Raw genomic sequence first — 111,181 nt, 5'->3', positions numbered from 1 at the left:
AACTGGACGGCTGCGCCGGTCAGCAGGGCCCCCAGTCCCAGTCCGCCCGCCGGAGCGATGCTGGTGATGATGGTGCCGAGTTTCTTGTGGCGTTCCGGGGCGTGTTCCACGACCGAGGCCGAGAAAGCGCTCGTGGCTGCGCCGGTGGCGATGCCTTGGATGGTGCGGGCTGCGATGACCCAGCCGATGTCCGGAGCGAAGACGAACATGAGCATCGCCCCGAGCTCGACCAAGAGCGACCCGATCAGGACAGGCCGGCGTCCGATGTAGTCGGACAGCGATCCGGCGACGAGCAGAGCCGCCAGCAGGCCGAGCGCGTAGGAAGCGAAGGCAACCGTCAGCACCCAGGCGGGGAAGTGCCATTGCTGCTCGAAGACGACCAGCAGCGGCGTGGGCGCGCCTGCGGCCACATAGAGCGCCGCGAAGACGGCTGCCGACCCGGCGAACGCCGCGGAAGGAGGAAGCAGCCTGCCGGACCGGGCGGGCTCAGGGGCCGCGGAGCCATGGCCGCGGTCATGCCTTGATGCGATGCGGAACACTCCACAGCCCCCTAAGGCCAAAATCTGTGCATTACGTTCACCGTAAACCCAGAGGCGGCTTAATGCCAAACGATGTGCGTTACGGTGGAGGCATGGTTGCAGAATCGTCCCCGCGGCGGCGCACCGGAGGCCGTAGCGCCCTGGTGCTGACGTCCATCAGGAAGGCCGTCGAGGAACTGATCGCCGAACGTGGCAGTGACGCCGTCACCATCCCCATGGTCGCGGAGCGTGCGGGAGTCAATCACTCGAGCATCTACCGGCGGTGGGGCGATGCGCGCGCCATGATCAACGACCTGGCGACCTACCGGCTCGACCCGGACCGCGGCCTTCCCGACACCGGAGACCTGCGTGCCGATCTGACCGCATGGGCACAGGAGATGCTCAGCCATTACAGCGTCACGGTGAACGCCGCCCTGCTGCGGGGCGGAGCGGCCGCAGCCGGTGAAAGCGAGTCGGACTGCCTGCGCGACCGGCGGGCAGAAGCAGCCGGCTTCGCTTCCCGGCCCGGCAGCACCTTCAGCGGCGACGAGGTCATCGACCGGGTGGTGGCCCCCATCATCTACCGGGCCGTCTTCCTGCCCTGGACGCTGCCCGAAGTGGATGCGCGCACGTACGTCGATGACCTCTGCAACCGATCCAACTGATCCCCACCTCGCGGAACAGGTCTCAGCGCTCCTCGGGGAAGTCGTCGCCGAACATCGGCAGGCCGCTCAGGGACTGCTTCCGGGAGGCTTCCTCCTCGATCACGTCCCAGTGCTCCACCATGATGCCGTCCTCGAGGCGGAGGAGGTCGACGGCGATCCACGGGGCGGGCTGCCCGTGCCCCGAGAAACGCCCGCGCACCATGACCATGTCCCCTTCCGCCATGATCAGCTCGCATTCGTGCCTCAGCTGCGCCGGGGAGTTCTTGACGAGGTCGAAGAGCCCCTCCCGGCCGGGCGCGATATGGGCGCTGTGTTGGATGTAGCCGGGGGACCAGAATCGCTCGGCAGCGGTGTAGTCCCGCTTGTTGAACAGGGCCTCGAAAGCTTCACGGACGAGGGCTTTATTGCTGTCTTCGACGGTACTCATGGGATAACCACCTTCTGGCTTCTGTCCTCTGGCTTCTGGCTTCTGGCTTCTGGCTTCTGGCTTCTGGCTTCTGGCTTCTGCTGGCGAAAATGGGTGCAAGCATCCGAGGCGAACCGCACACCGGAACTGTGGAGTGGCGCCCGCAGTGCCTGCCCGTCCCGGGCGGCTGGGCCGCGTCGGTCCAGCAAATGGGCGGTCCCGGTGTGGTCGGCGTGCGGGTGGCTGTAGATGAGGTGAGTTACCGGCTTCGGGGTGACTTCCTCAATGGCCATCAGCAGCTTTTCGCCCAGGACTGGAGGGGCGTCCACGAGGACAACGCCGTTCTTGGTCACCAGGAACATAGTGTTGATCACCCGTTGGGTGATGCCGTGGACACCGCCGCCCAGGTCCGTGACGACATAACCGGATTCGGGGATCTCGGGGCCCTGAGCGAAGCCGGGCGCCGGCGCGAAAGTAACCATGGGTGCTCTCCTCTTCGGCTGGTTACCGCCTCGCGCTCACCTCCCGCCGGGTGGGTGATGCCCCCGGCCGTGGTCCACGAGGGACTAGAGGCGGGCGATGAACTCGCTGATGTGGGAGGCGATCTGGTCGGGCACCTCCAGTGGCGACAGGTGGCCCGTGCCGCCGAGCTCGGTGAGGGTGGCAGTGGTGATCAGGGGAAGCAGGTGTGCGCGCAGAATCTGCGGCGGGTCGACCTTGTCGTCGCTGCCGGCCAGCACCAGTACGGGAACGTTGATCGCACCGACCCTGTCCGCGAAGTCCTCGACCAGCGCCTGTCGCGGCCACGCCATGCGGGCCTCCTCGCCTGCCCGGGAGCTGTCCTCGTGCACCTGCCGGCGCGCCTCGGCGGACAGTCCGCCATTGGTCAGCACCAGATCGATGCTGCGGTCGATGCTCTCGTCGTTGTCGTAGGCGTGCGCCAGCGCCTCCTGGAACTCGTGCGTCACACCGATCGGAGCCGGCGGAGCGGGTGCGACGAGCACCACGCCCTTGAGTCCGGCAGTGCGGCGAGAGGCGAGCGCCTGGGCCACCTTTCCGCCCATGGAGTGGCCCACCACGACGAATGTGCCGTAGCCGAGTTCGCCGATGACGCGCTCGGCATCGTCGGCGAGCTGCTCCACCCCGTAGGGGCCGGGTACCTCGGTGGACTCACCCCAGCCGCGATGGTCGCACGAGACGAACCCCTGCGCAGGGCTGAGGCGCTCGATGACCGGCCGCCAGGTGCGGTGGGAGCCGCCCCAGTAGTGGAGGAAGACCAGCGCCGGCCCGTCGCCCTCGCGAACGTGGCCGTAGACCCGCCCGTTCTTCACGTGGAAGTACCGGCCGATCGGGGTGTACGTGGTCACGACAGTCGGGTGTCCTTGCCTGGGCCGGTGCGGTGCCGCTCGGGCGCGGCCGCTGCCGGCGTGAGCCCCGGCGTTGGGCCGTACTGCTCATGACTCGATCGTCGTCCGGCCTTTCGCGATCAACCACAAGCTCGTACGCCACCCTTCGCAATTTTCGGGACACGCCCACGCGGCCACGGGCCGATCGGGACACGCCCACGCGGCCACGGACCGACGGGCCCGTTCCTGCGGATCTCCGCTCGGCTCGCGGCTGTCAAGAAAGTTACGGTCGTAACATGGGAGCCATGGCTCCTCATCGCGTCGCGGTCCTGGTGCTGCCCCTCGTACTCCCCATCGACCTCGGCATCCCTACGCAGATCTTCAACGCGCGGCACAACACGCCGTACGAACTCACGGTGTGCAGCGGGGCCCGTGGCAGCGTCACGACCAGCACCGGGTTCACGGTCGGAGACACAGCGGGACTGCCGGCCCTGGCCCAGGCGGACACGATCATCGTGCCGGGCTACTGGGACTATCAGCTGCCACCGGCGCCCGAGGTCACAGCGGCTTTGAGACTTGCCTTCAGCCGAGGCGCGCGCATCGCCTCCATCTGCACCGGCGCCTTTGCGCTCGCCGCGGCCGGGCTGCTCAACGGCCGTACGGTGACCACTCATTGGGCCAGCGCCGACGATCTCGAAAAGCTCTACCCCCAGGTCCGGGTGGACCGCAGCGTCCTCTACATCGACGACGGTCCCCTGCTGACCTCCGCGGGCGTGACCGCGGGCATCGATCTGTGTCTCTACCTCGTCCGCAAGGACCTCGGTGCCGCCGTCGCCAACGACATCGCCCGCGAACTGGTCGCCGCGCCGCACCGCGACGGCGGCCAAGCCCAGTACATCGCCCAGTCCCTGCCCGAGCCCACCGCTCGCACCCTCACCGACACCCGCGACTGGGCCCTGAACCACCTCGACGAAGCTCTCACGCTGGAGGTTCTTGCCCGGCACGCTCGTGTCTCCGCGCGCACCCTGGTCCGCTCGTGGCGCCAGGAAACCGGTATCACGCCGCACCGATAGCTGCTCACCGCCCGCATCAACCACGCCCGCGAACTCCTGGAAGTCACCGACCTCGGCATCGAGCAGATCGCCGCCCAAAGCGGCCTCGGTACCAGCACCAACTTCCGCGCTCGATTCCGCGACGCCCTCGGCACCACGCCCTCCGCCTACCGGCGGACCTTCCAGCAGACCACCACGGCAAGGCCCCCCGGCCCCGCCGGACGTGAAAGCGACGAGCCCCGAACCTGAACACCGCGGTGAGCCGGCCCTTCACCCGGCTCAAGCAGATCGCGTTGGAGTCCTACGACCGAATCGTCGGCCTGGTCCTCGACTAGATCGCCATCGACGGCTCCATCACCAAGGCCCCCGGAGGCGGCGAGATCGCCGGAAACTCACCGGTCGACCGCGGCAAACGGGGGCTGAAACGCTCGGGCATGACGGGTGGTTACGGCATTCCGCTGGGCCGTGTCCTGGCCGGTGCCAACCGCCACGACTCCCAGCTGCTTGCCCCGACTCCGGACCGCCTGGAGGACCTCGGGTCGCTGCCCGACGACATCACCGTGCACGTGGACGCCGGCCGGCCGGGCCCGACGACGATGCACGACTTCGCCATCACCGAGCACCACATCGTCTGGATGGACCGGCCCGTCGTCTTCGACCCCGACCCGGCCGGACAGGGCGGCATTAGTGATCGTTCACCGTGAGCGATCATCTTGCCCGGTGCTGCGTGGTGCCTCCTCGTGACGTTTCCGCTGACCAGAGCAGGTGCACTAGGTTGGGCCGTGCTGCACCGTCCAAAAGGCGTCTGTCCACCACTACTCCCCCTGCGCACCACGCAGTGACCACCGGCTGCCTCGCCGGTGCCGCCGAGGTTCCTTCGGTCACCCAGCCTCGTTCGCTTGTGGAGACTGACCTGAGTCGGTCGGTAAAACTCTGGTCGGGCCGCCTACGGCGCGGGGGGCCGCACCTGCTCGGCGCTTTCCTGCGGGCCCACCATGCGCATGACCTCGCCGGGCTCGCCCGAGGTGTGTTCCTCGATGGTGTAGAAACGCACCTCGTGACCGTCGGGGTCATGCAGCCGCGGCAGCACCCATCCGCGCAGGCCGCGCCAGACGCCGCCGTGCGGCTGGTCAAGGGCCTCCAGGCGAGCGGCGAGCGCCTCGATCGCGGCACTGTCGGGCACCGCGATCGCGAAGTAGTCGAAGCCGGCGGCGGCCTCGGCCCGGTCCGGGGCGAGTCGCAGCGCCAGGTCCGGTCCGCCGGCCGGGTGGCTCAGCACAATCTCTATCAACGCCCCCTGCTCGACGAACTCGGCTGCCCGCCGGTAGCCGAGCGTGCGGCCGTACCACGCCTCGGAGCGGGCGAGATCGCGTACCGGCAGCTTCAGGTGGTGGACGCCGACGAGGCTCGGGATGTCAGCTTCCACGTTCATGGCTCACCTCAGAGCGCGTTGGCTCGGCACTCAGGGGTCGAGGCCGATCGTGACCAGTTTGCCCTTCTCATCCAGCTGCTGCACCCGCTGGCAACCTGCCCTGGTCGTTGAGGGTGATGAAGCGTGCGTTCACCGGCGTCCCGGCCGAGTTCTCCGCGCGGCCCGGCAGCGACGGAGGGGACGGTGGGACACTCGTCGACCGTTTCTGCCGGGTTGGGCGGGCTCAGGTCAGGCGGGGGCGACCTTCTTGACCTTGTTCGTGCGGACGTTGATGAGGGTCGGGCGTTCCCGGTCGTTGACTCCGGCGCGGAGCATCTCGGCGACCTGGTCGGTGTCGTTGGCCTCGTGCGCGTCGATGCCGTAACTCGCAGCGGTGGCCGCGAGTTCAGCTCGGGCAGGTCGAGTCCGGGGATGCCGATGGCGCTCTCGATGTCGGCGAACTGCTTGAGGACGCCGTATTCGTCGTTGGAGGAGACGACGATCGTCAGTGGAATCTTGTAGTGGGCCGCGGTCCACAGGGACGTGATCGCGTAGTGCATCGAACCGTCGCCCATGAGGGCGATCACCGGGCGGTCCGGGGCGCCGAGTTGGGCGCCGACAGCGGCGGGCAGCCCGAATCCGAGGCCCGCGCCGACAGCGGACATGTGGGAGAGGGCGGCACCGGGCCGTACGTATTCCGTGATCGGGACCTCGTTGGAACCAGCCTCGCTCACGAACAGGGCGTCCGCCGAGGCGGCGTGACCGACGGCCGTCCACAGGTCCGCGGCCTGCGTCGGGGCTTCGGTTGGGAAACCCGTGGACTCCGGAATTCACTCCCGTGGCCCACTTTTATGGCTCTGTTGGAGCGCGCGGCCGCGCCTGCCGGTGCGGATGGATGAACACTGAGTTTCCGTAAGTCTCACGAAGAAGGCGAGATGGACATGGCGGCATTTCCGGTGCGCGGCTCACGGCGTCGAATACGTCGCACACACGTCATCGCGGCCGGATGCGCCATGGCCCTGTGCACGACCGTGGCAGCCCCCGCCGTCGCGGACGGCGGCACGACCACGACCACGACCAAACCCACCATCGTGCTGGTGCACGGGGCGTTCGCAGACGCCTCCAGCTGGAACGGGGTCGTCGAGCGGCTCCAACGCCGTGGCTACACCGTCATCGCCCCCGCCAACCCGCTACGCGGGCTGTACAGCGACTCCACCTACATCGCCTCGGTGCTGGACAGCATCAAGGGACCCGTCGTGCTGGTGGGGCACTCGTACGGCGGCGCCCTGATCAGCTCGGCCGCCGCGGGCAACCCCCAAGTGAAGTCCCTGGTATACGTCTCGGCACTGATGCCCGACGTGGGCGAGAACGGCATGTCCCTGGCCGCCAGGTTCCCCAGCGAACTCGACACCGCCACGAAGTCCGTCCCCTACCGCGCCGGCGACGGCCTCAACGGGACCGACCTCTACCTCAAGCCCGACAGACTCCACCAGGTCTTCGCCGCCGACCTGCCGGAGAGCGTCACGAGGGTCATGGCCGTGACCCAACGGCCCGCGGCCACGACCGCGTTCTCGGAGAAGGCCAAGGTCGCCGCCTGGAAACACATCCCCTCATGGTTCCTCGTTGCGAAACAGGACAAGACCATCAACCCCGACCAGGAACGCTTCGAGGCGAAGCGCGCGGGTTCACACACGGTGGAGATCGACTCCTCCCACGTGGCCATGATCTCCCACCCCGAAGCGGTCACCGACCTCGTCCTCCAAGCCGCCACAGCGGCCGATTCCGCCCGGCCCGGACTGGCCGCCACAGGGTCCACCCACGACGGCCGGGCCAAGACCACACTCACCGGCATCGCCGCCGCCTCACTGATCGCGGGCGCCGGAACCGTCCTCCTGGGCCGCCGGCTGAGGCGCCCCGCACCCTGACGGCGCCCCAGGGCGGCGTCCCCTCCGGCGCCACCTGCGACGTAAGAGGCGTACGGCCGGCTTCACGACCCACACTTCGCGTGGCACGAACTGGTGGAGCGTATATCGCCGGCCTCCCTGGGCGCATGTGCATCCGCAGGTGTTCATGGAGAACCTTCTGGGCCCCAACACGCATGCGCGTGAGGATTACTACCTGTCCGCCGATCTCCTCAACGGCGCCGAGCTGGGCACGGACGGACTCGGCGGTGGGGCCGCTCCAACTTGAAACCGATCGGCTGAGGTTGCGCTTGTGGACCGAGCCTGAGATCGACGCTCATCGCGCGCTCTCGCCGAACGGGCTGATGGCATGCTGGAAGCGGGAGTTCGCCCGTCATCCTGGAAGGGGCGCTCGTGAGCGTTGGGTGCGTACAGCGGCCTGAACGTGTTGCCGTCATCGGAGTGGGCATTCTCGGAGCCAGCGTGGGCTGGAACCTGTCGCGGCACGGGGCCGAGGTGGTCTTCATCGACGCGGGTCAGCCAGGCGAAGGGGTCACCAACTGGTCTTTCTCGTGGGTCAACGCCAGCAACAAGACCGAGCGCAGGTCCTACTTCGACCTGAACGTTGCGAGCATGGCGGCGTACCGCGAGCTTGCAGAGACCATCGGGTCAGACTCTTGGTGGCATCCCAGCGGCCACCTGCGCTGGGCTGACGCTCCCGCAGCGGAGGCGAAGCTCCTGGAAACAGCCGACCTGCTGGCTAGTTGGGACTACAGGGTCGAGGTGTGCACGGGGGCCGAGGTGCGCCGTCGCCTCGAACCTGCTCTCACGGTGCCCGGCAAGACGCCGGTCCTGTTCTACCCCGACGAAGCATGGGTGCACGGACGGCACCTCGTCGGCCGCCTGGTCGGCCGAGCCATTGAGTCCGGCGCCGAACACCGGTCCGGCACCGCGGTCTGCGAGATCGGTACCGGCGCCGACGGGGGCATCCGGACAGTGACTCTGTCGGATGGGAGCCGTCTCGACGTCGACGCCGTCGTGAACGCGGCAGGACCCAGCGCCTCCCAGGTCGCCGGGCTCATCGCACGGCATTTGCCGATGCGTCGAGAACCCGGCGTCGTCACCCGGATCGACTGTGCTCGGGTCCCGGTTCACCGGGCCATGCACGCGCCGCACATCGAGATCCGTCCTGACGGAGATGCGTCAGTGGTCCTCCACAGCCGCGAGATCGACGCACTGATCGACACAGGTGAAGATCCAGCGGAACTCGCACGGCTGCTCCACGAATCGGCGCAGCACGTCGTTCCGGAACTCGGCGACTCCCGCATCTCACAGACACGGGTGGCCCACCGGCCCATCCCGGCCGACGGATTCCCCTCGGTGGGAGCGGTGCCTTCAGTGCCTGGCTACTACGAGGCTGTCTCCCACAGCGGCATCACGCTCGGGCCGGTGATCGGCAGGCTGCTTGGTTCGGAGATCCTCAGCGGGAAGAGGGACGAGATGCTTGCGGACTTCCGCCCGGAGCGTTTCCCCGAGTGACAGTGTCGTGAGGCGCCGGTACCGAACAGGCAGGTGCGTCTGGGTCCGCCTCGGCGCCCCGCTCCGGCAAGGCCCGGACGGAGTCCGCGTGGCGCATCGCGGTCTTCTCATCCCGTCCTGAACCGATCATGGAGCTCACTGCCGCTCTTGCCGCGGCCACAAAAGCGGCGATCGCCGGATGGGTGCCGCCGCCCGCGCGGAAGGCGACCTTCGATCGACGGAACAACGGCAACTTGGTCAACACCACACCTGCGGGGCTGTGCGCAGTGGCCATTTCCGGCACAAAGCCGGCTCCTTGCCCGGTGGCGGCCAGCGCGAGCACTGTGCGGAAGTCATTGACCTGGTGGCGAATTCTGGGCTGGAACCCGGCCGACTGGCAGGCGCGCACGGCCATCGCGTGCCCGGTCGTGCCGTCCCGTGCGGTGATCCACGGGACCTCGGCATAGGGGCTGAGCAGCTCTGCCAGCGTGTCGCTGCGGCCGGTGTTCTTGGTCGCGGTGTTGGTGACGAGGTACATCGGCTCATCCAGCAGGGGCACCTCGTCCACCGTGGTGTCCGGTGAGGCGGGTACGAAGTCGTAGTCGTGGACAAGGGCCACGTCGAGTTCGCCGGCTCGCAGGCCGTCGGAGACGCGGGCAGAGTCGATTTCTTGCACCATCGGTTCCAGCGCGGGATGCCACTGGGCCAGCTCTGCCAGTGCGGCGGGCACGATGGTGTGGCCGCCGGAGGGGAAGGTCCCGATACGTAGTGGCCCGCCGATGCCGTCCCGCGCGCCGGCCAGCTCGGCTACCGCCAGCTCGAGGCGTTGCAGCACGGCGTCGGCGTGTGCGACGAGGGACCGGCCTGCGGGCGTGAGGATCACACGCCTGCCGCTGCGTTCCAGCAAGGCCACGCCTGCCTCGCGTTCCAGCACACCCAGCTGCTGGGAGACGGCGGATGCGGTGAAGGTGAGAGCCTCGGCCACGGCCGCGATAGTGCCCCGCCGGTCCAGTTCGCGAAGCAGGTGGAGACGACGAACATCAAGCATAAGTTCAGCTTAGGCATAAAGGTAGAAATCAGAAATGGATCTACCGGGTCAGTGTGAGCCAGGGTGGGACCATGAAGCCCGATCCGATCTTCAACGGCCTGTACGTCCCCTTGGTGACTCCGTTCACCAACGACCTGCGCTTCGCCCCCGATGCACTGGCCCGACTCGCCGACGAGGCGCTGTCGGCCGACGCCTCCGGACTCGTCGCCCTCGGCACCACGGCGGAATCGGCCACGTTGAGCGCGGAGGAGAAGCAGACTGTGGTGCGGATCTGCTCCGCCGCCTGCCGCGCTCACGGCGCCCCGCTGATCGTCGGGGTCGGCACCAATGACACCGCCACCGCCATCAAGTCGCTGCGCGAGCTGGCGGCCACCGGCGACGTCGCCGCGGCGCTGGTTCCCGCGCCGCCCTACATCCGGCCCGGTGAAGCGGGGACACTCGCGCATTTCACCGCGCTGGCCGAACACGGCGGCATACCGCTGATCGTGTACGACATCCCCTACCGCACGGGACAGACTCTCAGCGCCGGCACGATCGCAGCACTCAGCCGACTACCAGGGATCGTCGGGATCAAGCACGCGACCGGCGCGATCGACGCGACCACAGTGGAGTTGCTCGGAAGCCCCTCGCCCGGCTTCGCCGTGCTCGGCGGCGACGACGTCGTCCTGTCACCGCTCGTCGCGGCGGGCGCCCACGGCGGAATCGTCGCATCGGCCAATGTGCGCACCGCCGACTACGCCGAACTGATCTCGTTGTGGCGGCGCGGCTCCGCTGCACCCGCCCGCAGGCTCGGAGCCGAGCTGGCCCGGTTGTCCGCTGCCCTCTTCGCCGAACCGAACCCGACAGTGATCAAGGGAGTGCTGCACGCCCAAGAACGCATTCCCAGCCCGGCCGTCCGGATGCCGTTGCTGGCCGCCTCCACCAGCACGGTCCGCCGAGCGACGCTCCTGACCAGCAGCCGTGCACGCCACGCGTCCCCCGCCTGACCGCAAGCCAAGGAGCGCATGCAACTGGGGCAGCCTGACCGGTCACTCCGGCGAGTCCACCGACACGGTCCAGTTGAGGGCTCGTCCGCGTCGGCCTGGGCCATCAGCGCGGTGAACACTCGCTCCCTTGCCGTCGATGGCCCACATCCGCAGCCGGCCGTAGGCGCCTCGCCAGTTGCCGTATTTCTCCGGCAGGTGGACCCACTGCATTCCGGTCTGGAACTTGAAGGCGATCGCGTCGATCACCTCGCGGTGGTCACGCCAGCGTCCACCCCGCTTCGGCGTCCGGCCCGGAAGCAACGGCTCAATTCGCGCCCACTGCACATCTGTTAACGGCACACCCGGACCAACGAGCAGCTGATCCAAACAAAACTGTCTAGGCTTCCGGACCAAACATTCGGCGCTGCCCCCATGGCCACAGTCCCGACCGTCGGAGCCTCGCCCCCACCCGACTACCACCAGCACTCGGCCACATCGACTGCGACGCGCCCACCTGATAGGCCATCAGGAAAGTCGGCATCAGGTCAGCAAGAACCCTGCCAGAGCAGGTTTCACTCGACCACACCTGCACACGGCAGGAGGGCCCGAAAAGCGCTCCTGCCCAGCATATTTGCCGCCCTGTCAGGCTTGAACGCAAGGTCGTTCACCGAGGCGTAGGAGACCTGGACGGCGGCCGCGTCGCTGCGCACCCATCCGGACCCGTCCCACCGGTTGTTCGGTGCCGAGGTATTGCGGCTGACCCATCTCTTCGACGACAGCGACGAGGACGCGTTCGCCGGCCCGGCCCTGGACATCTTCGCCGACTGGTCGGCCGAGGAGGCGGACCTCGATGTGCTCACCGAGTCGTGGCCTTGCTCATCCCGTCTTGAACTGAAAAGTCCAAGATTCGTTAGACTGGAGACGTGACCGACGCCGCCAGCGCCCCGAACCGCTCTCCGGACCAGAACCCGGTCCCCGGGCTGCCGCTGCGCGACCTCGCGGGCTTCACCCACCGCTGGGTCGACGCGGAAGGAATCCGGCTTCACGCCGTGGAAGGCGGTCGGTCGAGCGGCCCCACCGTCGTGCTGCTCGCCGGATTCCCGCAGACCTGGTGGGCTTGGCGCAAGGCGATGCCGCGCCTTGTCGAGCGCTGCCACGTGATCGCGATGGACCTGCCGGGACAGGGCCACTCCGATCGCCCCCAAGGGAGCTACGACACTCACACCGTCGCTTCGCGCGTCCAGGCCGCGCTGACCGCGCTCAACGTGCCGAAGTACTGGCTCGTCGCCCACGACATCGGAGCCTGCGTCGCCTTCTCGCTCGCCCTGAGGTACCAAGACCGCCTGCACGGCGTCGCCCTGCTCGACGCCGGCATTCCCGGAATCACCCTCCCGGACACCATCCCCACGGATCCCGAACGGGCCTGGAAGACCTGGCACTTGGCATTCCACCTGGTGCCCGAACTGCCCGAGACGCTGATCACCGGCCGCGAGCGTGACTACGTGGGCTGGTTCTTGAGGGTCAAGGCACTGTCCCCGAACACCTTCGCCAGCGCCGATATCGACCACTACGCCGCCGCCATCGCGGCCGACGGAGGGCTCCGAGCGTCTCTCGCCTACTTCCGCGACGCCGCAGAATCAGCGCGCAAAAACCATGATGCTCTCGCTCCCGGACGAGGGCACTTGACCATCCCGGTCCTGGGAATCTCCAGCTCCCACGGCTCGATCCCCGACATGGCCACCTCCCTCAGCCCCTGGGCAGAGAACGTGACCGGCGTCGTCATCCCGGAAGCCGGGCACTTCATTCCCGACGAGCAGCCCGACGCCACTGTGGACGCGTTGACCGCGTTCATCGATCACGCGCGTGCCGGGTAGAGCGTGTCAGGGAGAGCGGATGTCTCCCCCACCTGCCCGCTGCTCGTGGGCTCGCAGCATCCGCCCGAACGATCCGCCGTACGCCTGTATCGCTGAGAGATGCGGCAGAGCCCGGGAGGGGCTCGGCTCAGAGCGGGAAGTCGCCGAGCAGGGGGTCGGGGAAGGCCGCCCAGCCGTCCCGGCCCAGCGACAACTCCCTGTCGTCCAGCAGGGCCGCGTCGAGGGCGGAGCACAGCCGGTCCCGGTCGAGGTCGGCGCCGGTGAACGTGAGGGTGTTACGGCGTTCGCCGTAGTAGTCGTGCCAGAACCACGAGGCGAGGGTGCGGCGTTGTGGGGATGCGCCCCGCCAGGCGCTCTCGTCTCCGGGTTCCAGCCAGCGATCCGCTTCGTGCAGTTCCATGTGCGGTCCGGCCGACCGCCAGGTCACCACGGCTGCGGGCCGGCTGGACAGCCACAGATGGCCTCGACTGCGCACCACGCCGGCCATGACGGTGGGCAGTGCGTCCGCGAGCCGCTCCGGGTGCAGCGGTCGCCGGGCCCGCCACACCACCGACGTCACACCCAGGTCGGTACCGGGGCGTGAGGGCGCCACGGTCACCGGTTCCAGCCGGGCCCTCCACTCTTCAAGAGCGTCCGGTACGGGCCGTAGGAGTGGCGGCGGCAACTCCGCCGTAGTTGGCGACTGTTGTATGATCTGGACGAGCGTGGCGGAGGGGTTGAGGTGGTGCGCCAGGGCGGCTACCCCGTCCGTTCGACGGTCGGTGGGGCTCGGCGGGGCCGGCACGAGCACGCCGTGGGCGGCTTCCCCCCTGCGGGCGGCTGTCTCGGCCGGTGTCAGGGGGCTGGTGTGATCGGTACCGTCCCACAGACGGGCGGCCCGGTGGACGCATCCGAGCTCGGCCAGGAGCACGGCCGGGTCAAGCCCGGCCACGATAGGGGCCGGGACGTAGTGGTCGCCCAGCGCGCCGGCGCCGATCCGCGGTCGCCACAACTCCACCAGGAGCGGGAGGAGATCCAGCTCGTCGGGGAGGGCGAGGACCAGGTGAGGGGGCCGTGCGGTGCGCCGGATGGCCAGCAGGTCCTGCCGGAGGATCACCACCGGGTCGCCGGTGGCCACCGACGCCATGGGCTGCGAGACGGACTGCGGCACTCCGGGACCGGTGATGAAGCGTTGTACGGCTGGGTACCCGGTGTCCCGGCAGTGGACGGATGCGGCCAGCACCACGGCGCTGGGCGAGCTGCGCACCAGCGTGTCCACCGCGAGCCCGCGGGCGGCCGGAGTGTTCCCGACCACGGTGCTCAACAGCCCTTTGGGCACTGGGCTTCCTCTCGGTTGAGGTGGGCGATGTGGCGGGGCACGGGTGCCGCGCGCTGTCTGTGGGGAAGAGTGCCGTCGTCCGGCATGCCTGCCAGGAGCCATGCGCCGACAAGGTCTGCGTCGGCTTGGGTGGCGAGGGGGCCCAGGCGGGTGACGGGGCCGGCGGGAGTGCGGGCCTTCGCGCACGGCTGCGCTGCGGCGTGCAGGCCCGCAGCCGGGGCACAGCGCAGCAGGCCGCCCAGACACCCGGTGGCGACGAGGATGCCGTGCGGGCAGGTACGGACGGCCTCGCGCAGCCGGTCCATCAGCGGTTCGCCGCCGGCGCTTGGGCAGTTGGTGCAGGTGACCAGCGTGAAGGGGCGACTCGGGCCGCCCGGCGTTGCGCGGTTCATCGATACGCCCTTCCAACGGGTTTGACCGGGGCGGACGCCGCGACCTGGGCAGGGGCCCAGGCCGCAGCGCCGCCCACCGTGGCGGTCGCCGGACATCACCAGGACGACTTGGTGACTCCGGGGAGGAATCCGGCGTGGGCCTGCTCGCGCATCCGCACCCGGGACATGCCGAACTTGCGCAGGTGGCCGCGGGGGCGGCCGTCCACGCTGTCCCGGTTACGCACCCGGGTCGCGCTGGCATCGCGCGGCTGGCGCCGCAACTCGACCTGTGCGGCGGCGCGTTCGTCGTCGGTGGAGGAAGGCCGCCGGATGATCTCCTTCAGCTCGGCGCGCCGGGCCGCGTACCGCTCGACGATCACCTTGCGCTGCTCGTTCTTCGCGATCTTGCTCTGCTTGGCCATCAGACCTTCACCCCTCGTGCGCGGATGCGTGCCACCGCGGCCTCGATACCGATGGAATCGACCGTCTTGATCCCCTTGGTGCTGAGGGTGAGGCGGACGTGCCGACCCTCGCTCGCCAGCCAGTAGCGCTTGTGCTGGATGTTCGGGTCGAACCGGCGGGACGTACGGCGGTGCGAGTGGGAGATGGTCTTGCCGAAGCCCGGCTTGGCGCCGGTCAGCTGGCAGTGGGCGGACATGGTGTGGGTCACCTCTCGTCAGAGACGTTATCGACAATGGAAATCATTCCCATATAGTAGCGCCCATGGCACGCAACGAACTCCGCCCGGTCATCAAGCTCCGCTCCACCGCGGGAACGGGCTACACCTACGTCACCCGCAAGAACCGGCGTAATGACCCTGACCGGATGGTCCTGCGCAAGTACGACCCGGTGGTCGGCCGGCACGTCGACTTCCGAGAAGAACGCTGACTCACAAGCCGACTTAGCAGACAGGAACACCGTCATGAAGCCTGGGATCCACCCCGCCTACGAGCTCGTCATCTTCCGCGACAAGGCAGCCGAGTTCGCCTTCCTCACGCGGTCGACCGCGACCAGCGACAAGACGGTCGAGTGGGAGGACGGCAACACCTACCCCGTCATCGACGTGGAGATCTCATCGCAGAGCCACCCCTTCTACACCGGCACCGCCCGGGTCCTCGACACGGCCGGCCGCGTCGAGCGCTTCGAGCGGCGCTACGGCCGGCGCGGGACACAGTGATGGCGGAGAACGGCAGGCTCGCCGTCGTCCTCGTCGGCGGGCTGCACTCCGAAGCCCGCGAGCAGGTCGTGCTGCGACTGCTGCACACCGTGCGCGGCAGTGTCGCGCTCCACCACGACCTCTCCACGGCAGCGGACGGAACGGTACGTCGCACGGTGCGGGATGCCTCGGGCGAGCTGTCCTCCGGCCAGGCACCCCTCGTCAACGACTGTGCGTGCTGCGCCCTGCGCGAGGACCTGGTGCCCGAGCTCCAGCGACTGGCCGAGAGCGGTCTGCACCGGCTGGCGGTGGTCGAACTCTGGGACTCCGTCGAGCCGCGGGCGATGGCCGAGGTCATCGCCGCGCACGGCGGCGAATCGCTGACGCTCTCCAATGTGATGACCGCGGTCGACCCCGCCCTCGTACTGCCGTACCTCGCCAACGGGGACGACCTGGCGGAAGCCGGACTCGCGGCGGCCGCAACCGATCAGCGGACCATCGGGGACACCTGGGCGCGTCAGCTGGAGTACGCCCCCGTGCTCGCGCTCGTCGACGGAGAGGAGGCGGACGACGAGGATCGTGCGGTCCTCGCCCAGCTGCACCCGACCGCACGCCACGTGCCCGTCACTTCCCGGCAGCTCGCCGAGGTCGCCTTCGCCGGGTTCGATGTCGAGGCGGCGGCAGCCGCCCAGCACCCGGCCTGCGCGCTGCTCCCACAGGAAGCGGAGGAGTCGGGAGTCGCCACCCTCGTGTGGCACCGGCGGCGTCCCTTCCATCCGGAACGGCTCTACCAGGCACTGGAAGACCTGGCGTGCGCGGCCGTTCGCAGCCGTGGCCGGTTCTGGCTCGCCGACCGCCCCGACACCCTGCTGTCCTGGGACGCCGCGGGCGGCGCGCTGTGCGTGGAGAACGCCGGCCCGTGGCTCGCCTCGCTCCCGGACGCCGCCTGGGACATGGTTCCCCCGATGCGACGAGCGGCCGCCGCCCTCGACTGGCATCCCGAACACGGCGACTGCTGCCAGCACCTGGTCTTCACCGCACCCGGCCTGGACCGCGAAGGGCTGGAGCGGCTGCTCGACTCCTGCCTGCTGACAAAGGACGAGTTCGCCGCCGGTCGTGAGGCATGGAAGCGCCTCCCGGCGTCCTTCGACACACTCCTCGACCCCGTCTCCTGAGCACCCGACCGCCTCCAGTTCTTCACGCGCACCGCCCCGACCCCGCCCAGACAAGGAAGTGCCATGCCCCGCCGCCACGATCCCCGCAAGCCCGTCAAGTCGCGCCCCAACCCGTTGGACCAGGCCGGTATCACGTACATCGACTACAAGGACACCGATCTGCTGCGGAAGTTCCTCTCGGACCGCGGCAAGATCCGCAGCCGCCGCGTCACCCGCGTCACCGCCCAGCAGCAGCGGCAGCTGGCTCGCGCGATCAAGAATGCCCGGGAGATGGCACTGCTGCCGTACGCCTCCAAGTAGTGCGGGCCCCGCTGCCGTACGGATCTACCCCGGATAGCGGCCGTCGCGTCCAGCGGCGGCGCTCCCGGGGTCGCGTCATGCCCGAGGTCGTGTCAGTCGCGGGGAGAACTCCCCGCCGAGGGACCGCAGTCGGGGCAGATGCCGGTGAGTTCGACGGTGTGCCGGACGGCGGTGAAGCCGCTCGTCCGGGCCACTTTGGCGGCCCAGTTCTCCACCAACACGGAGTCCAGCGTCACACTGACACCGCATTCGGTGCAGATCAGATAGTGCCGGTGGTCGGAGCCGGGGCGGTAGCGGAACAGCCGCTCCCCGTGCATGTCCCGTACGACGTCGGCGCGCCCCACTTCGGCCAGGGCGCTGAGCGTGCGGTAGACCGTGGACAGGCCGACCGGTGACCCGGCGGCCAGCAGCCAGGTGTGCAGGGACTGGGCGCTGACAAACCCCTCCGACTCCTCCGCTTCGACCAATGCCTCCAGCACCGTGGCGCGTTGCTGGGTGAAGCGACCCAGGAGGGAGATCTCCTGCGTCGCGGTGGCCTGAGGGTTGGTGCCTGCCGTCATCGTGTCCTGAGACCTCATACCCCGGTGGAAACGGTGGTCGGATGAAGACGCCCACGGGCCGCCGGGCGCCGGACCAGGAAGGTGGCGGCGCAGACGGCGGTGGCCGCGGCCATGATGGCGAAGCTGGGCGGTACCTGCGGTATCACGCAGGAGATGGCGAGGCCGACCCACATGTCGAGGACTGCCAGGAGCGCGGAGAGCGCAAGTGCTGTGTACGGGCGGTCGGTCAGCCGGGCGGCTGCTCCGGCGGGGGCCGCCGGCAGGCCGAGCAGCAGCAGCGAGCCGACCGCCTGGGTGGCCTCGGCCGCGCAGATGCCGGGGAGCGCGAGGAAGGCGAAGCCCGGTGTCCGTACCGGCACACCGCGGGCCGCCGCCACGGCCTCGTCCAGCGTCGCGAAGAGCAGCGGGCGGGCGATGAGCAGCATCAGCAGGCAGATTCCAGGCAGCGACAGGCTACCCAGCGTGCCGAACCGTCTCACCACCAGACCTTCAGTGGGCATCTGCAAGCCAGTACGACGAAGCACCCCGCCGCCTGCCGAAGCAGGGGCGGAATTGTAGGGCCCAAGCCTCAGAATCCGACGACCTTGCCGGACTTCACCTGCTCCTGGGACTCCATGACTAGGGCTTGTCCGGCGGATCTTGTGACCGTCGTGGCTTCGGGTCGTTGGCATGAGCATGGGGCGGGGAGATTTAACGCATGAGGAGTGGGCCCGGCTGAAGCCGCATCTGCCGAAGTCCGGGCAGCGCGGCGGCCGCTGGGCCGGCCACCGCAGGGTCATCAACGGGATCCTGTACCGACTGCGCACGGGGGTGCCGTGGCGGGATCTAGCTGCGCGTTTCGGCCCTTGGAAGACGGTGTACGAACGGCACAGACGCTGGTCGGCGGACGGCACCTGGGACAGGATCTTCGCGGCCGTCCTGGCCGACGCCGACGCGGAAGGCCGGATCGACTGGTCGATGGTAAGCGTCGATTCGACCTCCTGCCGGGCCCATCAGCACGCCGCCGGGGCTCGTAGGAAACCGCCACGAGTGCCGGGAAAAGACGCACGCCCCGGCAGCACCGCCCCGACGAGGGACTCGGACGCTCCCGGGGCGGTCTTACCTGCAAGATCCACCTCGCCGGTGAGGGTGGACGCCGCCCCCTGGCCCTGCTGATCACTCCGGGCCAGTGGGGCGACGCTCCGCAGCTCATCCCGGTCATGGACCGCATCCATGTCGCCCGCCTCGGCGGCGGACGCCCGCGCACGCGGCCCGACCATCTCGGCGGCGACAAGACATCCCACGCGGATAAGCGTCAAGCTGCCGCTGCGGTATGTCCGGCTGAGGGCTGTGGGAAGGCGATTGCTTCGTCGTAGGTGTGGCCGTTCTGAAGGCAGTGGAACAGCATGCCCATGAACCGGTTGAAGAGGTTCCGCTGCGCGGCAACGTGACGGTCGCCGGCTGCTCGTCGGCGGTCGTAGTGGGCTCTGGCGCCTGGTGATCTGGTGAGAGAGACGAAGGCCCAGACGTATCCGACGGCAGCCGGTCGCTGATTCTTGACCCTCCGGCTCATGACCATGCAGCTCTTGCCGCTGGCTCTGGTGACCGGGGCGCTTCCTGCGTAGGCCTTCAATGATCCGGCGTTGGCGAATCGGGTCCGGTCATCGCCGATCTCCGCCAGGACTCGGGCACCGGTCAGTGCAGCGAGCCCCGGAAAGCTGCGGATGACCGGTGCATCCGGATGCTCTTCGAAGGCCTGCGTGACGGCTTCTTCGAGCTGATCGGCGTTGTCGCATGCGGTGTTCAGCTGCCTAACCAGAGCAGAAGTCTGGTGCCCGAGAGCCGCCTGAGTAATAGTCAAGACCTGTGGATCGAGATTCTTTAGAGGGTCTTCGTCATGAACGTACTGTTCGGGTCGGGTTGGTAGTCCGCGAACGGTTCGCACTGGATGAAACCGAACTTCCCGTAGAGCTTCCTGGCGGGCAGAAAGAACTCGGCTGCGCCGGTCTCCAGGCTCAGCCGAGTGAACCCCATGGCCTTGGCCTCGGTGATGATGTGCTCCAGCAGCTGGGATGCGATCCCGCTTCGCTTGCGCGTCGGCGTGGTGCGCATCGACTTCAGCTCTGCATGCACCGCGTCCAGCTTCTTGATCGCACCGCAGCCCACCACGGTGTCACCGTCCACGATCGACCAGAACGTGACCTCGGGCTTGCGAAGCTCATCGAGGTCGAGGGCGTGCTTGCTCTCCAGGGGCGTGATGGACCGCATCTGCTGGACGTGCTCGTTGAGGAACCTGGCGATCTCCGAGCCTGACAGGTCATCCACCATGATCTTCATTCTGCTCGCCCTCCGTCGGTCGGGATGTTCGACGAGTTTGCCATCCCTCAGTGATCTACCCGCAGTGAATATCCGCAGGTCGGTCGGTCTCTTCAAGCTACGTGGACTTCGGGGCGTTCGACGAGGTGACCGCGTTCGAAGCGGGCTCCGGCTCGGACGAGAGCGACGAGGTGGGGTGCGTTCACGGCTCGCCAGCGGGCCTGAGCGGACTCCACCAACTTGAACACCATGGCCAGGGCGGCCACGCGGGAGCCGGCGCCCTTGGTGACCTTGGTCCGCAGCCGGACGGTCGCGAAGGTCGACTCGATCGGGTTCGTGGTGCGCAAGTGGATCCAGTGCTCGGCGGGGAAGTCGTAGAACGCCAGCAGTTCGTCTTCGTCATCGGCGACCTTCTTGACGGCCTTGGGGAACTTCGCGCCGTACTGCTTGGCGAACGCCTTCACCGCGGCAGCCGCGTGCTCCTTGTCCTCGGCGTTGTAAATGTCCTGGATGGCCTTCTTCGCCGCGGGCTGGGCCGACTTCGGCAGGCTGTCGAGGCAGTTGGCCGTCTTGTGAACCCAGCACCTCTGATGGCGGGTTTGGGGAAAGACCTCGTTGACCGCGTTCCAGAAGCCGAGAGCGCCGTCGCCGACGGCGAGAACCGGGGCGCGCATGCCGCGCCGCTGGCAGTCCCGCAGCAGACTCGCCCACGACTCCGACGACTCCCGGTAGCCGTCCGCCATCGCGATCAGCTCCTTCGTGCCGTCTGTCCGAACACCCATGATCACCAGGACGGCAGCCTTCGCCTCTTCGAGACGTATCCGCAGGTGAATACCATCGGCCCAGACATAGACGTAGTCCGTGACGGACAGGTCGCGCTCGCCGAACGCCTTGTGATCTGCCTGCCACTGGGCGGTCAGCCGGGTCACGGTGGCGGGTGAGAGGCCGGCCGAGGAGCCGAGGAACTGCTCCAGCGCGGGCACGAAATCGCCCGAGGACAAGCCGTGCAGGTAGAGCAGCGGCAGTACCTCGCTGATCTTCGGGGACTTGCGGGCCCAGGGCGGCAGGATCGCCGAGGAGAACCGCTTGCGCTCGCCGGTGACCTCATCGATGCGCTTGTCGTTGACGCGCGGGGCCTTGACCTCGACGGTCCCGGCAGCGGTAGTCACCGAGCGGGGCTGGTGATGGCCGTTGCGGACCACGAGACGTCGACCGTGATTGTCCTTCTCGTCGGCAAACTCGGCTATGTAGGCATCAACTTCGGCCTCCAGTGCGGCGGCGAGCATCCGCCTCGCGCCCTCCCGGACGATCTCGTCGATGAGCGAGGAGCCATTGGCGGTAGTGCCGTCGGCGTTGACTACGCTGAGCACGGGCGTGCCTTCCCGACCGGTGTTCGCAGCACCGGCCTACTCGATGACCATCAATCGATCACTCGGGAAGGTACGCCCTTCGCGTTCAACCCGAGGCCGATCCACAGGTCTTGAGCATTGCTCGAGCCGCCTCGACCTGCGGGAGCTGGTGGAGGTAGTCGCGTTTGAAGACCTCGTGGAGCCTTTCGGCTTCGGCCTGGATGCCGCGGACCCGGCCGGCCTGCCTGAGCAGTGACTGCAGGCGCCGCCGTGTCAGCTTCTCAGCCATGGTCGGGGTCGGTACTGCGGCCAGGATGGTGCGTGCTTCCCTCGAGCACAGACCGTGCTTGTGCGGGGCGAAGGCGTCGAGGATCGCCGGGTAGAACTCTCTGAGCTGGGAGCGAAGCTTGTTGTGGGCCTGGCCGCGGGCCCAGACGGCATCTTGTTGGGCCCGGGCGAGCACGGCGATGGCCTGCACAAGCTCGGAGTCTGCGGGCAGCGGCCGGTGGGCGGCCATGTCGGTCCGCAGGATGTTGGCCAGGGCCGCGGCGTCGACGGCGTCTGACTTCTTGCGGGCCACGGAGTGGCGGTCCCGGTAGCGGGCAACCGCCAACGGGTTGATCGCGAAGACCGGCCGGCCGGTAGCCCGCAGGCAGGCGACGAGGAGTCCCCGTGACGTTTCGATAGCCACGGGGATCGGGGCATCCTCGCTATCGCCATGCTCGGTCAGCAGGTCCGTGAGCTGGGCAAACCCTGCAGCGTCATCGCCGATCCGCACCTTGGCGAGTTGCTTTCCGCCCGCATCGACCAGTGCAATGTCGTGGTGGTCTTCGGACCAGTCCACGCCACAGAACACTGGCGTCGGTAACCCGGTGATCTCCATCCGGCCCTCTTTCGTCGCGACTCCTTTTCCAGGCCAGAGCCTGTGCAGGGTGCGCGTGCTCCCTAATGGAAGTGCTCAAGGCACGTCATCCCACCAGCCGTTCGCAACCCCAGCGAGTCATACGGCCCTCGGTCCGCGTCAGAGCTGGAAGCTCAAGGCAGAGCTGAGAGGTGATCCGCACAACCGGCTCGGACCACGGACAGCAAACCGCCCAGCGGCCACAGATGGACCGGCCCGCACCAACCGGACCGCTTCGATGCCGATGCAGACTGAGCTGCACCCGGTCTTGCACATTTCCGCCCACACTGCTGGGCGCGAGCCAACCTCGTCTTGTCAACAGGGCTCTCAGGCCCGGGCATACTCAAAGGCTCGGCTCGCGCCCCAGAACGTCGGCTCCCGCCGACCTTCACTTCCCATTAGGCGTACTCCTCCCGCCGTAACCGCCGCTACCTGCGACGACGCCAGATCAAGCACACCATTCCCGAACCGAAGAACCAGCGGGCCAACCGCCAACGAAGAGGCAGCAAGGGTGGCCGGCCCGCAGGCTTCGACAAGGCGATCTACAAGCGCAGGAACGAAGTCGAGCGGACGATCAACGCGTTGAAGAACTTCCGGGCCGTGGCGACGAGGTTCGACAAGCGCGGCTACGTCTTCCAAGGCACCGTCACCGTCGCCTCGATCCGACTCTGGCTTCGCCCGTGATCTCTGCCGGATCTAGTCGCCGGTCTGGCCGTCGAGCATCTCGCGCAGGATGTCCAGGTGGCCGTTGTGGCGGGCTGTCTCCTCGGTGAGGTGGAGGAGGATCCAGCGCAGGTCGACATGGAGGCCGTCGCGGACGGCTCGCTGGGCCTGCTTGTCCAGGCCGTTCCCGGCGACCAGTTCGCGGTAGCGGACGCTCTGTTCGGCGTATTCGTCGAGCAACTGCGTGAGCGGGAAGTCGACGGCGATACGCATCTCGCGGTCGGGGTCCTCATCGGTCCAGGGGCCCTGGTCTTCCTCGCCGAGGAAGACCACCTGGAACCAGTAGTACTCGACCCAGCGGAGATGGTTGATCAATCCGCTCATGGTCATCAGCGGTGAGCCCGGCAGGAGCGCCTTGCGGGCGTTCTCCACCGAGACGCCATCGCACTTGGCGCGGGCGGTGTCACGTGCGTAGTCGAGAAACGTGGTGAGCTGGGTGCGCTCGTCCCACGCGGGCGGCGTGTCGTCGATTCTTGTCATCGCGCGAAGCGTCCCCGATCACCGCGCCGATGTCGAGGCATTTAGCGGCGGGCCCAACCTGCCCCACCAGCTCCTTGTCCGGTGAGTTGCCATAGCCAGTCAGCGCCGCCAGGCCGCCCGGCAAGATCCGCCGGACAGCACACCTAGGACGTTGCTCGCCGGAACCGTGTAGATCATGCCGGTACCGGCGTGAGTGCCGACCGAGAACGCTGGAGCCCAAGGCCGAGGAGGCCGACATGCTGATGGCTCACCCTGTAGTGCTGCGCAAGCTCGTAGAGGATTACGAGGCCCTGCAGGCTGTACACGCGGAACGCGGTGACACAGAGCCGCGTGGGCGCATGACCGAGGTTGCCTGCGCCCTGTGCATATCCACCGGCACCTCCGACGTGGATGCGGCTCTGACCGCTGCACAGCACCAGCTTCCTGGAGCCCAGGTGTATGACGACTCTCTCCTCTCCTCCTGAGCGCACAAAGACGCTTCCTGCGGTGGCGCCCCACCGCCGGAGGGCGATCGGTCCCTCCCCCTGTCGCTGGCGTACTCCCGTGCCCGCCGGTACCGATTAGGGGCAAACTGGGTAAAACACTCTGGCGAGCGCAATAACTCGAAGGAGACGGCATGAGGGCTTTGACGTGGCACGGTAAGCGCGACGTTCGCATCGACACGGTCCCCGACCCCAAGATCGTGGACCCGACCGACATCATCGTTCGTATCACGTCGACGGGAATCTGCGGGTCTGACCTGCATCTTTACGAGGTGCTCGGGCCGTACCTCGACCCCGGTGACATTCTCGGCCATGAGCCGATGGGTGTCGTTGAGGAGGTCGGGCCGGAGGTCACCGCCGTGTCAGTCGGGGACCGGGTCGTCGTGCCCTTCAACATCTCCTGCGGCACATGCTGGATGTGTGGCCAAGGGCTTCACTCACAGTGCGAGACGACCCAGGTCACCGAACGTGGGATGGGTGCCTCACTCTTCGGCTTCTCCAAGCTCTACGGGCAGGTCCCCGGCGGACAAGCCGAGTTGCTACGCGTTCCCTTCGGGAACACTCTCCCTGTCAAAGTGCCGCACGGCCCGCCGGACCAGCGCTACGTCTACCTCTCCGATGTACTCCCGACCGCGTGGCAGTCCGTCGCTTACGCCGACATCCCGCAGGGCGGGACCGTCACGGTCCTGGGACTGGGACCGATCGGCGACATGGCCGCCCGCATCGCCCTGCACCAGGGCGCGAGCAAGGTCATTGGCGTGGACCTCGTCCCCGAACGTCTGGCGCGGGCACGCGCCCGGGGCGTGCACACCCTGGACTTGAATGAATACGGAAAGAATGTCGGCGACGAAATCCGCAGCCTTACCGCAGGCCGCGGCACCGACGCCGTCATCGACGCGGTGGGTATGGAGGCACACGGCGGACCCTTGGCCAAGGCAGCCCAGCAGTTCGCCGGCCTGCTACCCGACGCGCTGGGAGAGAAGGTGATGGGCCGCGCCGGCGTGGACAGCATGGCTGCCCTCAACACCGCCGTCGATGCCGTACGCCGAGGCGGCACCATCTCGGTCATCGGTGTCTATGGGGGCGCCGTCGATCCCATGCCGATGATGACGATCTTCGACAAGCAGATCCAGCTGCGCATGGGCCAGGCCAACGTCAAGCACTGGGTGCCCGACATCCTCCCGCTCCTCACCGATGCAGACGTCCTCGGGGTCGACGACTTCGCCACCCACACCCTGCCGCTCGAAGAAGGACCGCAGGCGTACAAAACCTTCCAGGCCAAGGAGGACGGCATGATCAAGACCGTCCTCACGCCCTGAACAGCCGGGCACCAGCCGGAACGGAAGCCGCACCAGGCCTCGCAAGGCGAATCAATCCTCGAGGAGCCCTCTGATGACTCGCGCTGTGGCGCTCGTCTGTACCCTCAACGCTTCACCCGCCCGTTCCAGCAGCCAACTCCTCGCGGACCAGATCATGGCCGAGCTCGCTGATCTCGGCGTCAAGGGTGAGACCATCCGTATCGCCGATCATGAAGTCCGACCGGGCATCGCGCGCGACATGGGCGGCGGAGACGCCTGGCCCACCCTGCGGGAGAAGGTCGTGGAGGCCGACATCCTCCTCCTGTCCACCCCGATCTGGCTCGGTCACCCCTCCAGCCTGTGCCAACGAGTCCTGGAGCGGCTCAACGCCGGCATCTCGGAAACCGACGAGCAGGGTCGGCAGCTGACATACGGCAAGGTGGGCCTCGCGGCCGTCGTCGAAAACGAGGACGGCGCGCACAAGGTGAGCGCCGACCTCTTCCAAGGCCTCAATGACCTCGGATTTCCCTTGCGCCGGGTGCCGTCACTTACTGGGTGGGCGAAGCCCAACAGGGGACGGATTACCAGGATCTCGAAGAGACACCGCAATCCGTCACCTCGACGATGCGGACCCTCGCGGCTAACGCGGTGCACCTTGCCCGCCTCTTGAACGACAACCCCTGTCCGCCGAGCTGACCTACACACGGACCCGAGGCGCAGAACCGGCCCCAGGGGCTCCGCCCGGGCCCCGCCCCCTTGCTTCGGTCAAGGGCGCCTCATCTATCTCATGGCAATGAAGGAGACACGAAGTGGCAGGCGACAACCGAGCCGAGCAGAACCCGGTCACCAAGCACCCTCAGCCGGAGTTCGAGCAGCAAGACCAGGCCCACCCTGGCTGGACGGGTCCCATGGACCCTCCGCCTGACCACGGGGAGGAGTCCTACCGGGGCAGCGGTCTCCTGGAAGGACGCAAGGCCGTGGTGACCGGCGGGGACTCCGGCATCGGACGCGCTGTCTGCCTGGCCTTCGCACGCGAGGGCGCGGACGTCCTGTTCACCTACCTCCCGGAAGAAGGCAAGGAAGCCGGTGAGACCTCCCGCCACATCGAGGAAGCCGGACGTACACCGGTGGCGGTGCCCTGCGACGTCCGCGAGGAAGTGCAGTGCGAACGCCTTGTCGAACGCGCGGTGACAGAGTTCGGCAGGATCGACATCCTCGTCAACAACGCCGCCTACCAGATGTCACAGCCCGACGGCATCAGCGCCATCACCACCGAACAGTTCGACCGCGTGGTCCGCACCAATCTCTACAGCATGTTCTGGCTTTCGAAGATGGCCCTGCCGCACATTCCTGAAGGCGGATCGATCATCAACTCCGCCTCTGTGCAGGCATACAAGCCCAGCCCGCACCTGCTCGACTACGCAATGACCAAGGGCGCCATCGTCACCTTCACCCAGGGACTCGCTCAGATGCTGGCCTCCGACGGCATCCGCGTCAACGCAGTCGCCCCCGGGCCGGTGTGGACTCCCCTGATCCCGGCGACGCTCCCGGACACCACGACCTTCGGCAAGCAATCTCCCCTGGGGCGGCCGGCCCAACCTGCGGAGATGGCACCCGCCTACGTCTTCCTCGCCTCACCGCAGGCCAGCTACATCACCGCCGAGATCCTCAATGCCACCGGCGGTACACCACTTCCTTAGGGAGCCGGTGGCCCGCCCCGTGGGACGCCACCACCTGAACCGACAACAGACCACCACATAATTCCGCCCCTGCTGCGAAAGACGACCCCGCGGCCCCGGGCCTCCCAGGCATCACCCGAGGGCACCCGTTGCCCTCACGACTCCTTTGCGTGGCACGCGGGGCGACGGGCCTCAGACACCCGCCCCCTGACGCCCCTTTGTGCGCTGCGGAGCTGCTGGTCAGGCGCATGTGTCAGAAAGGCAGGGGCACACGGAAGCAGCGGGCCGACTCCGCGATCTCATGCCACAGTACGAAAGTCGGCCTGTGCCTGAGCCCCAGTCGGATCGGCCTCTCCGTTGCAGCCAAGGAGTTCTCGCATGAACGAGGTGACCACTCCGCCGACCGCCGACCTCACAGGGCCCGCGCCCGGCGCGGCCGAGCGACGGGGGTATGGGGGGTATAGGAGGCCGAGCCGCCTGGCGAAGGTGTCACCGCCACCCGCACCGAAAGCGGCTGGCGCCTGAACGGCCTCAAGCAGTACTGCTCCGGAGCCCACAGCTGCACCCATGCCCTGATCACCGCCACCGCCGAAGACGGCCGCCGGGTGTTCGCGATCAGCACGGAGGGCCCCGGCTGCCGGCCGTCCCGGTCGGGGAGGTGGAGGCGTACGTGCAGCGCCCGGGATTTCACCACGTCGGCATCGGCGTGGCCGCCTGCTGGCACGGCGGAGCGCTCGTGGTCGGGCGTGCGTGTCGCCGCCGTCCTTCGGGAGCGTGCCGTTACCGTGATTCGGCGCGGCCCCGCGGCCCGACCCAGCACCTGCTGCTCACATCACGGAAGAGGGGAGTGGTGATGCGGGCTACTCCCGATGCGGACAACGGGCAGCCGCGCGTTGTGGTGGGCCTCCTCGTCGATCCGGACACGCCGGCGGAACTGGCGGAGGAGCTGGCCGAGGATCTGCCGCAACTGCTCGCCGAAGACGTGAACCGAGGCATCGAGTGGAGCCTGCGGGTCGTACGTGACCCGCTGACCGCCACGTTGCAGGACAGCGTCGCGATCCTCAACGCGACACGGGAGCACAAGCTTCGGGAGAACTGGGACATCGCCGTCTGCCTCACCGATCTGCCCTTGCGCACCGGCGGGCGACCACTGGTGGTCGATGTGGACACCGAAGATCGGGTGGCGCTGGTGTCGCTGCCCGCGCTCGGTGGGATCTTCCTGCGGCGGCGGCTCCGTCGCTCCGTCGTCCGGCTCCTGAAACATCTGATGCTCACCACGACCGGCGACGGCTCCACGCGGCCGGGCCGACGGATCATCGGACCGATCGTTCCGGAGCGGACCGCCCCCGTGAAGCGCATGGCGACGGATGAAGAGATTGTCGATCTGCGGATCGTGGGGTCTCCGGCGAGAGGACGCCTGCGCCTGCTGCTCGGAATGTTGCGCGCCAACGGCCCTTGGCGGCTGGTCCCCGCCCTCGCCAAGGCGCTCGCTGCCGCGCTGGCCACCAGCGCCATCGCCGTGATGAACGGGACTGTCTGGAACGTGGCCACCGGGATCCCGGCCGAGCGGCTCGCCGTGGTCTCCCTCTTCTCGGTGGCGGCCATGGTGACCTGGCTCATCGTCCACCGGCGTCTGTGGGAGCGGCCCGATTCCCCCTCCCCCCAGGACAGGGAGAAGGCGGCGCTGTACAACGCCTCCACGGTCCTGACCCTGTTCTTGGGCGTCCTGTGCGGTCTCGTCGGCCTCTATGTCGTGGACTTCGTGGTGTCCTTGTTCCTCATTGACGGTGGAGTGCTGGCCAAGCAGGTGGGCCGCTCGGTCGGACTGGGCGACTACGCGCGCCTGGCGTCGCTGGCGAGCGCGGCGGCCATCGTGGGCGGAGCCCTCGGATCCGAATTCGAGAGCGACGAAGCGGTCCGCCGCGCCGCCTACGGCAAACGGGAACGACAGCGCCGCGAGCAAGCGGAGCGTGAACGCCAGGAGGCCGACACCGCGCAGTCCGGGTATGCATCACCGTCGTGATGATTCCCCCGGCATCACCCTGGTCCACTCGCGCGGGGCCGCCCTCAAGGGCAGGCGGACCAAGCCCTCCGCCCGGGCGGCCGACAAGGGGAGAGCGATCGGGCGTCCTTGCCCGCCGGGGGAAGGGACCGCGGAACTCAGCCGGCCTCTGACGCTTGGAGCAGGGCTCCGTCTTCCACCTTCAGGGCGACCTGATCGACCCGGCCCTCCTGAAGACTCGCGCCGACCTGCTCGGTACCACCAGCCCCTCTGTGCTCATCTACGCCGGCCTTGACGGCTGGCGGCGGCAAATGGCTCAGCACGGCCGGGGCCTGTTCGACCGGGCCCTCGGGCTGGCTACCCGTGTGCGGGCGGCGATCGAGGAAATCGAAGGGCTGCACGTACATGACCGTGCAGATTTCTGCGGGCCCGGCCTGGCAGAGGACCTCGATCCGCTTCCCGTCGTCATCGACGTCAGCAGGCTCAATACGACGGGATACCGGGTGGCGGACTGGCTGCGCACACACCGAAGCGTCGATGTACACCTCGCCGACCATCGCCGCATCAACACCCAGCTCACCCACGCCGACGACCATGAGACGACAGGGGCCCTCCTGGAGGCGCTGGACGCTGCTTCGGCGGCCTCGCCGGACCTGCACACCGGCCCCATGGTGGACGTCCCTCCGCCTGCGCTGCTTCGACTCGAACAAACGTGTCTCCCGCGCGATGCCTTCTTCGGCCGCGTGGAGGATGTCGCCGTGCAGGATGCTGTCGGCCGTGTGGCGGCAGAGATGCTCACGCCCTACCCGCCGGGAATCCCCACCGTGCTGCCGGGCGAACTCCTCACCGAGCCCGTGCTGCGGTACCTGCGCCCAGGGATCGAGGCAGGGATGAATGTGCCCGACGCCGTCGACACCCAGCTCAATACGGTGCGGGTCATGCAGTGACGGCGGGAAGCGCGATAACTCCGACGGTCGTGGCCTGTTCAGTCTGTCCTGTCAGGGCGTCAGTGATGGCAGGTAGTACCACCGGTGAAGCCGGCTAGGCCCGTCAAGCAGCAGTGCCGAGCGGTTGTCAGACAGGGGCATCATCAACGGTTCCCGGGCCCTGGAGACGAGAGAACACAGAACGCACTCGACGAGGCCCGACGGCCCGGCCCGCAGAAAAGCCGTTCAGGGCTGGCAGCGTGGGCACCAGACGGTGCGGCGTCCACCGATTCGACTGGAGCACAGCGGCCGACCGCAGCGGGGACACAGCGGCTCGCTGTCGTCCCTGCGTCCCGTGAGCCAGGAACGACGCGGCGGCACGCACCCGGCGCGCACGGAGCTGCGGAGCACCCGGCCCATCGCCGCGTGGAGGCGCCGGTACGCCGTCCCGCCGAGGTCCCGCGCCGGCGTCCGGGGAGCGACGCGGGCCCTCCAGAGGATCTCGTCACACAGCAGATTTCCGAGACCCGCGATCACGGACTGGTCCATCAGCGCGCTCTTGACGGCACCACGCCGTCCGGACAGCAGGTCGGCCAGCTCCCCCCGGTCCACGGCCAGGGCGTCGGGCCCCAGCCGGTCCAGTAGCCGGCCGACGCCCGCCTCGTCGAGCAACTGCACTCCCTGTAGCTTGCGTTGATCGCGGTAGCGCAGGCTACGGGCACCGTCGAGGTTCAGCACGAGACGGTCATGCGCGGCGAACGGTTCGTCGCGGGAACAGCACCACAGTGATCCCGTCATGCCGAAGTGGAAGACGAGGGTGGGGCCACCGTCCAGGGGCGCGAACAACCACTTCCCGTGCCGCCAGGCCCTCCCGAGCCGCCTTCCCTCGCCTTCCTTCCGGAGCCGTTTCGCGGTGACCCCCCGCAGCACCCCCGCGTCACGCACCTCGATGTCCGAGACACACCGCCGGCCGCAGGTGCTCAGCGCCCGACGGAATCCCTCGACATCCGGCAGTTCGGGCATCATTCCCCCGTGGCTCTACCCGGCGCGGGGGCGTGGCGAGCCCGGCCGGAGAGGAGGCGCGGCGTCACCCGACGTCCTTCAGCCGTCTCCGTGCGGCCCGGACCGAGCAGCGATCCGCTGTACGTCCCCCAGGGCAGGCGCAGGCGCCGGGCGATCACATTGATGGTGACGCCGCCGGTGGTACTCGGCCAGGTCCCCATGGTGAGGTCGCGGGAGGGAAACAGCGCCTTGCCCGGCCAGCTGGCCGGCACGGCCCGGCGGGCGACGCGGATGTCGAGAACATTGCTCATTACCGTCCTCCCTTGGGTCCCTCACGGACCGTTCCCCACGGACCACGTTGACAGGACGCTCGTGGTCGCGCAGCCCCAAGAAGCGGGAAGGCCCACAGCCATAACCAGGACACCGTCGTCGGGTGGCCGGGGGGTCCAATAGCCAGCAGGCTGAAGAGGACGCGCGGACCATCCAGATCCTCGTTCTCGGCTTTCGGGGCGGAGGTGCCGTATGAGCACGTGGTCAGCCACACTCCCCGGCCTGCGGCCGCTGGTGACGCTTCCCGGTGTCTACCTGCCGCAGCACGACACGCGGCTCCTGTTGCGCGCCCTGTACCGCGAAGGTGTGGGGGCGGGCACCGAGCTCCTGGATGTCGGTTCGGGCAGTGGGGCCCTCGCGTTGGGAGCGGCGCGATGTGGCGCTCTGGTCACCGCCGTCGACATATCGTGGCAGGCAGTGCTGTCCACGAGGATCAATGCCTGGCTCTCCCGGCAGCGCGTCACCGTGCGTCGCTGCGATCTGGCCGCAGCTGTCGGCGGCCGTTCCTTCGACGTACTCGTCAGTAATCCGCCTTACGTACCCGTACCCGGCAGCAAGATGCCCCGGGGACCGGCGCGAGCCTGGGACGGGGGACGTGACGGGCGGCTGCTCGTCGACCGGATCTGCGACGCCGCGCCGCGCGCGCTCCGGCCCGGGGGCGTGCTCCTCATGGTCCATTCCGGTCTGTGCGGCACCGAGGACACCTTGGAGCGGCTGACATCCGCGGGGCTGCGGGCGACGGTCAGTGACCGCGCGGTCATACCGTTCGGCCCGGTCCTGCGCTCCCGGCTGGCCTGGCTGCGATGCCAAGGCCTGCTGGACGAAGCCCAGGACACAGAGGAATTGGTGATCATCCGTGCCGAGAACCCCTGAGCGGCCACGCCGCATCACCCTCGTCCGAAACGGCCCCCTCCTGGTGGAGGGGCCGGTGGAAGTGGTCGGTGACGACGGTGCGGTAGCCGCCTCCCGACGCTTCACCGTCGCGATCTGCATGTGCCGGCGCAGCCGCAGCTACCCCTGGTGCGACACCAGCCACCGCAATCGTTCGAAGCCCAGGTCAGACCCCGCCGACGGTGCCGGCTGCCCGGCACCGGGCCGGACAGGCGAAGGAGACCGGAGATGAAGGCTGGCCTCGAAGCCGCCCGGCCCGCCAGACCGCAACTTCCGCGAGCGCGCGGCTACCTGTCCGACACGGTGATCTCGTGGCTCCACACCGGCAAGGGGCCCTTGCCCACGCGCGAAGAGGTCCAGCGCGAGGGCCCGTACGGGGCAGATCTCCAGCTCGCCCTGTACGTGCTGTATGAACTGCACTATCAGGGCTTCGACGGCGTGGACGACGACCGCGAATGGGCTCCTGCACCGCTGTCGGCGCGACAACACCTGGAGGAGGCGTTCCTCGGGGCGCTGCGTGCCGACGTCCCGGCGCGCGGCGCGCAGGAGGCGATGGCGGACCTCCTGACCGAGCCCGCCGCCGACGACAGCAGCGTCAGCCACTACTTGAAGCGCGAAGGCCGGCTGTGGCAGCTGAGGGAATACGCGGCCCTCCGCTCGCTGTACCACCTCAAGGAAGCGGACCCGCATGCCTGGGTCCTGCCCCGACTGCGGGGCCGCGCCAAGGCCGGGATGGCCGCCATCGAATTCGATGAGTTCGGCGCCGGACGCGCCGAGGACATCCACGCCCAGCTCTTCGCCGACCTCATGGCAGACCTCGCCCTGGAGACCGCGTACGGGCACTACCTCGACCTGGCACCCGCCGAAACCCTCGCCCTCGTCAATCTCATGTCTCTGCTGGGGCTGCATCGGTCCCTGCGCGGGGCGCTGATCGGCCACTTCGCCACGGTCGAGGTGACCTCGTCGCCAGGCTCACGACGTCTCGCGGAAGCCATGCGTCGCACAGGTGCCGGCCCCGCTGCGGAGAGGTTCTACGACGAGCACGTCGTAGCCGACGCCGTCCATGAACAGGTCGTGCGCACAGAAGTGGTCGACGGTCTGCTGGAGGACGAGCCGGACCTGGAGCCCGATGTCGCCTTCGGAATCGGTGCCACCACACTTCTCGAGGGCCGACTTGCCGCATATCTACTTGCCGTCTGGCGGGAAAACCGCACCGCACTGCCGGCACCGTTGCCGCGCGTCCGCGCCCGCCGGCCCGCACGGAGCGAGACCTGAGAGCCGCGTCTCATCAATAGGACCCGAGGGGACTTCAGGAGGGTGTGATGGACGAGATCACTGAGAGCCTCTGGGATCCGGCGGAGACCACGGTCTTCCAGGAGCCTCCGCCCGCCGTGGCGGCGGCGCGCGAGTCCTTGGCCTCGACCGGCGTCCACCTCATGCCCGCAGCCACCGTGAAAGCACACTTCGGCACCGGAGAGGAGGAGTGGGCGCGCTTCGCCAAGCACTGGGAGGATCTTTCCCAGGACCGGTACGCCTCCGAACGCGGCACCTGCCGGCTGCGCCGCTACGGAAAGTTCTCGCTCACCCCCTCCACCGGTGAGCTGACCCAGTTGCCGGACACCCCGTTCGTGCAGCCGGAGCGGAGCAACCCTCTCTACGTGGACGTCGACCGTCACTTCGATCCGCTGACCGACGCCTTTGTGGCGGAGCCGCTCCTGCGCTCGGTCGTGACGCTGCTCGGGCATGTCGCGGGCGCGCTGGACTCCGCCGCATGCTGGATCGCGAAGGTGCATCCGTTCCGGGTCGTCGCCACGGCCGACGGTGAAGGGCGGCCGACTCCGGAGGGCCGACACCGCGACGGAGTGACGCTGGTCTCCTCGTTGCTGGTCGACCGCAACAATGCGACCGGGGGCCGGAGCACCGTCTTCGCTCCGGACGGGCCCGCACTGCGCTCGGCCACTCTGGACGAACCCGCGAGTCTGCTCCTGTCGGACGATCGCCACACCTTGCACGGCGTGTCACCCATCCGTCCGCTGGATCCGTCCCGGCCCGCGCACCGGGACGTGCTGGTCACCACGCTCGCGCCGGCCTGACGGTGACTCCCGACGGGCGCCCCCCCGATGGCTCTCCTCGTCGGCCAGGCGTCAGCAGCTTGAGGTCGTCCACCACGTCCGCCAGGCGTGCACGACGGCGCCATGCGGTCCGCTGACGCTGAGCGCCGCAGCCCCGCTCGCCGAGCCGGCGCAGGAACCCCATCGCCCGGTCGAGATCCCCGTGCTCCTCCAGGGCGGGACGGACATGTTCGACGAGCCGGGCGGCCTGCACGGCGCAGGGCAGGACCCGGCCCGTCAGTGCATCGACCCCCTGGCCTGCCTCCCCCCGGTCGGGCATGTGCACGTGGATGTGCGCGGCGCAGATGGTGAACCCGTCGAGCAAGGTCCCGAACTGGTCCAGGTCGGCCCGGTAGCGCGGATGGTTTCCAACGATTGCCGGGCCCCTCTCAAGCAGTGTTGCGGCCTTGAGCTGTGCGAACCGAAAAATACGCCAAGCCTAGGCATGCGCGGAGAACCGCTCCCACACGCGGTGCCGGCCGAGAAGCTGGGTGATCTGATTCAGGGTGCCGGTGCCGTCGCTTCCGAGGGCCACGCCGGGGGCGGCAGTCGGCACGCCGGCGGCTTGGAAAACCTCCTCGGCGCCGGCCCAGCCGCCGAGTGCCTTGCCGTGGCGGTATGCCTCGGACAGCATCAGCAGAACCCGGGGGTCGGTCTCGGTCCGGCCCGCCGCGGCGGGGTCACCGGCCTTGGCGTCACGCGCGCCGTAGGCGTCCTTGCCAGACCCAGGGGTTCCGGCAAGCACGAGGGCGTCGAATTCGATGGAGCGGGCTGTGGCGAAGGTGCGCTGCACGGTGATCGGATGGCCCTCGCTGTCGAGCTTGCCGCCGGCCGGGGCGATCACAAGGGGGACCATGTCGGCATCGAGCACGGCCGAACGGAGCGTGCGCACGCCGTCGAGGTCACCATTCTCGTCCGCGACGATGCCGATGATGCGACCGTCCAGCGGCCAGGTCTGGCCGATCTGGGACAGCGCCGGGCTGGGATCGACGGCGGCGAGGGGGCGGTCGGCCTCGGGGGCCGGGAGTCCGAGTCCCGCGGCGACGCGTTCGCAGAGTTCGGGGTCGATGTTGGCGAGGACCCGCAGGGCCCGCTCCTTGATGGCCTGCTCGTAGCACTTGTTGAGCTCGAAGGTGTACGCGCCGATGATGTGCTCGCGTTCGACCGGGGTCATGCTGAGCCAGAAGCGGCGGGGCTGGCTGAAGTGGTCGTCGAAACTCGCGGGTGCCTCCCGGACCTTCTTCGAGGCCGGGATTTCCACCGGTACCTCGATGTAAGCGCCGGTGTCCGCTCCGGCAAGGAACGGGCAGCCGCCGTCGAGGGAATTGGGCCGGTAGGGCGCCACCCCGGTATGCACCGCGTCCTGGTGGAAGCCGTCGCGCAGCATGTCGTTGACGGGGGCGTGGGTGCGGTTGATTGGGATCTGGGCGAAGTTGGGGCCGGCGAGCCGGGTGATCTGGGTGTCGAGGTAGGAGAACAGCCGGCCGGCCAGCAGCGGGTCGTCGGTGACGTCGATGCCGGGCACGAGGTGGCCCGGGTGGAAGGCGACCTGCTCCGTCTCGGCGAAGAAGTTCGTCGGGTTCGCGTTGAGGGTGAGCAGTCCGATCGGCTGGACGGGTGCCAGCTCCTCGGGAACGATGTTGGTCGGGTCGAGCAGGTCGATGCCTTCGAAGGTCTGCTCGGGGTTGTCGGGGAAGGTCTGGACGGCCAGCTCCCACTGCGGGAACGCGCCGGCTTCGATGGCGTCGGCCAGGTCGCGGCGGTGGAAGTCGGGGTCCATGCCGTTGGTGATCTGGGCTTCCTCCCAGACCAGGGAGTGGACGCCCAGCCGTGGCTTCCAGTGGAACTTCACCAGGGTGGTGCCGCCCTCGGCGTTGACCAGTCGGAAGGTGTGGACGCCGAAGCCCTCCATCATCCGGAACGAGCGCGGGATACCGCGGTCGGACATGTTCCACAGTGTGTGGTGGGTCGCCTCGGTGTGCAGGGTGACGAAGTCCCAGAAGGTGTCGTGGGCGCTCTGGGCCTGCGGAATCTCCCGGTCGGGGTGGGGCTTGCCGGCGTGGATGACGTCCGGGAACTTGATGGCGTCCTGGATGAAGAACACCGGGATGTTGTTGCCGACCAGGTCGAAGGTGCCCTCGGCCGTGTAGAACTTCGTGGCGAAGCCGCGGGTGTCGCGGACGGTGTCGGCGGACCCCCTCGATCCCAGAACCGTGGAGAAGCGCACGAACACCGGCGTCTCGACGTCCGCCGCCAGGAACGCCGCCTTGGTGGTCTTCGCGGCGGTGCCATAGGCGCGGAAGACGCCGTGCGCGGCCGCGCCACGGGCGTGGACGACCCGCTCGGGGATCCGCTCGTGGTCGAAGTGAGTGATCTTCTCCCGCAGGTGGTGGTCCTGCAGCAGCACCGGCCCGCGGGGGCCCGCCTTGAGGGAGTGGTTGGTGTCGTGGAGACGGTTGCCCTGGGCGGTGGTCAGGAAGGAGCCGCCCTGGGCCATCCTGGCCCGGTCCGCACCGGTCGCCTGGCCGGTGGCGCTGACGGTCTGCGGCGCGTCCTGGTCCGGCTTGGGAGGGAGTGGGCCGTGCACCTCGGTGGGCTCCTCCACCGTCGGCGGCTTCGGCGTCGGCTTGCCGGGAATCGCCTCGTCGACATCGCCCTGTTTCGCGGCGGCTTTTCCTGAATTCTTACCGGCCATGTCCTCTTCCCTCATTGGAATACGGCTCGAAGCGCGCGGCTCGACCACCCGCACCACATCGATCGTCCCTATGTCCGCCGCCCGGTGCCCGTCGTACGCAAGGACAGTCCGCCATTTGCGTGTCCGAGGGAAGCGTTGAGCAGCACGTCGGGGCGGCGGTAGCGGTCGCCCCACGGGTGCCCGGGCGATGCCGAAGAAAAGGCCGCGCGGACGCAGTCTGTCTCTTCCGCTCGGCCACACGCCCTCGACTGCACCCCCGGGCTTTCGGCCGCGAGTACCCCGGTAACTTCACCAGCCGTACCGCGAGCATTCGTTCGTCGAGGAGCCGTGGGCGGGCAAGATCGCACGGATCTTGCGTAAGCAGCTGAACCTTGACGAGGAGGAGCTCCCTGTGGGGTGCGGGTGCGATTCAGCGCTGCGACGGTGCCGGTGCGCAGGCTTTGTCTTGCGCGTGGGTGGTGGTGCGCCGGGCAACGATCCGGGCGGGCCTCCGCGGTAGGGAGCCCAGTTGCCCGATGGCCTGTCTGCGTGCGCTACAAGAGCAGCTCGATCAAGGCCTGTTGGGGCTCATCGGCCGCGACGGGGGCGCGCCGCAGGCATGTGCCGTCTCAGTTGCCCTGCGGAAACAGTTTCCCCATGGAAGATGTTTTACCTGGGGCCGGCGGGTAGGTGACGGAGCGACGCGGTGACAGGAAACAGAGAGGAGCAGCCAGCCATGGCGACGCCAGCGACGCAGATCCACACATCCGTGACCCGCTCGGAAAGGCAAGTAGCGCCTGAGTCTGCACCGCCTTCTTTGCCCTTGGTGGACAAGGCTCAGCGTATGGCCCCGCCGGATGCGCGTCGCCTGTCGAAGCTGTTCTTCGAGCGGTTGGCGACCCTTGAGGAAGGCACGGCGGAGTACCAGTACACGCGCAACACGCTCATCGAGATGAACCTGTCACTGGTGCGCTACGTCGCGCGCCGCTTCCGCAGCCGCGGGCAGGAGATGGAAGACGTCGTGCAGGTCGGCACGATCGGTCTGATCAAGGCCATCGACCGCTTCGACATATCGCGGGAGAACGAGTTCACCACTTTCTCGATTCCTTACATCACCGGGGAGATCAAGCGGTTCTTTCGCGACACGACCTGGTCCGTGCACGTCCCGCGCCGGCTGCAGGAGCTGCGCGTGGACCTTGCGCGCGCCCGCGAGGAGCTGGAGGGACGCGGCATTCCCGAGCCCTCCATAGCCGACTACGCGGCCCAGCTGGAGCTGGCGGAGGACGAGGTCATCGAGGGCCTGGTCGCCTGCAACGGCTATGACGCCGATTCCATCGACCGGCCCATCGAAGCCGGTGGCAGCCAGCAGCGGACCGGATTCATCGCCGACCTGATCGGCAACGAGGACCCCGCGCTCGCGCTGGCCGAGGATCTCCAGGCTCTCAAGCCGCACGTGGCTCAGCTCGATGAGCGTGAGCGCACTCTCCTTGAGCTCCGTTTCGGGGCGGAGATGACCCAGTCCGAGATCGGCAAGAAGCTGGGACTGTCCCAGATGCACGTCTCCCGCCTCCTCGCCCGTGCATGCGCCACTCTGCGGGCGGGACTCCTCGCCGACGCCTGAGCCAGACTGCCGAAGAGGACCGCCGGGATCGACCTGGTCGTCGCTGCGTGGGGCCCAGGCGGCGGTGGCCCGCACGAGCCCGCCCGCATCTCCCGTCTCTGCCTTCCCGGCGACTCTGCCGCGGGCAATACCAGTCCACGTCCGGCGGGCCGACGTCGCCACCCGGGCAGCGTCGGTGTCGTCAGTCGGTGGAGAGGGCTTCGAGGAGGTCACCGACCTGCGGGTTGGGCAGGGCGCGGGCGACGTCAGCCAGTGCCACCATGCCGACCAGGCGGTGCCCGTGAACTTTCGTTGTGTAGGGGAAGGAGACGGCGTTTACTTGCCGCGGCCGGAGACGTAATCGCGCACCCGGTCCACCATCCCAAGGCCCGGGGCGAGCAGCTTGTTGGCCGGCGGCGTACTCGGGGCGCCGGGATGCGGACGAGTGGGAGCGGTCTTCTTCGCCTGCCGGATCTTGTTGCCCAGCTCTTCGAGGACGTAGGGATGCACGTGGGTGCGCAGCTGGGTGAAGAGGTGGTTCTCCTCGTCATCGACGTGCGCGGTCACCTCGGTGCGCAGCTTCAGCACCAACCGGTCGAAGTCGAGATCATCGGCCTCGCGCTGCTGGAGGTCGTCAAGGAGCTGCTCGACGCGCGCGTGGTCGGCGAGCTCCTTGTCCGCCAGCGTGTCGCCCTCCTCCAGGTGCTCCCGCACCGCCGGGTAGAGGTACTCCTCCTCGGCGACGGAGTGCCGCACCAGCTCGATCGTCAACGCATCCACCAGACGCCTGCGATCCTTACTGCCGGGGGGAGCATCCTCGAACTGTTTGAAGAGGTCATCGACTTCCCGGTGGTCGGTGGTCAGCTCCGCGATCACATCGCCGCCATGCCCCATGGCATGCCGCCTCTCGCTCTGCAGCCGGCACGTCCGGCTCTCGCACCACGGGTTCCCGAACTCGTGGGGGCCTAACACCGCTAGGGACCCAATTGCCCCTCTAGCGGACGAATGGGCGTGGCGACCAGAGACAGCTGCCAGATAGAGGGGGTCTGCACCCAGGCCGCCCGCCACTCGCCGAGAGGACTGACTTCGGCACGGCCCGCGATCGCCGAAGCTGCATGCATCCCTCCTGCGCATGTCTCCGGTCGCGGGGCCAGGCTGCCAGCCATAGACAGGAAACATGAGCGAACCAGCGCAGACCTTCCACCCGGGCGAAACCGTCCCCCAGAGCGGCATCTACGAGTGCGACTGCGGACAGTCCCACCGGTGGAACACCAGCACCAACGTCAAGAACCACACCTTCCCTCCCCTGCCGGAAGACTGCCCCGGCGGTACCTGGGTGATGAAGGACCCCGCCCACCCCGCGGACTGACCCCGCATGGCACGAGCCACGGTCAACCAGCGGGCTACCCCGCAGCGTCCGTCGAGAATGTTGAGAATATGGAGGCACGTTCGCGACGTGTTGCAAAGAGGTCGCCGTGGCAGCCATGCCCCCTCAGCCCGCCCAGCCGGAGCGCGCACCCGTAGCGCTTACCCAGGCTGACGAGCAGCTTGCTGTCCTGACATTCTCCGGTGTCCTGGACGCGCACGCTCTGCCGGAGCTCGAAGAGCTCCTCAACGACCGGAACCTGCGGCAGGCAGGCACCTGGGTATGGGACATGAGCGGCCTTGAGCGCATCGGCCTCGCGTGCGCCTACGCCCTGCTCCGCGCGGTCACACGAGCGCCGGAAACTGTCTCCGTCACCACCCGCGGGGCCCGCCGCGCCGTTCAGCGCACCCTGCGGCATGCCGGCCTCGACACCGTCGTGAGCCTCACGGAGTAGCGGAGCCGGGCGCGGCGCATGCTGCGGCAGGGCTACCCCGCTCGACGAGGGCGACGCCGGTCCAGATGCCGCCTCCCGCCGCCGCTCCCGCGCCTGGGTCTATGCGAGTGAACCGGTTGACCCGCGACCTGCAGGCCTCTCAGGGCTTCTACGCGGCGGCGTCGGGCTGGAGCTTTCGCTCCGGGAGCCTGTGCGGAGACTGCTCCGTCTGGCCGGATGGCGTTCTGTTCCATCACCGACTCTGTTTCCTCGGCCGGTCAGCGGGCACCTGACCAGTGATCGGCCGTGCAGCGGCAAGTCCGATCCGGCGCACTGTGCTGGAAAAGTACGGAGGTTCACCGTGTTGAGGGCAATCGCAGATGTTCTTCGGTCCATCGGCGGGGCCATCGCCACCGTCGTCACCCTGCCATTCCGAGCCGTGGCCCGGCTGCTCGGCGGTGCCTCAAGCTCCGCTCACGGACACCACTGATAGATCAGCCGCACATCGACGCGCGGACGCCCCCAAACTGCCCGGCTGGTACCCCCGTCCAGCCGGGCTTGCGCTTGCCCGACCTACCCGGAAGCCAGTAACGCGCGCGCCGTGTGGCTCCCGCTGCCGCTACGAAATGCGCTCGCCGCGACGTGGGCACCTCCATCTCGTGCCGGCCCCTCCGCAACTCTTCGACGCGGTCCTGCGGTTGCCGTTGCCGGACTCCACACGAGGCCGCACCGAGGCTGGAGTGGACCCGGCAGTACAGCGCGATCGAGGCCTCACCAAGTTCCTGCACGGGCTGCAAGAGATCGCCGGAGCGGACACCGTTCCCCTGGCCGCCCGGCTGCCCGGTGGGCGGGCCAGGGATCTGCCACGCCCGGACCGCCTCCCAGCCCGCCCTGAGCCGGCCCCGGTCCCGGTCCCGGTCCCGGTCCCGGTCCCGACGCCACCGCCCTCTCCCGAACCGGTTCCACCACCACAGGCTCCTGAGCCCTTGCCCCGCAACGCAGGACGGAGCACGAGGCCAGGCCGGCACGAGCGGCACAGGCCCTACGGGCCCGTGGTCCTCTCGCTTCGCAGGCGTCGGATGACGACCACGAGATCCAGCACCGCGGCGATGGCGAGCACGCCACACACCACCGCCAGCACCAACAGCACGGTGGGACTGGGGGAATCGTGTGGTCCGGCGGAGCGCACTCCCATCGCGAGGCCCACGGCTGCCGCGACGAAGATCACCACCGCGGCGGAAGCCAGGATGAGCCGCAGCCGCAAGGGGCTACGGGCCGTTACCGGTTCGGTCCCAGTGCGTGGACGTCTCATGGCTGCGCTCCTCGCAGATGCAGTACTGCCCAGCAACTGTCACATCCCGCTCCTGCGATGCACAGCGCCCGTGAGGTGTGAAGACCACCCCAGCGCCCCTTGGATGTGGGGGTGGCCTCGCCCAAGGCGTCGGGGCCAGGAGGAGCCTTGCACCAGGCAGGATCAGCCTGAACGCGAAACGCTACTGGACGCGATCACGGACCGACGACAACGACGCGGTCCACCCCTCCGGCCCGGCGGGCGGACCGCTCGGCACGGCCACCCGGCCGCCGGATTCTGGTGGATGGGCGCACCCGGCGCTCTGGGGCACTGGCACTCCTACGCGGCGCCGGGAGCACATCTCTAGTCCATGCCCGAAGGAGAACTCCCGCCACCTGGCAAGCCCGCAGGGCTCCAGACGGTCTGCTGTCGCGTCGGTTCAGCCTGTGGAGAGGGCTTCAAGGAGCTGGTCGACCTGGGGTCGGGCAGGGCGCGGGCGATGTCGGCCAGTCCACCATGCCGACCAAGCGGTGGCCGTCGATGACGGGCAGAGGCAGGATCTCGTGGCGTGCCATCGTTGCGGAGACCTCGTCCGCATCGCCGCTGAGGCGGTGGCGGCCGAGCTACGCGCCGACTAATCTCGACGCCGCCGAGGCCGACCAGAGGGCATCGATTGACCAGCAACAGGACCGGGCCCAAGTGGCCCGCGGCGGACCGCAGCAAACACTCGGTGCGCTGCGCCGACTGAAGACGGGACCTTCGGCATCTGCGTCGTGCGCGGTGCTCCGATCAGCAAGGAGCGGACGGTGGCTCTGTCCGCACTGAGATGTGCGTCGACTGCCGGCGCCGTCACGAACACCACCGGTGACGACAGTGGACTGGCCTGGCCCGGCCCGCCCTGCCGGTGGTCTGAGCCGAGGAGGACCAGGAACGGCTGGCCTGGTGGCTGGCTGCTGAGCTGTGCCCGGTGGAGCTGTCGCGGGACCGGCTGGCGGCCGCGGTGGTGGCCCGCTGCCGGAACCACTGCATCGAGCCGCCGGCCCGGGGCAGGTGAAGCGGTCGGTCGGCAAGGCGATCAGTGACTTCGAGGCGCAGTTTTGCCGCAGCACGTGGATCAGGGTCTCGCCGCGCGGCAAGCAGGAGGAACCGGAGTCCTTGGTCGCCATCAAGGGCGAGATCGAGCGACGCTGGGGCACCATCGACCTGCTGGACATCCTGAAGTACGCCGAGTTCGGCACCGACTTCATCTCCGAGTTCACCTCGGTGGCAACGAGGGAGAACCTGTCCAAGGACGTGCTGCGGCGCCGGCTGCTGCTGCTGTTCGGGCCGGGCACCAACAGCCGAGGCCGAGCAGGTCCTGCGCCGCTTCACCTGCGGCGGCCCCAAGCACCTCACCTACCAGGCGATCGAGGAGCTGGGGCGCGCGGTTCGTACAGCCTTCATCTGTGACTACCTCGCCGACGTCGAACTGCGCCAGGAGATCCACGAGAGCCTGCAGGTCGTGGAGAACTGGAACTCCGCGAACAAGGACCTCTCCTACGGCAGCTGGGGGCTCCGATCGCCTACGAACAGCATCTGGTCACCAGCACCCTCGCCGCATAACGACGCGAACAGGTGTCCACTTCACGGGGGCAAGGCTCGACCCGGACTTCATGGTTCCGCGCCTCACCGCGTCCATGGCAGATACCTCACGTGATCAGGCCGGCGCTGGTCAGCCAGATGTGTTCGCATGTCGCCGACGCCTCTTGGAGCTTCTCGCGGGATTCCTGTGAGGCGTGGTAGAAGGTCCGCTCGATCATCCAGCACAGGGCGCGTGCCATCGCCGAGGCCTCGTCCGGTGCAGCGCCGGCCTGGATGCCGGCGCGTTCCAGGACGGCGGTGATGGCCGCGATGAACAGGTCAGCCGTGTGCTTCCACAGTTCACCGATCTCCGGCACGGTCAACGACAGGTCGATCGCCGTGCGCATGACCGGGCCGTGTTCGTTCCACAGCTCGACCGTGCGCTGCATGGCTGCTGCGATGGCCTGGCGTGGCTCGTCGGTCTGCGCGGTGACCCGGGACCGTTCCCACAGGTGCTCGACGGTCCGGGACACGAGTGCCGTGACCACTTCTTGCTTGGAGCCGAAGTAGAAGTACAGGGCGCCGCGTGTGATGCCGGCGCCCTGGGCGATGTCGCCGACGGTCATGGCGTCGTAGCCCCTGTGCGCCAGCAGGGCTTCGCAGGTGTCGAGGATGGCCCGCTCCCGGACATCCCCCTTGCGCTCGGTGGTGCGACGGCCGCGCGCGGAATGGTGGCCGGGCATCAGAGCTGAGCGCCCTCGGCGAAGTCGGTCGTACGCGAGAGTGTCTCCCACGCGCGGATGTCCTCGTCCACGGCCGTGCGGGCGGCGGTGACCAGCCGCAGCGCGTCCGAGCCCAGGACGAGGTGGGCAGGCGGCTGATCCACCGTCGTGATGTGCACGACGGCTTCCCCGGCCTTGGCCGGGTTGCCCAGTTGGTTCCCGCTTGCCTTCTGCCGCGCTTCGCGGATGGGGGTGAACAGCTCGTCGTAGTCGTCGATGGACTGCGCGGTGCGTGTCATGGACCGTCCGGCCCAGTCGGTGCGGAAGGAGCCGGGCTCGATCGCCGTCACATGGATCCCGAACTGCGCGACCTCCTTGCCCAGCGCCTCAAGGATGCCTTCCAGCGCGAACTTGCTGCCGCAGTAGGCGGACATGCCGGGCACGGCCATGAGCCCGCCCATGGAGGTGACGGCCATCAGGTGTCCGCGGCGGCGGCGGCGCATGTGAGGCAGCGCCGCCTGCAGGGTGGCCACCGCTCCGAACACGTTCACCTCAAACTGCCGTCGCACTCGGCCAGCGGGGTTTCCTCGAAGGTGCCCTCCAGGCCGTAGCCGACGTTGGCGACGACGACGTCCAGCGGGCCGACGCTCCGCTCGACCTCCGCGACCGCGCCGGAGCCGGCGTCACCGTCCGTCACATCCAGGAGACGGCCGTGAGCGTGCCCGGGCCTGAGCTCTTCGAAGGCCCGCAGGTCCTTCTCGGAGCGGACGGTGCCGATGACGGTGTGCCCGGCGGCCAGGGCGGCTTGGGCGAAAGCGCGCCCCAGGCCCGTGCTGACGCCGGTGATGAGCCAGTTCCGCTTCTCCATTGTTCCTCCAGAGAGGTCTCGCGAGGAGCCGGGTCGCCCTCTTCAGAAAAAGTCTACACGGTGTCGATTTTTATCGTTACCACGTCGATTCTGGTAGCGCTCACGGAATGGAACCCCAAGGCCATTCGCGTGCCGCGCCGCCCGGATCGGAGCCGTCAAGGCCCAGCAGCCAGGCCGTCAACCAGAACCGCTCCGGCCGGCTGCTGTCGTCCACCGGCCTCGGCGCCACGATCCGTCACCGACTGCACGTGGGCGGCCAGGACGTGGTCATGCGCGAACTCGGCACGGGCTCGGGCGCGACCGGCGACCTCGACACCGAGGTGACGGTCGGATGGTCACCGGAGGAGGCACAGCTGCTCGTACTGGAGTAGTGAGGGGGCCGCGGGGCCGCCGGCCGGGTGTCCTGGTGGATCGCCGTGGCCGCGGCCCGTGCCCGTTGTCGTAGCAACTGCCCGGGAGGCGTTCGGAGTTCACCAGCCGTCCCGCAAGGCCACCGATTTGATCCGTACCCCGTCGGCCGATTTGCCCGGGGGAGCCGCATCGAGCCCGAACCGTAACGCCCAACGGACTTACGGGCGTTCCGACCAGTCGGTATCGTGCGCCGCCGGAACCCCTCCCAGTTCACCTCCACGGATTCGAGCCGTGATGGAAGGCCAGGCGATGACATACGCGGATGACGACCGGTACCCGCCACCAGCACCAACGGCATGGCCGCTGCCGCACACCGAGCCCCAGTCGTACGGATACGGCGCCGCTCCGTACGACTCGTACGGGCAAGCCCCTCGGCACGAGCCGTACGTCCACGCGCCCCCTCGGCGCAGTGCCGACCTCGCCGCCCTCCGCTCGGCCTACCGCCTGCTCCGTCGGGTCTCCACGCTCACCGCGCTCGGCTCCTTCGTGGCGTACGTGGTGCTGTCCTGCTATGTGCCGGACCTGATGGGGGCCAAGATCGCCGGAGAGCTGAGCCTGGGCATGGCCCTGGGGGTCCTCCAACTCGTCGTCACCTTCGCGGCGGTCCTCTGGTACGGCCGCAGCGCACGACGCTCCGTGGACCCGTTGGCGCAGGCGGTCAGGAAGCGGGCCGCCCGGGCGGCTGGGGGCGCCGGGGTGGCGAAATGAACGACTTCAGCTCGGGGACGCAGGTCACCGTCCTGGCTCTGTTCACCGCACTGGTCACTTTCACGTTGTTGATGTGCGTGATGGCGGGACCGGATCGCGACGACCTGACGAACTTCTATACCGGCTACCTCTCGCTCACGCCGCTCAAGAACGGCCTGGCGATCGCGGGTGACTACATTTCCGCTGCCACGGTGCTGAGCACCACCGGGATCATCGCGCTCGCGGGATACGACGGCTACGTGCTGGCGGTCAGCACCGCCATGTCGCTGGTGCTGCTGATGTTCCTGCTGGCCGAACCCCTGCGCAACGCCGGCGAGTTCACCATGGGCGACGTCCTGGCCCGCAACATGCCCGGGCGGGCCGTCCGTGTCGCCTCCTGCGTGGTGACGCTTTCGGCGACCCTTCCCTTCCTGGTCGTCCAGCTCTCCGGGGCCGGGTCGCTGCTCACCTTCATCCTGGGCATCCCGCACATGGCAGGCGCCAAGACGGCCTGCATCGTCATCGTCGGCAGCCTAATGATCATTTACGCGGCGATCGGCGGTATGAGAGGCACCGCGCTCATTCAGATGATCAAGATCGTACTCCTGCTCGGCACCAGCGTCGTCGTCGCCGCCCTGGTACTGAACCGCTTCGACTGGAGCCCGGGCAACGTACTCAGGGCCGCCCAGCACGGGAGCGGCGCGGGCCCTGCCTTCCTCCAGCAGGGCCTTCAGTTGGGCACCTCGGCCGGTAACCGGCTCGACTTCGTCAGTCTCCAGATCACCGTGGTCCTCGGCGTGGCCTGCCTGCCCCACATCACCATGCGTCTGTACTCCGCGCAGGACGTGCCGGCCGTGCGTCGCTCCATGTCGTGGGCGGTCGGTACGGTCACCTCGTTCTGTCTGCTCGTGATCATCATGGGCACGGGCGCCGCGGCGCTGGTGGGATCGCAGAACATCACCGCGGCCGACCCGCAAGGCAGGACGTCGGTGCTCATGCTGTCGCGGGCGCTCGGAGGGGATGCCGCCTCCCCGGGCGCGACGATTCTCTACTCGGCCATGGCGGGCATGGTGTTCCTCACCCTCCTGTCGTCGGTCGCGGGGATGACCCTGGCCGCAGCCTCGTCGCTCGCCCACGACCTGTTCGCCCATGCGGCGCGGCGGGGACGGGCCGAGCCGCGTACGGAGATGACGGTGGCGGTGTGGACGAGTGTGGCCGTGGGCACCCTCGCCATCGGGCTCTCCGTCCTGGTCCAGGAGTGGGACATCGGCGTGCTGACCACTCTGGCAATCTGCATAGGGGCATCGGCGGTGGCACCCGCGCTCACTTACTCCCTGTTCTGGCGAGGGTTCACGCGCACCGGTCTGCTCGCCGCCCTCTACGGCGGCGCGGCCTGCGCGCTGCTGCTGATGGTCTTTTCCCGGGCCGTTTCGGGAACGCCGTCCGCCGTCTTCCCGGACGCCGACTTCGACCTGTTCCCCATGCGCTCCACCGGTCTGGTCTCCGTCCCGTTCGGCTACCTGGCGGGCTGGCTGGGCAGCCTTCTGGACCACCGGCGCCGTGCCACCGACAGCCGCGAGACCCGGCGGCTGTACAAGGAGAACGAGGCACGGCTGCTAGCCGCAGCCGAATGAACCTCACCGCCACCCGTGTCCCAGCCCTGCCCCGAGAACCTGATCACGGCCTGGTCGGCGGCCATGGAACCGGCCCGGCCAGTGGTTGTTCGGTCCACGGTCTTGCCCTCGCAGGCACAGCGGGTACAGCCGCCCGCATCCTTGGGGCAACAGGACCGGCCACAGCCCGATGACACCTCTCACCCAGATTCCGGCACCGGGTGCCGCGCCAGGGCAACAGCGGCCACGGGTGCACGTGTTGCAGGTACGTCTCCTCCAGATCCCGCATATCTGCGACGGCGGCGCCCTCACCGGCCCCGTCCCACCACTGGACGGTCGCCGGATTCTCCCCGAGCGCTCAGCCCCGCAGGGCCCCACTTCAGATCCCGGCTTCGTCTGCGATGCGACGTGCTGTGTCCACGAGCGCATCGACGCGTTCCACGGTGGGCGTGCCTGTCGCGCTCCTGTTCCTCGGTTCGTCGATCGCTCGCCGCATCACGCCCTCGGCGATCACGGCCACCTTCCACAGGCCCAGCACGTGCCAGAATTTCAGGGCCGCCGGGTCCCGGCCTGTTTCGGTCAGGTACACCTGAGCGAGCTCGGCACGGTCCGGGAAGCCTTCGAGGACGGAGGCGGCGAATTCGCCCCCGGTCTCCTCCTCCCCCTGTTCCGGCCAGTACGCCAGCAGGCTGCCCATGTCCGCCAGCGGATCCCCCAGCGTCGACAGCTCCCAGTCGAGCGCCGCGGTCACCTCACCGGTGTCGTAGGAGGTGATGACGTTGCGCAGATGGAAGTCGCCGTGTACGAGGGTCAGTTCGCGCTGCTCGGGGACGGCCGCGAGAAGGCGCCGGGTGAGGTCGTCGAGCGCGGGCAGCTCGCGGGTCCTGGACTTCTCCCACTGGCCCGACCACCGCTTGAGCTGACGCTGTGCATACGGCTTGTGGCTGGCCAGACCGGTCAGCCCGGTCGCCTCCAGATCGACCGCGTGGATCTGGGCAAGCGTCCGCGGCAACGACATCCCGATCGCCCGGCGGCGCTCGGGCGTCAATGACTGCGCGATCGACATCCGGTCGACGACCTGGCCGTCCACGAACTCCATCAGCAGCAGCGGGACGTCGGTCACGGCGGGATCATCGGTCAGCCCGAGCACCCGCGGGGTCGGGACGGCAGTGCCCTCCAGCGCGGTCAGAATCCGCGCCTCGCGGGCCACGTCGTGCGCCGACGCCAGGAGGTGGCCCAGCGGTGGGCGCCGCAGCACCCACCTGTGGTCGTCCTGGTCCCGTACCAGGTAGGTCAGGTTCGACTGGCCCAGCCCGATCCGGTCGAGGACAAGCGGCCCGGCGAAGTCGACGCCGAGGGTTTTGAACCAGCTGCTCACCGCCCCGGCGTCGATTCCGGCGATGTCCGCGCTAGACACCGATGCCGGCTCCTTGCCTGAACGGGAGCGCGTCACCGAGGAGTTGCCCGCCGTCGATCACCATGGCCTCGCCGGTGATCCAACTCGCGGCGTCCGAGACGAGGAAGGCGACCGCCGAGGCAATGTCGGCGGGCTCCCCTATGCGCCCAAGTGCCGTCGAGGCCGACACGGCCTGCTCGTGCTCCTGCCACAGGGCCTCGGCCAGCTTCGTGCGCACCACCCCCGGTGCCACCGCGTTGACGCGAACCTTCGGCGAGAGTTCCAGGGCCAGTTGCTTGGTGAGATGGATGAGCGCGGCCTTCGACGCGTTGTACAACCCGATGTTCGCCTCGAAGGCCATGCCGCCGACCGACGCGGTATTGACGACCGCCCCGCCGTGCTCGCCCATCCAGGCCCGGGTGGCCAGGCCCGTCCACAGGACGGGAGCCCACAGGTTCACGTCGAAGGTCTTGGCGAACCGGCCGTGATCCTGGTCGATGACCGGCCCGAAGGCCGGGTTGGTCCCCGCGTTGTTGACGAGGATGTCCAGGCTGCCGAATCGCTCAAGCGTCAGCTCCACACAGCGCCGGGCCGCGTCTTCGTCGACCGCGTGCGCACCGACGCCGAGGGCTGTGCCCCCGACCCGGGCCGCAGCGGCGTCCGCCGCCTCCTGGGACCGGGAGGTGAGGACGACGTTTCCGCCGGCGGCGGCGATGGCCTGGGCGATCGCCAGCCCGATACCGCGCGAGGCGCCGGTGACGACGGCGGTGCGACCGTTGAGATCCAGTCCTGCCATCTCAGTTCACCGCTGCCCTGTGGTGTCGGCGATGCCCGTGCCGTTCGCCGCCGGGGTGGCCGCGTCGCGGTACTGCCGCAGTTCCTGTCTGGCGATGGCCCGCTTGTGGACCTCGTCGGGACCGTCCGCCAGCCGCAACGTCCGCAGATGCGCGTACATCATCGCCAACGGGAAGTCCTCGGTCACTCCGGCTGCCCCGTGCACCTGGATCGCGCGGTCGATGATCTTCAACGCGATGTTCGGGGCGGCCACCTTGATGGCCGCGATCTCGGTGCGCGCTTCCTTGTTCCCGACCGTGTCCATCAGGTACGCGGCCTTGAGCGTGAGCAGGCGGATCATCTCGATGTCGATACGCGCTTCCGCGATCCAGTCCTGGATGTTGGCCCGGTCGGCAACCGGACTGCCGAACGTCACCCGGGACTGCGCGCGTCGGCACATCAGCTCCAGCGCCCGCTCGGACGCACCGATCGCCCGCATGCAGTGGTGGATACGTCCGGGCCCGAGCCGGGCCTGGCTGATCGCGAAACCCTCACCCTCGCCCTTGAGTACGTCCGTGGCCGGCACCCGGACGTCGGCGAAATCGATCTCGGCGTGCCCCTCACGGTCCTGGTAACCGAACACCGGCAGCCCGCGCATCACCGTGATCCCGGGGGCGTCGATCGGGACGACCATCATCGACTGCTGCCGGTGCGGGGCAGCGAGGGGATCCGTCTTGCCCATGACGATGAGCACCTTGCAATTACGGTGCAGAGCATTGGACGCGAACCACTTACGCCCGTTGAGCACGTAAGTGTCACCGTCGCGCTCCATCCGCAACTCGATATTGGTGGCGTCGGAACTGGCGACACGCGGCTCGGTCATGGCGAAGGCCGAGGCCATCGTCCCGTCGAGCAGGGGCTTGAGGTACTTCTCCTTGTGCTCGTCGCTGCCGAACAGCGTGAGCACCTCCATGTTGCCGGTGTCGGGAGCGTTGCAGTTGCACGCCTCGGAGGCGAGGTGACTGCGGCCCATGATTTCCGCCAGCGGCGCGTACTCGAGATTCGTCAGCCCCGGGCCCCACTCCGGGTGCGGGTGGAAGAGGTTCCACAGTCCGCGCTGACGCGCCTCCGCCTTGAGTTCCTCGATGATCGGCGGCTGGAAGTGCGGGTCACCCGACGCGCGCATCTGCTCGTCGTAGACCGTCTCAGCGGGGTAGATGTGCGAATCCATGAACTCGAGCAGATCCGCCTGGTATTTCTTGGCGCGGTCCGACATCTCAAACAGGGACATCTGAACTCCTGACAGGTAGGGAAGGAAAACTCGGTGGGCGCTTGTCGAGGTGACTGGCCACGCCTTCGACGAAATCGGCCCCGCGGAAGGACTGGAGCATGGCGCCTTCCGCCCGGGTCACGGAATAGGCGTAGGTGCCGTCCGCGTCGCCCTGCAGCTGGCTCTTGATGGTGGCCATGGATGCCGGGGAGCAGCGCGTCGCCAGATCGGCGGCGTAGGCGACAGCGGCGTCGACCACACTGCCGGTGGGGACCAGATGGTCCAGGAGTCCGATACGGAGTGCCTCCTCGGCGTCCACCATGCGACTCGACAGCAACAGGTCCGTTGCCCGGCTGTGCCCCACCAGCCGGGGCAACAGCCAGGAGATCCCGTACTCGGCGATCAGCCCGCGCTGTGCGAACGCCGTGGTGAACCGCGCAGCGGGCGAGCCGAAGCGGATGTCGCAGTAGAGCGCCTCCACCATGCCCAGGCCCGCGGCCACCCCGCCCACCGCACCGATCAGCGGTTTGCGCAGGGCCAGCGGCACATCGCGTGGCCGGCGCCGCGCCCTGTCCGCCTCGGACACCTCGCCGACCGCCTGCAGCCGCTGGAGGTCGGCGCCGGCGCAGAATCCGCGTCCAGCGCCGGTGACCACGACCGCGCGTACGCCCGGGTCGTCTTCGGCGGCGTCGAGCAGTGTGAAGTAGCGGTCTTCGAGTTCGTCGGTCCAGGCGTTCAGCTTGGCGGGCCGGTTGAACGTGAGCACCAGCACGGGCCCCCGGTGTTCGGCGAGGACGAGCTCGCCCGGCGCGCCGGTCATGCCTGCGCCAACAGGGAGCTCTGATACCGGCGCATCCCGCGCAGCCACCGGTCGTAGTCCGCGCCCTTCTGCCGGTACATCTCCAGAACGTCTTCGTGCGGCAGGATCAGGAAGCGCTCGTCCTCGATTGCGGCGAGCACGGCGTCGGCGACCTCGGCCGGCTCCAGGACGTCACCCGCGGACGTGACGGCCTGTGTGGCCGCTCTCCCCAGGGCGTCCCCGGAGTCCTTCCCAGAGGTCAGCATCCTGGTGTTCACCCCCATCGGGCACAGACAGCTGACATGGACCCCGCGATCGCCATAGGTGACACTCAGCCATTCGGCGAATCCGACGGCCGCGTGCTTGGTGACGGCGTACGTGGCGGAGCCGATCTGGGTGAGCAGCCCGGCCGCCGAGGCGGTGCTGACGAAGTAGCCCTCGCCGCGATCGAGCCACTGCGGCACGAGCAGTTGTGCCGCACGGATGTGGGCTCGCAGGTTCACGTCGATGGACAGGTCCCAGGCCTTCTCGCTCGCGTCGAGGCCGGTCGCTCCGCCGATGCCCGCGTTCGCGAAGTAGAGATCGACCGGACCGAACGCGCTGTCCGCCAGGTCGACCAGCCGTTGGATCTGGGCGGTGTCCGACACGTCCGCTTCGGCGCTGACGGTACTGCCCGGATGGTCGGCGTTGACTCTCTCCGACACCGCCCGCGCGGTGTCCGCGTCGAGGTCAGCGACGACGACCCGGGCGCCCTCGCGAACGAGCCGCGCGACCAGCGCGCCGCCGATGCCGCCACCGCCACCGGTGACGATGGCAACTCTTTGTGCAACGTTCACAGCGAACCCTCTCTGTGGCGGGGCGTGCGGTCCAGGGACACAGACCCGAGGACCGCGGACTCCCCCACCTGTATAGTTGAATCCGGCGTCAAGTTCAACTGTTGGGTAATGAGGCGCCCCGACGCAAAGCAAAAACGAGTCAACGCCTTCGCCAGACGCGAGAGATGGCCATTCGGCCGCGAGCGCCCGGCCCCGAGGCCGCTGACGGGCGCCATCGCGCACGCCAGAGACGGCACCGGCGGATCAGGGTGAATGAGTCAGGGATCGCGCGTGAAGGCTCGCGCAGGCCGGTCCCCGTCGCCGAGGCGAGCGTCAGGATCCAGGATCGCCGAACGGCCGTAGGCGGCAGGCTCCACCCCGGCCGGCGCTACTGCGGATCAGCGGTGGCCGGGGAATCGCAGGGCGTTCGCCCAGAGCCGGGTGACCGTGGACACGAGTTCCTCGAAGGCCACCGGCGTACCTTCTCCTTGCCTTTCGCCGAGCACGAAGGCGTTGTTGGCCATGACGCTGACCATGCCCGACAGCGCACGGGAGGCCATCATCGGATCGACCTCACCGTCTGCGACACCACGCGCCTGCAGGTCGGCGATGCCACGGGCGTTGCGGCGGATGAACGCATCCGCGCGCCGCCTTCGGAACTCACGGAACTCCGGCTCCACTTGTGCGACCTGCTCAAGCAGGCCCATCAGCTTCGCGTTCCGTTTGTAGGCCTCGAGATACGCGCGATTGCTCGCCTCGAGTACCGCATACGGATCATCGGTATCCTGCACCCGGCCCATGCCGGGGTGCATCATGTCCTCCTGCGCCTCCAGGAGGACGGCGGCAAGCACCTCTTCCTTGTTGGCGAAGTAGGTGTAGAAAGAACCCGTCGCGCAGCGAGCCTCTTTGGCGATGTCGGCCAGGCGGGCGTCAAGGTAGCCGTCCCGCTCGAACACCGTCCGCGCGGCCTTCACCAAAGCGGCGCGTGTACGCGCTCCGCGCTGCGTCGTCGGCGGCTCGCGCAGTGGCGAGAAAGGCGCCACCGGCGGTGCCTTCTCGCTGTAATTCTCCTCGGGCGCAGTAATGTCCATCCCCAAAAGGTTACTTGAATCCGACGCCAGAGTCATAAATGCGCACGGTGCGCGCGGGGCTCGCTGACAACCGCACTCAGTTGTCCGGTGCGGCTGCGGCACTCCCGCTGTAGCCGGCCCTTCGCCGCGGCGTACTCACCGGAATTCAGTACCGGCGGGCGGGTACGTCGCCGAGTGCGGGATCGCGGGTCAGCTCCGTACGGTCGATGGAACGCTTGAGGATCTTCCCGCTCGGGCCCTTGGGCAGCGCGTCGACGAAGCGGATGATGCGCGGGACCTTGTAGGCGGACAGTCGCTCTCGTGCCCAGCTCGACACCTCAGCGGCACCCAGCGCCGCCCCTGGCCGAGCGGCGATGAGCGCGGCGACCTCCTCGCCGTAGTGGTCGTCGGGAACGCCGATCACGGCTGCCTCGATGATGTCCGGATGCTCGTAGAGAACCTCCTCGACCTCACCGGGGTAGACGTTGTAGCCGCCGCGGATGATCAGGTCCTTGATCCGGTCGACGATGCGCAGGTCGCCGTCCGTATCGGTTTCGCCCAGGTCGCCGGTCCGGAACCAGCCGTCGGACGAGATCGCCGCGGCGGTGTCCGCGGGACGGTTCCAGTAGCCGCTCATCACCGTGGGTCCCTTGATGTGAACCTCGCCGACAGTGCCGGGCGGGCACTCGTTACTGTCGATGTCACGCACCTGGACCTGCAGCCGCGGAACCGCCCGGCCCGTGTACCCGGTCTTGCCGCCGCGGTCGACGTCGTTGAAGGTGCCGAACGCGGTGGTCTCGGTGAGCCCATAGCCTTCGAGGATGGTGCAGCCGAACCGGGTCTCGAAGGCTCGGGCGATCTCCCCGGGCAGTGACGCTCCGCCGGAGACGGCGATACGGAGCCCGGCGAAGTCCGCCGGGTTCGCCTCATCTGACGCGTGCAGCATCGCGTTCCACATGGTCGGTACGCCGGCCATGATGGTGAGTTGGTCGCGGCGCAGCATCTCCAGCATCGACGCCGGGTCGAAGCGGGCCAGCAACGACATCGAGCCGCCCACGGTCAAGGTCGCCATCATGACCGACGCCTGGCCGAACACGTGGAACAGCGGGAGTCCGGTGCCGGTGCGGTCGGCGCTCGATCCGCGGCTGCACGCGGCGCCGATCTCCCCGGCGGACAACAGGTTCCCGACAGTGAGTTGGGCCCCCTTCGGCCGCCCTGTGGTGCCGGACGTGTACAGGATGGCTGCGGTCTCGTCGCGGTCGCGGTCGACGACGGAGGCGGGGGCGGCATCGGTGACCATCGCGCCGGGGGACAGCGTCCAGGAGGGCACCTTGAGCGTCGTGGCCGCCTCCGCGACAGCGGGACCGAGGGCGTGCCATGCGATCGCCAGCGAGCACCCGGCGTCGCCGAGGACGTACGCGACCTCAGCCCGGGTGGACATCGTGTTGACCGGCACCACGACACAGCCCGCGGCCTGGATCCCCAGGTAGGCCACCACGAACTCGGGCACCGACGGCGCTGCGAGCAGCACCCGGTCCCCGGGGGACAGGCCCGCGGCGGCCACAGCGCCCGCGTACCGTACGGCCGCGTCGTGCAGCTGCCGGTAGGTCCACTGATCCGCGCCGCCGCGCAGCGCGATGTTGTCGGGGGTGGCGGCCGCGTGGCGGCAGACCGGATCGAAAACACTGGCCATGGACGGTGCCTCCGGGGATGTGAGCAGGTGATGCGTGCGGGTGTCACCCTCGCCCGTCAGTAGAATTGAATCCGGCCTCGACTTCAAGTCGTTCGACGGCGAAAGTGTCCGGAGGTGCGTATCGCCCGGTCTGGCGGTGACGATCCAGGGCACGACCGTTCTCCCGCGGCTGGTCAATCGGCCGATCGGTCAGGTGGTGATCCGGAAGCGTTCGGCGAGTTGGCGGCGGGTGTCGGCGGCGCCGGTGTGCAGCACGCCCCCGATTCCGATCCGCGCCGCTCCGTCGAGGTTCTGCTGCAGATCGTCGATCATGACTGCCTCCTCCGGAAGGATGCCGAGGCGTTCACAGGCGATCGCGTAAATCCGCCGGGAAGGCTTGCGGATCCCGACCTCGGCGGAGATGACGACCGCATCGGCCACGGCGGCGAGGTCGACGCCCTCGTAGGTTCCGGTTCCGAACGAATTGGAGACCAGCGCAACGGGATGGCCGGCGGCACGAAGATCGCCGAGCAGAGCGAGCATGTCCTGGTCGATCGACAGTCCCGCTTGCATCCGGGCCGTGAGCCCCTCAGCCGGGACGTCGGCGCCGTGCGCGCGGAGACGCTCGGCGAATCCTCGCTCGAAGGCTTCGGCGTCGATTCGGCCGCACTCGTGGTCGGCCAGCAGCGTGCGCGATGGCTGGTCCCGGCCGAGGAGGTCCAGCGGCAGGCGCGGGTTACCGCCGAGCGAGGCGCCGAATTCGGTGAACGCCCGCAACACACTGGAGGTGATGACGCCGCCGAAGTCCACGAGGACCGCGGTTCGGGCCTTTCCCACCACGTTCGACACAGTATCCACACCCTCTCGCGGCCGGCTTCCCACCGGCCCATTCCTGACGACAACCACGTTCCGCCGGCTCGCAGTTAGGCAACCTCGAACAGCCCGGCCGCGCCCATTCCGCCGCCGACGCACATCGAGATCACCACATACCTGACGCCGCGGCGCTTGCCCTCGATCAGCGCATGCCCCACCAAGCGGGCACCGGTCATTCCGTACGGATGGCCGACGGAGATTCCACCGCCATTGACGTTGAACCGCTCCGGGTCGATGTTCAATTCGTCGCGGCAGTACAGCGCCTGGGAAGCGAACGCCTCGTTGAGTTCCCAGAGACCGATGTCGTCGATGGTGAGGTCGTGCTGCTTCAGCAGTTTCGGAATGGCGACCACCGGACCGATCCCCATCTCGTCCGGCCCGCAACCGGCAACGGCCATACCCCGGTACACACCCAGCGGCTCCAGTCCGCGGCGCTCGGCTTCCTTCGCCTCCATCAACACCGACGCCGAAGCACCGTCCGACAACTGCGAGGAGTTGCCCGCCGTCACGCTGGAACGCGCGGTCACCTGACCGTCCGGCAGCACCGGCGCCAACCCGGCCAGGCCCTCGAAGGTGGTCGACGCGCGGTTGCCCTCGTCCCGGGTCAGGGTCACGGCCTCGTCCCGCGTCTCCCCCGACTGCTTGTCCAGGACCTTCTTGACGCTCTGGAACGCGACGATCTCCTGGTCGAACCGCCCGGCCTCTTGCGCCGCCGCGGTGCGCTGCTGTGACGCCAGCGCGAACTCGTCCTGGCGCTCCCGGCTCACGCCGTAGCGTTCGGCGACGATCTCCGCCGTCTGCAACATCGGCAGGTAGATGCTCGGCTTGTGCTCGACCAGCCAGGGATCCGCCGCGCGGTGGGTGTTCATGTGATCGTTCTGCACCAGCGAGATCGACTCGACGCCGCCGCCGACAGCGACCTGCATGCCGTCCGCGACGATCTGCTTGGCCGCCGTCGCGACGGCCATCAGGCCCGACGAGCACTGCCGGTCGATCGTCATCCCCGACACGGTGTCCGGAAGTCCGGCACGGAGAGTGGCCTGGCGCGCGACGTTGAAACCGGAGGCCCCCTGCTGCGCGGCGCAGCCGAAGATCACGTCCTCGACCTCACCTCCTTCGAGCCCGGCGCGCTGCACCGCGTGCGAGAGCGCATGGCCGGCAAGTTCCTGCGCCTGGGTGTCGTTGAACGCGCCGCGGTACGCCTTCCCGATCGGCGTCCGTGCCGTCGAAACGATGACTGCTTCCCTCATGTCGCCTCACTGCTTTCTGTCGGTCCGGGTCATCCGGGAGCTTCAGGGCTGGAATCGCGAGCTCCGTGAGCCGGGCTCGATGCCGGTAGGCAGTGCCGCACGCCAACTGGGGCGCTGCGAGCAGTCGTTGGCCGTCTCCTCCGTTTGCAATGAGAGGTGCCACGGCCCCTGAGGTGACCGGGGCCAGCCTCTCGACCGGTTATAGTTGAATTCGGCGTCAGGTTCAACCTGCCTCCCGGACGCTCGGAAGCGTAGGGTCACGTTGCGGCACCGAGGGTGACGGGAGCCCGCCCTTGAGGCTTTGCTCGTGGCGCGGCTCAGACAAGCGCCCCGCGGGCCGGAACCCGCTCGCCTGGCGCGGCGCCTGGCCAAAAAGGCGGCGCGCGGCTGCCGTTGCGAGAAGCCGCGCGCCTTCGACCTTGACAATCCACTTGCACGGCTGAAGGCTGACCAACCAGTCGGTATGAAGGGGTGGATCGTGACCGAGCTGAGCATCTCCACCGCCGCGGGCGTCTTCGACGCGATCGTGGCGGGCCCGCGCGAGGGCCGCCCGGTGCTGTTGTTGCACGGCTTCCCGCAGACGAGTCGGGTGTGGCAACGGCAGATCGCGGCGTTGGCCGCGCACGGCTACCGGGTGGTGGCGCCCGACCAGCGTGGCTACTCCCCCGGGGCCCGCCCCGAACGGCCCGAGGACTACCGCATCAGCGCCCTGGCCCACGATGTGGTCGCGATCACGGAGGAACTGGGCTGGGCGGCGTTCGACCTGGTGGGGCATGACTGGGGCGGCGCCGTGGCGTGGTGGACCGCCGATGCCCACCCGGGCCGCGTACGTACCCTGACCATCGTCTCAACCCCGCACCCCGGCGCTCTGGCCAGCACGCTGCGCACCGACCAGGACCAGCGCGAACGATCGCGCTACATGATCGACTGGCGTGAAACGCCCGCGACCGAAGAGCGCATGCTCGCAGGCGATGCCAAGGAGCTTCGCGCCGCTTACGCCGGGAAGATCCCGCAGGCCAGTGCCGAGGCCTACGTGCGGCAACTGTCCCAGCCGGGCGCTCTCACCGCCGCGCTGAACTGGTACCGGGCCGGCCGCCCCGACGGCGTGATCGGCGTCATCGACGTGCCCACGCTGTACGTCTGGAGCACGGAGGACAGCGCGTTCGGCCCGGCGGCGGCGCAGGAGACCGGCCAGTGGATCAACGGACCGTACCGGTTCGAAACCCTCCAGGGCGTCAGCCACTGGGTCCCCGAGGAGGCGCCCGAGACGCTGAACCGCCTGCTGCTCGAACATCTGCGAACGCACGGCGAGTACGGAACCACAGCGCATACCCCGCCCATGGACTCTCCGAAGAGGTGACCGCATGAAGACAGCGCGAGCAGCCTGGCGCCGACTCGAACCCGTTCACGCCATGATCTATTTCGCCCCCGAGGGAAGGCGACGGTACGCGGACCTCGGGCTGAGCGCTCGCGCCGGGTACTTCGCCTCCCGGAGCGCCGCATTCGGTCGAGCATCCTCTGAGCTGGTCATCTCGACCTTCTACAACTTCAACCCTGATCTCGTGCGGAAGGCGATCGACGGGGCCTGGGACACGGCGACGCCGCAGCAGGTGCTGGACGCGCGGCACGCCGCCGCGAGCGAGGCCCTGCAACGGGCCGGGGTCCATGAACTCCCCGCTTTGGACGAGGTCCTGGCGCTGACCCGCAGGGCCGCCGAGGCGGCCCGCGAACACGCGCAGGGCCGCCCGCTGTTCGCCGCGCATGCCGCGCTGCCCTGGCCGGAGGAACCGGTACTGCGACTGTGGCACGCCCAGACGCTGCTCCGGGAGTTCCGTGGTGACGGCCATGTCGCGTGTTTGCTGAGCGAGGGCATCGGGGGCTTGGAGTCCCTGATTCTGCATGCCGCCACCGGTGAGGTCCCCGTCGACTTCCTCAAGGCAAGCCGCGCCTGGCCCGAGGAGGAGTGGGTCGACACCGAGGAACGCCTGCGCACCCGAGGTCTCCTCGACGGCGACTCCTTGAGCGCGGAAGGCGTACGCCTGCGCCGGCACATCGAGGACCGCACCGACCGCTTGGCCCTTCCCGCCTACGCAGCCCTGGGTGACGCGGACTGCGAACGTCTCGCCGAACTCGCGAGCCCCTTCGGTCGCGCCGTCGTCGACGCCGTCCTCCTCAAGCTCGACTGACCCTCGCACCCCTCCGCTTCGTCGGCGAGACCTGGGAACGCTCGGCCGCCCGACACAGCGGCCCTCCATCCTCGACGACGCAGCGGGCCGGACGCAGCCGTCAGGTCTCGGTCAGAGGTGCATTACGGTGAGGCACGAGGGCCTTTCCGGTCGCCGGTGCAGATGTCGCAATCCACACCAGGCCAGAAGGCCCTCACCCAGTGCCCCTGAGGGCGGCTTCGATGACCTGACGGCAGCACTCAGGTCATGTCGTGGGGTCAACGACCTCGACCGGTACCCCGAGGTCGCGGATGGCCGCGATCTCGCTTTCGGGAGTGGCGGAGTCCGTGATGACCGTCTCGTAGGCGCTGATCGCTCCGAACGCGTGGGTGGCGGTCTTGCCGAATTTGGAGTGGTCGGCGAGCAGCAGGGCGCGGTCGGAACAGGCGATCATGGACTCCTTGACGTCCGCGTATTCCCGCAAGGGGTGGTAGAGCCGCCCTTCGAGAATGGCGGTGGCGGACATCAGGGCGATGTTGGCCTGGATCCGGGACAGTGCGCGGGCGACCTCGGGTCCGGTGCACGAGTTGAACTCGCCGCGGTACTGGCCGCCCAGGAGAGTGACCGTCATGTCCGGTGCGGTGCCAAGGAGTTGGGCGATACCGACCGAGTTGGTGACCACCGTGAGCTGCTCGATGCCCACGAGGTGGGCAGCCAGCGGGTACAGCGTGGTGGAGTCGTCCATCACCACCGTGCTGCCGGGCTGGATCCACGCTGCCGCGGTCGCACAGATGGCTTTCTTGGCCGACAGGTTTTCGCCCTCACGGAAGCGGGTGGCGGTCTCCATGGTCAGGGCGGGGAAAGCGACGGCCCGGCCGCGCTTCTTGCGGAGCAGATGACGGCCGGCCAGGTCGTCGAGGTCGCGGTGCATCGTCATCAGACTGACCTGGAAGCGGTCCGCCAGTTCGTCGATACGGCTCTCGCCGTGCTCGACGACGTAGCGCAGGATGCTCTGGCGTCGCTGATCGACGGTGGCCTGCGACGACCGTGCCTTGTTGGGCACGTATGTCTCCCTTCCCGGCCCTGCCGACAGGGCGGTCAGTTCTCCTGCGGACGCACGACGGACTTGATCGCGGTCCGGTCGAGGGCACCCGCGGTGAGTGCTCGTTCGGTGTCCTCCAGCCGGTGACGGTGGGTTACCAGCCGGTCGAGTGCAACCTCGCCGGAGGCAGCCAGTGAGACCGCCGTCGGCCAGGTGTTGGCGTAGCGGAATGTGCCGGTGACCTCGATCTCGAAGTTTTGCACATGTGCCAAGGGGAGCGGGATCGTGTCGCCGCCCATGCCGATCAGGACGGCCTGCCCGGCGCGGCCCACCGCGCGTATCGCCTCGTCCGCGGCTGCCGGGGCTCCGGAGCACTCCAGAAGTACGTCGGGCTCGAATCCGGTCTCGGCGATCCGGGTGGTGCGGGCGTCCACGGTGTGCGAGGCGCCCAGCTCGCGGGCCAGGTCGAGGCGGTGCGGCGCGATGTCTGTGACCATCACCTCGGCGGCGCCGAAGGCGCGGGCGGTCTGGGCGGCAATCAGGCCGATGGGCCCGGCACCGGTGACCAGCACCCGCGACCCCGGGGAGACGCGGGCCTTGCGGCAGGCCGATACGCCGACGGACAAGGGCTCCAGCAGAGCGGCGGCATCCGCGCTCAGGCTGTCGGGGACGGGGTGCGCGAAGTCCTCGTCCACGGCCACGTATTCGCACAGGGCGCCGTCGACGGGCGGCGTGGCGTAGAAGGAAACCTCGGGACAGAGGTTGTAGCGGCCCGTCCGGCACTGGGCGCAGCGCGCGCACGGGATGCCGGGTTCGAGGGACACGCGTCCGCCGACGGGGTGAAAGCCGGCGCCCGGTCCGCGGGCGACGACCGTGCCGCTGGGCTCGTGGCCGAGCACCATGGGGGCGCGTACGACGAAGTCTCCTATCCGGCCGTGTTCGTAGTAGTGGACGTCGGAGCCGCAGATGCCGACCGCTTCGACGCGGACGAGTACCTGGCCGGGTCCCGGGACCGGTACCCGCCGCTCCTCGATGACGAGGTCCTTGGGCGCGCGGAGCACGGCGGCGCGCATGGTGGCGGGGATGTGCGAGGGCAGAGGATTCACGGTCGTCCTTCGTGCGGGGTCGGCAGGTCGGGGCCGGCGGGTGCGGGCCCGGTCATGCGCGCTGGATGGTCCGGGCCGGAGAGGTCGGCCGCTCACTTGACAGCGCCCAGGGACAGCCCCTGGACGAGCTTGTCCTGGGCCGCGAAGCCGGCGGCGAGCACGGGGAGGGAGATGAGGGTGGCTGCGGCGCAGACCTGGGCGAGGAACAGCCCTTCGCTGGTGACGAAGCCGGTCAGGAAGACGGGCGAGGTGGCCGCCGTCACGCCCGTGAGGACACGGGCGAACAGCATCTCGTTCCAGCTGAAGATGAAACAGATGAGCGCGGTCGCGGCGATGCCCGGAGCTGCTATCGGTGCCACGATGCGGCGCAGAGTGGTGAGCAGACCGGCGCCGTCGATCTGGGCGGCCTCCAGGATCGCGATCGGCACCTCGGCGAGGAAGGACCGCATCATCCACACGGCGATCGGCAGGTTCATGGACGTGTAGAGGATGACGAGCAGCCAGATGTTGTCCAGCAGCCCGATGTTCTTGGCGAACAGGTAAATGGGCAGCAGGCACGCCACCGTCGGCAGCATCTTGGTGGACAGGAAGAAGAACAGCACATCCCGCCACTTGTGTACCGGCTTGATGGCCAGGGCGTAGGCCGCCGGTACCGCCAGCAGGAGCACGAGAGCGGTGGAGCCGATACTGGCGGTCGCCGAGTTGATCAGCGCGGGCAGCGGGCTCTGGCCGGTGGTGCTGCCGAAGAATTCCCGGTAGCCGGACAGCGTCAGGTGGGCCGCGATCGACGGGGGATTGGTCGCGGCGTCCGTCTCGGAGTGGAAGGAGGTGAGCACCATCCACGCCACCGGGAGGAAGAAGAAGAGCCCGGTGACCCAGGCGGTCAGCCCCCAGACTTTGTGCCATCCCTTTCTCCGTCGGGCCGACGGGGGCTGTGGCAGGCGGTGGCGTGCGGTCCTGGTGGGCGACGGCGCGCTGCTACCGGTGTGGAGCTGGGTGGTCATCGTTGGATCTCCTCGCGGAACAGCGACGACACCACGCGCAGGGCGAAGGTCGCGATGATGATCGTGGCGACGAGGACGACCACGGCGTTGGCCGATGCCTGGCCGTACTCGTGCGCCTGATAGAAGGTCTCGTAGATCGAATACGGCAGGTTGGCGGAGCCGAGTCCACCGGACGTGATGGTGAAGACGGCGTCGAAGTTCTGCACGATGTAGATGGACCCGAGCAGCGTGCCCAGCTCCAGGTATCGGCGCAGATGGGGCAGGGTGAGGTGGCGGAAGATCTGCCAGGGGTTCGCGCCGTCGACCCGGGCGGCCTCGATGGCGTCGGCGGGCTGGCTCTGCAGGCCGGCCAGCAGGATCAGCATCATGAACGGCGTCCACTGCCAGATCAGGGATGTCTCCACCGCGGTCTTGGGCATGGTGGAGAGCCAGTCCGGCTGCGCCGGGTGGTGACTGCCGAAGAGCTGGCCGACCCAGGTAAGAAGCCCGTTGAGCAGGCCGTAGTTGGGGTTGTAGAGGGCGTCTTTCCACAGCAGTGCCGCGGCCACCGGCACGAGCAGGAACGGTGCGATGAACAGGGTCCGCACGATGCCGCGGCCGAGGAATGCCCGGTTGAGCAGCAGCGCGATGGCCAGGCCGAGCACCAGGGAGACGGCGACGATGGACACGGTCATGACGACGGTCGTGCCTACCGCGGCGCGCAACTCGCCGTCGGTGAACACCCGCGCGTAGTTGGACACCCCGGTGAAGTGACGGGACGTGGGGTCGAGGGAGTTCCAGCTGAACGAGGAGATCACCAGGGTCACGACGAAGGGCAGCTGCGTGACGACGACCAGGAAGATCATCGCGGGGAGCAGCGGAGCGCGCCGCGCCCAGGCGCCCGTTCTGGCCAGTCGGGTGCGCGGTTCGGGGCCGGGTGACCGGCTGCCCGCGGCCACCCGCGCGGTCGTGCTGGTGGCGCGGTTGATCAGGCTCATGTCTGTCTCTCATCCGGGGCTGAAGGGGTTCCGAGGGATGTCCGGCCCGGCCCGGCCCGGGCCGGGCCGGGCCGGACGCCCTTGGGTCAGCGGTATTTCCTGGCGACCTGTTCGGTGAGCTGCTGGCCCTTGTTGAGCGCAGCCGGAACCGTCGTATGACCGGCTATGGCCGAGCTGACGCCCTGTGAGACCTGGGTGCCCAGGCTGGTGAACTCCGGGATGCCGACGAATTGGATGCCGGCGGTCGGCCGGGGTTGCACACCCGGGTGGCGCGGGTCTGCCGTGCTGATGGCGTTCAACGTCGGTTCCGCGAAAGCGGAAGCGGATGTGCGGTAGTCCACGTTCGTGTATGTCGAGGCGCGCTTGCCGGCGGGGATGCGGGACCAGCCGAGCTTGTCCCCGGCCAGCTTCTCGTAGCCCTTGCTCGACGCCCAGGAGATGAACTTCCAGGCGTCGTCCTGGTGCTTGCTCGCCTTCTCGATGCTCCATGCCCAGGTGGCCAGCCAGCCCGAGCTATCGGTCTTCTCGACCGGCGCGGCAACGTATCCGACCTTTCCGGCCACCTTGGACTGCTTGGGGTCTTCCAGAGCGCCCGCGCCGGAGGTGGCGTCGTACCACATGGCGGTCTTGCCCTGGCTCATGTTGTTGAGGCACTCGGTGAAACCGGCCTGTGAAGCGCCGGCCTCGCCGTGCTTGCGCACCAGGTCGACGTAGAACTTCGTGGCCTTCTGGAATGGCTTCGAGTCCACCTGGGCCTGCCAGTCCTTGGTGAACCAGGTGCCGCCGAAGGTGTTGACGACCGTGGTCAGCGGTGCGAACAGCTCACCCCATCCCGGCTGCCCGCGCAGACAGATGCCGCGCATCCCCGGCTTGGCGCCGTCGGCCTTGGCGGCCAGGTCGGCCACCTGCTGCCAGGTCGGGTGGGCGGGCATGGTCAGGTGCTTGGCCGCGAAGACGTCCTTGCGGTACATGAGGAACGACGATTCGCCGTAGAAGGGCTCGGCGTAGAGCTTGCCGTCGGCCGCGGTGAGCGACTCGGCCATGGGCTTGAGGATGTCGCCCTGGTCGAACGCCTGGTCCTTTGCCACCTGGGAGTCGAGGGGGGTGAGCCAGCCGTTCTTGGCGTAGAAGGGCACCTCGTAGTTGGTGAGCGTTGCCACGTCGTACTGGCCGGCCTGGTTGGAGAACTCCTGGCCGGCCTTGTCGCGCAGGTCGTTCTCCGGGAGAACGGTGAAATTGACGTGTATGCCGGTCTGCCGGGTGAAGTTCTGCGCGGTGAGCTTCCGCAGGTCCTCCATCTGGGGGTTGTTCACCATCAGCACGCTGATCGAGCGACCACCGCCGCCGGCCGCGGTGCCGCCGGCGCCGGCACAACCGGTTGCCACCAGCGTCATGCCGGTGAGGACGGCAACCGCGCAGAACGGCTTTGACCTGAATCTGATCACTGCTCCTCCTTGAGAGGTGGGACTGAGTGACGCCTTGAGAGGTGGGACTGAGTGACGCGCGAGCCGCGGGGCCCTGCACGGTGGTGCGCTGATGTGGTCCCGGCACCCGGGGTGGAAGGTGCCGGGACCACTGCCTGACTGGGGCGGTGTGAACCCGCGGTGGACTCGTACGGATCCGCGCAGGCAGGGGTGGGGCGAGCGATCAGCAGACAAGAGGCCGGTGTGGATGACGCCGTACCCGTCACTGCTGGGGAGGGGATCCAGCGGCGCTCTCCGGACGGGGAAGGGAAGGCACCGCTGGACGTCGTTCCTCCAGGGCGCGGTCGGGAGCAGCGATTGCTGACCGAAGGGAGGCGCGCGCCTGGACGAGGTGGGGATGGCCGCATGCGCTCCGGGGGTGGCAGAACGCGAAGGGGCACTGAAGGCATTGTTACCAGAAGAGCTCGACATTGTTAACACTTCTTGCGAGAAATTGCCGCTAGATCTATCGTCATGCCATCGCCCGGAGTCCAGCAGCGCACCGACTCCGACGCGGACCTCGAGCCCTCGGTCACAGCCCCGGAGAACAGATGATCACTGTCGTCGGCGAGGCCCTGGTGGATCTGGTGCAAGCCGCCGGAGCGCCGTCCCCCCGCACCGGACATCCCGGCGGTTCCCCCGCCAACGTCGCCGTGTCTCTGGCCGGACTCGAAGCCCCCGGCACGCTGATCACCCAGCTGGGAAAGCCCGAGGACGCCTCCCGAATGCTTGACGCGGCGACTCGGGTCGCCGCGTTCACCTGTACGCGCCCCGGCGCCGATCCCCCCACGCTTCGGGAGCTGCGCGCCTTCCGGCCCCAAGGACAGCTCGCGACCCCCTGACCCGTACCGCGGGATGCGCCCGCACTGCCCGCACCACCTTCTACTCGGATCGTCCGGCACGTTCCTGCCGGTGAAGGGACCCACCACCATGGCCACTGTCACGTTCGACAAGGCGACCCGTAACTATCCCGGCTCCGACCGGGCGGCCGTCGACGCGCTGGAGCTCGACATCGCGGACGGCGAATTCCTCGTGCTCGTCGGCCCGTCCGGCTGCGGCAAGTCCACCTCCCTTCGGATGCTCGCCGGGCTCGAAGACGTCAACGACGGAGCGATCCGCATCGGGGGCCGCGAGGTGACCCAGCTGCCGCCGAAGGACCGGGACATCGCCATGGTGTTCCAGAACTACGCGCTGTACCCGCACATGACGGTGGCCGACAACATGGGCTTCGCGCTCAAGATCGCCGGGGTGAACAAGGCGGACATCCGCACGCGGGTCGAGGAGGCCGCGAAGATCCTCGACCTGACCGAGTACCTGGACCGCAAGCCGAAGGCGCTCTCCGGAGGCCAGCGCCAGCGTGTGGCCATGGGCCGTGCCATCGTCCGCGAACCCCAGGTCTTCCTCATGGACGAACCGCTGTCGAACCTCGACGCCAAGCTGCGGGTCCAGACGCGTACGCAGATTGCGAGCCTGCAGCGGCGGCTCGGGACGACCACGGTGTATGTCACGCACGATCAGGTCGAGGCGATGACGATGGGTGACCGGGTCGCCGTGCTCAAGGACGGTCTGCTCCAGCAGGTGGACTCACCGCGCAACCTGTACGACCGGCCCGCCAATCTCTTCGTGGCGGGATTCATCGGCTCCCCCGCCATGAACCTGGTCGAGGTGGCGATCACGGACGGCGGGGTGAAGTTCGGCAACAGCGTCGTGCCGGTCAACCGCGAGACACTTGCCGCCGCCGGCAACGCCGAGGGCACGGTGACCGTCGGGGTGCGCCCCGAGCACTTCGACATCGCGGACGGCGACGCCGCCCCGCTCGCCAAGAACGCACCGGCCGGTGTCGCGATCACCGTCAATGTGGTGGAGGAGCTCGGCGCGGACGGGTACGTCCACGGCACCGCTGACATGGGCGGTGAACACAAGGACATCGTGGTCCGCGTCGGCGGCCGCCGGATACCGCGCAAGGGCGACGTCCTGCACGTCGTCCCCCGCCCCGGCGAGACCCACGTCTTCTCCACCTCCACCGGCGAACGCCTCAGCGACTGACGCCATGCCCTCCGGCAGTCCGTTGCGAGCTCCCAGCGACCGGTTGCCGGTCCACCGGTGGACGGAGAAGCGCCGTACGGCGCCCGCGGGCCTGGGGCAGGGGACGGACATGCGGTCCTCGGCCGCGTGTCCGTCCCCTGCGGCAACCGGGGTCATGCGACGATCGCGCAACGAGCGGTCCACGAGCCGCAGTCAGCCTGCCCGACGGATTCGGACCGGTCGCTGCTCAGCCGGCCGGTGCGCGTGCCCGTCGGCGGACAACGCGGCCGGATTCGGCCGGAGTCACGAATCCTGGTGTGCTGCCGCACTTCTGACACCGGTCCCGTCGGCGTGCACCACCGGGGAGGAACCGGCATGTCCCAGCTGATCCGGGCACGGCGGCTGACGGCACCCGCGGCCACCGTCTTCGTGATGAGCCTCCTGGCGGCCGGTTGCACCGGGTTCGGAGCGATCAGCGGTACGTCCGGCGGGACGACCGTCACCGTGGCCATCGTCGCCAATCCGCAGATGCAGGACGTGGAGACCCTCACGCCGGACTTCGAGCGATCTCACCCGGGCGTCCGCGTGCACTACGTGACGCTGCCGGAGAACGAGGCGCGACAGAAGATCACCGAGTCGGTTGCCACCGGTAGCCGTGAGTTCGACGTCGTCATGATCAGCAATTACGAGACGCCCATGTGGGCGCGCAACGGCTGGCTGACCGACCTGCAGCCGCCGGCTGACCGAACCCCCGGCTACGACCCGGCCGACTTCCTCGGCCCGATCCGCAAGGCCCTCTCCTACCGCGGTCACCTCTACTCGGTCCCGTTTTACGGCGAGTCGTCGTTCCTGATGTACCGCAAGGACCTCTTCGCCGCCCGCCACCTGACCATGCCGCCACACCCCACCTGGCGGCAGGTGGCACATTTCGCCGACAGGCTCCATGACCCCCGGCACGGCAGGGCGGGGATCTGTCTGCGCGGCGCCCCCGGCTGGGGCCAGGTGCTCGCCCCGCTGGACACGGTGATCAACACCTTCGGCGGCCGCTGGTACGACATGCGGTGGAACGCCCAGCTCATGTCACCGGCCGTGCGACGGGCCGTGGGCTTCTACGTCGATCTGGTGCGCCGGGACGGCGAGCCCGCGGCGGCCGCCGCGGGCTTCACCGAGTGTGCCACCCACTTCGCGCAGGGCAACGCCGCCATGTGGTACGACGCGACCTCGGCGGCCGGACTGCTGGAGGATCCGGCGAGCAGCAAAGTGGTCGGCAAGGTCGGCTATGTGGCCGCCCCGGTGGAGGCGACGGCGTCGTCGGGCTGGCTTTACTCCTGGTCGTTCGGTATCCCCACCACCACCCTGCACAAGGACGCGGCCTGGCAGTTCATCGCCTGGGCCACCTCGCGGGACTACATCAAGCTGGTGGGGCACAAGTTGGGCTGGTCCAGGCTGCCGCCGGGCAGCCGGGAGTCCACCTACACCCTTCCGCGGTACCGGAAGATCTCCCGGGCGTTCAGCGGGCCGACGCTGGCGGCGATCCGCCAGGCCGACCCGGAACACCCGACCGTGCAGCCCGTGCCGTACACCGGCGTGCAGTTTCTGGACATCCCCGAGTTCCAGGACCTGGGCACCCGGGTGAGCCAGCAGATCAACGCCGCGATCGCCGGGCAGCATTCCGTGCGGGCCGCGCTGGACCAGTCCCAGCAGTACGCGCAGACCGTCGGCCGTGGCTACCAACAGCCGAGTCACCGGGAGGGACACCGTGGTGGGTGACGCCGCCCTGCCCGCCGGCTCCGTAGCAGCGGCCGGACCGATGGCTCCGACGACGTGGCGTCGCAGGTGGCCGCTCCTGCCGGCGCTGCTCTACACGGTCGTCGTCACGCAGGTGCCTTTCGTCTTCACGGTGTTCTACTCGTTCCAGTCCTGGAACCTGGTGCGGCCCGGGTCGGAGCGCTGGGTCGGTCTGGCCAACTATGCGAACGTCTTCACCGACAACGCCTTCCGCAGCGCCCTGTTCACCGAGATCGAGATGACGGTGCTCGCGGTGGCCCTCGCCATGGCACTCGGTGTGCCCCTGGCCGGGCTGCTCGACCGCCGGTTCCCGGGCCGTGGCGTGGCGCGCACCCTGCTGATCTCGCCGTTCCTGATCATGCCGACGGTATCGGGACTGCTGTGGAAGACCACGATGCTCGATCCGGTCTACGGCGTCGTCAGCCATGTGCTGTCGTGGTTCGGCGTGCCGCCCACCGACTTCGTCAGCCGGTTCCCGATGGCGTCCGTGGTGGCCGTACTGGTGTGGCAGTGGACGCCGTTCATGATGCTGATCGTGCTGGCCGGGCTGCAGAGCCAGGAGGCCGATGTCCTGGAGGCCGCTCGGGTGGACGGCGCCGGCCCGTGGACGACGTTCCGGTGGATCACCCTGCCGCACCTGCGCCGCTACATCGAACTGGGCGTGCTGCTGGGCGCGATCTATCTGGTGAACACCTTCGACGTGATCTACATGATGACTCAGGGCGGGCCGGGCACGCGCACCACCAACCTGCCCTACTACGTCTATCAGCGGGCCTTCCTCGGCTTTGACGTCGGCCAGGCGTCCGCGTTGGGCGTGGTCACCGTGGCCGGCACGATCGTGGTCGCCTCGGTGGCCCTGCGCTTGCTGTTCACCGTGTTCTCCGGCACGGAGAGGAGCGCGGGATGACCCCTCCGACACACCGTCCGTCGCGCCGCCGTCGGCTCGGGCGCGGTGCCTGGACCACCGGCGCGTGGTTGGCCGCGATCGTGTTCTTCTTCCCGGTGCTGTGGATGGTACTCACGGCGTTCAAGCCCGAGTCCGCCGCCTACACCCGCACGCCGCACCTCGTCTTCTCCCCGACACTGGCCCAGTTCCGCGCGGTGTTCTCCAGTGGCATCGGCCCGTACCTGGCCAACTCCGCGCTGGCCTCGGTCGTTTCCACGGTTCTCGCGCTGATCCTGGCGGCCCCGGCGGCCTACGCCCTGTCCGTCCGGCCCGTGAAGAAGTGGCGCAACGCGCTGTTCTTCTTCATCTCCACCAAGATGCTCCCGGTCGTGGCCGCGATCATCCCCCTCTACCTGGCCGTGCGCGACCTTGGTGCGCTGGACGGCATCGGCGCGCTGATCATCTTGTACGCGGCCATGAACCTGCCCATCGCGGTGTGGATGCTGCGTTCCTTCTTCCTCGAAGTCCCCCGCGAGGTGCTGGAAGCCGCCCGGGTGGACGGTGCCACCACGCGCCAGGAACTGACCGCGGTGCTGCTCCCCATGGTCCTGCCGGGGATCACCGCGACCTCCCTGATCTGCCTGATCTTCTCCTGGAACGAATTCTTCCTCGCGCTCAACCTGACCTCGTTCCGTGCCGCCACCATCCCGGTGTTCCTCGTCGGCTTCATCACCAGCGAGGGCCTGTACTGGGCGAAGCTGTCCGCCGCCGCCACGCTGGCCTGCCTTCCGGTCCTGCTCGCCGGCTGGACCGCCCAGCGGCAACTCGTGCGCGGCCTGTCCATGGGCGCCGTCAAGTGAGGGCGCCACCCAGCACCCTCGCGGAAGGGACGGCCCCGCCGCGCCGGCCCCCGTCACCGCGATCCGCCGCCCTCCCACAGCCCCGGCGACACCGCGCTCCCACCGGATGCCCCCGCACCCCGGCGCTGCCCGAACATTCAGGAGGTTCCCATGCACACACTCGTCGTCGGTGACCAGTTCGTCCCCGCCGCCCTCTACGTCGACGCGCTGACCGAGGTGTGTGGTCCGCGCTTCGGCCCGGTGCGTACCGTCGACTGGTCCGGCACCAAGGCCGACCAGCACTCGGCTCAGCAGACCATGGAACGCAACGGGCCGGCCGCTGTGCCGGTACCTGGCGAGATCATCGAGGTGCTCGACGACGCGGAAGTGCTCGCCGTCCACTTCGCGCCGGTCTCACGGGCGGTACTTCAGGCCGCGCCGAAACTGCGGGCCGTGTGCGTGGCGCGTACCGGGCTGGAGAACGTCGACATCGCCTGCGCCACCGACCGGGGCATTGCCGTGGTGCCGGTGTTCGGCCGCAATGCCTCAGCCGTCGCCGAACTGGCGCTGGGGCTCATGCTCACCGAAGCCCGCGACATCGCCCGCGCGGACGCGTCGGTCAAGGCCGGTGGCTGGCGCAAGGACTTCGGCGGCCCGGGGCACGAGGTCGGCGGCAGCACCATCGGGCTGGTCGGCATGGGCCACGTAGGGCGTGAACTGGCCCGAATTCTACGGGGTTTCGATGCACGCCTCCTGGTGTACGACCCGTACCTGCCCGACGCGGTGATCGCCGAGCACGGTGCGTCGCGAGCCGATCTGGACACCGTCTTCCTGGAGTCCGACTTCGTGCAGGTCCTCGCCCGGCTGACGCCCGAGACCGAAAGGTTCATCGGACGCCGGCAGTTCGCGCTGATGAAACATACGGCCTTCTTCATCAACACGGCCCGCAGCCGGCTGGTCGACACCGACGCCCTGTACGAGGCGCTGGCCGCGGGCAGCATCGCCGGAGCGGGCCTGGACGTGCATGACCAGGAACCGCTGCCCGCCGACAGCCCCTGGCGTGCGCTGGACAATGTCACGCTCACCACCCACTACGCGGGCGACACCGTGACCACGAACCTGCGCTCGGCACGCCTGGTCGCGCAGGCCGTCGATGAGTTGGCACGCACCGGCCGATGCCTCGAAGCGGTCAACGCGCGCGAGCTGGAATGGGTGTAATCGGACGTGCGGAAGCTGTTGCTCGGTGTGGACGCCGGCCAGACCGTGACCAAGGCGGTGCTGTTCGACGCCGCCGGACGGCAGGTGGCGAAGGGCAGCATCAAGGTCCCGCTGCACACCCCCCGTCCGTGCTGGGTGGAACGCGATATGCAAGAGGTGTGGCTGGCCGCGCAGCAGGCCATCCGGATGTGTCTGGCCGAGGGCGGGGTGACGACAGGGCGGGAGGTCGCGGCGGTCGGCCTTTCGGGCCACAACGACGGGCTGTACGCGGTCGACGAGCGCCACGAACCCGTGCGGGGAGCCATCGTCGCCATGGACACGCGCGCCCACACGGTGCTCGACCGCTGGCGGGACACCCCGGTCTGGCCGCACGCGCTGGCGTGGTCCGGTCAGGTCCCGTTCGCCGCGTCCCCGGCGGCCGTGCTGGCCTGGTTGAAAAGCCACGAACCGGCAGTGCTGGAGCGGTCCAGGTGGCTGATGTTCTGCAAGGACTGGCTACGCCTCAAGCTGACCGGCGAGGTCGCCACCGATCCCACGGAGGCGAGTGCGTCCTTCACCGACGTGCATACCCACGCCTACTCCCCGCAACTGCTGGATCTGTACGGACTCGGTGAATTGGCCGGGAAGCTGCCGCCCGTCCTGCCCTGCGACGCCGTGGCCGGGCGAGTCACCGCCGAAGCCGCGGCGGCGACCGGACTCACCGTCGGTACACCGGTCGTCACAGGTGCGCACGACGTCGATGCGGCGGCGATCGGCATCGGCGGCATCACGCCCGGAGACCTCTGCTTGATCGCCGGGACGTTCAGCGTCAATCAGGTGGTCAGCGACCGGGTGGTGATCGACCCTCGCTGGCAGGTACGCAATTTCGTCCGTCCGCACCAGTGGATGACCATGTCCACCTCGCCCGCCTCGGTCGCCAGCCTGGAGTGGTTCCTGCGGGTGGTGGATGTGCCCACGGCGTCCGGGGAGAGCGTGTACGACGTGATCACCCGAGAGGTCGGCGCACACCTTGCGGGACCGTCGGAGGTGCTGTTCCACCCCTTCGTCTACGGCTCTCCGCACAGCTGGCCCGCTTCCGGGACGTTCCTGGGCCTGCGTGGCTGGCACACCCGTGGTCACTTGCTGAGGGCGCTCCTGGAGGGCGTCGTGCTCAACCACCGATGGCACGTCGATGCCCTGTCCTCGGCGCTTCCCGTCACCGGGGCGACGCGGCTGACCGGCGGCGCAGCACGCAGCGAGACCTGGTCCCAGATGTTCTCCGACGCGCTGAACCGGCCGATCGAGGTGCCCCGCGTCGAGGAGAGTGCGGCCCGCGGTGCCGCTCTGCTCGCCGGTATCGCCATCGGGCTGCTCTCAGGAATCGATGACGCCCGTGCCCTCACCACGGCCGGCCGCTGCTACGAACCGGAGGCCGGCCGGGTCGCGGTACTGGGCGAGACCTACCAGGTGTATCTGGCGGCCATTGATGCTCTTGGTCCCGTCTGGAGCCGGCTTGCCGCCGACTGAACCCGCTGACGATCAGATGCCGAACCGCCGTACGGGAAGGCGGGCCAGGGCCGTGCATGCACGGATGAGCCCGGTGGCGGCCGGGATCCGGTCCGCGGACTCCATGCTGGTGGTTCCCGGCGGAGGCGCGACAGACTTATCAGAGCTTCGGCAATAGATCACGTAAATTGTGAAATTTATTGCCCGAATATCTTGCTTCTCCGGATGCCGAGGCGTAAACCGGAGCTAATGAGTCTCTAACGGCGGTGAAACCACATGTACGCGGAAGAGCGTCATCAGCTCATCGTGGAGCGGGCCCGGCACGACGGCCGGGTCGAGGTCACCACGCTGGCTGCCGAGCTCGATGTCACCCCGGAGACCATTCGGCGCGACCTGACCACGCTTGAGCGTCACGGTCTGCTCCGCCGGGTACACGGCGGAGCCATCCCGGTCGAGCACTTCGGATTCGAGCCCGCACTCGCCCATCGCGCGACCATGCTGACGGAGGAGAAGCAACGCATCGCCACGGCGGCGCTTGCCGAGGTCCCCGAGGCAGGCGCCATCCTGCTCGATGCCGGCACCACCACCGGACGCCTGGCCGATCTGCTGCCCACCGACCGCGAACTGACCGTCGTGACCAACGGCCTGGCCATCGCGGTTCAATTGGCACCCCGTCCCCACATCAATCTCTTCCTCGTCGGTGGCCATGTGCGCACACGCACGCAGGCCACGGTCGGCGAGTGGACCCGTGCCCCCCTCGCCGTCACCTACGTGGACGTCGCCTTCATCGGCACGAACGGCATCTCGGTGGAACGGGGACTGACGACCCCCGACACCAACGAGGCAGCCGTCAAGCGGTGCATGATGGCCAGCGCCCGGCGCGTCGCCGTCCTCGCCGACCACACGAAGTTCTCCATCGACCACTTCGCCCACTTCGGCCATCTGGACGAGGTCGACGTGGTCATCAGCGACTCGGGGCTGGACTCCGCCCTCGCCGACGAGCTGACCGCTGCCGGTACCCGGGTGGTACGCGCATGACCATCGCACCGCCCACCGGCCAAGCTCGACGGCATGCGGCAGTCCCGGGGAGGGCTTCGGGCCCCGCCCCGAAGCCGGGTTCCCGCTCTCCCTCGTCGGCGCACTGTGAGTCGCCGTCACCCGTGGGCCCACAGCCCGACGGTTCCGGCGCCTTGGCAGCCCCTGACCATGGAAGTGACATCATGTCCGACACCGTGCCCTGCCCCAGGGCCACCGGCACGCAAGGCGCCTCGACACACGGCACGCCGCTGCCCACCCTCGTGCCGCGATCCGCACAGCACGCCGTGCTGACACTGCCTGCGCGGGATGCCGGGGTCCGCAGCGCCCGGCACTTCACCGCCGCCCTGCTCGCCTGGTGGCGCCTGCCCGACGACGAGCAGGACACCGCCGCACTCATCGTGAGCGAACTGACGACCAATGCGGCTCAGCACGGGCACAGCGACATGACGCTCCACCTGGCCCTCGGCCCGGACCTGCTGCACATTGCGGTGGCCGACCACGGAGATGTGGGCCAGCCGCCGGCGTCGCCCGCCGACGATGATCCCGACGAGCACGGCCGCGGCCTTCGCATCGTGCACACCCTCGCGGCCCGGTTCGACATCCACCAGGACAGCTCCGGCTGGCAGGTCCACGCCAGCCTGCGGATCACCCAACCGCAAGCCGCCGCGGACCGCGCCACCCCCCGTAAGACGCCCGAGGGAAGAGGCCAGGCCGGCAATCCACCACCCCGGCCGCGACGCCACGCGTACCAGAGCGGCACGGTCGGTACCGCGGACGGTGACCGCCCGGACAGCAGACGCCGCCGGCCATGGCTCCCGGCGTACAGGCCCGCAACCTCCTGACGGACCTCAACTTGCCGCGCTGATCAACCGGGCCGGTAGCCAATAAGAGGGCGCCGGTAAAAACAGCAGCCAACAGGATTCGGGTAGGGCGGCGGAGCATCGAAGCACTGGGCGAGGCAAGAGAAGGGCGCCTGATCCGGGTTTCTGTCCGTCAGGCGCCTTTCGCTCGCCCCCAGCGCATTCCCCCGGGTCCACACCGGAGTACAGCCAGCACGCGATCCCGGCATCTCGCAGGTCGTAGGGCCGCGTTGGCCAAGCGGGACGTGAGCTCGTGAGAAGCCGCCGCGGGGGCAGACGCGGGGGGGCGACCTCAGCCTTTCGTCTGCGCCTCGATTCCATCGAGCAGAAACTCCAACCCGACCGCGAAGTTGGCGTCCCAGTCGTCATCGGCGAGGTAATTGTTCGCGACAACGGTCGGGTATTGGTCGCGCTGGCTCTCCAGGTATGCCTGGCCCAGCCGTGTTTCCTCAGCGGAGAGCTGCAAGCTGGACTGGGTGGCCGTGGCACCCATCACGTGGTTGTACAGCGCCCACGTCGCGGCGTTGAGACGCTTGTCTGTCAGTCCCGCGCGCAGCAGCGCGGATTGCAGGCATTCCATCCAGGTCAGGAAGTTGGGTCCCATCAGCGGCCGTTGACGCGACGGCACGGTGGCTGCCCAGGGGTGTCGCAGCATCGCCTGTCGCCAGCCGTTGACCAGGGTCGCGATGTCGTCCCGCGGATTCCGGGCGTGGTGAGCCGGGACCGGGGTCTCCCCGAAGATCGCGTCGACCGCGAGATCGATGACGTCGCCCTTGGTCGCCACGTGCCAGTACAGAGTTGTCGCACCCACCTGGAGGCGTTCGGCCAGACGCCGCATCGTAAGCCGGTCCATCCCCTCCTCGTCCAACAGGGCGACGGCCGCATGGACGATGCGGTCCCGGGTGAGCGGTGGTTCCCCTTTTCTGCCACGTGAGGGCCGAAGCCAGACGTTGCCGGTGCCCCCGCCGGACTGGCTCCTCGTGCGCTCTTTGTCTGCGATGACGTTCGCCTCCAGAATCACGCGACTCACCCCCAGGGCGCACTACGCGTTACCGATTGTTCGCGGTTGAGTTTGGCATGGCCGGGCAGCCGGTCCGAGCCCTTCAAGTGCCCATGACGACCTACGGCGCGCACTCGGCCGGACGGCGTCCGACCGGTCGCGCCCGTCCGGATGCCGTGTGCCCGCCCGCGGCGGCCCTTCCTCCGGTCCGTGTCCGCAACTAGTGCGGGAAACCCACAACTCCGCTGCTCACACGCCTGCTCAGCGCTCCCGGGCCGCTCCGCAAACGGCGTCCCGCAGCCACCTTCTGTCATGGCCCGCTGCACAGAGTTGTAGTAGCGTCACCGCCACTAGACCAACGTTCGAGTCACCCGACCACTGTGCGAGAGTTGTTGTGACAGACATTCAGCAAGAAACTTCGACGCCCCCAACTCAGCCCGCGAAGCGCTGGTGGACCCTTCCTGTAGTGAGCCTTGCCCAGCTGATGGTCGTGCTGGACGCGACCATCGTGAACATCGCGCTCCCCTCGGCACAGCAGGACCTGGGGATGACGGACGCCGGCCGGCACTGGGTGATCACGGCGTACGCCCTCGCCTTCGGCGGCTTACTGCTCGTGGGCGGGCGCGCGTGCAGCGCTCTGGGCCACCGGCGGTCCTTCGCCATCGGCCTGGTCGGCTTCGCGTCGGCCTCGGCGCTCGGCGGCGCGGCGAACAACGCGAGCACGCTGTTCGCCGCCCGTGCGGCACAAGGCGTCTTCGCCGCGCTTCTGGCCCCGGCGGTACTGTCCTTGCTGATCCTGACCTTCACCGATGGGCGTGAGCGCGGAAAAGCCTTCGGTGTCTTCGCAGGCGTCGGCGCGGGCGGGGCGGCGCTCGGCGTGGTGGCGGGCGGACTGCTCACCGAGTACGCAAACTGGCGCTGGTGCCTTTACATCAACGTCCCGATGGCCGCGATCGCCCTGATCGGGCTCCCGCTCATCCTGCGGGACCGCCCGAGCGGCAACCTGCGCCACCTCGACGTCCCCGGAGTGCTGCTCAGCGCGGCGGGTCTCGTCTCGCTGGTCTACGGCTTCACCCAGGCCGAACCACAAGGATGGGACGACCCGAAGGTGCTCGCCCTGCTCATCGGCGGCGTTGTCCTGCTCGGCCTGTTCGTCTTGGTGGAGGCCAAGTCTCAGCATCCGCTGCTGCCGCTGCACCTTCTCGTCCACCGGGCCCGGGGCGCCGCGTTCGTGTCCGTCTGCGTGATGTTCATCGCTATGTTCGGCTTCTACCTCTTCGTGAGCTACTACACGCAGACGATCCTCGCCTACTCACCCGTCAAGGCGGGCATGACACTGCTGGTGAACGCCGTCAGCACAACTGTCGGCGCGATGGTGATCGCCGGGAAACTGCACCGCCGGGTCGCCCCGAACATCCTGATCGCGGGCAGTTTGCTGTCCTCCGCAGCCGGGATGCTGATCCTCACGCAGCTGGAAGTGGACAGCTCACACGTGTTCCTGGCGTACCTGACCCCGTCGATGATTCTGACCGGAATCGGTCTCGGCTGCCTGCTGGCGACGGCGACGAACATGGCGACGGTGGAGCTGAACCCGGCTGAGGCGGGTGTCGCCTCGGCGGCGTACAACACGGTGCAGCAGGTGGGCGCCGCGTTCGGTACCGCGCTGCTCAACTCCCTCGCGACGAGCGTCACCACGTTGTACCTCAAGGACCACGCGAACCGTCCGGAAGCCGGCAACGTCGGGACCGTACATGGCTACACGGTGGCGCTCTGGGCGGCATTCGGCATTCTCCTGGGTGGCGCGCTGATCGTCGGCCTGTTCTCCCGGGGTGGTCAACGAACCACCCCGTCAGCTGCGGTGCTCAACACGTCGAACTAGTGCCGCATCAGGCAACGTTCGCCCTGTTGCGGCCTGAGAAGTCGAGCGGTGGGCGGCGATCCGGGGTGGGCGTAAGCAGGCGCTGCGCCCGCGTCAGGTTGTCTTCGTCCAGGTCCTCCTCGAGTTCGCCCCCACTCGATGAGATGGACTTCCGGTCAGGCGGTATGCAGAACATGCTGGCCTCGCAGGCGGCCGTGCTCGCCGAGCTCATGTGCGGCCGCCGCCTGCTCCAGCGGCACCCGCTGAAGCTCGGTGCGCACCGTTCCGGTGGCGAGGAGACCCGCGGCCTGCCGTGACACACCGCCCGGCTTACTCCGCCGCGCCCCGGCGCCCGTCCCGCGGCAGCGTCAGCGTCGCGCCAGCCGTCAGTACGAGCCCGGCCGCCGCGATCAGCATGCTCCACCGCATGCCGGCCAGGAACGTGTCCGCCCCTGCCAGCAGCGCCCCGAAGACCGCCACCGCGATCGCTCCGCCGACCTGGCGGCCGGTGTTGAGCACGGCGGACGCGGTGCCTGCCCGGTCTGCGGGTACCGCGTCGAGCAGCATGGCGGTCAGCGCCGGCACCGTCAGCGCCCCGCCGAGGCCGACCGGCACCATCAGCGCCGCCACCACCCACACGCTGGTGTGCGGGCCGACGGTCAGCAGGGCCAGCAGTCCGGCTGTCCCGGTCAGTTGTCCCGCCATCATCGGCACCCGCGGGCCGAACAGCGAGGCCAGTTTCGCTGAGGCCAGGTTCACCACGGCGACCAGTGCCGTCATCGGTATGAACATCAGGCCCGCGTGCAGGGCGGACTGCCCGCGCTCCTGCTGCAGGTACAGGCTGAAGATGAACACCCCGCCGTAGTAGGCGGCGTTGAGCATGAAGCCGACCACCAAGGACACCGCCACCACCCGCGAGCGGAACAGCGGCAGCGGGAGCATCGGGTGCGCGCCCTTGGCCTGCGCGGCGAGGAAGGCGGCGGCCGCGGCCGCGGCCACCAGCAGCGATACCACCACGAGCGGCCGGCTGAAGCCCTTGTCGCCGCCCTCGATCACGCCGTACGTCAGCGCGCCCATTGCGACTACCGCCGCCACCTGCCCGATCACGTCCAGTCGCGCGGGCAGCCGTGGGGAGGCGGGCACGCGGGTGAGCAGGGCGAGCGCCAGCAGGCCCGCCGGGAGGTTGACGAAGAAGATCCACCGCCAGCCCACGGATGCGGTGAGCGCCCCGCCGAGCACCGGCCCGGCCGCCACCGCGACCGCGCCGCCCACGGTCCAGATGGCGATCGCCCGGGCCCGCTTCGCCTGGTCGGGAAAGCCCTGCCGGACCAGCGCCAGGGACGCCGGCATCATCACCGCCGCCGCACCCCCCTGCACCAGCCGCGCCGCCACCAGCACGCCGAGACTGGGCGCCAGTCCGCACGCGGCCGAGGCCAGCCCGAAGAGCACGAGACCGCCGCCATACGCCTGCCGGGCCCCGATGCGGTCGGACAGGGCGCCCGCGGAGAGCATCAGGGCGGCGAAGATCAGCGTGTATCCGTCCACCACCCACTGCAGGCCAGACATGCCGCCGCCAAGACCGCGGCCGATGTCGGGCAGCGCGACGGTGACGATCAACGCGTCCAGCGAGATGAGGAAGAAGCCCAGCAGGGCGGCGCCGAGCACCGTGGAGGATCCGCCCCGGGCCGCCTCCGGAGCCGAGCCCGCGGTGCGGGCGGCCAGGGAGGACTTGAGCAGCGATTTCATCAGAACACTCCTGAGACGTTCTTGAAGGTATGCGACCGAGACCGGAAGCCAGGAGGCGACCACGGACAGACCGGCCGGCAGCGGAGAGCCACGTGCCGGGTGCGACAGGACCCTGCCGCCCGGCGTAGCGGTGCGTGCGGTCAGCCTGCTGCCTGTGCGGGCAGGCCCTTATTGCCGTCACCCCAGGTCGCTGTCATCACTGGGGCGGAATGCGCTGGTCGGAGCGCGTGGCGACGATCGCAGCCGGAAGCTGCGCGTCCCCGACCGCGGCGCCCTGTACGGTCAGCACACCGCCCGCAGCGCCCGCCGCCTGGGTTTCCCGCCGCGCCTGCGTGGAGACGGTGGGCGGGAAGAGGGGCGGAGGCGGCTGGAGGTGTCAGTCGTCGAAGTCGGTGGAGCGGGTGAGCTTTTCCCAGGAGCGGAGTTCGGTGCGGGCGCGGTCGAGGTGGTCGGTGACCGCGTCGGCGGCGTCGTTGCCGAGCGGCAGACGCAGCGGCGGTTCGTCGGCGTCCAGAGCGGTGAGGATGGCGGCCGCGGCCTTGGCCGGGTCCCCGGGTTCCTGGCCGCTTCCGCCCGGCAGCCCGGAACGGACGGGGCCCACGGTGTCCTGGTAGGCGTCCAGGGCCGGGGAGGGCTGCAGTGCTGCGGCGCCGGCGAAGCCGGTACGGAACGCGCCGGGTTCGACGATCAGCACCCGAATGCCGTGCGGGACGACCTCGGCGGCCAATGCCTCGGAGAGCCCCTCCAGGGCGAACTTGGTGGCGCAGTAGGCGCCGACTCCGGCGAAGGCGAACCGCCCACCCATGCTGGTCAGCTGCACGATGGCGCCCGAGCCCCGGCGGCGCATGTGCGGCAGCGCGGCCCGGGTGAGTGCGGCCGGGCCGAAGAAGTGCAGGTCCATCAGGTCCCGCAGCTCCGCGTCGGTGGTCTCCTCGACTGCTCCCACCATGCCTCGTCCGGCGTTGTTGACCAGGACGTCGATCCGGCCGTGCCGGGCTGCCACGCCGTCGACTGCGGCTTGGATGCCCGCGATGTCGGTGACGTCCAGCGGTAGCGCCTCGACCTGGTCCGGGTGCGCGGTGACCAGGTCGTCGAGCAGCGCAGTGCGGCGGGCGGCGGCGACCACGATGTCGCCCGCAGCCACCGCCGCTTCGGTGATCGCCCGGCCGAACCCGCTGCTCGCCCCGGTGACCAGCCATACCTTGTTCATATTCTTCTCCTTGTGCCGGGTGATCCGCTGTTCTCGGCGGTCCGTGTGTGAACTACCTTGCAAGGCACACCGGTTGCCCGTCCAAGATCCGCTGTGATAGCCGATGGTTATGGACGTTCACGGACGGGACCTGAGGTACTTCGCCGCAGTGGCCGAGGAGCTGCACTTCACGCGCGCAGCCGAGCGGCTGTACGTCTCGCAGCCCGCGCTGAGCAAGCAGATCAGGATGCTGGAGAAACAAGTGGGGGCCGCGTTGTTCGAGCGCGACCGGCGCGAAGTGCGCCTCAGCGCGGTCGGGGCAGCGCTGCTGCCGCATGCTCAGCGCATTCTCGCCGAGTGGGAGGCAGCCCAGGAGGCCCTCGCCCGGGTCGTGGCCGACCAGGCGGCCGTCCTCGTCGTGGGGATGAGTACCAGCCCGGGGCGCGGGGGCGTGCTGCCGGCGATCCGCTCCCGCTTCACCGCCGCGCACCCTGGTGCCCGCCTCAGACTTCGCCAGGTCCCCTGGCACGACTCGACCGCCGGGCTCGCCGACGGAACGTGCGACGCAGCGTTCGTCTGGCTACCGCTGCCCGATCCGGACCGCTACCGGTGGGTGGTGGTCGCCGAGGAACCCCGCCTGGTCGCCATGGCCGATACTCACCCGCTCGCCGACAGGGAGATCATCGACTTCACCGACCTGCTGGACGAGCCGTTCCTCGCGCTGCCCGACAGCGCCGGGCCGCTGCGGGACTACTGGCTCGCCACCGACGCCCGCGCCGGGAAGCCGGCACTCATCGGCGCGGAGGTGGCAAGCACCGAGGAGACGTACGAGGCGCTCGTCGCGGGTCTCGGCGTGGTCCTGCTGGCGGCCGGGAACACCCCGCTGATCACCCTCGGCGGAGTCGTCACCCGTGCGGTGAGGGGCGTCTCGCCCAGCCGCTTCGCCCTGGCCTGGCGCGCCGACGACCGCCGCCCGCTGGTGCAGGAGTACGTGCGCGCGTGTGAGCTGGCGACCGAGACAACGGACTGAGGCGGGGCGCAGCCGCGAGAAGTGCAGGGATCCGCTCCCGACGGCGGGAGTAGGGCCGAAGCTCCCCGTGGCCGACTCCCGGGGTCGGGAAACACGATTGCCGATGCTCAGCGCATACGTCCCGTTCGACGACGCACCGCCCGCGAGCCCTGTGAGGGCTGCGCCTACCTCGTCGCCGCGGCCCTGGAGCTGACGGATCTCCTCGGCCCGGTGGCGCCCGGCACACCGTCGAACGGCGCTCGGGGGTGGAGCGCCAGCCAGTTTTGTTCGCGGGCGGCGCGCGGCCGTCAGGCTGTGCGGGTGGCAGAACGCGTACGCGTCCGTGAGATCGACGATGATGAGGGCAGATGGCTGCTGCGGATCATCCGCAGGGGCACCGGGTCGGTGGTGACCTGGCGGCGGGCCCAGATGGTGCTGCTGTCCGCGCAGGGGATGCCGGTGGCGAAGATCGCCGAGGTGACGTTCACCAGCCCCGACCGGGTCCGGGATGTGATCCACAACTTCAACGCCGACGGCTTCGACTCCCTTTACCCGAAGTACAGGGGCGGGCGCCCGAAGACCTTCACCCTCTCCGAGCGACGGGAGATCAAGAAGATCGCCAAGTCCAAGCCGGCCGAGCACGGCCTGCCGTTCTCGACCTGGAGCCTGGCCAAGCTGGCTGACTTCCTGGTCGCCGAGGGGGTGGTCGACGACATCAGCCACGAGGGCCTTCGGGTCCTGCTCCGCGAGGAGGGCGTCTCCTTTCAACGCGTGAAGACCTGGAAGACCTCCCGCGGCCCCGACTACGCCACGAAGAAAGCCCGCGTCGAGCACCTCTACGCGATCGCCGACGGCGAGGTCATACCCGAGGACGGCGAGCCAGAAGCCGTCTTCTGCATGGACGAGTTCGGCCCGCTCAACCTCCAGCCCCACCCCGGGCGGCAGTGGGCCGAGCGCGGCGGGAAGCACAAGGCCCCCGACCGGCAGCCGAGGCCCCGCCGACGGGCGACCTACACCCGCCCGCACGGAGTCCGGCACCTGTTCGCCGCCTTGGACCTGGGCAAGAACAAGCTCTACGGCCACATCAAGCCGAGAAAGCACCGTACAAGGTTCCTGGAGTTCTGCCGCTACCTCCGCAGCCTCTACCCGCCCGAGATCCGCATTGCGGTCGTGCTCGACAACTTCTCCCCGCACCTGACCACGAAGAAAGACACCCGGGTCGTCGACTGGGCAGCAGCCAACAACGTCGAGCTCGCCTACACACCGACCAACAGTTCCTGGCTCAACCGCATCGAGGCCCAGTTCACCGCCCTGCGCTACTTCACCCTGGACGGCACCGACCACGCCAGCCACAAGGAGCAGGGCAGCATGATCCGCCGCTACATCATCTGGCGGAACACGCACGCCGCCGACGAACGGCTCCGCGAGGTGACCGAAAGGGCGAACGTTGCCTGATACAGCGTTAGCGCCCGGTCGTCCCGTCGATCTGTTCCCGCAGGATATCGCCATGGCCAGCATGCCTTGCGGTCTCGCTGGTCATGTGAGCAACGACCCACCGCACCGAGAGGAACGTGCCCTCGACCGGTATCGCGACAGACTCTCCCAGGTCGCCGACGGAACGAATCGCGGCGTCGCTGGCCGCGATCGCCGCGTGGTAATCGGCCAACACCTGCCCGGCACTGCGACCGGCCGGCACCTGCATGCCGACATCCCCAGGATCGTCCGACTCCCGACCGGCCACGTGATACCCGAACCAGAACCGCTCCGCCAGAGTCAGGTGATGGACCAGACCCAACAGCGTGGTCCCCGACTCCACCAGGACCCGGCGTAGCTGCTCCTCCGTCAGACCGTCGGCCTTCTTCACCACGCATTGCCTGGCGAACGATAAGAAAGCCATTGCGGTGTCCAGTTCACCACCGTCATTGCGGGGCACCTGGCGGCGCTGAGCCTCAGCCATGCAGGTGACTCTAGCGGCACCCGTCCCACACCGCGCCGCGAATTACAGGGCGAACGTTGCCTGGTACGGCACTAGGCCGAGAAGCAGCCGAACAGGAGAGATGAGTCATGCCGGGTAAGCAGGTGGCCGCCACCGCTGCTTGCGGTTTCGCACCGGTCATCGACTTGTCTTCAACGGAAACAGTTCTCACAGGCTTGCGAAGGTGGGCGTCACCGCAGTCGAGGCGGGTCCGCGCCTCCTTCAGGCCCGTGCCGTCGAGGACGGCCGTCTTGGGGCCTTGCGAACGCACCCCATAACTGTGGGTAAGTGATCAGTTTCACTCGGCACGGAGCCTCGCCCGGAGTCCATGCCGGTCGCCTGGCTGCGATCATCCCTACCGATGCGGGTTCAGTTGACTCCGTACGGAGCTAAATGACGGCTGAGGCAGGGGTGTTGGCGTGAGATTAGCGTGGTCGCGGTGGGTTGGGCCGAGGCGGGCGGGCAGCGGTGCGGGGCCCGGTCCGAGTGGGCCGGGGGTGGCCCGTCGGTGGTTGACGGGGAGGCGTTTCGCGGCGGTCGGCGCGGTCGTCGTGCTCCTGGGCCAGCTCCTCGGTGGGCTCCCCGCCGCGGCGCAGAGCAGCGCCTTGCCGGGATCGGCGTTCCCCCTCGTCCTCGACGTGGACTTGACGCCGAATCCGGTGTGCAGCGGGGCCGTGCACGGTCGGGTGGAGGTCTACGACCCCGCCGCGGCGAAGGCCGGGGCCACCGTGGAGTGGCGCGTCCGCGCCGGCGACGAGCAGTTGGCCGGCGGGCGCCTCGACATGGCCGCCCAGGTCGGCACGGCCGAGTTCAGCATCCCCTTCGACCGGGTGCCCGCAACCGAGACCGCCTTGCAGGTCGATGCCCGCATCGCCGCCTCGTCCGGCGGCCATGCACCCGGCCGCTACGGCAAGGTCTGGCGGGACACGGTACGCCGGGGGTGCCACCCGGTGCGGGTGGCGTCCGTCGGTGACTCCGTGGTCTGGGGTCAGGGTCTGGACCACGACCAGAAGTTCCCTTATCTGACAGGGGAGTTGCTCGGGCGGGAGACCGGCCGGGGCCATCAGCACATGGACTACTCGATCTCCGGCGCGGTGCTCGACGCGCCCGAGCTGCCCGGGGGCAACGATGACGCGGCCTGTCTGCACACGACGGAGAAGCAGGACCCGGACGGAGACGGGGAGATGGAGTTCGGCGAAGTCACCCAGCAAATGCCGGACGTGTTCTGCCAATTGGAGAAGGCGGGCGCACAGGCACGGGCGGGCGGCTACGGTCTCGATCTGGTCGTGATCAACGGATGCATCAACGACCTCGATCCCTTCTTCGGCATCGGCGTCGGCATCACCCCCGGCTCGGAGAACCTGCCCAAGGCCGTGAAGCGCGAGTGCTCCGGTATCGGCGCGGCAGCGGAGAACCCGGCCAAGGACGTGCCCTACTTCAGCGGCGCGAAGGTCGGATACGGCGGACGCGGGATGCAGGAAGCGATCGAGAAAGCCCACTCCCTGCCGGGGCGGCCGAAGGTGGTCGTGGCCGACTTCTACTACGCGCTGAGCCGCAGCAGCTCTCCGATCCCGGTGAAGAACTGTTCGTCCCCCGGAGTCGCCGGGGCGCGGCTGTCGTCCTGCAAGAGCGCCCTCGGCAGCGTGGCCGAGCGTTACGAGCAATACACACAACTGGCCAATGCCGCCTACCATCAGGCGGCGGCCTCGGCCAACAAGGCGTCCACGGACGGTCCGTACGCGGTTGCCGCCGATGGACTGTTCACCGTGGACAATGCCCTTCTCACCCGGGACTCCAAGGTCTGGAACACTCCGGTGTCCGACCCGGCGTTCCCGCTGCGCACGCGGGCCTGCCCCGAGCTCAGCCCGACTCCGGCGCAGTGTTTGACCGCGGCCGTCGCTCACCCCGACATCGAGGGCGCCCGGCAGTACGCCGACGCCTTTCTCCTCAACCCGAGTGTGCGCGAGTGGTTCCATCTCCCCCGGCAGGGGCCCCGGGCGCAGCTGAACGTCCCGGAGAACGCGCACGTCGGCAGTGAGGTGCGCATGTCGGTGACGGTGAACGGAAAGCCGCCCGCCGTCGGGTACCGCTACCACTGGTACTTCGGCGACGGTACGCAGCGGGAGACCGGCGAGGCAGCCGTCACCCATGTCTTCGACCGTAAGGGACCCTGGCTGCCGCGTCTCGTGATGACCGGTCGGGATGGAGGGAAGGCCCTGGTCGAGGCCCCCCGGGCCGTCACCGCGGACTGAGGGCTCCGTCCGAGGGGCGGCTCGCAGACGCGGGCCGCCCCTCGGCACGTCCGCGCCGTCACCCGATTTCGCCCATCGGCGACAATCGGGGCGAGGGCCGTTCTGTTGGGTCCGGAACCCTTGGCCGGGGGCGGACCGTCATACGCGCCTTGCGGCGGCTGCGCCGGCAATGACCAGCGCCGACACCGGCCGCCCGGCAATACGCCCCCGCTGTCCGTTCCCACTCCCGGTTCCCACTCTCCGTTCCCGCTCCCGATTCCCGCTCTCCGTCCGGCCCCGCGTCGACGACGCCATGAAGGGCAGTGCGCGCGGGGGCCATCGCGAAGCGGGGTGTCTTCACCCGGTTGTGAACGGCGTGCTTCACGCGCGTGACAGGAAATTCGGAGTGTGAGACGCATCCGGAAGAACCGTTGACGTGGCTTATTTTCGCTGCCAACCTCTCGGGTGTGAGCCAGTCCGAGAAATTCGCCGCACGCCTGCACGTCGATCTGCGACGTCAGGCCAGCGCCATCTGTGCCGCTGGTCGCTAGTCCTGCCGACCGGCGCCGCCTCCTGACTCCTTTCACGGTTGATGTGCACGCCGGGCCACTGATGCGGCCGATGGCGGGTAACGCCTGCTGATCCCGGCTGTCCGCGCCGTCGGACGGCCGTACGGCAGAGCCGTCGGCGCCGCGGTTTTCTCGCCCGCTTCCGTGAATGGCGGGATTTCTCGCAGGCAACTCCCGGCGATTCCCCTTTCCCCCTTTCCCCCTTTCCCCCTTTCCCCCTTTCGGTGTTCGTCCTGCCCGGATGAAAACCCCGGGCGCACCACTTCCGGCCGGGGTGACCCTCATACCGAGGAGCAGGCCTTGGCGTCGGTTCTCCCATGTCGGAAATCCCGTCCGCGGACTTCCGAGCCGCCTTTGTGGCCGACCAGGCGGTGAGCGAGGCGGACGCCGCCGCGCAGCACGTCAGCCCTCCTCTTCTCCAGCAGCTCAGGAACGCACACCAGCCGCTCCACCGATCCCGAACAGGACCCTTCATGACCACGCTGAACGCATCGACCCGACGACAGTTCCTCACTCTGCTCGGTCTTTCGGCGGTCGCGGTGAGCTGCGGCACGACTGCGGCCGGAGCACCCGGCAAGGACCAGACCAAGACGCTCCGGTATCAGGGCTGGGCGGGCCAGGTCACCTTGCCGGAGCTGGCCGAGGATCTCGGCTATCTGGAGGACGTGAAGCTGAAGTGGGTCGGCAACACGATCAGCGGACCGCAGGACATCCAGTCCGCGGCCACGGGCCAGATCGACTTCGGCGGGGCGTTCAACGGCGCGGTCGTCAAACTGGCCGCGAACAAGGCCCCCATCAAGGCGGTCATCAGCTACTACGGCTCCGACAAGGGCGCCTACAACGGCTACTACGTGCTCGACGACAGCCCGATCCGCTCGGCCCACGACCTGGTCGGCAAGAAGGTCGGGATGAACACCCTCGGCGCCCACGCCGAGGCGTTGCTCGACACCTATCTGGAGCGGGGCGGCTTGTCCCAGGGTCAGGTGGGCAAGGTCGAACCCCTGGTGGTGCCGCCCGTCAACACCGAACAGAGCCTGCGCAAGCGCCAGATCGAGGTCGCCGTCCTCGGCGGCATTCTGCGCGACAAGGCCCTGGCAAAGGGCGGTATCCGCCCGCTGTTCACCGACTACCAGCTGCTCGGCGCCTTCAGTGCCGGCACGTATGTGATGACGGACCGCTTCCTCGCGCAGAACCCCGACACCGCGCGGACCTTCGTCACCGGGGTGGGGCGGGCCATCGAGTGGTCGCGGTCCACTCCGCGCAAGGAGGTCATCGCCCGGATGACGGACATCGTGAAGAAGCGGGGCCGCAATGAGGAAGCCGATCCCCTGCGGTACTGGAAGTCGTTCGGCGTCGCCGAGACGGCAGGCCGTATCACCGGCAAGGAACTCCAGCTCTGGATCGACTGGCTGGCCAAGCGCGGCGACATCCAGAAGGACCAGGTGACGCTTTCCGAGCTCTACACCAATGAGTTCAACGCCAACCGTGGCGGTGGCGCACCGTCCGCTTCGCCGTCCTCCTCCGCTGCGAAGAGCGGGAGCTGACCCATGCCGGAATCCACCACACCCAAGATCGCGTTCGAAGGCGTACGGAAGGACTTCACCGTCAAGGAACGGGCGGGGAAGCGCCAGGGCAAGAGCCGGGCGGACAAGAGCCGGGCGGGACAGGACCGTGCGGGGGCACGCTGGGCAACCACCCGGCTCACCGCCCTCGACGGCATCGACCTGGAGATAGCGGCGGGCGAGTTCGTCGTCCTGGTCGGTCCCAGTGGCTGCGGGAAGTCGACTCTGCTGGATCTGCTCGGCGGTCTCGCCCGTCCCACCGCCGGGCGGATCCTCCTGGACGGCGAGCCCGTCACGGGCCCGGGGCTGGACCGCGGAATCGTCTTCCAGCAGTACGCGCTGCTGCCGTGGCGCACGGCGCAGGGCAATGTCGAGTTCGGCCTGGAGGCCACCGGGGTCCCGCGGCGCGAGCGCGCCGCACGGGCCAGGGAGTTTCTGGACCTGGTCGGGCTGTCCGGGTTCGAGAACCGCCATCCGCACGAGCTGTCGGGCGGCATGCGGCAGCGGGTCGCGATCGCTCGCAGCCTCGCCTACGACCCCGATGTGCTGCTGATGGACGAGCCGTTCGCCGCCCTGGACGCCCAGACCAGGGAGTCGCTGCAGGACGAACTGCTCCGGATCTGGCAGCGCACCGGAAAGACGGTCGTCTTCATCACGCACGGGATCGAAGAGGCCGTCTATCTGGGCCGGCGGGTCGCCGTCATGACCTCCCGGCCCGGCCGGATCAAGCAGGTCGTACCGATCGCCTTCGACTCCCGCACGGCGACGGACGACCTGCGCTCCAGTGCCGAGTTCGCACGCTACCGGCACGAAATCTGGTCGCTGCTGCACGACGAGGTGGCCAGGGCCCAGCAGTTGGAGAAGGAGGAGGTTTCCGTATGAGCCCCGCGGTCGGCACGAGCACCGCAACCGGCACGAGCCCCGCGGCCGGCCCGGACCAGGCCGCTCCCGGCCCGGCCCCTGCCCTCCCCGCGCCCACGCCACCCCGGACACCGCCACCGGGCCGGCGCCAAGAACCCGGAGCGGTTGCGGTCCACTTGCGCCAGGCGGCGCGTCGGCTGCCGTCCCTGCTCCTGAAGGGGGCCACCAAGACCGCTGCCATCGCCGCCCTGCTGCTCCTCTGGGAGGCCGCGCCGCGGCTCGGCCTGGTCGACCGGACGTTCCTGCCGCCGTTCAGCGAGGTCACCGGTGCCTGGTGGGAGCTGGCGGCCGACGGCCGGCTGGCCGACAACGCGGGCGCCAGCCTGGCACGGTCGTTCAGCGGATTCGGTCTCGCGGTGGCCGTCGCCGTGCCGCTCGGTCTGCTGATCGGCTGGTACCGGCCGGTCGCCGAGCTGCTCGGTCCGCTGCTGGAGGTGTTCCGCAACACCGCCGCACTCGCCCTGCTACCGGTGTTCGTGCTGCTGCTGGGGATCGGCGAGACATCAAAGATCTCCATCGTGGTGTACGCCTGCGTCTGGCCGATCCTGCTCAACACCATCAGCGCCGTACGCACGGTCGACCCCACGCTGCTCCGCCTCGCCAGGTCGATGGACCTGTCCGCGCGGCGGGTGTTCCAGAAAGTCATCCTGCCGTCCGCGGTGCCGGTCATGTTCACCGGTATCCGGCTGGCCGGAGCGGCCTCGATCCTGGTGCTGGTCGCGGCCGAGATGATCGGTGCCAAGGCCGGTCTGGGCTATCTGATCAACGCCTCGCAGTACAACTTCGCGATCCCGCAGATGTACGCGGGCATCATCACGATCTCCGCCATCGGCGTGGCCTTCAACCAGTTCCTGGTGACCGTGGAACGGCGGCTCAGCTCCTGGCGCGTCCCGACTGCCGGCTGACCCGGCCGGCCCGGCGCCCCGCCCGGCCCACTCACCCCCGCTCCGAGGAGCCCTCATGCCCGCACCCACCCAACGCCGGCTGCATCTCAACGCCTTCCTGATGAACGCCGGCCACCACGACGCCGCCTGGCGCCACCCTCGTCCCCAGCCCGAACGCGTCACGGATCTGCGCTACTTCCAGCAGCTCGCACAGACCGCCGAGCGCGGCCGGCTCGACTCGATCTTCTTCGCCGACGGTCTGGCCCTGTGGGGGAAGGTCCGCCACAACGCCCTCGGTGGCTTCGAACCGCTCACCCTGCTGTCCGCCCTGGCCGCGGTCACCGAGCACATAGGCCTGATCGCCACCGTATCGACCACCTTCAACGAGCCGTTCCACACCGCCCGTAAATTCGCCTCGCTGGACCACATCAGCGGCGGCCGGGCCGGCTGGAACATCGTCACCTCCGGCACCGTGAACGAGGCCCGCAACTTCGGGCAGGACGAGCATCTGGAACACCGGCTGCGCTACGAGCGGGCGCGGGAGTTCGTCGAGGTCGCCACGAAGCTGTGGGACAGCTGGGAGGACGATGCGATCCTGCTCGACCGTGAGCGCGGCGTCTATGCCGACACCGACAAGGTGCGGGCGATCAACCACCGCGGGGCGTACTTCGGGGTGCAGGGCCCGCTGAACGTCCCGCGCACCCCGCCGGGCCATCCGCTGCTGGTGCAGGCCGGTTCGTCGGAGGACGGCAGGGAGTTCGCCGCCGAGTACGCCGAGGCCGTCTTCACCGCCCAGCAGACGCTCGCCGACGGCCAGGGCTTCTACAAGGACCTCAAGTCCCGGCTGGCGCGCCACGGCCGGGCCGAGGACGACCTGAAGATCCTGCCCGGGATCTGCCCGGTCATCGGCTCGACCGAGGCCGAGGCCCGCGCGCTGGAGCAGGAGCTGACCGAGCTGCAGGTCCCGGAGTACGGGCTCGCCCAGCTGTCCGGGATGCTCGGCACCGATCTGACCGGGCTGCCGCTGGACGGGCCGCTGCCCGAGCTGCCCGAGGAGCGGGACATCAACGGGAACAAGAGCCGTTTCACGCTCGTCGCCGAACTCGCCCGCCACGACGGCCTCACCCTGCGGGAACTCATCGCCCGGCTCGGCGGCGGACGCGGTCACCGGGTCTTCGCCGGCACCCCGGAGCAGATCGCCGACCAGCTCCAGGAGTGGTTCACCCAAGGGGCCGCCGACGGCTTCAACGTCATGCCGCCCCATCTGCCGGGCGGCCTGGAGGACTTCGTCGACCAGGTCGTGCCGCTCCTCCAGCGGCGCGGTCTGTTCCGTACCGAGTACACCGGCCGCACCCTGCGGGAACACTACGGCCTGTCCCGCCCGGTCAACCGGCTGGCCGCGGCCGCCTCGGGAGAGGGGCGGCCGGCATGACCGGACTCGACCTCACCACCGAGGTGCTGGTGGTCGGCGGCGGGCCCGCAGCCACCTGGGCCGCGCTCAAGGCGGCCCAGGCCGGGGCGGACGTCGTCCTCGCCGACAAGGGCTACTGCGGCACCAGCGGCGCCACCGCCTCGGGCGGCACGGGCGTCTGGTACGTCCCGCCGGAGCCGACCGCCCGCCGGGCCGCCCTGGAAAGCCGGGAGGCGCTGGGCGGATATCTGGCCGACCGGCGCTGGAAGGAACGCGTACTGGACCAGACGTATGCCGGCATGAACGAGCTGGCCGCGGCGGGCCGTTACCCCTTCCCGGCCGGCCCGGACGGCAAGCCGCTCAGGAACGGGCTGCAGGGCCCGGAGTACATGCGCCGGATGCGTATCCGGGTCCAGCGGGCCGGTGTGCGGATCCTGGACCACAGTCCGGTCACCGAGCTGCTCACCGACCCGTTGGGCGCGGCCGCCGGAGCCGGCGGCCACCGGCGCCAGGCCGGGTACCCCTATCGCGTACGCGCCGGGGCGGTCGTCCTCGCCACCGGCGGCTGCGCGTTCCTCAGCGGCGCGCTGGGCTGCAACGTCGACACCGGGGACGGGGCGCTGTTCGCCGCCGAGGCCGGCGCGGAGCTGTCGGGGATGGAGTTCTCCAACGCGTACGGCATCGCACCCGAAGGCACCTCGGTCACCAAGACCGCCTTCTACTCCTTCGCGACCTTCTACCACGAGGACGGGACGGTCCTGGAGGGCGCGGCGAGCCAGGGCGGCCGGTCGGTGATCGCCAAGGCGCTGCTCGGCGAGAAGGTGTACTGCCGCCTCGACCGGGCCGACGCGGCCGCCCGGCAGGCGATGCGGCTGGCCCAGCCGAACTTCTTCCTCACCTTCGACCGCCTGGGCGTCGACCCCTTCACCGAGCTCTTCGCCGTCACACTGCTCGCCGAGGGCACGGTGCGCGGCACCGGTGGCATCCGCATCACCGGCGACGACTGCGCCACCACCGTCCCCGGGCTGTACGCGGCCGGGGACGCCGCGACCCGTGAGCTGATCTGCGGTGGTTTCACCGGAGGCGGCAGTCACAACGCCGCGTGGGCCATCTCCTCCGGCACCTGGGCGGGCCGGGGCGCGGCCCGTCACGCCCGCTCCCTCGGCGCCCGCGCCGGCACCCGGCCCCTGACGGCCGCGGGCGGGGCCGGGCTCCGGCCGACCGGCACGCCGGGCCCGGCCGACGGCTTCCGAGATGCCGTCACCGCGGTCCAGGGCGAAGTGCTGCCGTACGAGAAGAACTATCTGCGCCACGGCGACCGGCTCGCCGCCTCGCTGCACCTGCTCGACGGCGTCTGGCAGGAGCTGCGCGCCGCCGTCCGGGCCGATGGCGGCGATGCCGTACGGGCCCGGCAGGCCGCAGCGATGGCCGCCCACGCGCGCTGGATGTACGCCTCGGCGCTGGCCCGCACCGAGACCCGCGGCATGGCCAAGCGCCTCGACTTCCCGGAACAGGACCCCGGGCAGCACCACCGCATCGTCAGTGGCGGCCTCGACCGGGTGTGGACCCGGCCCGAACCCCTGACGGCGGTGGTGACCTCACCGACCGCACCACTGGAGGCGGCTTCATGATCGAACTGGTCTCGGCGGAACGCTGTATCGCCTGCGACAAGTGCATCAAGGTCTGCCCCACCGACGTCTTCGACCGCGGCACGGACGGCATCCCGGTGCTCGCGCGCCGCTCCGACTGCCAGACCTGCTTCCAGTGCGAGGCGAACTGCCCGGCCGACGCCCTGTATGTCGCACCCCAGACCCGGCCCCTGCCCGACGATCCGGCGGTGCGCGATGAGGAGCACCTGGACCGTACGGGCCTCCTCGGCAGCTACCGCCGCGCCATCGGCTGGGGAGAAGGCCGCACCCCCGGCGCTCTGCGCGCCATCGGCCCGGCGCTCAACCCGCCGGGTTCCAAAGCCACCTCACTACCCATCACCTCTTGAAGGGATCACCACCCATGTCCAGCAGCAGCACCAGCTTCGACATCCGCAGGATCGGGGGACGCATCGGCGCCGAGATCGTCGGCGTGGACCTCGGCGCCGGCCCCGACCCCGCCCTCGTCACCGAGATCAACTCCGCGCTCCTGCAACACAAGGCGCTGGTCTTCCGCCACCAGCAGCTCGACGACGCCGGCCAGCTCCGCTTCGCCTCCCTCTTCGGCGAGCTCACCACCGCGCACCCCACCGTCCCCTCCGTCGACGGGCAGCCCAACATCCTGCCGGTCGACGGCGACGAGGGCATCCGCGCCAACCGGTGGCACACCGATGTCACCTTCGTCCGCACTCCCCCGAAGGCGTCCACCCTGCGCAGCATCGTGGTCCCGCCTTACGGCGGCAACACGCTCATCGCCAACACGGCCGCCGCGTACCGGGATCTGCCCGAGCCGCTGCGCGAGCTGGCCGACAAGCTGTGGGCGGTCCACACCAACGACTACGACTATGCCGCCCCGAAGAACGAGAAGGCCGCCGAGCACCGCAAGAAGTTCGTCTCGCGGAAGTACCGCACCGCACACCCCGTGGTACGCGTTCACCCCGAGTCCGGGGAGCGGGGGCTGTTCATCGGCGGCTTCGCCCAGAGCATCGTCGGCCTCGGCCCGTCCGATTCCCGCGATCTCCTGCGCCTGTTCCAGTCCTATGTCACCCGCCCCGAGAACATCGTGCGGGTGTCCTGGACTCCCGGCGACCTCGTCCTGTTCGACAACCGCATCACCCAGCACTACGCCCCCGACGACTACGGCGATCTGCCGCGTCTGCTCCACCGGGTGACCGTCGCCGGCGATGTACCGGCCGGCATCGACGGCAGGCTCAGCCACGCCATCGAAGGCGACGACGCCACCCACTACACACCCGCCGCTGCCTGAGTCCGTCCGCCGGGGCGGAAACCGGAGATCCGGTTTCCGCCCCGGCCGCATGCCGTCCACCGGACTGGAAGGTGATGGCCTCGTCCGGCGGCGGACCCCGGGCCGTCAGTCCGTGCCCCGGCACCGTCACCGCGGCCGCTCGCCCCATCCGGCTCCGCTCGTGACGGGAGTCCACGAGAAGGAAGCGCCACCATGACAACCTCGTGCGCCCTGCCCAGGTTCCCGGTTTCACCGTGACATTCCTCCGCCACCGGATGCCTTCTCGTCACGGTTCTCAGCTGTGCATACTCCACGCCGGCCGTGCCTCAACCCGCCTAGGTGTGCTGTCCGGAGAGGTTGGTGACGCGGCTGGCTGGGGTGTGGCCGCTGATTCCGGTGTGGGGTCGGTGGTAGTTGTACCAGTCCAGCCAGTCGGGAAACGCTGCCTGTCGTTCGGCGTCTGAGGTGTAGGGCTGGTGGTAGGCCCATTCCTCGAGCAGGGTGCGGTGGAAGCGTTCGACCTTGCCGTTGGTCTGCGGGCGCCAGGGCCGGGTCCAGCGTGGCTGGATGCCCAGCTCGCGGCAGGTCTGGCGCCAGGTGTTCTTGGTGTAGGCCCAGGCGTTGTCGGTCAGCACCCGTTCGACGGTGACACCGCACTGCGTGAACCAGGCCGTGGCGCGGGTCAGGAAGCCCGCGCAGGTGTCTGCCTTCTCGTCGGGGAGGTCTTCGGTGTAGGCGAGTCGGGTGTGGTCGTCCAGGGCGGTGTGCAGGTAGGCGAGCCCGGCTCCGTTGCGGTTCTTGCGTCCGGCCGCGCGGCCGAGGGCCTTGTGGCCGCCGCCATCAGGGATGCGGCCGAGTTTCTTGACGTCGATGTGGACCAGTTCGCCGGGGCGGGCTCGTTCGTAGCGGCGCACGGGTTCGCCGGTGGCCCGGTCGGTGGCGGCCAGCGGTGGCAGGCCGTTGCGGGTGAGGATCCGGTGGGCGGTGGAAGCGGCGACACCAGTACGGGCAGCCAGTCGCAGCGGGCCGATCCGGTGCTCATGTCGCAGACGGAGCACCTGTTTCTCGACCGCGGCGGACGTGCGGCGAGGCTGGTGACAGGGGCGGCTGGAGCAGTCTTCCATCCCTGCGTGGCCGTGCAGCCGGTAGCGGCCGGCCCAGCGGAAGGCGGTGGTGTGGCTGACCTGGAACCGTTCCGCGGCACGGCGCAGAGGCCAGCCGTCGTCGACGACGCACCGGGCCAGACGCAGGCTGCCGGTCGGCGTCAGCGGGGCGTTACGGTGGATCACGAGGGCCTCCTGCACTCGGCGGTAGATGTCGCAATCCCCACCGAGCCAGAAGGCCCTCACCTCGTTCAAGCACCCAGCACGCGTGTCACCAACGTGCCGGGACAGCACACCTAGGGGCGCGGGCTGTTCAGAAGGAGCTGAGGGAAGTCATGACGTCGGACACCATCTGCGCAGGGGCCGGGGGTACCTGGCTGCTCGGAGACCTCACGGTCAACCGGATCGGCCTCGGCGCCATGCGCCTGACCGGCAGCGCCGCCTTCCAGGACGGCACACCCAGCAACCGCGGTCGGGTGACCGACCTACTGCGCCGCGCGGTCGAACTCGGCGTCAATCACCTCGACACCGCCGCGTTCTACTTCTCCCGGCTGCGCTCCGCCAACGAGCTGATCAACTCGGCGCTGGCCCCGTACCCCGACGACCTGGTCATCGCCACCAAAGTCGGCCCCGCACGGGACGCGTCCGGCGAGTGGACCGCGCCGGCCCGACCCGACCAACTGCGCGGCCAGGTCGAGGAGAACCTGCGCCAGCTCGGCCGAGACCACCTCGATGTGGTCAACCTGCGCATCATGGGCCAGGACTCGGTCAGCGAGCACTTCGGGGTCCTCGCCGAGCTGCGCCACGCCGGCCTCATCCGCCACCTCGGCATCTCCAACGCCCGCCCCGCCCATCTGGCCGAAGCCCTGGCGATCGCACCGGTGGTGTGCGTCCAGAACCGCTATGGCCTGGACGCGCGCGGCGGCGAACAGATGCTCCGGGAATGCGCAGCACACGGCATCGCGTTCGTGCCCTACTTTTCCCTCGCCGGCGACGGGCGGGAGGCAGGAGCCGTGCGCACCGAACACGAACAGACCCTCCGGGTCGCCCGTGCGCACGACGTATCACCGGCACAGGTACGCCTGGCATGGACCCTGCACCAGGGCAAGCACGTACTGGCCATTCCAGGGACGGGCAACCCGGACCACCTCATCGACAATCTGGCGGCAGGCGCACTGCAACTGGCACCGGAAGAGCTCGGGCTCCTCGATGCGGTCGGCGCCACCGCAGACTGAGGCCGACCACCGGCAGCGCCCTTGAGCAGGTCCAGGAACGGCGGCGCGCCGCGTGGCGACGCACCGCCCAGCGGGCAGCGGCTACGCCGCCTCTTCCTTGATGTAGTCCTCGTACTCGGCGGCGGTCAGCAGGCCGTCGAGCTCCTTCGGGTCGGACATCGTGATCACCATCAGCCAGCCGTCCCCGTACGGGTCGGTGTTGACATTCTCCGGCTCGTCGTTCAGCGCCTCGTTCCGCTTGGTGATCTTGCCGCTCACCGGCATATAGACCTCGGTCACGGCTTTGACCGACTCGATGCTCCCGAACGGCTCGCTCGCCGTGAGGTCATCGTCACCGCTGGGAAGCTCCACGTAGACGATGTCACCGAGCTGCCGCTGCGCGAAGTCCGTGATGCCCGTGGTCACCTTCTTCCCCTCGACCCGGACCCACTCATGATCCTTGGTGTACTTGAGGTCCTGCACCACGTTCGTCACGTCGTCTCCTCTATGTCGTGGCTGCCAACCCTGATCAGGAGGTGCGTACTGAAGAGGTCGGACGGACGTTCAGGTACCGCACCGGGGCTCAGGGGCGGGCCGTCCAGTACCGCTTGAACACCTCCAGCTGGAGGGAGCACTCCAGGGAGGTGACTTCCTCGCTGCCCTCGAAACCGCCGGTGAGGAAGTCGGCGAGGTGCTCCTCGTCGCGAAAGACGCCGCCGTAGGTGAAGACCGAAGCGGCCGCCGTGAGCGCGAGGAATCGCGTCGCGGGGTGGTCCGCGAGGGAGGCGGCGAGGCGCTTCACGGCTCCCGGGCGGCAGCCGATGCTCAGCACCGCCTCGACCGCGTAGCCGATGTCCCGTGGATCGACCTCGACACGGGGACGCAACAGGCCGGAGTCGAGCAAGGCGGCGACGGTGCGGCGGGCGCGGGACTCGGTGATGCCGAGGGTGCGGGCAAGGGCGGAGAACGGCATCCGGGCGTCGTTGCGCAGTACGGCGACGGTGTCGCGTTCCAGGCCGCTCAGCGGGGTGTCACGCGGGTGGGCGGCAGGCCGGCTGGTGTTCTGCCCTGCGAGCGCGGCGATCTGACCGGACGTCAGGCGAGGGAGGCGCCAGGCCGACGTACTGGTGAGCCGGCGCAGCATCCACTCGGTGCGCAGGGTGCGGATTCCCGGCACCGCGGGCAGTTCGGTGGTGAGGGCGCGGGTCGTGTCGGCCCGGGTGGGGCCGTGCAGCATGCAGAAGACGTCTGCGGCTCCGGACGCGAGCGACACGAACGGGGTGTCGGCGCGCGCGGCGAGGGCTCGCGCCACCTCGGGTGCCCGCCCGGGTTCGGTGCCGATCCACACGGTGGCGGGCAGGCCCTCGGCCAGCAGCGACCACTCGATTTCGCAGATCACCCGCATCGCCCCGTCGTCAACGAGGCGTGCATAGCGGCGGGCGACGGTGCGGGCCGAGCTGTCGAGGACGCGGGCCAGCACGTCGAAGGACGCCCGGGGAGCTGTCTGCAATGCGGCGATCAAGTCGAGATCGATGTCGTCGATCACGGTGTCCTCCATGGCTCCTGGCGCCTCGCCTTCCGTAGCTCGCGTCGGCTGTCGACCCTAGCCGAGTGCCTGCCGGAATCGGGCATCAGGAGGGGCCTAACGCGGGGATACGGCATCGGCAGCACGGTCTGCGCCCGATCGCGACACCTTGACGCCTGGATCCAGCATGCCGCGTGTTAGGGTGCAGGAATTCGGCGCACACAGCAGGATGCGTGCATGAAAACGGCACGCACATCGCATCCGCAGCTATCGCGTCCGCAGCCATCGCGCCTGCGGCAAGCGTGGCGGCTGCGTCCCGCATCTGCCACCACCCGCCCGTGAGGAGAACTCATGAATTCGCTCGCCCTTGGAGACGTCTCGGTACTACGGACGGTGGAGTACGAGGGCACGACCCGGCTGCCGGAGGAGATGTTCGGCGACATCCCGGGCGAGGTCTGGGAGGCCAACCGGCACTGGCTCGCTCCCGATTTCTGGGACGTGCGGACGGGACTGCTGAGGTCCTGCGTGCAGACCTGGGTGCTGCGCAGCGCCGGCCGGACGATCCTCATCGACACCGGGGTGGGCGACGCCAAGGAACGTCCCAGCATGCCGGCCTTCCACCAGCTGAACACGGGATACCTCGCGCGCCTCGCGGCCGCCGGGGTGAAGCCGGAGGATGTCGACGTCGTGGTCAACACGCACCTCCATGCCGACCACGTCGGCTGGAACACCCGCCGGGTGGACGGGGAATGGGTGCCGACCTTCCCGAATGCCCAGTACCTCTTCCCGCGTGCCGACCACGACTTCTGGAATCCGGCCAACCACCACCCCCGCCGTATGGAAGCAGCCAACCGCAACGTCTTCGAGGACAGCGTCGAGCCGGTCGTCCGCGCCGGCCTGGCGACACTGTGGGAGGAGTCGTTCGTGATCGACGAGAACCTGACCCTGGCCCCGGCGCCCGGCCACACCCCGGGCTCCTGTGTCGTGGTCCTCTCCTCCGGCCAGGACCGTGCCGTCTTCGTGGGAGACCTGCTGCACAATCCTGTGCAGGTGGTGGAGCCCCACTGCAACAGCTGCTTCTGCGAGGACCCCGCGGGCGCACGCGACTCGCGCCACCGGGTCCTCGGCGAGGCGGCCGACGCGGGGCGGATCGTCTTCCCCGCCCACCTGCGCGGCGAGCGACCGGGGATGCGGGTCGAACGGTCCGGCAGCCGGTTCGCCATCCGCTCCTGGACGTCGCTGACGGCCACGGCATGACCGGCGCTCACCGCGGGGCCGGCCACCCGGACATGACCCGCCGGAGCACCACGCAGCAGCGCGACGCAGGGCCCGGTCCCGTCGTGCGCACGACCGGCGGACGGGTACGCGGCCTGCACCAGGACGGCGTGCAGGTGTTCCACGGGATCCCCTATGCCGCCGCACCCGTCGGTGCGGCCCGCTTCGCGGCGCCGGGCGCCGCCCCCACCTGGCACGGCGTCCGTGACGCCACACGGCCCGGCCCCACCGCGCCGGCCCCGGTCCGCCAGGGATTCGGCGGCATGGACCTCAGCCCGGTCACCGGCCCGCCACCGATACCGGGCGGCGCATACCTCAGCGTCACCGTGACCACGCCGGACCCGGGCGCGGGCGGACTGCCCGTGCTGGTCTTCGTGCACGGCGGCGGCTTCCTCTCCGGCACCGGCCAGGCAGCCCTCTACGACGGAGGACCGTTCGCACGCAACGGAGTCGTCCTCGTCACCCTCAACTACCGTCTGGGCATCCCGGGTTGGCTCACCCTGCCCGGCGCCCCGGAGAACCGGGGCCTGCTCGACGTGATCGCCGCCCTGCGCTGGGTGGCGGACAACGCCGCGGCCTTCGGCGGCGATCCGCACCGTGTGACGGTGGCGGGCCAGTCCGCCGGCGCGATGATCGTGGCCGCCCTCCTGACCGCTCCCCCGGCCACCGGACTCTTCCGCCGGGCCATCAGCCAGAGCGGCAACGGCCTGTGCGCCGTACCGACCGGCCACAGCCTCGCGATCACCTACCAGATGTGTGCGACGCTCGGCCTGCCGCCCCGCGCCGAGGCGTTCCACGGCGTGGACGACGCCCGTCTGGCCGCCGCCCTGCAAGAACTCCCGCCCACCGGTCCCGCACTCTCCGGCCACCTCGATCCGTCACTGGGCAACAGCCCCCTCAAACCGGTGATCGACGGCGTCCTGCTGGAACAACAGCCCGCACTCGCCCTCCGCACAGCAGGCCAAGACGGCACGGGCCCGGTGACGGCACGAGAGCTCCTGATCGGCACCAACGCGGACGAAGCCGCTCTCTACACCGTCCCCGGCGGCGCGGTCAGCTCGATGACCACCCGCACACTGGCCGCCACCGCGGCACGGCGCTCCGCCCGGCCGGAGGCCCTGCTGGCCCACTACCGCACCCGGCTCCCCGATGCCGGGCCGGGCGAGTTGGCGACCCGCCTGATGACCGATCTGTACCTCGCCGGCAGCCGGGCACTCGCGGACGCCCACAGCACGCTCCCGGGCACCCGGACCTTCGCCTACCACTTCACCTGGCGGTCCACCGCCTTCGACGGCCGGCTCGGCGCCTGCCACTGCGTCGAGCTGCCCTTCGTCTTCGATCGCACGGACCTCCCCGCGCTGCACGGCAAACACAACCTCCTCGGCCCCGACCTGCCGGACCGTGGCGTCGCGGACCTCGCGTCCCGCACACACGCCGCCTGGGTCGCCTTCGCCACCCACGGCGACCCCGGCTGGCAGCCCTACGACACCGGCCAGCAGGCCACCATGCACATCGACCACACCTGGCGCCTGCACCACGGCACCCCCACCTCGGCCACCACAGGAGAACCGGCATGATCCAGACCTCCCGCACACCGCACGGCCGCCTCCGGCCTCGCCACAGGGAACGCGGACGCACCGCCGGCGGCACCGGCATTCCCACCCTCCGCACGCAGGGGCCCCGTTGTTCCGGCGTGGTCGAGCGGGGCTCCCCCACCCGCCGCCCGGCCGCGCCGGAGGCGAGCTCCCTCCGGGTCGGGACGTCCTTCTGCGCCGCGTCGCGCCCCGTCCCGGATCAGGCGCGCATGCCGCCGTCCACCCGGAGGACCGTGCCGGTCACGTAGGAGGAGCGATCGCTGAGGAGCCAGGCAGCGGCCTGGGCGATTTCGTCCGGGTCGGCGGCGCGACGCAGCGGGGTCTGCGCGTTGAGCCGCTCGACGATGCCGGGAGAGCTCTCGTTCCACCGGCGCACCATCTCGGTGAGGGTGGTGCCGGGCGCGATGGCATTGACCCGGATGCCCTCCGGGCCGTAGGTGACGGCGGCTGACGCGGTGAGGCTGTTGACCGCCCGCTTCATCGCGCCGTACGCGGGCAGCTCGGGGTTGCCCATCAGGCTGCCGACGCTGGAGGTGTTGACGATGGCGCCCCTCCCGGCGGTGGCGCGGATGGCCGCGACCTCGGCGCTCATCGCCAGCCAGGGGCCCTTGAGGTTGACGGCGTAGACGTGGTCGAAGTCGGCCTCCCGCACCTGGTCCATCGGGCCCGGTGGCACGATCGTCGCGCCGTTGTTGAAGGCGGCGTCCAGTCGGCCGTACAGGTCCACGGCCCGGTCGACGGCGGCGCGGACGCCTGCCGGGTCGGCCAGGTCGCACACCACGTGGTCCGCGATGCCGCCCGCCGCCCGGATCTCCTCGGCCACCGCCTTCAGCTGTGCCTCCGTCCGGGCCGCGAGCAGCACCCGGGCGCCCTCCCGGGCGAACAGCCGAGCCGCCGCGGCGCCGATCCCGCGCCCGGCACCGGTGACGAAGGCGACCTTGCCGGCCAGCAGCCCCACGGCCGCGCCGGCCTCGGCGTCCGCCGTGGCGACAGCCGGTGCGGAGGGTGCGGAAGTCTGAGTGGTGGGTGTGTTGTCCATGCGGTCAGCCTGTGTCCGGCCGCACCGCCCATCCAGGCACCGGCGGTACCTGGATGGGAGCGGTGGCGCCGCGCACACTGGCGGTGTGGACAGACGAGAACTGGCGGCCTTCCTGCGCAGCAGACGTGAGCGGATCACCCCCGCCGACGTGGGGCTGCCCGCCGGGCCGCGCCGCCGCACCCCGGGGCTGCGCCGCGAGGAGGCGGCCCAGCTGGCGTTCATCTCGACCGAGTACTACACGCGGCTGGAACAGGCCCGTGCCCCGCGCCCGTCCCGCCAGGTGCTGGCCGGCCTCGCCCGCGCACTGCGTCTGTCGGACGCCGAGCGCGACCACCTCCACCACCTCGCCGGCGCCCCGCCCGGCCCGCCCGCGACCGGCCCCTCACGCGAGGTACGGCAGAGCATCATCGATCTGCTCCACCGGCTGCCGCAGGCCGCGGCGATCGTGATGTCCGCGACGTTCGAGGTGATCGCCTGGAACGATCTGGCGGCCGCCCTCATGGAGGATTTCTCCGCCCTGTCGCGCCCCGACCGCAACCTTGTCCGTCGTGTCTTCCTCGGGCCGCACCCGGAGGGACGACGGCTGTACGGCCTCTCGGACGCGGGCGCGTTCGCCCGGACCGCTGCCCAGCGCCTGCGCGCCGTCGCCGCCCGCTACCCCGACGATCCCGAGGTGGCCGGGCTGGTGGACGAACTCCTCGCCGGCAGCGACGAGTTCGCCCGGCTATGGGCCTCCCACGACGTGTGCGCCGAGCCCACCCTGTGCAAGACCCTCCAGCACCCCGTCGTCGGCCCCGTCACCGTCAACTGCGACGTACTGGACATCGCCGACCGGGACCAGCGACTCGTCATCTACACCGCTACCCCCGGCTCACCGGACGAGGAAGCGCTGCGACTGCTGTCCGTCGTGGGCACGCAGCGCATGGATGTGCCCGGCTGAGCCTCGCGGACCGGTCCACGGGCACCGGCATGGTGGCTCTGCTCCCGCGCCTGCGCGGGCAGGACCGGTTGCGGCGGGACTCGCAGACGGTGTCGGCACGTACTCGGTCCGGGCGCTCGCGGGGTCTGCGCGACCGACCCGGCAGCTCTTCCCGCAGGCCCCCTTTTCGCCGTGGGCCCTGGACGAGGACGACGGCGAACAGCGCGAAGGCGTGCACGATGACGCCCGCGCGGACGTAGTGGAACCGGTCCCACCGCCCCACCTGCTGCTTCCAGTCCGCGGACTGCTGCTTCCAGTCCGCGGACGTGCTGACCCGGCCAAACACCAGGCCGCCGTGCCCGCCACTCTCACCCGGCGCCGCCCCTCACGCTCGCGTTTTGGGCTGCCTCAGGGGAGGTATAGGCTGCGGACAAGAGGTACAAATGCGGCATATTCGACATGCCTGGAGGGCGGCCATGCTCAGTGGCCTGCCTAGTAGGGGCAGCACCCGAACCTCTCGTTCTCGCCTGCTGTGGGGACATCTCACCGGGTGCGGGCCGCCAGATTCCTAGAGCTAAGAAGGTGTGGACCTATGTCCACCAATCGTTTGAAGCGAGCCATCGCTGTGACCGCGGGAGGTCTCCTGCTCGCCGGTGGTGCCGCCGTCGCCACCGCCGGAACGGTTTCCGCTACCCCGACGCATGCGCCGTCCAGCTACTCCAGCCACAACGGCGGCCATGACTGGGGCGACCATGACGGCTTCAACCGTGGTGGCCACGGCGACTACTTCGGCTTCGACCATGGCGGTTACTACGGCTATGGCGACTTCGGCTACGGCGACTTCGGCTATGGCGACTTCGGCTACGGCGGATACGGCGGCGGCTACTGACCATCGCTTCCTGACCGTCCAAGCATGCAGGTGCCCTGGAGCTCGCCTCCCGGGCACCACGCCGCTTGCACCTCTCCCTCGCCACGAGGGCCCGTGCCACCGACGTGAAAGAACAGCGACGTCACAGCGCCCATCCTGCTCATCCGATCGTGCCCGGCGAGGCCGAGCGCGTCGCGCAACTGCTGCGCGGCATGCGCGAAGTGGTCGGGCTGACCTGGGACCTCGGCGTCCCGGCACCGCCGCCAGGCGCGATACGCGCCGACGTCCGCCTCGGCCTCCTCCAACTCGCTTGCAGCATCATCTGCTGACGACGCCTTGGAACCTCATTCTGAAACGATCAGTCAGGACCCTAAAGCTGCCGCAGGTAATCGCGGAGTGTGCGGGCGACCTGTGCCATGACGGCATCGGCATCGGGTTGGGTGCCGGCAGGTACGAGTGACTCGGTGAGGACGGCGATAGCGAAGGCCTGGCCGTCGGAGTGCTCGACGACACCGATTTCGTGCCGGAGGTTGAGGAGGGTGCCGGTCTTGGACGACCAGGTGGAGGCGTCGGAGCTGAAGTCCGGGGCGAGTCGGTGCCGCAGCAGGTTGTCGGCCATGAGGCTGCGCACGCGCCCGGCCACCTCCGGGTGGATCGCCGACGGTGTCCACAGGGCCTGCAGCAGCTCGACGTACGAGCGCGCGCTGCCGGTGTTCGCGCGGGTCACGTCGAGCTGCGGCACCCGGTGTCCGCGGCCGCTGGTGCCGGCGTCTATGGCGAGAGCGTGGGCGAGGTGTACCTCTGCGGCATCGAAGCGTTCCACGGGGGTGTCGGTCAGCTCTCGGATGGTGTGCCGGACGGAGATGCCCTGGAGGCCGAGTTCTCGGAGGATGTCGGCCACCTGAGCGGGCGGGGTGAGTGCGAACAGCGCGTCGGCGGCCGTCCCGTCGCTCACGCCGGTGCTCAGGTAGAGCAGGTCGTCGACCGCGATGTGGGCGGGATGGCGGAACCGGCTCAGCCCGGTCGGACCGGGCGAGGTGAGGCGCCCGGGTTCCACCGTGAGCATCGTCGATCCGTTGATCTCGCCCCGCCGGATGCGCTCCACGGTCGCCAGTGCCAGTGGGACCTTCACCAGGGAAGCGGCGGGCAGTTGGGTGTCCGGCTCGATGCCCAGCTCCTCTCCCGTATGCAGGTCACGTACGAGAAGGCAACCGTGCAGGCCGCCGTCGCACAGTCGTTGGCGCATCTCGCGAAGCAGTGCCTCCGTGCTCACGTCAGCACCGCACTCTCCGTGCCCACGCCCTCGTCGGCGCCGAGGCAGCGGGCGATGTCCTCGCCCAGACGCGCGCGGATGTGGTCCGGGTTGCCGGCCGCGGCTGCGGCAAGGACGAACCCCCGGGTGAGGGTGATCTCGCCGATGGGGCGCCAGCACAGTGCGAGTTCCTCGGCCTGTGCGGGTGAGCACAGCAGCACATCGCGCGAGCACAACGCCTCTGCCGCAGCGGTCGTGTGGTCGGCCGCGACAGCGAGCTGGGCGGGCCGCAGGCCAACGGCGTCACGCAGCCGCGTCAGCGGGTCACGGATGTGCGGCACATCGTCCTCCGGCTGGATCCAGATACGGCGGGGCCGGCCGAGTGAGGCACGCCCCATGCGAAGTGTCTCGACGTAGAGGCGCTTCACTCCGGGATCCTGCGCGCCGGCAAGTCCGAGCGGAACGGACCATGTCGCCTCGTCCCGCGGCACGGCGAGCAATGCGGCACGCACCTGCTGGGAGTGGAGGAGCTCCGTCCGCTCCGCCGGCGCCGCGGCGCGGAGATCGAGGGTGACACCGTGGCCTCGTGCATCGGCGATGAGGCGGGCGAGACTCGCCGTGGAGCAGATGTCGGGAACCGCGAGCCGCCAGGGCTTGAGCTTGGCCACCTCGGCCTCGTGGTGCAGCACATCGGCCGCGAGTACGAGCCGTCTGGCTGCCGGCAGCAGGTCCCGGCCGAATGGGGTGAGAACGGCCCGCCGCGACGTCCGTTCGAACAGTGGTTCACCGAAGCGTTCCTCAAGGGCGGCGACGCGACGGCTCGCCACTGACTGCGACATTCGCGCAGCAGCCGCTCCGACGGTGAAACTGCCGCGCTCGCTCACGCTGACGAACGCACGACACGCTCCCACCAGATCCACGGCACGCACCCTATGCCATTTCGGCATGGAAACGCCCATGAGCGCATTGGACTGCATAGACGCTGGAACGCAAGGGTGATCACGGAAGCCGGGCCACCTCCCGCAGGGGCCGGCCACGACCCCTACCTCCGTACGCGCCGCGTGCCGGGGAGTCCCTGGAGGCATTGACATGCAATACACCCGAGCCCGGCGCCTCGTTCTTGCGGCGCTTGCCGCACTCGGCCTCGTACCGCTCGCAGCCTGCGGCCACGGCGGCGCCCCGGTCTCTTCGTCTCCGTCCACGGAAGCGGCCCGCTCCGGTGCGCAACCGAAGTCTTCCGCCCGCGCATTCAAGGAACTTGAGCGCAAGTTCGATGCGCGGCTCGGCGTCTACGCCGTCAATACCGGCACCGGGCGCGAGGTCACCTACCACGACGGTCAACGCTTCGCCTATGCCTCCACCTTCAAGGCCCTGGCAGCCGGTGCCGTGCTGCGAAAGTACTCACTGCACGGAATGGACAAGGTGATCAAATACTCCCGCGGCGATCTGGTCTCCTACTCCCCCGTGACCGAAAAGCACGTCGGCACCGGCATGAGCCTGCGCGAGCTGTGTGACGCCGCCCTCCGCTACAGCGACAACACCGCGGCCAATCTGCTGTTCGACGCGATCGGCGGGCCCAAGGGCCTGGACGCCGTACTCGAAGAGCTGGGTGACGACGTCACACGGATGGACCGCCGCGAGCCACAGCTGAACCAGTGGTCACCGCGCGACACACGTGACACGAGCACACCCAGGGCGCTCGCCAAGGACCTTCGCACCTTCGTACTCGGCGACGTCCTCCCTCAGCGCGAACGCGCGCAGCTCGCGAAGTGGCTGCAGACCAACACCACCGGAGCGGAACTCATCAATGCCGGGATGCCCCACGACTGGGTTGTCGGCGACAAGACCGGAGCCGGCAGCACCTACGGCACTCGCAACGACATCGCCGTGGTGTGGCCACCCCACGCCGCCCCCATCGTCGTGGTGATCACGTCTAACCGCAGCAGCAAAGACGCGGACTACGACAACGCACTGATCTCGAAAGCGGCATCGGTGGTCGCAGAGACGCTGTCGTAGCTGTCGTAGCTGTCGTTGACCTCTCCACGGCTGTCCGCAGTCCCTCGTGACCCCGGTGACCCCGAGGCCCGGCCGCCTGTTTGAGGGGTGATTGCCGTGCCGGGCGGTGTGCCGGCAGCGCGCTCCTGCGGAAATCGCAGGTCAGGCGTTCTCGTTCGCCCCGGCGGCTTCCCCGGAAGGCGGCTTCGACTCCGGCCCGTCGCTGCGCGCTGTCGGCACGGCGGGGCCGCCCCGGGCGGGACGCGTCCACGGGATCAGCGCCGGGACGCGTGCACGGTAGGCGTCGTAGGAAGCACCGAACTGACCGGCCATCAGGCCGTCCTCGGTCCGGACCCGGCGTAGCAGCCAGGGGACGGCAACCACCAGGAAGGCAAGCCAGACGCCGAAGCCGCAGGCCAGCATGCCGCCGACGAGCAGGCCGAGGAGACCGGTGTAGATGGGGTGGCGGACCAGCCGGTAGGGACCGCCGGTTCGCAGCTCGTGGCGCTCGTGGACCATCGGAACGCCGGCCCACATCGTGCCCAGAACCCAGCGGGCCCACAGCAGCAAAGCGGTGGAAGCGACGGCGAGCAGGGCACCCAGCAGCGCGAGCTCAGGCTGCCAGTACTGGAAGTGGCGCCAGAGGGCCGGCGGAGCGTGCCTGACCAGCGTGAAGAACACGGAGGCGGCCACGATCAGCAGAACCCGGCGAAGCATGGTGCGACGCAGTCCACGCAGCCAGCCGCCCAGACCGGCCTGGCTCTTCACACCGAAGTAGACAGCACCCACGATCCAGGCCACGAGAAAGATCACGACACAGACGCCGGAGAGAGCAACAACTACGGAATGAAGAGAGTCCATGCCCCCACACTGCTCCGCGTGTGGAGCGGGTCACCACCACCCACGGGTTGATTCAGGGTCTCCACCCACGGGCCGAGATCGCCGTCACACCCCGGCACGTCGGTGAGGGCCGAGCCGCCGACCGGACCGATGCTCGCGCCACCGGCAACAACGAGCCCGTGCGGCAGCCGTGGTGACCGCGAAGGCGCCGAACGTCGCCGTTCTGTACGGAGGTTCGGCGCAACGAGCAGGTGGGAGGCGCCCCTCCGGTGCCCACGCGATCGCCACCCACGCGGCTGCCGGGACCGCACGCACGATCCACCACAAGGACCTCCAAAGCGTGTCCAACCCCTCACTACGAGTGAGCGAAATATCCGAATAGCGGGCGTTCGCCTCACACCCGCAACGTGCCCCCCAAACTCGTGAGGCTCACCGAACGTCTCGCTTAATGAACAGGTACGACCATGAGTCGGACAATCACCCAGTCGCCTCAGGGCTCCCCGCAGGCCGTGCCGGACTCCGCGCCCGCGTTGTCGCATGGCCTCAAGCAGCGCCATCTGTCGATGATCGCGCTCGGCGGGGTCATCGGCGCGGGGCTCTTCGTGGGCTCCGGGGTCGGCATCGCCGCGGCGGGACCGGCAATCGTCCTCCTCTTCGCGGGTACCGGCGCGCTGGTCATGCTGATCATGCGGATGCTCGGCGAGATGTCCGCGGCCCGGCCCTCCACCGGCTCCTTCTCGGTGCATGCCGAGGAGGAACTCGGCTCCTGGGCCGGGGCCACCTCGGGCTGGATGTACTGGCTGATGCTCTGCGCCGGCGTGGCCGCCGAGGCCACCGCGGCAGGCGCCATCATGCACACCTGGGTGTCGTTCATCCCTGCCTACGGCTGGGTGGCGATCTTCATGGTGTTCTTCTGCGTCAGCAATCTGACCGCGGTCAAGAACTTCGGCGAGTTCGAGTTCTGGTTCGCCGCCGTCAAGGTCACCATGATTGTCGCCTTTCTGGTGCTGGGCGTGCTCGGCATTCTCGGGGTGTTCGGCAGCGCACCGGGCACAAGCCATCTCACCGGCCACGGCGGCTTCTTCCCGACCGGCGCCGCCGGACTCGCCGCCGGGCTGCTGACCACCATTTCGGGGTTCGCCGGGCTGGAGACCGTCACCATCGCGGCGGCGGAGTCCGACCGGCCGAGCCGGAACGTGGCCCGTGCCGTCCGTACTGCCGTCTGGCGCATCGCCGTTTTCTACCTCGGCTCCATGGCCGTGGTCGTCACCCTGGTGCCGTGGAACGACCCGAAGGTCGCCGCGGACGGCCCGTACGTCACCGTGCTCGCCAGGTTCGGCATCCCGGGAGCCGGCACGATCATGCAGATCGTGGTGCTGGTGGCGCTGCTCTCCGCCATGAACGCGAACATCTACGGCTCATCGCGCATGGCGTACTCCCTCGTCAACCGGGGCCAGGGCCCGCGTTTCCTGAGCAGGGTCACCCGAGGCGTACCGGCGGCGGCGGTGCTGGCGTCCTGTGTGTTCGGCTTCGCGGCCGTGATCGCCGGGATCGTCTGGCCGACCACCGTGTTCGCATGGCTGCTGAACATCGCGGGCTGCTCGGTGCTGGTCGTCTGGTCCGTCGTCTGCCTCACCCAGCTGAAGATGCGCCGTCGCCTGGAGCGCGAGGCACCCGAGCTGCTTTCGGTGCGGATGTGGGGCTTCCCCTATCTCACCTGGCTGGCGTTCGCCGCCATCCTCGGCGTCTTCGCCGTCATGGCCGCCACCGCGGACGGCCGTCATCAGCTCGTCGCCACGGCCGTCGTGGCAGCGGCCCTGGCGGCCGCAGGCCATTTCGCGCAGCGCCGCAACCGACGGGCCGCCGTCACCGGCTGAGTTCGTCGTTTCACCGCGTGGTCCGCGGCGAGAGCCACGGCCCTCGGTCGGGCGGTCGCCATAGGGGGAAGCGGACCGGCCAGGAGGGCCGGCGGGCCGTACCTGTAGCGGCCGGTCCGGGCAGCAGCCGGTCCAGCGCGATCAGCCACAGCACAGACCGGTCCCGCAAGGGCTTGCCGCGCAGCGGAAGGATGCTCTCGCCGCGCCCCGGCGGGACCCCCCCCGCCGGGGTGCCGTGTAGGCCACAGCGGCAGCCAGGCGTCACAGCGCGGACAGCGGTGCCGGCGCAGTCCGCCCCCGGCTCGCCTACCAGCAGTGCGTCCTCGGCCCGCACCCGGGCGGCATCGGTGCCGACCAGATGCTCGGATTCTTCCCGAGGCCCCCTATTGAAGGCGCCTGACCTGGGATGATGCCGGTCGGTGACCCTGCGTACGAGCCGCTCGCCGCTCGCCCGGCTTGCGGTCGTACCTCCCGCCCCCTCACGCCGGGCTCCTGCTCCTGCTCCTGCTCCTGCTCCTGCTCCTGACCAGCGGAACGCACGTCACGACCGCGCCGGCGCCGAGCCGGTCGCTCCGCTCCACCCGATCCGTGGCCGACGTGGACGTGTGCAAAGGTCCTCCGAGCACCCCAGGTACGGGTGCCGAGTTCATGAAGGTCCGCACCGGCCCGGACGAACGCGGACCGGTTCGACGAGCGCTGAAGCAGCCCGCCGGAGCGGATCGGCCGCACGACAGGTCCGCTCCCCACGCCCCGCACTGGGCTGCGTCACGCGAGAGTCACGCCGGATCAACGCCTCGGTCATGCCGGAGCCTCCAGGCTGAGGGGGACCCACGGCCCTCTAGAGGAGGCATCATGACTAACATCCGGAAGCGCATTCCCCACGTGATCGGCGCGTCTGTCCTGGCCGTGACGCTCACCGGAACAGTAGGTGCGATCACCGCCATGGGCGCTGATACAGCGCCCACGAAGGCTGCGACACAAACGTCGAGCCAGGCGCCTGACGTGCGCTGCTTGTCGTTCCACTTCGACAAGCAGACCGGAAAGCTCGTCAAATTCCCGCCGAACTGCACGCTGCGCCGCCTGGGCGGTGGAACCACCGGAGCCACCACCACCGGCGCCACCATCGGCGGACGCACCGGTGGTTCCACAACCGGTGCCACCACAACTGGCGCGACCACCACCACGACCGGCGCCAGCAGCACGACCGGCGCCACCACCACCGGCGCCACCACCACCACGACCGGCGCCAGCAGCACGACCGGCGCCACCACCACCGGCGCCACCACTGGCGGAGGCGGCGGCACCACCGGCGCCACGAGCACCGGCGCCACCACTGGCG

Annotated in this window: 110 protein-coding genes and 9 pseudogenes (1 of these 119 cut by a window edge); 66 read left to right on the top strand and 53 right to left on the bottom strand. The window is 69.2% G+C overall.

Annotated features, from left to right (window positions below):
* Positions 1–539: the 5' end (the start) of an MFS transporter gene (locus tag ACWGI6_RS21350; protein ID WP_453268982.1), read on the bottom strand. It extends 709 nt beyond the left edge of the window; 539 of the gene's 1,248 nt are visible here — the first part of the coding sequence; the start codon lies at positions 537–539; the stop codon falls past the left edge of the window.
* 92 nt (positions 540–631) lie between these two features.
* Between ACWGI6_RS21350 and ACWGI6_RS21345 the strand changes: the two genes are divergently transcribed.
* Positions 632–1,183 carry a TetR/AcrR family transcriptional regulator gene (locus ACWGI6_RS21345; RefSeq protein ID WP_453268981.1) on the top strand — a complete coding sequence of 184 codons (552 nt, stop codon included), beginning with the start codon at positions 632–634 and terminating at the stop codon, positions 1,181–1,183.
* Between the two features lie 22 nt (positions 1,184–1,205).
* Here ACWGI6_RS21345 and ACWGI6_RS21340 read toward each other — a convergent pair whose 3' ends face one another.
* The 3 genes from ACWGI6_RS21340 to ACWGI6_RS21330 all read right to left on the bottom strand — a co-directional run bounded on the left by ACWGI6_RS21340 (position 1,206) and on the right by ACWGI6_RS21330 (position 2,956).
* Positions 1,206–1,610, bottom strand: a complete 405-nt coding sequence (locus ACWGI6_RS21340) for a nuclear transport factor 2 family protein (protein ID WP_453268980.1) — start codon at positions 1,608–1,610, stop codon at positions 1,206–1,208.
* Positions 1,607–2,071 (bottom strand): MBL fold metallo-hydrolase, encoded by a 465-nt coding sequence (locus tag ACWGI6_RS21335; RefSeq protein ID WP_453268979.1) that lies wholly within the window; start codon positions 2,069–2,071, stop codon positions 1,607–1,609. The genes ACWGI6_RS21340 and ACWGI6_RS21335 overlap by 4 nt, the downstream gene beginning before the upstream one ends.
* 84 nt (positions 2,072–2,155) lie before the next feature.
* A complete protein-coding gene (locus tag ACWGI6_RS21330; RefSeq protein WP_453268978.1) occupies positions 2,156–2,956 on the bottom strand; it encodes an alpha/beta fold hydrolase in 801 nt (266 codons plus the stop codon).
* 284 nt (positions 2,957–3,240) lie between these two features.
* Between ACWGI6_RS21330 and ACWGI6_RS21325 the strand changes: the two genes are divergently transcribed.
* The 3 genes and pseudogenes from ACWGI6_RS21325 to ACWGI6_RS21315 all read left to right on the top strand — a co-directional run.
* The gene (locus tag ACWGI6_RS21325; protein ID WP_453268977.1) at positions 3,241–4,008 is read left to right on the top strand and encodes a GlxA family transcriptional regulator; all 768 of its coding nucleotides are present in this window, start codon (positions 3,241–3,243) and stop codon (positions 4,006–4,008) included.
* Positions 4,009–4,236: a helix-turn-helix domain-containing protein gene (locus ACWGI6_RS21320; protein WP_453269016.1), complete on the top strand. Its 228-nt coding sequence runs from the start codon at positions 4,009–4,011 to the stop codon at positions 4,234–4,236.
* 20 nt (positions 4,237–4,256) lie between these two features.
* Positions 4,257–4,565 (top strand): annotated as a pseudogene (locus tag ACWGI6_RS21315) (IS5/IS1182 family transposase); the annotation flags it as partial.
* Between the two features lie 368 nt (positions 4,566–4,933).
* On the opposite strand, the gene ACWGI6_RS21310 reads toward ACWGI6_RS21315, so the two are convergent.
* Both ACWGI6_RS21310 and ACWGI6_RS21305 read right to left on the bottom strand, forming a co-directional pair.
* Positions 4,934–5,419, bottom strand: a complete 486-nt coding sequence (locus tag ACWGI6_RS21310) for a VOC family protein (protein ID WP_453268976.1) — start codon at positions 5,417–5,419, stop codon at positions 4,934–4,936.
* An 8-nt stretch (positions 5,420–5,427) separates the two neighbouring features.
* Positions 5,428–6,132 carry a thiamine pyrophosphate-dependent enzyme gene (locus ACWGI6_RS21305; protein ID WP_453268975.1) on the bottom strand — a complete coding sequence of 235 codons (705 nt, stop codon included), beginning with the start codon at positions 6,130–6,132 and terminating at the stop codon, positions 5,428–5,430.
* A gap of 207 nt (positions 6,133–6,339) precedes the next feature.
* Here ACWGI6_RS21305 and ACWGI6_RS21300 point away from each other — a divergent pair, with 207 nt between their 5' ends.
* Positions 6,340–7,323, top strand: coding sequence for an alpha/beta fold hydrolase (locus ACWGI6_RS21300; RefSeq protein ID WP_453268974.1), 984 nt, complete (start codon positions 6,340–6,342; stop codon positions 7,321–7,323).
* A 390-nt stretch (positions 7,324–7,713) separates the two neighbouring features.
* On the top strand, positions 7,714–8,838 hold the full coding sequence (locus tag ACWGI6_RS21295; RefSeq protein WP_453268973.1) for an NAD(P)/FAD-dependent oxidoreductase: 1,125 nt from the start codon (positions 7,714–7,716) through the stop codon (positions 8,836–8,838).
* Here ACWGI6_RS21295 and ACWGI6_RS21290 read toward each other — a convergent pair.
* Complete coding sequence (locus ACWGI6_RS21290; RefSeq protein WP_453268972.1) at positions 8,780–9,802, bottom strand: LysR substrate-binding domain-containing protein; 1,023 nt, start codon at positions 9,800–9,802, stop codon at positions 8,780–8,782. The genes ACWGI6_RS21295 and ACWGI6_RS21290 overlap by 59 nt on opposite strands.
* Before the next feature lie 134 nt (positions 9,803–9,936).
* On the opposite strand from ACWGI6_RS21290, the gene ACWGI6_RS21285 reads away from it, so the two are divergent.
* Positions 9,937–10,851, top strand: a complete 915-nt coding sequence (locus ACWGI6_RS21285; protein WP_453268971.1) for a 4-hydroxy-tetrahydrodipicolinate synthase family protein — start codon at positions 9,937–9,939, stop codon at positions 10,849–10,851.
* Positions 10,852–10,893: 42 nt separating this feature from the next.
* Here ACWGI6_RS21285 and ACWGI6_RS21280 read toward each other — a convergent pair whose 3' ends face one another.
* Positions 10,894–11,217 carry a transposase gene (locus ACWGI6_RS21280; protein WP_453268970.1) on the bottom strand — a complete coding sequence of 108 codons (324 nt, stop codon included), beginning with the start codon at positions 11,215–11,217 and terminating at the stop codon, positions 10,894–10,896.
* A gap of 536 nt (positions 11,218–11,753) precedes the next feature.
* Here ACWGI6_RS21280 and ACWGI6_RS21275 point away from each other — a divergent pair.
* Positions 11,754–12,704: an alpha/beta fold hydrolase gene (locus tag ACWGI6_RS21275; RefSeq protein ID WP_453268969.1), complete on the top strand. Its 951-nt coding sequence runs from the start codon at positions 11,754–11,756 to the stop codon at positions 12,702–12,704.
* 127 nt (positions 12,705–12,831) lie between these two features.
* On the opposite strand, the gene ACWGI6_RS21270 is transcribed toward ACWGI6_RS21275, so the two are convergent.
* The 4 genes from ACWGI6_RS21270 to rpmB all read right to left on the bottom strand — a co-directional run bounded on the left by ACWGI6_RS21270 (position 12,832) and on the right by rpmB (position 15,051).
* Entirely contained in the window at positions 12,832–14,022 is a 1,191-nt protein-coding gene (locus ACWGI6_RS21270) for a GTP-binding protein (protein WP_453268968.1), read from the bottom strand.
* Entirely contained in the window at positions 14,004–14,414 is a 411-nt protein-coding gene (locus tag ACWGI6_RS21265) for a hypothetical protein (RefSeq protein WP_453268967.1), read from the bottom strand. Before ACWGI6_RS21265 ends, ACWGI6_RS21270 begins: the two co-directional genes overlap by 19 nt.
* A gap of 95 nt (positions 14,415–14,509) precedes the next feature.
* Positions 14,510–14,815 carry a 30S ribosomal protein S14 gene (rpsN, locus tag ACWGI6_RS21260; protein WP_453268966.1) on the bottom strand — a complete coding sequence of 102 codons (306 nt, stop codon included), beginning with the start codon at positions 14,813–14,815 and terminating at the stop codon, positions 14,510–14,512.
* Positions 14,815–15,051, bottom strand: coding sequence for a 50S ribosomal protein L28 (gene rpmB, locus ACWGI6_RS21255; RefSeq protein ID WP_453268965.1), 237 nt, complete (start codon positions 15,049–15,051; stop codon positions 14,815–14,817). Before rpmB ends, rpsN begins: the two co-directional genes overlap by 1 nt.
* A 65-nt stretch (positions 15,052–15,116) precedes the next feature.
* Between rpmB and rpmG the strand changes: the two genes are divergently transcribed.
* The 4 genes from rpmG (at position 15,117) to rpsR (ending at position 17,024) form a co-directional block, all read left to right on the top strand.
* Positions 15,117–15,281 carry a 50S ribosomal protein L33 gene (rpmG, locus tag ACWGI6_RS21250; protein WP_221753949.1) on the top strand — a complete coding sequence of 55 codons (165 nt, stop codon included), beginning with the start codon at positions 15,117–15,119 and terminating at the stop codon, positions 15,279–15,281.
* A gap of 34 nt (positions 15,282–15,315) precedes the next feature.
* Positions 15,316–15,570: a type B 50S ribosomal protein L31 gene (locus ACWGI6_RS21245; protein WP_453268964.1), complete on the top strand. Its 255-nt coding sequence runs from the start codon at positions 15,316–15,318 to the stop codon at positions 15,568–15,570.
* Positions 15,570–16,724, top strand: coding sequence for a CobW family GTP-binding protein (locus ACWGI6_RS21240; RefSeq protein WP_453268963.1), 1,155 nt, complete (start codon positions 15,570–15,572; stop codon positions 16,722–16,724). Before ACWGI6_RS21245 ends, ACWGI6_RS21240 begins: the two co-directional genes overlap by 1 nt.
* A 63-nt stretch (positions 16,725–16,787) precedes the next feature.
* Positions 16,788–17,024: a 30S ribosomal protein S18 gene (gene rpsR, locus ACWGI6_RS21235; protein WP_453268962.1), complete on the top strand. Its 237-nt coding sequence runs from the start codon at positions 16,788–16,790 to the stop codon at positions 17,022–17,024.
* Between the two features lie 92 nt (positions 17,025–17,116).
* On the opposite strand, the gene ACWGI6_RS21230 is transcribed toward rpsR, so the two are convergent.
* Together ACWGI6_RS21230 and ACWGI6_RS21225 are read right to left on the bottom strand one after the other, a co-directional pair.
* Complete coding sequence (locus ACWGI6_RS21230) at positions 17,117–17,584, bottom strand: Fur family transcriptional regulator (protein ID WP_453268961.1); 468 nt, start codon at positions 17,582–17,584, stop codon at positions 17,117–17,119.
* Positions 17,585–17,598: 14 nt separating this feature from the next.
* The gene (locus tag ACWGI6_RS21225; protein WP_453268960.1) at positions 17,599–18,084 is read right to left on the bottom strand and encodes a metal ABC transporter permease; all 486 of its coding nucleotides are present in this window, start codon (positions 18,082–18,084) and stop codon (positions 17,599–17,601) included.
* Between the two features lie 175 nt (positions 18,085–18,259).
* On the opposite strand from ACWGI6_RS21225, the pseudogene ACWGI6_RS21220 reads away from it, so the two are divergent.
* Positions 18,260–18,858, top strand: a pseudogene (locus ACWGI6_RS21220) (IS5 family transposase); the annotation flags it as partial.
* Positions 18,859–18,878: 20 nt separating this feature from the next.
* Here the strand turns inward: ACWGI6_RS21220 and ACWGI6_RS21215 are convergent.
* The 4 genes and pseudogenes from ACWGI6_RS21215 to ACWGI6_RS21200 all read right to left on the bottom strand — a co-directional run.
* A pseudogene (locus ACWGI6_RS21215) lies at positions 18,879–19,424 on the bottom strand (transposase); the annotation flags it as partial.
* 20 nt (positions 19,425–19,444) lie between these two features.
* Positions 19,445–19,900, bottom strand: coding sequence for a GNAT family N-acetyltransferase (locus tag ACWGI6_RS21210; protein ID WP_262037250.1), 456 nt, complete (start codon positions 19,898–19,900; stop codon positions 19,445–19,447).
* Positions 19,901–19,992: 92 nt separating this feature from the next.
* Positions 19,993–21,249, bottom strand: coding sequence for an IS256 family transposase (locus ACWGI6_RS21205; protein ID WP_453268959.1), 1,257 nt, complete (start codon positions 21,247–21,249; stop codon positions 19,993–19,995).
* 124 nt (positions 21,250–21,373) lie between these two features.
* A pseudogene (locus ACWGI6_RS21200) lies at positions 21,374–22,111 on the bottom strand (IS110 family transposase); the annotation flags it as partial.
* A gap of 420 nt (positions 22,112–22,531) precedes the next feature.
* Between ACWGI6_RS21200 and ACWGI6_RS21195 the strand changes: the two are divergent.
* Positions 22,532–22,813 (top strand): annotated as a pseudogene (locus ACWGI6_RS21195) (IS5/IS1182 family transposase); the annotation flags it as partial.
* Positions 22,814–22,825: 12 nt separating this feature from the next.
* Here ACWGI6_RS21195 and ACWGI6_RS21190 read toward each other — a convergent pair.
* Complete coding sequence (locus ACWGI6_RS21190) at positions 22,826–23,332, bottom strand: DinB family protein (RefSeq protein ID WP_453268958.1); 507 nt, start codon at positions 23,330–23,332, stop codon at positions 22,826–22,828.
* Between the two features lie 236 nt (positions 23,333–23,568).
* On the opposite strand from ACWGI6_RS21190, the gene ACWGI6_RS21185 reads away from it, so the two are divergent.
* The 6 genes and pseudogenes from ACWGI6_RS21185 to ACWGI6_RS21160 all read left to right on the top strand — a co-directional run.
* Positions 23,569–23,796 (top strand): DUF5133 domain-containing protein, encoded by a 228-nt coding sequence (locus ACWGI6_RS21185; RefSeq protein WP_453268957.1) that lies wholly within the window; start codon positions 23,569–23,571, stop codon positions 23,794–23,796.
* A gap of 152 nt (positions 23,797–23,948) precedes the next feature.
* Positions 23,949–25,133 carry a zinc-dependent alcohol dehydrogenase gene (locus tag ACWGI6_RS21180; protein WP_453268956.1) on the top strand — a complete coding sequence of 395 codons (1,185 nt, stop codon included), beginning with the start codon at positions 23,949–23,951 and terminating at the stop codon, positions 25,131–25,133.
* Between the two features lie 73 nt (positions 25,134–25,206).
* Positions 25,207–25,808, top strand: a pseudogene (locus tag ACWGI6_RS21175) (flavodoxin family protein).
* Between the two features lie 113 nt (positions 25,809–25,921).
* Positions 25,922–26,812, top strand: a complete 891-nt coding sequence (locus ACWGI6_RS21170; protein ID WP_453268955.1) for an SDR family oxidoreductase — start codon at positions 25,922–25,924, stop codon at positions 26,810–26,812.
* Between the two features lie 832 nt (positions 26,813–27,644).
* Positions 27,645–28,814, top strand: a complete 1,170-nt coding sequence (locus ACWGI6_RS21165; RefSeq protein ID WP_453268954.1) for a hypothetical protein — start codon at positions 27,645–27,647, stop codon at positions 28,812–28,814.
* A gap of 155 nt (positions 28,815–28,969) precedes the next feature.
* Positions 28,970–29,740: pseudogene (locus ACWGI6_RS21160) on the top strand (Orn/Lys/Arg family decarboxylase); the annotation flags it as partial.
* 225 nt (positions 29,741–29,965) lie between these two features.
* Here the strand turns inward: ACWGI6_RS21160 and ACWGI6_RS21155 are convergent.
* Both ACWGI6_RS21155 and ACWGI6_RS21150 read right to left on the bottom strand, forming a co-directional pair.
* Positions 29,966–30,742 carry an Fpg/Nei family DNA glycosylase gene (locus ACWGI6_RS21155; RefSeq protein ID WP_453269015.1) on the bottom strand — a complete coding sequence of 259 codons (777 nt, stop codon included), beginning with the start codon at positions 30,740–30,742 and terminating at the stop codon, positions 29,966–29,968.
* Positions 30,742–31,032, bottom strand: a complete 291-nt coding sequence (locus ACWGI6_RS21150) for a hypothetical protein (RefSeq protein WP_453268953.1) — start codon at positions 31,030–31,032, stop codon at positions 30,742–30,744. The genes ACWGI6_RS21155 and ACWGI6_RS21150 overlap by 1 nt, the downstream gene beginning before the upstream one ends.
* A 211-nt stretch (positions 31,033–31,243) precedes the next feature.
* Here ACWGI6_RS21150 and ACWGI6_RS21145 point away from each other — a divergent pair, with 211 nt between their 5' ends.
* Genes ACWGI6_RS21145 through ACWGI6_RS21130 form a run of 4 tightly spaced genes read left to right on the top strand, consistent with a single transcriptional unit; the run spans position 31,244 to position 34,035 of the window.
* Complete coding sequence (locus ACWGI6_RS21145) at positions 31,244–31,924, top strand: HemK2/MTQ2 family protein methyltransferase (RefSeq protein ID WP_453268952.1); 681 nt, start codon at positions 31,244–31,246, stop codon at positions 31,922–31,924.
* On the top strand, positions 31,908–32,174 hold the full coding sequence (locus ACWGI6_RS21140; RefSeq protein WP_453268951.1) for a CDGSH iron-sulfur domain-containing protein: 267 nt from the start codon (positions 31,908–31,910) through the stop codon (positions 32,172–32,174). The genes ACWGI6_RS21145 and ACWGI6_RS21140 overlap by 17 nt, the downstream gene beginning before the upstream one ends.
* Positions 32,171–33,217, top strand: coding sequence for an iron-containing redox enzyme family protein (locus ACWGI6_RS21135; protein WP_453268950.1), 1,047 nt, complete (start codon positions 32,171–32,173; stop codon positions 33,215–33,217). The genes ACWGI6_RS21140 and ACWGI6_RS21135 overlap by 4 nt, the downstream gene beginning before the upstream one ends.
* Before the next feature lie 47 nt (positions 33,218–33,264).
* Positions 33,265–34,035 carry a 2OG-Fe dioxygenase family protein gene (locus ACWGI6_RS21130; protein WP_453268949.1) on the top strand — a complete coding sequence of 257 codons (771 nt, stop codon included), beginning with the start codon at positions 33,265–33,267 and terminating at the stop codon, positions 34,033–34,035.
* Here the strand turns inward: ACWGI6_RS21130 and ACWGI6_RS21125 are convergent.
* Positions 34,013–34,333, bottom strand: a complete 321-nt coding sequence (locus ACWGI6_RS21125; RefSeq protein WP_453268948.1) for a hypothetical protein — start codon at positions 34,331–34,333, stop codon at positions 34,013–34,015. The two genes, ACWGI6_RS21130 and ACWGI6_RS21125, sit on opposite strands and share 23 nt — an antisense overlap.
* Before the next feature lie 159 nt (positions 34,334–34,492).
* Entirely contained in the window at positions 34,493–36,748 is a 2,256-nt protein-coding gene (locus tag ACWGI6_RS21120; protein WP_453268947.1) for a catalase, read from the bottom strand.
* 715 nt (positions 36,749–37,463) lie between these two features.
* Between ACWGI6_RS21120 and ACWGI6_RS21115 the strand changes: the two genes are divergently transcribed.
* Positions 37,464–38,348, top strand: a complete 885-nt coding sequence (locus ACWGI6_RS21115; protein ID WP_453268946.1) for a SigB/SigF/SigG family RNA polymerase sigma factor — start codon at positions 37,464–37,466, stop codon at positions 38,346–38,348.
* A 181-nt stretch (positions 38,349–38,529) separates the two neighbouring features.
* On the opposite strand, the pseudogene ACWGI6_RS21110 reads toward ACWGI6_RS21115, so the two are convergent.
* Both ACWGI6_RS21110 and ACWGI6_RS21105 read right to left on the bottom strand, forming a co-directional pair.
* A pseudogene (locus tag ACWGI6_RS21110) lies at positions 38,530–38,634 on the bottom strand (CBS domain-containing protein); the annotation flags it as partial.
* A gap of 29 nt (positions 38,635–38,663) precedes the next feature.
* Positions 38,664–39,221, bottom strand: coding sequence for a hemerythrin domain-containing protein (locus ACWGI6_RS21105; protein WP_453267924.1), 558 nt, complete (start codon positions 39,219–39,221; stop codon positions 38,664–38,666).
* Positions 39,222–39,504: 283 nt separating this feature from the next.
* On the opposite strand from ACWGI6_RS21105, the gene ACWGI6_RS21100 reads away from it, so the two are divergent.
* The 3 genes from ACWGI6_RS21100 (at position 39,505) to ACWGI6_RS21090 (ending at position 40,616) form a co-directional block, all read left to right on the top strand.
* The gene (locus ACWGI6_RS21100; RefSeq protein ID WP_453268945.1) at positions 39,505–39,696 is read left to right on the top strand and encodes a hypothetical protein; all 192 of its coding nucleotides are present in this window, start codon (positions 39,505–39,507) and stop codon (positions 39,694–39,696) included.
* 115 nt (positions 39,697–39,811) lie between these two features.
* Positions 39,812–40,147 carry an STAS domain-containing protein gene (locus ACWGI6_RS21095; protein ID WP_453267959.1) on the top strand — a complete coding sequence of 112 codons (336 nt, stop codon included), beginning with the start codon at positions 39,812–39,814 and terminating at the stop codon, positions 40,145–40,147.
* A gap of 340 nt (positions 40,148–40,487) precedes the next feature.
* On the top strand, positions 40,488–40,616 hold the full coding sequence (locus ACWGI6_RS21090) for an LPFR motif small protein (protein WP_453268944.1): 129 nt from the start codon (positions 40,488–40,490) through the stop codon (positions 40,614–40,616).
* Positions 40,617–41,168: 552 nt separating this feature from the next.
* On the opposite strand, the gene ACWGI6_RS21085 is transcribed toward ACWGI6_RS21090, so the two are convergent.
* The gene (locus ACWGI6_RS21085) at positions 41,169–41,438 is read right to left on the bottom strand and encodes a DUF6343 family protein (protein ID WP_453267927.1); all 270 of its coding nucleotides are present in this window, start codon (positions 41,436–41,438) and stop codon (positions 41,169–41,171) included.
* A gap of 1,029 nt (positions 41,439–42,467) precedes the next feature.
* On the opposite strand from ACWGI6_RS21085, the gene ACWGI6_RS21080 reads away from it, so the two are divergent.
* Together ACWGI6_RS21080 and ACWGI6_RS21075 are read left to right on the top strand one after the other, a co-directional pair.
* Positions 42,468–42,866: a hypothetical protein gene (locus ACWGI6_RS21080; protein ID WP_453268943.1), complete on the top strand. Its 399-nt coding sequence runs from the start codon at positions 42,468–42,470 to the stop codon at positions 42,864–42,866.
* Positions 42,775–43,113 carry a Tn3 family transposase gene (locus ACWGI6_RS21075; protein ID WP_453269014.1) on the top strand — a complete coding sequence of 113 codons (339 nt, stop codon included), beginning with the start codon at positions 42,775–42,777 and terminating at the stop codon, positions 43,111–43,113. Before ACWGI6_RS21080 ends, ACWGI6_RS21075 begins: the two co-directional genes overlap by 92 nt.
* Here the strand turns inward: ACWGI6_RS21075 and ACWGI6_RS21070 are convergent.
* Together ACWGI6_RS21070 and ACWGI6_RS21065 are read right to left on the bottom strand one after the other, a co-directional pair.
* The gene (locus tag ACWGI6_RS21070) at positions 43,106–43,720 is read right to left on the bottom strand and encodes a TetR/AcrR family transcriptional regulator (protein WP_453268942.1); all 615 of its coding nucleotides are present in this window, start codon (positions 43,718–43,720) and stop codon (positions 43,106–43,108) included. The two genes, ACWGI6_RS21075 and ACWGI6_RS21070, sit on opposite strands and share 8 nt — an antisense overlap.
* Positions 43,720–44,567: pseudogene (locus ACWGI6_RS21065) on the bottom strand (oxidoreductase). The gene ACWGI6_RS21070 and the pseudogene ACWGI6_RS21065 overlap by 1 nt, the downstream one beginning before the upstream one ends.
* 107 nt (positions 44,568–44,674) lie before the next feature.
* On the opposite strand from ACWGI6_RS21065, the gene ACWGI6_RS21060 reads away from it, so the two are divergent.
* The 3 genes from ACWGI6_RS21060 (at position 44,675) to ACWGI6_RS21050 (ending at position 47,299) form a co-directional block, all read left to right on the top strand.
* A complete protein-coding gene (locus ACWGI6_RS21060; protein ID WP_453268941.1) occupies positions 44,675–44,938 on the top strand; it encodes a hypothetical protein in 264 nt (87 codons plus the stop codon).
* Positions 44,939–45,227: 289 nt separating this feature from the next.
* The gene (locus tag ACWGI6_RS21055; RefSeq protein ID WP_453268940.1) at positions 45,228–45,686 is read left to right on the top strand and encodes a DUF485 domain-containing protein; all 459 of its coding nucleotides are present in this window, start codon (positions 45,228–45,230) and stop codon (positions 45,684–45,686) included.
* Positions 45,683–47,299, top strand: coding sequence for a sodium/solute symporter (locus ACWGI6_RS21050; RefSeq protein ID WP_453268939.1), 1,617 nt, complete (start codon positions 45,683–45,685; stop codon positions 47,297–47,299). Before ACWGI6_RS21055 ends, ACWGI6_RS21050 begins: the two co-directional genes overlap by 4 nt.
* 358 nt (positions 47,300–47,657) lie before the next feature.
* On the opposite strand, the gene ACWGI6_RS21045 is transcribed toward ACWGI6_RS21050, so the two are convergent.
* The 9 genes from ACWGI6_RS21045 to ACWGI6_RS21005 all read right to left on the bottom strand — a co-directional run bounded on the left by ACWGI6_RS21045 (position 47,658) and on the right by ACWGI6_RS21005 (position 57,197).
* Positions 47,658–48,695 (bottom strand): phosphotransferase family protein, encoded by a 1,038-nt coding sequence (locus tag ACWGI6_RS21045; protein ID WP_453268938.1) that lies wholly within the window; start codon positions 48,693–48,695, stop codon positions 47,658–47,660.
* Positions 48,688–49,470: an SDR family oxidoreductase gene (locus ACWGI6_RS21040; RefSeq protein ID WP_453268937.1), complete on the bottom strand. Its 783-nt coding sequence runs from the start codon at positions 49,468–49,470 to the stop codon at positions 48,688–48,690. The genes ACWGI6_RS21045 and ACWGI6_RS21040 overlap by 8 nt, the downstream gene beginning before the upstream one ends.
* Positions 49,471–49,476: 6 nt before the next feature.
* Entirely contained in the window at positions 49,477–50,739 is a 1,263-nt protein-coding gene (locus tag ACWGI6_RS21035; RefSeq protein WP_453268936.1) for an acyl-CoA dehydrogenase family protein, read from the bottom strand.
* The gene (locus tag ACWGI6_RS21030) at positions 50,726–51,538 is read right to left on the bottom strand and encodes an enoyl-CoA hydratase-related protein (RefSeq protein WP_453268935.1); all 813 of its coding nucleotides are present in this window, start codon (positions 51,536–51,538) and stop codon (positions 50,726–50,728) included. The genes ACWGI6_RS21035 and ACWGI6_RS21030 overlap by 14 nt, the downstream gene beginning before the upstream one ends.
* Complete coding sequence (locus ACWGI6_RS21025; protein ID WP_453268934.1) at positions 51,535–52,353, bottom strand: SDR family oxidoreductase; 819 nt, start codon at positions 52,351–52,353, stop codon at positions 51,535–51,537. Before ACWGI6_RS21025 ends, ACWGI6_RS21030 begins: the two co-directional genes overlap by 4 nt.
* 377 nt (positions 52,354–52,730) lie before the next feature.
* Positions 52,731–53,423 (bottom strand): TetR/AcrR family transcriptional regulator, encoded by a 693-nt coding sequence (locus ACWGI6_RS21020; RefSeq protein WP_453268933.1) that lies wholly within the window; start codon positions 53,421–53,423, stop codon positions 52,731–52,733.
* 145 nt (positions 53,424–53,568) lie between these two features.
* Positions 53,569–55,095: an AMP-binding protein gene (locus ACWGI6_RS21015; protein WP_453268932.1), complete on the bottom strand. Its 1,527-nt coding sequence runs from the start codon at positions 55,093–55,095 to the stop codon at positions 53,569–53,571.
* Between the two features lie 189 nt (positions 55,096–55,284).
* Positions 55,285–55,914, bottom strand: coding sequence for an HAD family hydrolase (locus ACWGI6_RS21010; RefSeq protein WP_453268931.1), 630 nt, complete (start codon positions 55,912–55,914; stop codon positions 55,285–55,287).
* Between the two features lie 83 nt (positions 55,915–55,997).
* On the bottom strand, positions 55,998–57,197 hold the full coding sequence (locus ACWGI6_RS21005) for an acetyl-CoA C-acyltransferase (RefSeq protein WP_453268930.1): 1,200 nt from the start codon (positions 57,195–57,197) through the stop codon (positions 55,998–56,000).
* Between the two features lie 478 nt (positions 57,198–57,675).
* Between ACWGI6_RS21005 and ACWGI6_RS21000 the strand changes: the two genes are divergently transcribed.
* Positions 57,676–58,557, top strand: a complete 882-nt coding sequence (locus tag ACWGI6_RS21000; RefSeq protein WP_453268929.1) for an alpha/beta fold hydrolase — start codon at positions 57,676–57,678, stop codon at positions 58,555–58,557.
* A gap of 4 nt (positions 58,558–58,561) precedes the next feature.
* Positions 58,562–59,383: an SCO6745 family protein gene (locus tag ACWGI6_RS20995; protein WP_453268928.1), complete on the top strand. Its 822-nt coding sequence runs from the start codon at positions 58,562–58,564 to the stop codon at positions 59,381–59,383.
* A 244-nt stretch (positions 59,384–59,627) separates the two neighbouring features.
* Here ACWGI6_RS20995 and ACWGI6_RS20990 read toward each other — a convergent pair whose 3' ends face one another.
* The 5 genes from ACWGI6_RS20990 to ACWGI6_RS20970 form a co-directional block, all read right to left on the bottom strand.
* Positions 59,628–60,425, bottom strand: coding sequence for a DeoR/GlpR family DNA-binding transcription regulator (locus ACWGI6_RS20990; protein WP_453268927.1), 798 nt, complete (start codon positions 60,423–60,425; stop codon positions 59,628–59,630).
* A 35-nt stretch (positions 60,426–60,460) separates the two neighbouring features.
* Positions 60,461–61,510, bottom strand: coding sequence for an NAD(P)-dependent alcohol dehydrogenase (locus ACWGI6_RS20985; RefSeq protein ID WP_453268926.1), 1,050 nt, complete (start codon positions 61,508–61,510; stop codon positions 60,461–60,463).
* Positions 61,511–61,602: 92 nt separating this feature from the next.
* Entirely contained in the window at positions 61,603–62,514 is a 912-nt protein-coding gene (locus ACWGI6_RS20980) for a carbohydrate ABC transporter permease (protein ID WP_453268925.1), read from the bottom strand.
* Entirely contained in the window at positions 62,511–63,491 is a 981-nt protein-coding gene (locus tag ACWGI6_RS20975) for a carbohydrate ABC transporter permease (RefSeq protein WP_453268924.1), read from the bottom strand. Before ACWGI6_RS20975 ends, ACWGI6_RS20980 begins: the two co-directional genes overlap by 4 nt.
* Before the next feature lie 86 nt (positions 63,492–63,577).
* Positions 63,578–64,885, bottom strand: coding sequence for an ABC transporter substrate-binding protein (locus ACWGI6_RS20970; protein ID WP_453269013.1), 1,308 nt, complete (start codon positions 64,883–64,885; stop codon positions 63,578–63,580).
* 620 nt (positions 64,886–65,505) lie between these two features.
* Here ACWGI6_RS20970 and ACWGI6_RS20965 point away from each other — a divergent pair.
* The 9 genes from ACWGI6_RS20965 to ACWGI6_RS20925 all read left to right on the top strand — a co-directional run bounded on the left by ACWGI6_RS20965 (position 65,506) and on the right by ACWGI6_RS20925 (position 75,075).
* Entirely contained in the window at positions 65,506–65,796 is a 291-nt protein-coding gene (locus ACWGI6_RS20965) for a hypothetical protein (RefSeq protein ID WP_453268923.1), read from the top strand.
* An 88-nt stretch (positions 65,797–65,884) separates the two neighbouring features.
* Positions 65,885–67,000, top strand: a complete 1,116-nt coding sequence (locus ACWGI6_RS20960; RefSeq protein WP_453268922.1) for an ABC transporter ATP-binding protein — start codon at positions 65,885–65,887, stop codon at positions 66,998–67,000.
* A 354-nt stretch (positions 67,001–67,354) separates the two neighbouring features.
* Positions 67,355–68,749, top strand: a complete 1,395-nt coding sequence (locus tag ACWGI6_RS20955; protein ID WP_453268921.1) for an ABC transporter substrate-binding protein — start codon at positions 67,355–67,357, stop codon at positions 68,747–68,749.
* The gene (locus ACWGI6_RS20950) at positions 68,703–69,674 is read left to right on the top strand and encodes a carbohydrate ABC transporter permease (RefSeq protein ID WP_453268920.1); all 972 of its coding nucleotides are present in this window, start codon (positions 68,703–68,705) and stop codon (positions 69,672–69,674) included. The genes ACWGI6_RS20955 and ACWGI6_RS20950 overlap by 47 nt, the downstream gene beginning before the upstream one ends.
* On the top strand, positions 69,671–70,513 hold the full coding sequence (locus ACWGI6_RS20945) for a carbohydrate ABC transporter permease (protein ID WP_453268919.1): 843 nt from the start codon (positions 69,671–69,673) through the stop codon (positions 70,511–70,513). The genes ACWGI6_RS20950 and ACWGI6_RS20945 overlap by 4 nt, the downstream gene beginning before the upstream one ends.
* Positions 70,514–70,663: 150 nt before the next feature.
* Positions 70,664–71,710 (top strand): 2-hydroxyacid dehydrogenase, encoded by a 1,047-nt coding sequence (locus tag ACWGI6_RS20940; protein ID WP_453268918.1) that lies wholly within the window; start codon positions 70,664–70,666, stop codon positions 71,708–71,710.
* A 6-nt stretch (positions 71,711–71,716) separates the two neighbouring features.
* On the top strand, positions 71,717–73,216 hold the full coding sequence (locus tag ACWGI6_RS20935; RefSeq protein WP_453268917.1) for an FGGY-family carbohydrate kinase: 1,500 nt from the start codon (positions 71,717–71,719) through the stop codon (positions 73,214–73,216).
* A 255-nt stretch (positions 73,217–73,471) separates the two neighbouring features.
* Positions 73,472–74,233, top strand: a complete 762-nt coding sequence (locus ACWGI6_RS20930) for a DeoR/GlpR family DNA-binding transcription regulator (RefSeq protein WP_453268916.1) — start codon at positions 73,472–73,474, stop codon at positions 74,231–74,233.
* Between the two features lie 182 nt (positions 74,234–74,415).
* Positions 74,416–75,075 (top strand): ATP-binding protein, encoded by a 660-nt coding sequence (locus tag ACWGI6_RS20925; protein WP_453268915.1) that lies wholly within the window; start codon positions 74,416–74,418, stop codon positions 75,073–75,075.
* A 310-nt stretch (positions 75,076–75,385) separates the two neighbouring features.
* Here ACWGI6_RS20925 and ACWGI6_RS20920 read toward each other — a convergent pair whose 3' ends face one another.
* Positions 75,386–76,114 (bottom strand): TetR/AcrR family transcriptional regulator, encoded by a 729-nt coding sequence (locus ACWGI6_RS20920; RefSeq protein WP_453268914.1) that lies wholly within the window; start codon positions 76,112–76,114, stop codon positions 75,386–75,388.
* Between the two features lie 445 nt (positions 76,115–76,559).
* On the opposite strand from ACWGI6_RS20920, the gene ACWGI6_RS20915 reads away from it, so the two are divergent.
* Positions 76,560–77,972: an MFS transporter gene (locus ACWGI6_RS20915; RefSeq protein ID WP_453268913.1), complete on the top strand. Its 1,413-nt coding sequence runs from the start codon at positions 76,560–76,562 to the stop codon at positions 77,970–77,972.
* Positions 77,973–78,115: 143 nt separating this feature from the next.
* Complete coding sequence (locus ACWGI6_RS20910; protein ID WP_453268912.1) at positions 78,116–78,268, top strand: hypothetical protein; 153 nt, start codon at positions 78,116–78,118, stop codon at positions 78,266–78,268.
* Positions 78,269–78,281: 13 nt separating this feature from the next.
* Here ACWGI6_RS20910 and ACWGI6_RS20905 read toward each other — a convergent pair whose 3' ends face one another.
* Both ACWGI6_RS20905 and ACWGI6_RS20900 read right to left on the bottom strand, forming a co-directional pair.
* Positions 78,282–79,697, bottom strand: a complete 1,416-nt coding sequence (locus tag ACWGI6_RS20905; protein WP_453268911.1) for an MFS transporter — start codon at positions 79,695–79,697, stop codon at positions 78,282–78,284.
* A gap of 376 nt (positions 79,698–80,073) precedes the next feature.
* Positions 80,074–80,907, bottom strand: coding sequence for an oxidoreductase (locus ACWGI6_RS20900; RefSeq protein ID WP_453268910.1), 834 nt, complete (start codon positions 80,905–80,907; stop codon positions 80,074–80,076).
* A 103-nt stretch (positions 80,908–81,010) separates the two neighbouring features.
* Between ACWGI6_RS20900 and ACWGI6_RS20895 the strand changes: the two genes are divergently transcribed.
* Both ACWGI6_RS20895 and ACWGI6_RS20890 read left to right on the top strand, forming a co-directional pair.
* Positions 81,011–81,916, top strand: a complete 906-nt coding sequence (locus ACWGI6_RS20895) for a LysR family transcriptional regulator (RefSeq protein ID WP_453268909.1) — start codon at positions 81,011–81,013, stop codon at positions 81,914–81,916.
* 300 nt (positions 81,917–82,216) lie between these two features.
* Positions 82,217–83,350: an IS630 family transposase gene (locus ACWGI6_RS20890; protein ID WP_453268908.1), complete on the top strand. Its 1,134-nt coding sequence runs from the start codon at positions 82,217–82,219 to the stop codon at positions 83,348–83,350.
* A gap of 7 nt (positions 83,351–83,357) precedes the next feature.
* Here ACWGI6_RS20890 and ACWGI6_RS20885 read toward each other — a convergent pair whose 3' ends face one another.
* Positions 83,358–83,852: a DinB family protein gene (locus ACWGI6_RS20885; RefSeq protein WP_453268907.1), complete on the bottom strand. Its 495-nt coding sequence runs from the start codon at positions 83,850–83,852 to the stop codon at positions 83,358–83,360.
* A gap of 530 nt (positions 83,853–84,382) precedes the next feature.
* Here ACWGI6_RS20885 and ACWGI6_RS20880 point away from each other — a divergent pair.
* The 9 genes from ACWGI6_RS20880 (at position 84,383) to ACWGI6_RS20840 (ending at position 94,361) form a co-directional block, all read left to right on the top strand.
* On the top strand, positions 84,383–86,122 hold the full coding sequence (locus ACWGI6_RS20880) for a PKD domain-containing protein (protein WP_453268906.1): 1,740 nt from the start codon (positions 84,383–84,385) through the stop codon (positions 86,120–86,122).
* A gap of 368 nt (positions 86,123–86,490) precedes the next feature.
* The gene (locus tag ACWGI6_RS20875; protein ID WP_453268905.1) at positions 86,491–86,652 is read left to right on the top strand and encodes a putative leader peptide; all 162 of its coding nucleotides are present in this window, start codon (positions 86,491–86,493) and stop codon (positions 86,650–86,652) included.
* Positions 86,653–87,143: 491 nt separating this feature from the next.
* On the top strand, positions 87,144–88,214 hold the full coding sequence (locus ACWGI6_RS20870; RefSeq protein ID WP_453268904.1) for an ABC transporter substrate-binding protein: 1,071 nt from the start codon (positions 87,144–87,146) through the stop codon (positions 88,212–88,214).
* Between the two features lie 3 nt (positions 88,215–88,217).
* On the top strand, positions 88,218–89,114 hold the full coding sequence (locus ACWGI6_RS20865; RefSeq protein ID WP_453268903.1) for an ABC transporter ATP-binding protein: 897 nt from the start codon (positions 88,218–88,220) through the stop codon (positions 89,112–89,114).
* Complete coding sequence (locus ACWGI6_RS20860) at positions 89,111–90,058, top strand: ABC transporter permease (protein ID WP_453268902.1); 948 nt, start codon at positions 89,111–89,113, stop codon at positions 90,056–90,058. Before ACWGI6_RS20865 ends, ACWGI6_RS20860 begins: the two co-directional genes overlap by 4 nt.
* 55 nt (positions 90,059–90,113) lie before the next feature.
* Complete coding sequence (locus ACWGI6_RS20855) at positions 90,114–91,469, top strand: LLM class flavin-dependent oxidoreductase (RefSeq protein WP_453268901.1); 1,356 nt, start codon at positions 90,114–90,116, stop codon at positions 91,467–91,469.
* Entirely contained in the window at positions 91,466–93,079 is a 1,614-nt protein-coding gene (locus ACWGI6_RS20850) for an FAD-binding protein (protein WP_453268900.1), read from the top strand. Before ACWGI6_RS20855 ends, ACWGI6_RS20850 begins: the two co-directional genes overlap by 4 nt.
* Positions 93,076–93,444: a 4Fe-4S dicluster domain-containing protein gene (locus ACWGI6_RS20845; RefSeq protein ID WP_453268899.1), complete on the top strand. Its 369-nt coding sequence runs from the start codon at positions 93,076–93,078 to the stop codon at positions 93,442–93,444. Before ACWGI6_RS20850 ends, ACWGI6_RS20845 begins: the two co-directional genes overlap by 4 nt.
* A 14-nt stretch (positions 93,445–93,458) precedes the next feature.
* On the top strand, positions 93,459–94,361 hold the full coding sequence (locus ACWGI6_RS20840; protein WP_453268898.1) for a TauD/TfdA dioxygenase family protein: 903 nt from the start codon (positions 93,459–93,461) through the stop codon (positions 94,359–94,361).
* Between the two features lie 314 nt (positions 94,362–94,675).
* Here ACWGI6_RS20840 and ACWGI6_RS20835 read toward each other — a convergent pair whose 3' ends face one another.
* Entirely contained in the window at positions 94,676–95,629 is a 954-nt protein-coding gene (locus tag ACWGI6_RS20835) for an IS481 family transposase (protein WP_453268897.1), read from the bottom strand.
* A 149-nt stretch (positions 95,630–95,778) separates the two neighbouring features.
* On the opposite strand from ACWGI6_RS20835, the gene ACWGI6_RS20830 reads away from it, so the two are divergent.
* Positions 95,779–96,678 carry an aldo/keto reductase gene (locus tag ACWGI6_RS20830; protein WP_453268896.1) on the top strand — a complete coding sequence of 300 codons (900 nt, stop codon included), beginning with the start codon at positions 95,779–95,781 and terminating at the stop codon, positions 96,676–96,678.
* A gap of 81 nt (positions 96,679–96,759) precedes the next feature.
* On the opposite strand, the gene gcvH is transcribed toward ACWGI6_RS20830, so the two are convergent.
* Both gcvH and ACWGI6_RS20820 read right to left on the bottom strand, forming a co-directional pair.
* The gene (gene gcvH, locus ACWGI6_RS20825) at positions 96,760–97,152 is read right to left on the bottom strand and encodes a glycine cleavage system protein GcvH (protein ID WP_453268895.1); all 393 of its coding nucleotides are present in this window, start codon (positions 97,150–97,152) and stop codon (positions 96,760–96,762) included.
* An 88-nt stretch (positions 97,153–97,240) separates the two neighbouring features.
* Positions 97,241–98,215, bottom strand: coding sequence for an Lrp/AsnC family transcriptional regulator (locus ACWGI6_RS20820; RefSeq protein WP_453268894.1), 975 nt, complete (start codon positions 98,213–98,215; stop codon positions 97,241–97,243).
* Positions 98,216–98,533: 318 nt separating this feature from the next.
* Here ACWGI6_RS20820 and ACWGI6_RS20815 point away from each other — a divergent pair, with 318 nt between their 5' ends.
* Positions 98,534–99,439, top strand: a complete 906-nt coding sequence (locus ACWGI6_RS20815) for an MBL fold metallo-hydrolase (protein ID WP_453268893.1) — start codon at positions 98,534–98,536, stop codon at positions 99,437–99,439.
* Entirely contained in the window at positions 99,436–101,034 is a 1,599-nt protein-coding gene (locus ACWGI6_RS20810) for a carboxylesterase/lipase family protein (protein ID WP_453268892.1), read from the top strand. The genes ACWGI6_RS20815 and ACWGI6_RS20810 overlap by 4 nt, the downstream gene beginning before the upstream one ends.
* A 217-nt stretch (positions 101,035–101,251) precedes the next feature.
* Here the strand turns inward: ACWGI6_RS20810 and ACWGI6_RS20805 are convergent, their stop codons facing one another.
* Complete coding sequence (locus ACWGI6_RS20805) at positions 101,252–102,091, bottom strand: SDR family NAD(P)-dependent oxidoreductase (RefSeq protein WP_453268891.1); 840 nt, start codon at positions 102,089–102,091, stop codon at positions 101,252–101,254.
* 85 nt (positions 102,092–102,176) lie between these two features.
* Between ACWGI6_RS20805 and ACWGI6_RS20800 the strand changes: the two genes are divergently transcribed.
* From ACWGI6_RS20800 to ACWGI6_RS20790, 3 genes are all read left to right on the top strand, one after another.
* On the top strand, positions 102,177–103,031 hold the full coding sequence (locus ACWGI6_RS20800; protein ID WP_453268890.1) for a helix-turn-helix transcriptional regulator: 855 nt from the start codon (positions 102,177–102,179) through the stop codon (positions 103,029–103,031).
* A 571-nt stretch (positions 103,032–103,602) separates the two neighbouring features.
* Entirely contained in the window at positions 103,603–103,899 is a 297-nt protein-coding gene (locus ACWGI6_RS20795; RefSeq protein WP_453268889.1) for a hypothetical protein, read from the top strand.
* Positions 103,900–104,048: 149 nt separating this feature from the next.
* Positions 104,049–104,207, top strand: a complete 159-nt coding sequence (locus tag ACWGI6_RS20790) for a hypothetical protein (RefSeq protein WP_453268888.1) — start codon at positions 104,049–104,051, stop codon at positions 104,205–104,207.
* Positions 104,208–104,248: 41 nt separating this feature from the next.
* Here ACWGI6_RS20790 and ACWGI6_RS20785 read toward each other — a convergent pair whose 3' ends face one another.
* Positions 104,249–105,151 carry a serine hydrolase gene (locus tag ACWGI6_RS20785; protein WP_453268887.1) on the bottom strand — a complete coding sequence of 301 codons (903 nt, stop codon included), beginning with the start codon at positions 105,149–105,151 and terminating at the stop codon, positions 104,249–104,251.
* On the bottom strand, positions 105,148–106,077 hold the full coding sequence (locus tag ACWGI6_RS20780; protein WP_453268886.1) for a LysR family transcriptional regulator: 930 nt from the start codon (positions 106,075–106,077) through the stop codon (positions 105,148–105,150). Before ACWGI6_RS20780 ends, ACWGI6_RS20785 begins: the two co-directional genes overlap by 4 nt.
* 142 nt (positions 106,078–106,219) lie before the next feature.
* Here ACWGI6_RS20780 and bla point away from each other — a divergent pair, with 142 nt between their 5' ends.
* Positions 106,220–107,146, top strand: coding sequence for a class A beta-lactamase (gene bla / locus ACWGI6_RS20775; RefSeq protein ID WP_453268885.1), 927 nt, complete (start codon positions 106,220–106,222; stop codon positions 107,144–107,146).
* Between the two features lie 141 nt (positions 107,147–107,287).
* On the opposite strand, the gene ACWGI6_RS20770 is transcribed toward bla, so the two are convergent.
* Complete coding sequence (locus tag ACWGI6_RS20770) at positions 107,288–107,986, bottom strand: methyltransferase family protein (protein ID WP_453268884.1); 699 nt, start codon at positions 107,984–107,986, stop codon at positions 107,288–107,290.
* A 443-nt stretch (positions 107,987–108,429) separates the two neighbouring features.
* Here ACWGI6_RS20770 and ACWGI6_RS20765 point away from each other — a divergent pair, with 443 nt between their 5' ends.
* Both ACWGI6_RS20765 and ACWGI6_RS20760 read left to right on the top strand, forming a co-directional pair.
* Positions 108,430–109,842: an amino acid permease gene (locus ACWGI6_RS20765; RefSeq protein ID WP_453268883.1), complete on the top strand. Its 1,413-nt coding sequence runs from the start codon at positions 108,430–108,432 to the stop codon at positions 109,840–109,842.
* A gap of 852 nt (positions 109,843–110,694) precedes the next feature.
* Positions 110,695–111,181: hypothetical protein (locus ACWGI6_RS20760; protein ID WP_453268882.1), on the top strand; the 487-nt coding region annotated here is incomplete at its 3' end.

This window comes from Streptomyces sp. NPDC054786 (assembly GCF_053611685.1).
This window is presented reverse-complemented; position numbering and strand designations above follow the sequence as displayed.

Bases quoted from the DNA above. Each gene is read 5' to 3' on its own strand.
- ACWGI6_RS21120 (WP_453268947.1), bottom strand. From the start codon at position 36,748: ATGGCCGGTAAGAATTCAGGAAAAGCCGCCGCGAAACAGGGCGATGTC.
- ACWGI6_RS20765 (WP_453268883.1), top strand. From the start codon at position 108,430: ATGAGTCGGACAATCACCCAGTCGCCTCAGGGCTCCCCGCAGGCCGTG.
- ACWGI6_RS21310 (WP_453268976.1), bottom strand. From the start codon at position 5,419: ATGAACGTGGAAGCTGACATCCCGAGCCTCGTCGGCGTCCACCACCTG.
- rpsN (WP_453268966.1), bottom strand. From the start codon at position 14,815: ATGGCCAAGCAGAGCAAGATCGCGAAGAACGAGCAGCGCAAGGTGATC.
- ACWGI6_RS20865 (WP_453268903.1), top strand. From the start codon at position 88,218: ATGCCGGAATCCACCACACCCAAGATCGCGTTCGAAGGCGTACGGAAG.
- ACWGI6_RS20980 (WP_453268925.1), bottom strand. From the start codon at position 62,514: ATGACCACCCAGCTCCACACCGGTAGCAGCGCGCCGTCGCCCACCAGG.
- ACWGI6_RS21210 (WP_262037250.1), bottom strand. From the start codon at position 19,900: ATGAAGATCATGGTGGATGACCTGTCAGGCTCGGAGATCGCCAGGTTC.
- ACWGI6_RS21060 (WP_453268941.1), top strand. From the start codon at position 44,675: ATGGAACCCCAAGGCCATTCGCGTGCCGCGCCGCCCGGATCGGAGCCG.
- ACWGI6_RS20860 (WP_453268902.1), top strand. From the start codon at position 89,111: ATGAGCCCCGCGGTCGGCACGAGCACCGCAACCGGCACGAGCCCCGCG.
- ACWGI6_RS20780 (WP_453268886.1), bottom strand. From the start codon at position 106,077: ATGCCGAAATGGCATAGGGTGCGTGCCGTGGATCTGGTGGGAGCGTGT.
- ACWGI6_RS21240 (WP_453268963.1), top strand. From the start codon at position 15,570: ATGGCGGAGAACGGCAGGCTCGCCGTCGTCCTCGTCGGCGGGCTGCAC.
- ACWGI6_RS21085 (WP_453267927.1), bottom strand. From the start codon at position 41,438: ATGAGACGTCCACGCACTGGGACCGAACCGGTAACGGCCCGTAGCCCC.
- ACWGI6_RS21180 (WP_453268956.1), top strand. From the start codon at position 23,949: ATGAGGGCTTTGACGTGGCACGGTAAGCGCGACGTTCGCATCGACACG.
- ACWGI6_RS21230 (WP_453268961.1), bottom strand. From the start codon at position 17,584: ATGACGGCAGGCACCAACCCTCAGGCCACCGCGACGCAGGAGATCTCC.
- ACWGI6_RS21125 (WP_453268948.1), bottom strand. From the start codon at position 34,333: ATGCCCGACCGGGGGGAGGCAGGCCAGGGGGTCGATGCACTGACGGGC.
- ACWGI6_RS20965 (WP_453268923.1), top strand. From the start codon at position 65,506: ATGATCACTGTCGTCGGCGAGGCCCTGGTGGATCTGGTGCAAGCCGCC.
- ACWGI6_RS21300 (WP_453268974.1), top strand. From the start codon at position 6,340: ATGGCGGCATTTCCGGTGCGCGGCTCACGGCGTCGAATACGTCGCACA.
- ACWGI6_RS21150 (WP_453268953.1), bottom strand. From the start codon at position 31,032: ATGAGCAATGTTCTCGACATCCGCGTCGCCCGCCGGGCCGTGCCGGCC.
- ACWGI6_RS20815 (WP_453268893.1), top strand. From the start codon at position 98,534: ATGAATTCGCTCGCCCTTGGAGACGTCTCGGTACTACGGACGGTGGAG.
- ACWGI6_RS20905 (WP_453268911.1), bottom strand. From the start codon at position 79,697: ATGAAATCGCTGCTCAAGTCCTCCCTGGCCGCCCGCACCGCGGGCTCG.
- ACWGI6_RS21035 (WP_453268936.1), bottom strand. From the start codon at position 50,739: ATGTCCCTGTTTGAGATGTCGGACCGCGCCAAGAAATACCAGGCGGAT.
- ACWGI6_RS21345 (WP_453268981.1), top strand. From the start codon at position 632: ATGGTTGCAGAATCGTCCCCGCGGCGGCGCACCGGAGGCCGTAGCGCC.
- ACWGI6_RS21030 (WP_453268935.1), bottom strand. From the start codon at position 51,538: ATGACCGGCGCGCCGGGCGAGCTCGTCCTCGCCGAACACCGGGGGCCC.
- ACWGI6_RS20830 (WP_453268896.1), top strand. From the start codon at position 95,779: ATGACGTCGGACACCATCTGCGCAGGGGCCGGGGGTACCTGGCTGCTC.
- ACWGI6_RS20945 (WP_453268919.1), top strand. From the start codon at position 69,671: ATGACCCCTCCGACACACCGTCCGTCGCGCCGCCGTCGGCTCGGGCGC.
- ACWGI6_RS20895 (WP_453268909.1), top strand. From the start codon at position 81,011: ATGGTTATGGACGTTCACGGACGGGACCTGAGGTACTTCGCCGCAGTG.
- ACWGI6_RS21285 (WP_453268971.1), top strand. From the start codon at position 9,937: ATGAAGCCCGATCCGATCTTCAACGGCCTGTACGTCCCCTTGGTGACT.
- ACWGI6_RS20955 (WP_453268921.1), top strand. From the start codon at position 67,355: ATGTCCCAGCTGATCCGGGCACGGCGGCTGACGGCACCCGCGGCCACC.
- ACWGI6_RS20930 (WP_453268916.1), top strand. From the start codon at position 73,472: ATGTACGCGGAAGAGCGTCATCAGCTCATCGTGGAGCGGGCCCGGCAC.
- ACWGI6_RS21190 (WP_453268958.1), bottom strand. From the start codon at position 23,332: ATGACAAGAATCGACGACACGCCGCCCGCGTGGGACGAGCGCACCCAG.
- ACWGI6_RS20970 (WP_453269013.1), bottom strand. From the start codon at position 64,885: ATGACGCTGGTGGCAACCGGTTGTGCCGGCGCCGGCGGCACCGCGGCC.
- ACWGI6_RS20850 (WP_453268900.1), top strand. From the start codon at position 91,466: ATGACCGGACTCGACCTCACCACCGAGGTGCTGGTGGTCGGCGGCGGG.
- ACWGI6_RS20885 (WP_453268907.1), bottom strand. From the start codon at position 83,852: ATGGCTGAGGCTCAGCGCCGCCAGGTGCCCCGCAATGACGGTGGTGAA.
- ACWGI6_RS21145 (WP_453268952.1), top strand. From the start codon at position 31,244: ATGAGCACGTGGTCAGCCACACTCCCCGGCCTGCGGCCGCTGGTGACG.
- ACWGI6_RS21005 (WP_453268930.1), bottom strand. From the start codon at position 57,197: ATGAGGGAAGCAGTCATCGTTTCGACGGCACGGACGCCGATCGGGAAG.
- ACWGI6_RS21135 (WP_453268950.1), top strand. From the start codon at position 32,171: ATGAAGGCTGGCCTCGAAGCCGCCCGGCCCGCCAGACCGCAACTTCCG.
- ACWGI6_RS20925 (WP_453268915.1), top strand. From the start codon at position 74,416: ATGTCCGACACCGTGCCCTGCCCCAGGGCCACCGGCACGCAAGGCGCC.
- ACWGI6_RS20795 (WP_453268889.1), top strand. From the start codon at position 103,603: ATGTCCACCAATCGTTTGAAGCGAGCCATCGCTGTGACCGCGGGAGGT.
- ACWGI6_RS21095 (WP_453267959.1), top strand. From the start codon at position 39,812: ATGCCCCCTCAGCCCGCCCAGCCGGAGCGCGCACCCGTAGCGCTTACC.
- ACWGI6_RS20820 (WP_453268894.1), bottom strand. From the start codon at position 98,215: ATGGAGGACACCGTGATCGACGACATCGATCTCGACTTGATCGCCGCA.
- ACWGI6_RS21245 (WP_453268964.1), top strand. From the start codon at position 15,316: ATGAAGCCTGGGATCCACCCCGCCTACGAGCTCGTCATCTTCCGCGAC.
- ACWGI6_RS20840 (WP_453268898.1), top strand. From the start codon at position 93,459: ATGTCCAGCAGCAGCACCAGCTTCGACATCCGCAGGATCGGGGGACGC.
- ACWGI6_RS21105 (WP_453267924.1), bottom strand. From the start codon at position 39,221: ATGGGGCATGGCGGCGATGTGATCGCGGAGCTGACCACCGACCACCGG.
- ACWGI6_RS20960 (WP_453268922.1), top strand. From the start codon at position 65,885: ATGGCCACTGTCACGTTCGACAAGGCGACCCGTAACTATCCCGGCTCC.
- ACWGI6_RS21335 (WP_453268979.1), bottom strand. From the start codon at position 2,071: ATGGTTACTTTCGCGCCGGCGCCCGGCTTCGCTCAGGGCCCCGAGATC.
- ACWGI6_RS21130 (WP_453268949.1), top strand. From the start codon at position 33,265: ATGGACGAGATCACTGAGAGCCTCTGGGATCCGGCGGAGACCACGGTC.
- ACWGI6_RS21070 (WP_453268942.1), bottom strand. From the start codon at position 43,720: ATGCCCGGCCACCATTCCGCGCGCGGCCGTCGCACCACCGAGCGCAAG.
- ACWGI6_RS20940 (WP_453268918.1), top strand. From the start codon at position 70,664: ATGCACACACTCGTCGTCGGTGACCAGTTCGTCCCCGCCGCCCTCTAC.
- bla (WP_453268885.1), top strand. From the start codon at position 106,220: ATGCAATACACCCGAGCCCGGCGCCTCGTTCTTGCGGCGCTTGCCGCA.
- ACWGI6_RS20870 (WP_453268904.1), top strand. From the start codon at position 87,144: ATGACCACGCTGAACGCATCGACCCGACGACAGTTCCTCACTCTGCTC.
- ACWGI6_RS20810 (WP_453268892.1), top strand. From the start codon at position 99,436: ATGACCGGCGCTCACCGCGGGGCCGGCCACCCGGACATGACCCGCCGG.
- ACWGI6_RS21055 (WP_453268940.1), top strand. From the start codon at position 45,228: ATGACATACGCGGATGACGACCGGTACCCGCCACCAGCACCAACGGCA.
- ACWGI6_RS20845 (WP_453268899.1), top strand. From the start codon at position 93,076: ATGATCGAACTGGTCTCGGCGGAACGCTGTATCGCCTGCGACAAGTGC.
- ACWGI6_RS20995 (WP_453268928.1), top strand. From the start codon at position 58,562: ATGAAGACAGCGCGAGCAGCCTGGCGCCGACTCGAACCCGTTCACGCC.
- ACWGI6_RS21155 (WP_453269015.1), bottom strand. From the start codon at position 30,742: ATGCCCGAACTGCCGGATGTCGAGGGATTCCGTCGGGCGCTGAGCACC.
- ACWGI6_RS20910 (WP_453268912.1), top strand. From the start codon at position 78,116: ATGGACTTCCGGTCAGGCGGTATGCAGAACATGCTGGCCTCGCAGGCG.
- ACWGI6_RS21015 (WP_453268932.1), bottom strand. From the start codon at position 55,095: ATGGCCAGTGTTTTCGATCCGGTCTGCCGCCACGCGGCCGCCACCCCC.
- ACWGI6_RS20805 (WP_453268891.1), bottom strand. From the start codon at position 102,091: ATGGACAACACACCCACCACTCAGACTTCCGCACCCTCCGCACCGGCT.
- ACWGI6_RS21165 (WP_453268954.1), top strand. From the start codon at position 27,645: ATGCGGGCTACTCCCGATGCGGACAACGGGCAGCCGCGCGTTGTGGTG.
- ACWGI6_RS20975 (WP_453268924.1), bottom strand. From the start codon at position 63,491: ATGAGCCTGATCAACCGCGCCACCAGCACGACCGCGCGGGTGGCCGCG.
- ACWGI6_RS21020 (WP_453268933.1), bottom strand. From the start codon at position 53,423: ATGGACATTACTGCGCCCGAGGAGAATTACAGCGAGAAGGCACCGCCG.
- ACWGI6_RS21185 (WP_453268957.1), top strand. From the start codon at position 23,569: ATGCTGATGGCTCACCCTGTAGTGCTGCGCAAGCTCGTAGAGGATTAC.
- rpmB (WP_453268965.1), bottom strand. From the start codon at position 15,051: ATGTCCGCCCACTGCCAGCTGACCGGCGCCAAGCCGGGCTTCGGCAAG.
- ACWGI6_RS20855 (WP_453268901.1), top strand. From the start codon at position 90,114: ATGCCCGCACCCACCCAACGCCGGCTGCATCTCAACGCCTTCCTGATG.
- ACWGI6_RS21340 (WP_453268980.1), bottom strand. From the start codon at position 1,610: ATGAGTACCGTCGAAGACAGCAATAAAGCCCTCGTCCGTGAAGCTTTC.
- ACWGI6_RS21100 (WP_453268945.1), top strand. From the start codon at position 39,505: ATGAGCGAACCAGCGCAGACCTTCCACCCGGGCGAAACCGTCCCCCAG.
- ACWGI6_RS20770 (WP_453268884.1), bottom strand. From the start codon at position 107,986: ATGGACTCTCTTCATTCCGTAGTTGTTGCTCTCTCCGGCGTCTGTGTC.
- rpsR (WP_453268962.1), top strand. From the start codon at position 16,788: ATGCCCCGCCGCCACGATCCCCGCAAGCCCGTCAAGTCGCGCCCCAAC.
- ACWGI6_RS21115 (WP_453268946.1), top strand. From the start codon at position 37,464: ATGGCGACGCCAGCGACGCAGATCCACACATCCGTGACCCGCTCGGAA.
- ACWGI6_RS21225 (WP_453268960.1), bottom strand. From the start codon at position 18,084: ATGCCCACTGAAGGTCTGGTGGTGAGACGGTTCGGCACGCTGGGTAGC.
- ACWGI6_RS20900 (WP_453268910.1), bottom strand. From the start codon at position 80,907: ATGAACAAGGTATGGCTGGTCACCGGGGCGAGCAGCGGGTTCGGCCGG.
- ACWGI6_RS21325 (WP_453268977.1), top strand. From the start codon at position 3,241: ATGGCTCCTCATCGCGTCGCGGTCCTGGTGCTGCCCCTCGTACTCCCC.
- ACWGI6_RS21040 (WP_453268937.1), bottom strand. From the start codon at position 49,470: ATGGCAGGACTGGATCTCAACGGTCGCACCGCCGTCGTCACCGGCGCC.
- rpmG (WP_221753949.1), top strand. From the start codon at position 15,117: ATGGCACGCAACGAACTCCGCCCGGTCATCAAGCTCCGCTCCACCGCG.
- ACWGI6_RS21050 (WP_453268939.1), top strand. From the start codon at position 45,683: ATGAACGACTTCAGCTCGGGGACGCAGGTCACCGTCCTGGCTCTGTTC.
- ACWGI6_RS21265 (WP_453268967.1), bottom strand. From the start codon at position 14,414: ATGAACCGCGCAACGCCGGGCGGCCCGAGTCGCCCCTTCACGCTGGTC.